We start from the raw sequence: 113,377 nt of genomic DNA on the forward strand, positions 1-113,377 counted from the left end.
ACCCCATGCCGAACTCAGAAGTGAAACGCCGTAGCGCCGATGGTAGTGTGGGGTCTCCCCATGCGAGAGTAGGGAACTGCCAGGCATCATATCAGTGAAGAAGCCCCGCACAGCAGTGCGGGGCTTTTTTACGTCTGAAGATCGCTGAAATCCTGTCAAAACATGGCATCAGCGGGCTTTCAGCCAGTCTGCAATGAACGTTGCAATCGCCACTGGCTGGTTTAAATCCAGCACCGGCACCGATAATCTAAGCGCCCGATCGCTGGCGACCGCAATGACCTGCTCATCCAGCAGATCCTCTACGCCCCCTTTGATACCGGCGCGCCACAACACAATTTTTGGTACTGCCTCGTTTTTGAATCCTTCCACCAATACCAGATCCAGTAATGAGTGATCCATTCTGCTCACCAGATAGGAAAGGTCGATGGGCTCTTCATCGGGTGTTTCACACATCAGTGCACAACGCTGAGAACTGGCCACGATGACCTGATTGGCTCCCGCTTTTCTGAGCAGATAACTGTCCTTGCCAGGCGTATCTACATCCATCTGATGATGCGTATGTTTGATCAATCCACTGCGAATCCCATGACTGCTGAGAATCGGTATAACTTTCTGTAGAAGCGTGGTTTTTCCGGTACCGCTCCAGCCGACCACACCAAGTAACGGTAGCGACATATTAAAATCTCTCATCCAGATCATCCGGAGTATTAATGTTGTGAAAGGCGGATTCGTCATCCGCTAACAGCACCCCATGCCCGCCCTGATCGCGCAGAAACTGCATCAGACGCCGCTCACCCGCCTGCAGGTATTGATAGAGTGGTGCAGCAACGTCGCGGTGGATCAGCGCCAGCGTCGGATGATCGCGCTCCTGTGAGCGTACCCATACGGCGGATGCATCGTCCCGTTGTTGCACCAGCTGCTCAACAAAGTTAAGCGGGATAGCGGGCGTGTCACAGGAACTGAACACCGCCCACTCTCCTTCAATCGCGCGTAACGCACTGTAGATCCCCGCCAGCGGACCAGGAAAATCGTCATGTTCATCCTGCACAACCCGACATCCGCTTAACTGATAACGATCAATATTACGATTCGCGTTAATTATGACAATGTCGACTTGTGGCCGTAGCCGTTCGAGGACATGCTGATACAACGGCTTGCCATTCAGTGGCACTAATCCTTTGTCCTGACCACCCATACGGCGGCCCTGACCTCCGGCCAGAATGACGCCGGTTAACTTTGTCATGGCATTGTCCTCGCTAATGACGTACTGAAAAACAGGAGTAAGTGATATGAAATGCCATCGTCTGAATGAGTTGATTGAATTGCTGCAACCCGCCTGGCAAAAAGAACCCGATCTTAACCTCATTGCATTTTTACAGAAACTGGCAGAGGAAGCGGGTTTCCGTGGCCCATTAAGTGAATTAACCGACGATGTATTGATTTACCATCTCAAAATGCGTGATGCGGCCAGCCACGACGAAATACCTGGCCTGAAAAAAGATCACGAGATCGATTTCAAAACGGCGTTGCTGCGCGCACGGGGTGTCATTAAAGATGACGAGTAGTGTTATCCTTATCCGCTAAATACACGGGTAACTACAGGTAACATGATGAGCGACGCTGCGTTTAACTTTCAGACCCTGAATCCCGATGTGCTGCTGGATGCGCTTTGGGAAACAGGAATACGCGTCGAATCAGGCCTGACCGCACTGAATAGCTATGAAAACCGGGTCTATCAATTCAGTGATGATGACAAACGCCGTTACGTCGCTAAATTTTACCGTCCGCAACGCTGGCATGCAGAACAGATTGTTGAAGAGCATCAGTACGCGCTTGATCTGCTGGCTGACGAAGTGCCTATCGCCGCACCGCTGGTTTTACAGGGCAACACATTGCAGAGCCATGCCGGCTTCTATTTTGCGGTGTTTCCCAGCCTCGGCGGGCGCCAGTATGAAACGGATAACGAAGATCAGATGGAGTGGGTTGGACGCTTTCTCGGGCGGATCCATCAGACCGGCCGTAAAGCGCTGTTCAGCCAGCGTCCCACTATCGGGCTGGATGAATACCTCCATCAGCCGCGTGAGGTGCTGGAGCAGTGTCTGTTAGTTCCTGCCTCATTGAAAGGAGCACTGCTTCAGGCTGTCGATAAGCTGGGTAACACCTTACAGCAGCGCTGGCATACTGCGTGGCAGCCGCTACGATTACACGGAGATTGTCATCCGGGTAATATTCTGTGGCGCGACGGACCTCTGTTTGTTGATCTGGATGATGCCCGCAATGGCCCGGCAGTGCAGGATCTCTGGATGCTGATCAGCGGTGATCGGCAGGAGCAGCGCATTCAGTGGGATATCCTGCTGGAGGCGTACGGTGAATTTAGTGATTTTGATATTAATGAATTGTCACTGATTGAACCTTTACGCGCGATGCGCATGGTTTATTATCTGGCCTGGGTGGTCCGGCGCTGGCAGGATCCCGCTTTTCCGCGCGCCTTCCCCTGGATGACAGATGAAGATTTCTGGCGCCGGCAGATTTCGCTTTTTACCGAGCAGGAGAAGCTGTTGCAGGAACCTCCTTTGCAGCTGACCCCGCAATTTTAATGAAGTAGTCAGGAGAGTTTTTCACGATGAAAAAGATTTGGTTTGCACTGATCGGTTTAGTGCTGGCGTTCAGCGCGTCTGCTGCACAATTCACCGAGGGGAAACAATTTGTCAGCCTGCAGAAGCCGGTTGCAGGCGAACCTCAGGTGTTGGAGTTTTTCTCCTTCTTCTGCCCGCACTGCTATCAGTTCGAACGTATTTATCACGTCAATGATGCGGTGAAAAAGAACCTGCCTGCTGAGACTAAGATGGTGAAATACCACGTTGATTTCCTTGGTGGTGACTTAGGTCCGGTCGTCACTCAGGCATGGGCAGTTGCCATGGCGTTAGGTGTGGAAGATAAAGTCACCGCACCACTCTTTGACGGGATTCAGAAAACCCAGACCATTACCGATCCTGCCAGTCTGAAACAGACCTTTATCACCGCGGCTGGCATCTCAGCAGCGGATTACGATGCAGCCTGGAACAGCTTTGCCGTGAAAGCACTGGTCGCTCAGCAGCAGAAAGCGGCGGCTGATGTCGATCTGCGTGGCGTGCCAGCGATTTTCGTTAATGGTAAATACATGATCAATAACGGCGGTCTGGATACCAGCTCTATGGATAATTTCGTTGCCGATTACGCCAACGTCGTGAAATTCCTGGTCAGCCAGAAGTAACCCGCGGCCTGACCCCTCAACGCCAGCGCTGCTGGCGTTTTTTTTGCTCCTCGATCGGCGACAGCATTTTTATCCATCGCCTGGGCATAAATTTAATATCCACACAAGGGATCGCGCTATTAAAAATAGCGATCGGGTCACAGAAATTAGCTAACCTCATGAAAAACAATGGATTAAATCAGGTGTGATTTAGTTAAACGCCTAAAAAACAGCGCCTTATAATTTTTACGCACAAAGTTATCCACAGAACGATCGTTGCGATCTTCTGCTCAAAAGCGTTAAAAACTCCGGACGCAGCTCGCCTTATTTCACCATTCTTGCCAGGTTGTGGCATCCTTATAGACCAATCCATGGCAACGAAGAATAGACAGACTTATGGCGCAAATAGCAGAAAATCCCCTGATTCTGGTTGATGGCTCATCCTATCTTTACCGCGCGTATCACGCGTTCCCGCCGCTGACCAATAGTGCAGGTGAACCCACAGGCGCCATGTATGGCGTGCTTAATATGCTGAAAAGCCTGCTGGTGCAATATAGCCCAAGTCACGTTGCTGTGGTGTTTGATGCCAAAGGCAAAACGTTCAGGGACGAGCTGTTTGAGCATTACAAATCGCATCGGCCGCCAATGCCAGACGACCTGCGCGCGCAAATCGAACCGCTGCATGAAATGGTACGCGCCATGGGATTACCGCTGCTGGCTGTCAGCGGCGTTGAGGCGGATGATGTTATTGGTACGCTGGCGCTTGAGGCCGAGAAAAAAGGCCGCGCAGTGCTGATCAGCACCGGTGATAAAGATATGGCGCAGCTGGTGACGCCGGGTATCACCCTGATTAATACCATGACCAACACCATTCTGGGACCGGAAGAGGTTGAGCAGAAATATGGTGTACCACCCGCTTTGATTATCGATTTCCTCGCCATGATGGGTGACAGCTCGGATAACATCCCTGGCGTTCCCGGCGTCGGGGAAAAAACGGCGCAGGCACTGTTACAGGGGCTGGGCGGGATGCGCTCTATTTACGACAATCTGGACAAAGTCGCCGAACTGTCGTTCCGCGGTGCCAAAACCATGGCAGCCAAACTTGAACAGAACCGTGATGTCGCGTTTCTCTCGTATCAGCTGGCGACCATTAAAACCGACGTTGAACTGGAATTACCCTGTGAAGAACTGACGGTCACTGAACCGGATGTTGCGGCATTACATACGCTGTTCAGCCGTTATGAGTTCAAACGCTGGCTGAATGATCTGCAGGATGGCAAATGGCTTCAGGGCAAAAAGAGCAGCCCTCAGGCGCAAAAAGGGCTGTCTGATGAGCCGGTAGCTGTGGTTGAGGCCAGCAGTGTGCTCTCGGCCGATGGCTATGTCACTATCCTGGATCAGGCGACCTTTGATAGCTGGCTGGAGAAACTGAAGCACAGCGAGGTGTTCGCTTTTGATCTGGAAACCGATTCGCTGGATACCCTGAGTGCCAGTATTGTGGGTATCGGCTTTGCGGTGGCGCCAGGTGAAGCTGCCTATCTGCCGGTAGCACATGATTATCTCGATGCGCCAGAGCAACTCGATCGCACCGCCGTGCTGGCACAGCTCAAACCGCTGCTGGAAGATGCCAGCGCCTGGAAGGTTGGCCAGAACCTCAAATACGATCGCGGCGTACTGAAGAACTACGACATTGAACTGGCAGGTATCAAATTCGACACCATGCTGGAGTCCTACATTCTTAACAGCGTCGTGGGCAAACATGATATGGATAGCCTGTCGGCGCGCTGGCTGAACCATAAAACCGTCACTTTCCAGGAAATCGCCGGCAAAGGCAAAAACCAGCTCACCTTCAATCAAATCGCCCTGGAACAGGCGGCGCATTATGCGGCTGAAGACGCCGACGTGACCTTACAGCTGCATCTGAAGATGTGGCCGGAGCTGGAGAAAGAAGCGGGCCCGAAAAAAGTCTTTGAGCAAATTGAGATGCCGCTACTGACGGTGATTTCGCGTATTGAGCGTAATGGCGTATTGATTGATCAATCTATTCTGGCGCAGCATTCGAAAGAACTCACCGCCCGTCTGGCTGAACTGGAGCTGAAAGCGCATGAACTGGCGGGCGAGCCGTTCAACCTCTCTTCGACCAAGCAGTTACAGGTTATTCTGTTTGAAAAGCAGGGCATCAAACCGACCAAAAAAACCCCTGGTGGGGCACCGTCAACCAGTGAAGAGGTGTTAGCTGAGCTGGCACTGGACTATCCGTTGCCTAAAGTGATTCTGGAACATCGCGGATTGTCCAAACTGAAGTCGACCTATACCGATAAATTACCGCTGATGATTAATCCGGTAAGTGGCCGGGTCCATACCTCTTATCATCAGGCGGTTACCGCGACCGGACGCTTATCCTCGACCGATCCTAACCTGCAGAACATTCCGGTACGCAACGACGAAGGTCGCCGTATCCGCCAGGCTTTCATCGCAGCCAAAGGTCATCGCATCGTCGCGGCTGACTATTCGCAAATCGAACTGCGCATCATGGCGCATCTCTCGCAGGATAAAGGATTGCTGGATGCGTTCGCTCAGGGTGAAGATATCCACCGGGCAACCGCAGCTGAAGTCTTTGGCGTCGCGCTGGATAAGGTTAGTGGAGAACAGCGCCGCAGCGCCAAAGCGATCAACTTTGGTCTGATCTATGGGATGAGCGCATTTGGTCTGTCACGGCAGTTAAACATCGGTGCCGGCGAAGCGAAAAAGTATATGGATCTCTACTTTGAACGTTATCCTGGCGTACTGAGCTACATGGAAAATACCCGTCAGCTGGCAGCCAACAAAGGCTATGTCGAAACGCTGGAAGGACGTCGGCTGTGGTTGCCGGATATCAAATCCAGCAACGCAATACGGCGTAAAGCGGCGGAACGTGCGGCGATCAATGCGCCAATGCAGGGAACGGCGGCTGACATTATTAAGCGTGCCATGATTGCGGTCGATGGCTGGTTAGAGCAGGAAAAAGAGAGCGGCGTCCGGATGATTATGCAGGTTCATGATGAACTGGTATTTGAGGTCAGATCGGATGCGGTTGAGTCTGCCAGTAAAAAAATCCAGGCATTAATGGAAGGCAGCGTTCAGCTTGACGTACCGTTGCTGGTTGAAATCGGCGTCGGCGATAACTGGGATGAAGCCCACTAACCGGTCAATATCGGCTGGCACGGCGGCGTGGGTGCCAGCCTGAACTGAGGCATAAGTAAATCGTTTACTTAATCGCTTCAGCTGGCGCTCTGGCCGTCTGAGCCGTACGGGGAAGAGTAACTACTTATCGGCTAAGCACTTTTTACGTCATTAAACTACATCACAACGCTATTTTTGTGACGCGCACGGTAAAAAAAGGCCGGATTGATGTAAGTAAGCAACAAAAAAGCCTTTGTGGCTCAGAAAAAATCAGGTAAAGTTCGAGGCGTAGGGTACAGAGGTAAGATGTTCTATCTTTCAGACCTTTTACTTCACGTAATCGGATTTGGCTGAATTTAGCCGCCCCAGTCATTCTGTGACTGGGGCGTTTTTTATTGGGCTTTTGCTGAACCTAACGGGCGGGCTGATGCGAGGGGCTTACTCTTCCCCATCCTGATCGTCGCGTGCAGGCTCCAGGTTACTGAACCAGCCATCCAGCTTCTGACGGACTTTATCCACGCCAATCTTCTTCAGCGACGAAAAGAGCTCGACCTGCACATCCCCCATAAAGGCCAGTGAGGCTTCACGTACCATCGTCAGTTGCGCTTTACGGGCACCCGAGGCGAGCTTGTCTGCTTTGGTCAGCAGCAGCAGTACCGGGATGCTGCTTTCCACAGCCCATTGAATCATCTGCTGATCCAGGTCTTTAAGCGGATGGCGAATATCCATCAACACCACCAGACCTTTCAGCGCCTGCCGTTTTTGCAGATACTCACCTAATGCACGTTGCCATTTCAGCTTCATCTCTTCCGGGACTTCGGCATAGCCGTAACCGGGCAGGTCGACCAGGCGCTTACCTTCTGTTACTTCAAACAGGTTAATCAACTGGGTGCGGCCAGGCGTTTTACTGGTACGCGCCAGGCTTTTCTGGTTGGTTAAGGTATTCAGTGCGCTGGATTTACCGGCGTTAGAGCGGCCAGCAAAGGCGACTTCGATACCGGTATCGGCAGGAAGATGGCGGATATCCGGCGCGCTCAGGACAAAATGGGTTACGTGATAATTCAATTCAGACAAAGTGACACTCCAGAAAACGCATTAAGGCAATGGCGCCGATTATACGCGTTATGGCGCGAAAGTGCTCAACCGCTTGGCGATGGCGGCTTTTGTAAGAGATTTGCCATAGAGGTTGCCCGTTATGTCGTTTTTTACTTTAATTACTAAAAATAAAAAACAATATTATTCATTAGGTTATAAATAAGTGGTCTTTTTTTGCAGCAACTAATCTTGCCGCTGACTTGAGGCTTTTACCAGTTGGTCTACATTAGTGTGCAGTGCATGGCAGCACCCATCAGGATGATGCGCTCAGGGATGTCAGGAAGGCAAAGAGCGAGGGAGTGGAAATGGTCAGGGATATGGACCAGACAGGGATAAGGAAAAGCTCAGGGGAGATGAGCAGGCGCAGGATTGACCGGGATGTTGTGAGCCGAAAAGGATTTAAAACATGATTCCTTCTTATGAAGGTATGAAATAAGGCGACAGCTTGAGCTGTCGCCTTTTTTCTTTGGCTACTTTCTGCTAGATTTCGCCGCAATTCTATACTGAATAAAAAAGCCGGGACTGAACACTATGAAGCAACCTGCACGAGCTGCGCACGGCAAACCTGCCGTCAAAGCCAAACGTAAATCGCGTGACGATATTAATAACGAAGCTCGCGATCGCAAACGTGATAAAAAGCACCGCGGCCATGCGTCAGGCAGCCGTGCAAATCCGGCCGCAACGGACAACAACGGCGGACGCCAGGCCAGCCAGGCTAAAGATCCCCGCATCGGCAGCAAAAAACCGGTCGCGCTGATTGCGGATGGGAAAACTACGGCCGCCCCAGTGAAGAAAAGCGTGGCGAAACCGGCAGCAGAGAAAAAAGTACGTCTGACGCCGGAAGAAGAGCTGGCGAAGCTGGAAAATGACGAACGCCTGGATGCGCTGCTGGATCGGCTGGAAAATGGCGAAACCCTTTCGGCGGAAGATCAGGGCTGGCTGGACGCCGCACTCGATCGTATCGACGAACTGATGGAGCAGTTAGGCATCGCCATGGATGACGGCGATGACGAGCAGGCGGAAGAAGATATGTACCGTCTGCTTAAAGGCAACTAAGCCAATTTGATCGGCATGCGTTTTTCGCATGCCGCGCTTCTCAGGTAAACAACAATGTTTTGGCCTGGATCAATTTTCGCGCTGCTGGCGACATGTTATCTGCTGTGGTTATTGTTTAAACTACGTCGCCTGTCGCGCCTGAAGCAACGTTTACGTCGGGTTTCTTCTGCCCGCTCACCTTTCATCCCTTCTTCATCGCGACCTTCTCTTAGACGACGTCACCGGAAGGAGTGAGCATGCCATCGCTGCAGATTGATTGGGACCAGGCGCTGATTGAAAAATACAATTATGCCGGCCCGCGTTATACCTCCTATCCCACTGCGCTGGAGTTTAGCGAGCAATATGGTGAGGCCGATTTCCAGCGTGCGGTAGCGCGCTATCCGGAGCGCCCACTCTCGCTTTATGTTCATATCCCGTTCTGTCATCGTCTTTGTTACTTCTGTGGCTGCAATAAAATAGTGACGCGTCAGCGCCATAAAGCCGATCGCTACCTGGATGTACTGGAGCAGGAGATCATTCAGCGCGCGCCGCTGTTCCGCCAGCGTCAGGTGAGCCAGCTGCACTGGGGCGGCGGCACACCGACCTTTCTTGATAAGTCACAGATTAGCCGGCTGGTGGCACTGCTGAAGCAGCATTTTACGGTGGCAGACGATGCCGAAATGTCGATCGAGGTTGATCCGCGTGAAATTGAGCTGGATGTGATCGATCATCTGCGCGCGCTGGGGTTTAATCGCCTGAGCATGGGCGTGCAGGACTTTAACAAAGCGGTACAGCAGCGGGTCAATCGGGTACAGGATGAAGCGGTCATCTTTGGTCTGATGGCGCGGGCGCGTGAACAGGGTTTCAGCTCAACCAGCATCGATCTGATCTACGGTTTGCCGCTACAAACGCCGGAAAGCTTTGCCTATACGCTGCAGCGGGTGCTGGCGCTTAATCCCGACCGGCTGAGCGTGTTCAACTATGCCCATCTGCCCGCACTGTTCGCCGCCCAGCGAAAAATCAAAGATGATGAACTGCCGTCGGCGCAGCAAAAGCTCGATATCCTGCAGCAGACCATCGCTACCCTGACGCAGCAGGGCTACCAGTTTATCGGGATGGATCATTTTGCGAAGCCACAGGATGAGCTGGCCATTGCGCAGCGCGAAGGGCAACTGCATCGTAACTTCCAGGGCTACACCACGCAGGGCGACAGCGATTTACTCGGCCTTGGCGTCTCCGCCATTAGCATGATTGGGGACAGCTACGCGCAGAACCAGAAAGTGCTCAATACGTGGTACAGCAGCGTGGAGCAGCAGGGCAATGGCCTGTGGCGTGGTGTGGCGTTAACTGACGATGATTGCCTGCGTCGTGAGGTTATTAAGAGCCTGATCTGCAACTTCTCGCTCGATTTTGCGGCGATTGAAAATCAGTGGGGCATTCGCTTTGGCGACTACTTTGCCGAAGACCTGGCGCTGCTGAAACCGTTAATCGCGGATGGGCTGGTGGAGCAAACGACGACGGGCTTGCAGGTGACGGGGGTGGGGCGCTTGCTGATCCGCAATATCTGTATGTGTTTTGATCGCTACCTGCGTCAGAAAGCGCGTCAGCAGCAATTCTCCCGGGTGATCTGAACAGACGGGCTGAGTCTCCCCAGCCCGTCTCAGCAACCTTATTCCATGCCCAGCTCTTTCAGCTTGCGCGTCAGCGTGTTGCGTCCCCAACCCAGTAACCGGGCGGCTTCCTGTTTATGCCCCTGCGTATGGCGCAGGGCGGTAGTCAGCAAGGTGCGCTCCATCTCTGGCTGTGCTTCTGACAACAGATTCTGATGACCGGAACGCAGCGCGCGATCGGCCCACTGCGCCAGCAGCGTGGCCCAGCTGTCCGGCAGCGACTGCACCGGATTTTCCGGCGTACTGGATTCAAACAGTTCGGCCGGCAGATCCTGAATCAAGACTTCCTGACCGGCCGCCATCACCGTCAGCCAGCGACAGGTATTCTCCAGCTGACGCACGTTACCAGACCAGTGCAGACGGGTAAGCGCCGCTTCGGTTTCCGGATGCAGGATTTTCGCCTCTACGCCCAGCTCACGGGCGGCTACCTGCAGGAAGTAACGCGCCAGCCGTGGAATATCCTCACGGCGCTCACGCAGCGGTGGCAGATGCACACGAATGACATTCAGGCGGTGAAACAGATCCTCACGGAACTTGCCTTCCTGCACCCGCAGTTCCAGATTCTGGTGGGTTGCAGCGATGATACGCACGTCGACTTTGACCGGCGCATAACCGCCGACACGATAAAACTGACCATCGGCCAGCACGCGTAACAGACGGGTCTGCACGTCGAGCGGCATATCGCCAATCTCATCTAAAAACAGTGTGCCGCCGTCAGCCTGCTCAAAACGGCCCTGACGAATCTGGTTAGCGCCGGTAAACGCCCCTTTTTCATGGCCGAACAGCTCAGACTCAATCAAATCTTTCGGGATAGCCGCCATGTTCAGCGCGATAAAGGGCGCTTTAGTGCGGGGGCTGTGGCGGTGCAGCGCATGAGCCACCAGCTCTTTACCGGTACCGGATTCGCCGTTGATCAGCACGCTGATTGAGGATCGCGACAGACGGCCAATGATGCGGAACACATCCTGCATCGCTGGCGCTTCACCAATGATATCTGTGGTGGGTCCGCTGACCGGCTGATTACGCGGCTGCTGCTGCTCCTGATAGTGACTGATGGCGCGCTCAACCAGCGCAACCGCTTCGTCAATATCGAAGGGCTTAGGCAGGTAATCAAAGGCTCCTTGCTGGTAGGCGCTGACCGCCGCATCCAGATCGGAGTGGGCCGTCATTATGATGACCGGGAGCATCGGATGGCGCTGTTTAATCTGCTTCAGCAGCGCCAGGCCATCCATGCCGGGCATGCGAATATCTGATAATAAAACGTCCGGGGTTTTGGTCGAGAGTGCGTCCAGCACCTCTTTAGCGCTGTCAAAGGTGGCGCAGCTTAAACCGGCTCCAGTGAGCGCGCGTTCAAGCACCCAGCGGATGGAGCTATCGTCATCGACGATCCAGACTATCCCTCGTTGCATAGAAACCTCACTGGCGAATGGGCAGGTAAACCGAGAATTCGGTGTGTCCCGGCCAACTGTTAAATTCTATTTTTCCTGAATGCTGATCAATCAGGCTACGGGCGATGGAGAGGCCTAAACCGGTTCCGCCTTCACGGCCGCTGACCATCGGATAAAACAGCGTATCCTGCAGCTGGGCGGGAATGCCGGGGCCATCATCTTCAATATCAATCCGCGCCACCAGACGGTAACGGGTGCCGTGCAGCGTTAACTGGAACGCGGTACGGGTTCGAATCACAATGGTGCCGCCGTCGTCGCCCAACGCCTGCAGCGCGTTGCGTACCACGTTAAGCAGCACCTGTTCAATTTGATCGGGGTCGTGCGGCAGTTCCGGCAGGCTGGGATCGTAATCACGTACCAGAGAGACATTGTCCGGCAGCTCCATCGACACCAGATTGACCACACGCTCTGCCACCTGATGAATGCTCTGGGTGATGTGCATGCCAGGCTGCTGCGGTCCTAACAGACGATCGACCAGGTTTCTCAGCCGGTCGGCCTGTTCAATAATCACTTTGGTATATTCGTTCAGCGACGGATCGGGCAGGGCGCGCGACAACAGCTGGGCGGCTCCGCGTAATCCCCCCAGCGGATTTTTAATTTCGTGTGCCAGGCCACGAACCAAATCGCGAGCGGCCACCTGCTGGGCGTGCTGTAACTGTTCCTGACTGAGGCGACGCTGATTATCCATCGGCGCCATTTCCAGCAGAATTAAGCCATCGGGCAAACGCTGGGCGGTCAGCGACATGATGTGCGCGCGACCATCTACCACCAGCGTGACTTCACTGTCCGTAAATCCCTGGCCAGCCTCAAGACTCTCGCGCATCACCTCAATATTCAGCGAAAAGTAGCCGGTCAGTTCCGGTAACGGCGTGCCGAACAATTTACGTGAGCTTTGCGCCAGTAATTGCTGCGCCGCCGGATTGGCGTAGTGAATAACCAGGTCGTTATCCACCAACAAAATACTGTTGATTAACGCGTTGAGAATCTGCCCTGCGTCGGGCAGAGAGCCAGTTGCCATACAGCGTTCCTCTGCACTAAGTTAGTGCATTTTAGTCTTTAAGCCGGAATGAAGGCGAATGAACGGTGAATTCGCGGAGAAAAAAGCCCATCCGAAGATGGGCTGAAAGTTTCCACGGCAACAAAAACGTCTGACCAATTAAACGCTGTAGTAAAGCTCGAACTCTACCGGGTGTGGCGTCATGCGAACGCGGTCCAGTTCTGCTTTACGCAGTTCGATGTAAGCATCGATGGTTTCGTCGGTGAACACGCCGCCACGGGTCAGGAACTCGCGGTCTTCGTTCAGGGCGTTCAGCGCTTCTTCCAGCGAGCCAGCCACTTTTGGAATCTCAGCTTCTTCTTCCGGTGGCAGGTCGTACAGATTTTTATCCATCGCATCGCCAGGATGGATTTTGTTGATGATGCCGTCGAGGCCAGCCATCAGCAGCGCGGTAAACGCCAGGTATGGGTTAGCCGCTGGGTCCGGGAAGCGCGCTTCAATACGACGGGCTTTCGGGCTGGCAACCACCGGGATACGGATAGAGGCGGAACGGTTACGGGCAGAGTATGCCAGCATGACCGGTGCTTCATAACCCGGGACCAGACGCTTGTAAGAGTTGGTGGTCGGGTTCGCCAGGGCGTTGATCGCTTTGGCGTGCTTGATGATGCCGCCGATATAGAACAGCGCCATTTCAGACAGGCCGCCGTATTTGTCACCGGAGAACAGGTTCTGGCCACCTTTAGAAAGTGACATATGGCAGTGCATACCTGAACCGTTGTCGCCAAACATTGGCTTCGGCATAAAGGTCGCAGTTTTGCCGTAGGCGTGCGCCACGTTGTGCACGACATATTTGTAGATCTGAATTTCGTCAGCTTTTTTGGTCATGGTGTTGAAGCGGGTTGCCACTTCGTTCTGACCAGCGGTTGCGACTTCGTGGTGATGGGCTTCAACCACCAGACCCATCTGCTCCATGGTCAGACACATGGCAGAACGGATGTCCTGTGATGAGTCAACCGGTGGCACCGGGAAGTAGCCGCCTTTCAGACCTGGACGGTGACCTTTGTTACCGCCTTCGTATTCTTTGCCGGTGTTCCAGGCCGCTTCGATATCATCGATAGCCACGTGTGAACCGGAGGTCGATGAACCGAAACGGATATCATCGAACAGGAAGAATTCTGGTTCCGGGCCAAACAGCACGGTATCAGCTATGCCGGAAGAGCGCAGGAAATCTTCAGCGCGCTTGGCAATCGAGCGTGGGTCACGATCGTAGCCCTGCATGGTGCCAGGCTCGAGAATGTCACAACGGATGATCAGCGTGGAATCTTCAAAGAAAGGGTCCATGACCGCCGTGGTCGCGTCAGGCATCAGCACCATGTCTGATTCGTTAATGCCTTTCCAGCCACCGATGGAGGAGCCATCGAACATTTTGCCTTCTTCGAAGAAGTCAGCGTTAACCTGGTGAGCAGGGATAGTAACGTGCTGTTCTTTACCTTTGGTATCGGTAAAACGCAGGTCAACAAACTTAACTTCATGCTCGTTCATCATCGAGAGAACGTGTTCAGCGGACATACTCAACTCTCCTGGAAATGGTCATTGTCTACATGGTGAGGGAACGTCGTTGCCGGGAATGCGTTTCTGACTACTGCCATCCCTGACCTGGCTATTCCGGCACGCTCTTCACCCGTCGTCTGACTGGCGTTTGCGCTTAAAAGAGATAAAGCGAATTCTGTGCCAACTTTCGCGTAGTCAGTTAAATCGCCTTGTGGTGCACCTTTTTGTCCGGATTCACCTGCACCACGATGGTCGCCATGCACCATTATGGTGCTTATGGGTGATGATTGAGCACCAAATCGGTGCATCAGCCCAACTTAGTGCATTTTCTGCACCGGTAACAGGGCAAATTTACGCCCATGCAATAAACTTTCAGTGAAAAGTGTGATCGTGTTCAGTCTTCCGCTTAATCAGTGTACAATAACGCGCTATTTCTAATGCCTGAGGCAAAGCTGTGATCGAAAATTTGCGTAACATCGCCATCATCGCGCACGTTGACCATGGAAAGACCACCCTGGTTGACAAACTGCTGCAACAATCCGGTACTTTTGATGCCCGTACCGAAGCAACCGAGCGCGTGATGGACTCCAATGATTTGGAGAAAGAGCGTGGGATTACCATCCTCGCAAAAAACACCGCCATTAAGTGGAACGACTACCGTATCAACATCGTTGATACCCCAGGACACGCCGACTTCGGTGGTGAAGTTGAGCGCGTCATGTCCATGGTGGACTCGGTGCTGCTGGTTGTAGATGCGATGGATGGCCCTATGCCGCAAACCCGCTTCGTGACCAAAAAAGCGTTCGCGCATGGTCTGAAGCCGATTGTGGTTATCAACAAAGTAGACCGCCCGGGTGCGCGTCCGGATTGGGTTGTGGATCAGGTATTTGACCTGTTCGTCAACCTCGACGCGACTGACGAGCAGCTCGACTTCCCTATCATTTTCGCTTCGGCGCTGAATGGTATTGCTGGTCTGGAACACACTGATATGGCTGACGATATGACGCCACTGTATCAGGCGATCGTTGACCACGTTTCTCCACCACAGGTTGAAGCTGAAGCGCCACTGCAGATGCAAATCTCGCAGCTGGACTACAACAACTACCTGGGTGTTATCGGCATCGGTCGCATCAAACGCGGTAAAGTGAAGCCTAACCAGCAAGTCACTATCATTGATAGCGAAGGCAAAACCCGTAACGGTAAAGTCGGCAAAGTTCTGACTCACCTGGGTCTGGAGCGTATCGACAGCGATCTGGCAGAAGCGGGCGATATCATTGCTATCACCGGTCTGGGCGAGCTGAACATCTCTGACACCATCTGTGATCCACAGAACGTGCAGGCGTTGCCGGCACTGAGCGTCGATGAGCCAACAGTAACCATGTTCTTTAACGTCAACACCTCACCGTTCTGCGGTAAAGAAGGTAAGTACGTGACTTCACGTCAGATCCTTGAGCGTCTGAACAAAGAACTGGTTCACAACGTGGCGCTGCGTGTTGAAGAAACCGAAGATGCTGACGCGTTCCGCGTATCAGGTCGTGGTGAGCTGCACCTCTCTGTTCTGATCGAAAACATGCGTCGTGAAGGTTTCGAACTGGCGGTATCCCGTCCGAAAGTTATCTTCCGTGAAATCGATGGCCGCAAACAAGAGCCATTCGAGAACGTGACGCTGGATATCGAAGAGAACAACCAGGGTTCAGTCATGCAAGCCATGGGTGAGCGTAAGGGCGATCTGAAAAACATGGATCCGGATGGCAAAGGCCGCGTACGTCTCGACTACGTGATCCCAAGCCGTGGCCTGATTGGCTTCCGTAACGAATTCATGACCATGACGTCTGGTACCGGTCTGCTCTACTCCACCTTCAGCCACTACGACGACATTCGTCCAGGCGAAGTGGGCCAGCGTCAGAACGGCGTACTGATCTCTAACGGTCAGGGTAAAGCGGTTGCGTTTGCCCTGTTCGGCCTGCAGGACCGCGGTAAGCTGTTCCTGGGTCACGGTGCGGAAGTGTATGAAGGCCAGATCATCGGTATTCACAGCCGCTCTAACGACCTGACAGTTAACTGTCTGACCGGTAAGAAACTGACCAACATGCGTGCTTCCGGTACGGATGAAGCGACTACCCTGGTGCCGCCAATCAAGATGACGCTGGAGCAGGCGATCGAGTTCATCGATGATGACGAACTGGTTGAAGTCACGCCACAGTCAGTACGTATCCGTAAACGTCACCTGACTGAAAACGACCGTAAACGTGCTTCACGTGGTCCTAAAGACGCGTAATTCGCGCCTTTAATCGATAAAAAGCCCCGTTATAGGGGCTTTTTTTTGCCTGCAATTCCGATCCTGCACCACCAGGCCAGCGATGAGTAGGGTCTCAGCGCGCGCGTCTCAAGCGGTCATTGCCGTTTCCGCTTTTCTCTCCGCGGTTATCTGTTCAGCCCGCCCTTTTGCCGCTAGAGTGAATACTCCAGGGAACAGAAGGAGGCGCACCATGTTGTACATTTTTGATTTGGGCAATGTGATCATTGATATCGATTTTAACCGCGTGTTAGGTGTCTGGAGTGACCTTAGCCGCGTGCCGCTGGCGTCATTGCAAAGCCATTTTGTGATGGATGAAGCGTTTGAACAGCACGAGCGGGGCGAGATCAGCGATGAAGATTTCGCGTTAGCGCTGTGTGAAAAGCTGGAGATCGCCCTGAGTTACGAGCAGTTCACCGCAGGCTGGCAGGCGGTGTTTGTTGACGTGCGGCCTGAAACTCTGGCGCTGATGAACCGGCTGCGGCTGGAAGGACATCGGGTCGTGATCCTCTCCAATACCAACAAGCTGCACTGCGCCTTCTGGCCGACCCAGTACCCGGACGTGCAGCAGGCGGCGGATGCGCTCTACCTGTCGCAGGAACTCGGGATGCGCAAGCCGGAAGCGCGCATCTATCAGCACGTGCTGGAGGCGGAAGGCGTCAGTGCCGATCAGGCGGTCTTCTTCGACGATAACCCGCAGAATATTGACGCGGCGCGCGCGCTGGGCATTGAAAGCGTGCTGGTCACTGACAGCAAAACGGTGCCCGACTGGTTCGCAGGTCAGCATTAAACCATGACGTCACGTAAATTTCGTCCCGGGCTACATGCGTTCTGGCTGTGGCTTAAACTGTTATGGAAGCGGGTTGATGAAGATGGCATGACGACTCAGGCCGGCAATCTGGCTTTCGTCTCATTGCTGGCGCTGGTGCCGCTTATCGCGGTGGTGTTTGCACTGTTTGCGGCTTTCCCGGTCTTCTCCGACATCAGTGTGCAGTTAAAGCAGTTCATCTTTACTAACCTGATGCCGGCTGCGGGTAACACACTGCAACGCTATTTAGAGCAGTTTGTTGCCAACGTTAACCGCATGACCGCCGTCGGCGCGGTTGGTCTGATCGTCACGGCGCTACTGCTGATGCATTCGGTCGATACCGCACTGAATACCATCTGGCGCAGCAACAAGAAGCGGCCGATGGTCTATTCGTTTGCGGTTTACTGGATGATCCTGACGCTGGGTCCGCTGCTGGCCGGTGCCAGCCTGGCCATCAGCTCGTATCTGCTGTCGCTGCGCTGGATCAACGCCACCGGCGTGACCAGCCTGGTCGATCAGATGCTGCGCATCTTCCCGCTGCTGCTCTCCTGGTTCGCCTTCTGGCTGCTCTACAGCATTGTTCCCACCCAGCGGGTGCCACCGCGCGATGCGCTGATTGGCGCGCTGGTGGCGGGTGCGCTGTTTGAGCTGGGTAAAAAGGGCTTCGCGCTCTATGTTACGATGTTTCCCTCTTATCAGCTGATCTACGGCGTACTGGCCGTGATCCCGATTCTGTTCCTCTGGGTCTACTGGACCTGGTGTATTGTGTTGTTAGGCGCTGAAATTACTGTCGCATTAGCGGACTATCGCCAGTTAAAACAGCAGCACAGAGAAAAAGAACGTGAGGAAACATGATTGCATTGATTCAACGCGTGCAGCGCGCCAGCGTTAGCGTCGATCAGGTCGTGACAGGTGAAATCGGTAGCGGATTACTGGTGTTACTGGGCGTGGAAAAAGGTGATGACGCACAGCGTGCGGAGCGTCTCGCAGAACGGGTGCTGGGTTATCGCATCTTCGGTGATGAACAGGGCAAAATGAACCTGAGCGTCAAACAGGCTGGCGGCAGCGTGCTGGTGGTGTCGCAGTTTACCCTGGCGGCGGATACTAAAAAGGGCATGCGGCCCTCCTTTTCCGGCGGCGCGGAACCGGCGGAAGCTGAACGCCTGTATGAATATTTCAGCGACTGCTGTCGTCGGCAGGGCATCACCACTGAGAATGGCCGCTTTGCGGCAGATATGCAGGTCGCGCTGGTGAATGATGGTCCTGTAACCTTCTGGTTGCAGGTGTGAGATCGTCAGCCGAGCGGCAAGGGATAAGCCACGCAAGCTCCGAACGAGAGAAACATTTTATGTATCATCTTCGCGTGCCACAGACGGCGGAAGAGCTGGATATCTATTATCAGTTCCGCTGGGAAATGCTACGAAAACCGCTGCGTCAGCCGCAGGGTTCTGAACGTGACGCCTGGGATGCCTTAGCGCATCATCAGATGGTGGTGGATGAACAGGGACAGCCGGTCGCGGTAGGACGTCTGTACATCAATGCCGACAACGAAGCGGCGATTCGCTTTATGGCGGTCCATCCTTCGGTGCAGGGCAAAGGCCTGGGGACGCTGGTGGCGATGACGCTGGAATCGGTGGCGCGTCAGGAGGGGGCCAAACGCGTCACCTGTAGCGCGCGCGAAGATGCCGTCGCCTTCTTTGCCAAACTGGGTTACGTCAACCAGGGAGAGATTACCGCGCCGCAAACCACGCCGGTACGTCACTTTCTGATGATCAAGCCAGTGGTCACGCTTGACGATATCCTGCACCGCGCCGACTGGTGCGGTCAGCTACAGCAGGCCTGGTACGCGCATATCCCGCTCAGTGAAAAGATGGGCGTACGCATCCTGCAGTATACCGGCCAGAAATTTATCACCACCATGCCGGAGGCGGGCAATCAGAACCCGCATCAGACGTTATTTGCGGGCAGCCTGTTCTCGCTGGCGACGCTGACCGGCTGGGGATTAATCTGGCTGTTGCTGCGTGAGCGTCATCTTGGCGGCACCATTATTCTGGCCGATGCGCATATTCGTTACAGTCAGCCTATCAGTGGTCGGCCAGGCGCCATCGCCGATCTGGGCTCGTTAAGCGGCGATCTCGATCGTCTGGCGCGTGGCCGTAAGGCGCGCGTGCAGCTTGAAGTTGAACTGTTCGGCGATGAAGAGCGTGGCGCGGTATTTGAAGGGGTCTATATCGTGCTGCCTGCCGATCCTGACGGACCGCTGGAAGAGGGCGGCTCGGGCGCGCGCATTAACTGATCATCAGGGCCGGTAAAACCGGCCCTGATGCGTTATCGAACCTCACCAGCCTGCAGGGTCTGCTGCAACTGCTGGCTGTCGGTGGTGACTGACAAACTGCCATTGGCGGTTGGACGCAGTGGCTGACCGGCTTTTAACGCGGCATTCAGCTGCAGCTGCAGGTTGCTGTCACCGGTTAGCGGCAGCGCCGGCCACCCCCAGTTCTGCAACACATTCACCGGCACGGCACGGCCAGTCAGCTGCAACGTCAGTGGACGCTCGGGCTGCTGGCCGACCGTCGCACGTCCTTCCAGTAAGCCCTTACCACTGAACGCGCTCAGCTCGGTCACCTGAATCTGCTGCGGGTCGGCACTCAGTGCAATCGAAGGATGGCGCAAATCGGTGCGGTTAAAGGTCGACTCCGCCGCATTCAGGCTCAGCTTACCGGACCAGATCCCCCACTGTTGCTGACGAACCAGCAACAGATTCTCACCGGTGCCATCCAGCGACGTCAGCTGGAAAGGAAACGCCGGATTAATATCGATAATCAGATTACGGTTTGAGGTGAAACGCGTCACCACCACGCTATCAAGCCAGTCAGGTAACGTGGACTGCCAGCGATCGCGCCAGTCCTGCGGCAGGGTATATTCCAGCCCGGCGACCGCCAGGTTTTTCAGCGTCAGGCGTTTATCGGCGCGCGACCAGTCGCCTTCTGCCCGGATCACGCCGTTGGCCCAGCGTGAACTGAACTGCGTCAGGGCGATGCCTTGCGGAGAGAAGTCCAGATTGACGATTGGATCGTTCAGCTCCAGCCCGCCGTTGATAAAGTTGCTGGCGTTCATGGCCAGCGAGCCGTCGTTGCTCTGCCAGTCATCGCCCTGCCAGTTAAGGTTACGCAGGGTCAGATCAAGGTCGGTCACCGCCCAGTCAGGCCCCTGCAGGCGCGCATCGGTCACATCCAGCCGGGTAATGGCAATCGATGGCACCGCCTGCACATTACGCAGAAAATCTTTCAGGCTGCTGGCGGTCTGCAGACGAATATCATTCAGCCGCAGCTGGTTAATCTTCCAGTTGCCCTGCGCATCGCGCTCACCGTTGCCGGTCATCGAGCCGCGAGCCAGATCGGCACCGACATTATTGAAAACCATCCGTCCCTGCGAGACGCTTCCCTGAATCAGCACATTTTCGCCGGGCACCTTATTCAGCGTCATGCTGCCGGCACTCATCTGGAAACGGGCATCCTGGCCCAGCATATTGCTGGCGACCGGTTTCCACGGCAGAATGCCGCCGTTCACCTGCTGAGCGAACAGCGGCAGCGCGCTGTTGGGGCTTTCGATATGCATGTTGTTGAGCTGCAGACGCTGGGCCTGAATCGGCAGCGCGCTTGATGGTGTCAGGTTGGCCAGGTTGACTTCGCCGTCACGCAGTTCGATGCTGCTGAAGTGCAGCGGATCGCTGAACTGCACCAGCGCCAGGCCGAGATCGACGCGCTTTGCCACCAGCACCGCTGGCTGACCATCGTGACCGAAGCTGAAGTCATCCAGAATGACATGCGAGGGAGAGGAGAAGTTGTGCTCAATTTTACTCAGGGAGAGATGCCACTCCGTTTTGTCGCTCACCCATCGGCTAAACCAGCCTGCACCCCATTGCGTCTGCAGCAGCACATAGATCACCACCAGGGTGAAGAGCAGCAGCAAAAGTAAGGTGAGGAAAAACTTTCCAAGAAATTTCATAGCATCCTTCCCGAGTTAAATCCGGTGAGAGGTTGTTATGCCTGAATTACCGTTACAGCTCAACAGCCTGGATGTAAATCCGACTAAATAGCAGACGGGCCGCAGCCCGTCGCTCGCCTTACTTCTCCTGCGGGAAAATCAGGTTCAGCACGATAGCGGTAATTCCACCTGCCGCAATGCCGGAAGAGAGTAGGGTTTTCAGCCACTCAGGCGCAAATTGCAGAATCAGCGGCTGCTGCGAGACACCCAGCCCCACCGCCAGCGACAGCGCGATGATCATGATGGCGCGGCGGTTCAGCGGCTCACGTGACACGATGCGAACGCCGGAGGCGGCAATCGTCCCGAACATCACAATGGTCGCGCCGCCCAGCACCGGCTCAGGAATATGCTGCACCAGGCCGCTGACCGCCGGAAACAGCCCCAGCACAATCAGCATCAGCGCCACGACAAAGCCAACGTAGCGGCTGGCGACGCCGGTGAGCTGAATCACGCCGTTATTCTGCCCGAAGCAGGAGTTAGGGAAAGTGTTGAACAGCGCGGAGACAAACGAATTGAGGCCGTTAGCCAGCACGCCGCCCTTCAGGCGTTTCATATAGAGCGGACCGCTCACCGGCTGCTCTGAGACATCAGAGGTTGCGGTGATGTCGCCAATGGTTTCCAGCGAGGTCACCATAAATACCAGCATCAGCGGAACCAGCAGGTTCCAGTCGAAGCCCAGCCCGTAATAGAGCGGCGTCGGTACTGCAATCAGCGGTTGATCGGCTGGCGCGCTGGTGGTGGGTAACATATCCAGTGCCCAGGCCAGCAGATAGCCGACCGCCATGGCGATCACCAGTGAAGCGACGCGCAGATAGGGATTTTTCTGGCGGTTCAGCAGCACGATCACCAGCAGCACCGCGCCAGCCAGCAGCAGATTTTTTGGTGCGCCAAAACTGTGGTCGGCGATGGCGGCAAAGCCGCCGCCGATCGACGTCAGCCCGACCTGAATCAGCGACAGGCCGATAATCATTACCACGATACCTGAGACCAGTGGCGTAATGATGCGGCGCGCCAGATGCAGCACGCGCGACAGCACCATCTCAGTACAGGAAGCGACCATCAGGGTGCCAAACAGCGCTGCCATCATGGTGGGCACGTCAGCACCGCCATTTTTCAGCGCCATCCCGCCCATAATCAGCGGCGTGACGAAGTTAAAGCTGGTGCCCTGAATCGACAGCAGGCCGGAACCGACCGGACCCCAGGTTTTGATCTGCAGAATCGATGCCACGCCCGACGCGAACAGCGACATGCTGATAATGTGCTGGGTATCCTGGGCGGGCAGGCCAAGCGCCTGGCAAATCAGCAGCGCGGGGGTAATCACCGCCACAAACATGGCTAACAGATGCTGGCCGGCGGCAAACAGCGTTTGCGGCAGCGGTGGGCGATCTTCAAGGCGATAAATCAGTTCACTGTGGCGAGTGGCGGGTTGTTCTGGCTGCGGATTGGTGGACATCTTCTACTGTTCCCGAAAAATGGTGTGGCGATTGTAATCATCCACCGGCTAAAAGCAATCGTTTGCCCGGCAGGGAGTAAAAAGGCCGGTCAGACGTTGGTATAACGGGTGTTCTCCGGCAGCCAGCGTTCAATCAGGGCGCTGGCCTGCTCGGGATAGTGCTGGTGGATATGTCGCGCCACGCGCTGCACTTCCGGCACCATCGCCTGATCGCGCAATAAATCTGCCACTTTGAACTCGGCGTTACCGGTCTGGCGCGTACCCAGCAGCTCGCCTGGTCCGCGGATCTCCAGGTCAAACTGCGCAATCACGAAGCCGTCATTGCTGTCGCGCAACACCTGCAATCGCTTCTGGGCGGTTTTACTGAGCGGCGCTTTGTAGAGCAGCACACAGTGTGAGGCGACCGCGCCACGGCCTACCCGTCCGCGTAGCTGATGCAGCTGCGCCAGTCCTAAGCGTTCCGGGTTTTCAATAATCATCAGGCTGGCATTAGGCACGTCGACGCCCACTTCAATCACCGTGGTTGCTACCAGCAACTGCAGCTGGTTGGTTTTAAACGCCTGCATCACCGCCTGTTTTTCAGCCGGCTTCATCCGGCCGTGTACCAGGCCGATGTTGAGATCGGGCAGCGCCGTTTTCAGTGCTTCCCAGCTGGCTTCCGCCGCCTGCGCTTCCAGCAGGTCAGACTCTTCAATCAGCGTACAGACCCAGTACGCCTGACGCCCTTCGCGACAGGCATGTTCAACCCGCGCAATGATCTCATCGCGTCGGGTATCGGGAATGGCGACCGTCGTGACCGGCGTGCGGCCCGGTGGCAGTTCGTCAATGGTCGAGGTATCGAGATCGGCATAAGCGGTCATCGCCAGGGTGCGGGGGATCGGCGTTGCCGTCATGATCAACTGATGCGGATGGAAACCCTGTTCCTCGCCCTTTTCCCACAGCGCCAGCCGCTGATGGACGCCAAAACGGTGCTGCTCATCGATAATCACCAGCGCCAGGCCGTTGAACTGCACCTGCTCCTGGAACAGCGCATGGGTGCCGACCACCATCGCAACCTGACCGCTGGCAATGGCTTCCTGCTGTGCCTGCCGCGCCTTTCCTTTCTGTTTTCCAGCCAGCCAGCCGACTTCAATCCCCAGCGGCGCAAACCACTGACGGAAGTTGCTGGCGTGCTGTTCAGCCAGCAGTTCAGTCGGGGCCATCAGGGCAACCTGTTTACCGTGCGCAATCACATTCAGCGCCGATAACGCCGCCACCAGCGTTTTACCGGAACCCACATCGCCCTGCACCAGCCGCATCATCGGGAAGTCATTCGCCAGGTCATGCTCTATTTCCGCCACAACCCGCTTCTGCGCACCGGTAGGCGAGAAGGGCAGTGCCGCCAGCAGTTGATCGCTCAGGTTATGACGAGGCGGCATCGGTAACGCGTAATAACGCTGCGCACCGGCGCGTACCGCCAGCATGCTGAGATTATGCGCCAGCAGCTCTTCCAGAATCAGACGACGCTGCGCCGGATGACGGCCGCTCTCCAGCTCGCTCAGTTTGAGATCGGGTGGCGGACGATGCAGAGTACGCAACGCATCGGGCAGGCTGATTAAACCGCCGCTTAGCTCCTGCGGTAATAGCTCGGCAATCGGACAGCTTTCCAGCAGCGTCAGCGCCTGATCGGTGAGATTACGCAGCGTAGCCTGACGGATGCCTTCGGTGGTGGGATAGACCGGCGTCAGCGTCTCTTCAAGCGCCACGTTGCTGTGTTCGCCCTGGATACGGTACTCAGGATGAATGATCTCAGCGCCGCGCTGACCACGTTTGATTTCACCGTAGGCGGTAACACGACGACCTGGCGCCAGGCTGTTTTTCATGCCGGCGTTGAAGTTGAAGAAGCGCATTGTCAGCACGCCGCTGCCATCGCTGATCTGACACACCATCATCCGGCGGCGGCCAAAAGTGATCTCGGAATGCAGCACTTCACCTTCTACGGTGGCCCAGATACCGGGCAGCAGATCATCAATGGCGTAAAGTTGGGTACGATCTTCGTAACGCAGCGGGAGATGGAGCAGCAGATCCTGAATGGTGTGCAGGCCAATTTTGGCCAGCTTTGCCGCCTGGCTGGCACCGACGCCGGTCAGGGTACTGAGCGGAATGGCATCCAGCAGGCGGCCTTTCATCTTTTACTTTTACCGGTTGACTGCATGGTGGCCCACCAGCTGGCGTCAGCCTCGACCTCGCCCAAGGCGTTGATGCGCGGATAGGGCAGGCCTTTCTGCCGCGCGACGCGCGCCAGCACCGGGAAACCCCCTTCGAACAGCAGACGTTGCTGTTCATCCTCATCCAGCAGGCTGTAATCACGCTGGTAAAGGCCGGCATTCTGCCGTTGTCGCTGGGCTTCATACAGGATCAGGGCGGAGGCAACCGAGACGTTCAGCGACTGCACCATACCGACCATCGGAATGATAATCTCCTGATCGGCCAGCGCCAGGGCTTCATCGGTAATGCCGGTTTTTTCCTGTCCCATCAGGATGCAGGTCGGGCGGGTATAATCAATCTCGCGGAAATCGACGGCTTCCGCTGACAGATGGGTGGCTAACACCTGCATCTTCTGCTGTTTAAGCTGTGTCACGGCGTCGCCGATAGTGCGATGCGTCACCACCTTGACCCAGCTGTTGCTGCCGGCCGAGGCGGACGCCTGGGTGCGCATCCGCTGGCTTGGCCAGACGGCGTGCACTTCGTGGATACCTACTGCATCGGCGGTGCGAATGACCGCAGAGACGTTGTGCGGTTTATGCACTTGTTCCATGCAGACCGTGAGATCGTGCTGACGCAGCGCCAGCATGGTCTGAATTCGGGCAAAACGTTGATCGTTCATGCACTAATTACGGTTACGGTGAACTTTGATCACATCCGGCATCACGCGGATTTTACGCATGATATTGGCCAGATGGACGCGATCGCGGGCGGTGAGGCGAATAAAGGCGCTATATACCCGGCCATCGCGCTCTTCCGTGTTCAGGCTCTGAATGTTAGAACCGGCAGTGTTAATCGCCGCCGTCAGGTTGGCTAACGCGCCCTGATGGTTAAACATATCGACCTTAATTTCCGCCACAAATTCCTGCTCAGTCACTTTGTCCCATTCAACCGGCATGAACTTCTCTGGCTCTTTCTGGTAACCGCGAATGTTTCGACAGGATTCGTGATGCACCACCAGGCCCTTACCGGGACTGACGTGCGCAACAATCGGATCGCCGGGAATCGGTCGACAGCATTTGGCGAAGGTAATCAGTACGCCGTCGGCGCCTTTGATGGGCAGCTTGCCGCGTTTGCTGTTGCTGATCGCTTTGCTGTCAGCCTGCAGCAGGTTTTTCGCCACCACCACGCTCATTGCATTGCCAAGACCAATTTCCGCCAGCAGATCGTCCAGCGAAGTCAGCTTCATGCGATCCAGCTCCTGCCTGATATTCTCCGGCGGGATCTCAGCCAGTTTACGGCTGCCGCCCAGCGCATGGCTCAGCAGGCGACGGCCCAGATTGACCGAGTCTTCGCGTTTGAGATTCTTCAGTAGCTGACGGATTTTGGCGCGGGCTTTGGAACTGACGACAAAGTTAAGCCAGGCGGCGTTAGGACGCGCGCCCGGCGCGGTGATGATCTCAATCGTCTGGCCGCTGGTCAGGGATTGCGACAGCGGATAAGGCTGGCGATCGACACGCGCGCCGACGCAGGCATGACCAATGTCAGTGTGCACGGCATAGGCGAAATCCACCGGTGTGGCGCCTGTCGGCAACTCTACGATACGGCCTTCCGGCGTGAAGACGTAGATCTCATCCGGGAAGAGATCGGACTTCACGCTTTCGATAAATTCAAATGAACTGCCGGCGCTTTGTTGCAGCTCCAGCAGGCTTTGCAGCCAGCGCTGGGCACGAATCTGCGCCGTGGTGCCACTTTCGCCCGCCTGTTTGTAAGCCCAGTGCGCAGCGACCCCCATTTCCGCCATCTGATCCATATCTTCAGTGCGAATCTGCACTTCAACCGGCACGCCGTGCGGGCCGATCATCGAAGTATGGAGAGATTGATAGCCGTTGGCTTTGGGGATGGCGATGTAATCTTTGACCCGGCCCGGACGCGGCTTATATAAGCTGTGCATCTGGCCCAGGACGCGATAGCAGGTATCGAGATCTTTCACGATGACGCGAAAGGCATAGATATCCATGATCGAGTGAAAACGCTGCTCTTTCAGCGTCATTTTGCGGTAGATCGAGTAAAGATGCTTTTCACGACCGCTGACGCGGCAGGGAATGCCCGCTTCCTGCAGACGGCCATCGATCTCAGAAAGAATCTTCTGGATCATCTCTTTACGGTTACCGCGTGCCGCCTTCACCACCTCTTTGATAACCCGATAACGGTTCGGATAAAGGGCTTCGAAACCGAGCTCTTCGAGTTCTGTTTTAAGGTGATGAATACCCAGACGATGCGCCAGTGGGCTGTAAATTTCCAGCGTTTCCAGCGCGATGCGGCGACGTTTATCCGGGCGTAATGCGCCGAGGGTGCGCATGTTGTGCGTGCGGTCAGCCAGCTTGATGAGAATAACGCGGATATCCTGCACCATCGCCATAATCATCTTGCGGAAGTTCTCTGCCTGCGCCTCTTTCTTGTCGCGGAACTTCAGCTTATCCAGCTTAGAAACGCCTTCGACCAGCTCCGCCACGCTCTTACCGAACAGCTGTTCCATATCCTGGTAAGTGGCGGGCGTATCTTCGATCACGTCATGCAGCAGCGCGGCCATGAGCGTTTCATGGTCGAGCTTCATTTCCGCCAGAATACAGGCTACGGCAACCGGATGGGTGATATAAGGCTCACCACTGGAGCGTGTCTGTCCCTCGTGGGCATCACGTGCGACAAGGTAAGCCTGCTGGAGGCGCTTGATGTGCTCCTCTGGCAGGTATTTTTCAATCAGTTGATTGAGGCTTTCAAACAGATACAAGGGTGACCTGCAGGTGGCTGTTAACGACGACCTTCAGCGATAGCGGTAACGGCCTGTAACTCAGCGGCTTCCTGCTCTTGCTGTTCCTGACGATCACGCACATCTAAAATCTGATTGGTGACCAACCCTTCTTCGATTTCGCGCAGGGCGATAACGGTAGGTTTATCGTTCTCTTCCGGAACCAGCGGATCTTTGCCGCCTACCTGCATCTGACGTGCACGACGTGCAGCGACCAACACCAGGTCAAAACGATTACCAACTTTTTCTACTGCGTCCTGAACGGTTACGCGTGCCATAGGTGTGCTACTCCACAGATGAAGAAATGACTGGGCATCATACTGAAACTCAATTCAGACTGCCAACAGTTTGCTGATTAAAGCATCATGGCGCGCCTTCTGGCGCGCCATGCGCAGACGTTCTGCGCGAATAATGGTTTTCAGATCGGACAGCGCCAGATCGAAATCATCATTCACAATTAAATAATCATATTCGGCATAGTGACTCATTTCCGCCACGGCTTGTGCCATGCGACGGGTGATCACCTCTTCGCTATCCTGCCCGCGACCGCGCAGACGGCGATCGAGTTCTTCTTTCGACGGCGGCAGAACAAAGATACTCCGTGCGCCAGGCATTCGGGTGCGGATCTGCTGCGCGCCCTGCCAGTCGATGTCGAGAAAGACGTCAACGCCGGTCGAAAGCACCTGCTCAATGGCATGGCGCGAGGTACCGTAGTAGTTGTCGAAAACTTTGGCGTGTTCGAGAAAAGCGTCTTCCGCAATCATCTTCTCAAACTCATCTTTTCCGACAAAAAAGTAGTGTTCGCCATGGGTTTCACCCGGTCGCATGCCGCGGGTGGTGTGCGAAACAGACACCTGCGTATCGTACAACGGCTGGGTCTTTAACAGCGCCTGAATCAGGCTGGATTTACCTGCACCGCTGGGAGCAGAAACAATATAGAGCGTGCCTTGAGCCATGGTTTTCTTGAATTGATTAAAAGCGGAGTCGATTTCCTGCACAGTATACACAGCTTCCCGCTGCCACGCAGCGTTTGCGCAGCGGCTGCGGGTAAACTTTTGCGTGTTGCTGCGCAAATTGATGTTGCCTGAGCGTAAAAGGTGACGGATTTTGCTGTGATCTGTTCCGGATCGGATGACGGCCTCTGGCTGATGCTAGCGTCTCTGTGTTGAATGGCGCAAAACGTCAGGAGAGAGATCATGAAAGGATTTGGCTGGCCTCTGATTGCTGTTTTGCTTGCAGCCGCGCCTGTTTACAGTGCGATTTGCCCCGCCTGGACTCCGGCACGGGCGGCGAGTGAAATTGCCCATCTGCAGCAGCAGCTTCAGCATTGGGATCAGGCCTATTATCAACAGGGACTTAGCCCGGTAACCGATGCAGATTATGATAGCCTGCAATCCCGCCTTAACCACTGGCTGCACTGCTTCAGCTCGCCGCAGGCAAATTACTCAGCACAACTGCCTGAGCAGGGTGAACATCTGCATCCTGTTGCCCATACCGGGGTAAAAAAGCTGCGCGATAAACTGGCGCTGGCTTACTGGATGCAGGATCGCCGCGATCTGTGGGTTCAGCCTAAAGTGGATGGCATTGCGGTTTCACTGGTTTATCGTGCGGGCAGGCTGGTGTCGTTATTAAGCCGTGGTGATGGATTACGCGGGGAGGAGTGGCTGACTAAAGCGGCCTTTATCCCGGCGATACCGCAGCAGATAAACAGCGATCGGGACGAGGTGGTTTTGCAGGGCGAACTCTACCTGCCGATGACCGATCATCATCAGGCGCGGGATGGCGGTAAAAATGCCCGTTCAAAAGTGGCCGGCGCCATGATGAGTAAACAGCCTGGTCCGCTACTTTCGCAACTCAATATTTTTATCTGGGCTTGGCCGGACGGGCCGGCAAAAATGCGTGACCGGCTGGCGCAACTGAGCCAGTGGGGATTGGGCATTGCCGCGCAGTGGAGCCAGCCAGTAAAAGATGAAGAGGAGGTCGCGGTATGGCGTGATCGCTGGTTTCATGGCGGGCTGCCGTTTGTCACCGACGGCGTGGTGGTTCATCAGGCATCACGGCCTGCCGGCAAAAACTGGCGGCCCGGTGAGGGCGAATGGGCCGTAGCCTGGAAATATCAGCCGCCAGAGGTCAGCAGTGAAGTGCTGTCGGTTGATTTTCCGATTGGCCGCACCGGAAAAGTGGCGGTGGTGCTTAATCTGCAGCCGGTGCAGCTGGATGACAAAACGGTCAGGCGGGTAAACATTGGCTCACTGCGTCGCTGGCGGCATAGGGACATCATCGCGGGAGACCAGGTGACCCTGAGTCTGGCCGGACAGGGCATCCCACGGTTAGATCGGGTGATCTGGCGAGTGGCGCAACGTGATTACCCGCAGCCGCCCGACGAAACACGCTATAACCCGCTGAGCTGTTATCGCTTCAGTGCCGACTGCCAGAAGCAGATGCTGGCGAAATTGCGCTGGCTGAGTCAAAAGTCGGTGCTGAATATTCCGGGAGTAGCGCGCAACACCTGGCTGAAGCTACTGGAAGCGGGCAGCATGCCGCATCTTTTCGCCTGGCTCACCTTAACACCTGAGCAAATCGCCACAGCTGCCGGCATCTCTTCTGCGCGTGCCGGACAGCTCTGGCATCGTTTCAATCTGACGCGCCAGCAACCGCTGCGACGCTGGATCAGCGCGCTGGGTGTTTCGCTACCGCGTAAAGCCGCAGAGGCGCTGCCCGATCAACACTGGGATGACCTGATACAACGGGATGCGGCAGCATGGCAAACCTTGCCAGGCGTGGGTGCCGCGCTGGCGCAGCGCCTTGTCGACCAGTTTCACCATCCTGAACTGCAATCACTGATCGCCTTTTTACAGCAGCAGGGCATTCCCGCCTCAGTGTTCCGGGTGGGGATAGTTGAAAATCGGCAAGCCGAGGCGAAAACGCAGCGCCAGTAGACGGGCAAAAAAGCCGAACAGCAGCGTAATGATGATCACCGCTTCGTGCGCCAGCGACGTTTTCAGCAGCAGGATATAGATCCAGCCTGAAGCGAAAGCGATCCCCGCATACAGCTCTTTCTGGAATACCAGTGGGATGCGATTACAGAACATGTCGCGCAGCACGCCGCCAAATACGCCCGTGATGACGGCGCTGATGGCAGCAATGATCATCGCATGGCCGGAATCCAGCGCCACCTGAGCGCCAATAATGGAGAAAACCACCAGGCCGAGCGCATCCAGCACCAGAAAAACTTTGCGCAGATGCGTCATCAGTGGCGCCGCAAAGGTGGTGATCACCGCCGCCGCCGCGACAATCATGATGTATTCAGGGTGTTTGACCCAGCCGAGCGGATAATGGCCGAGCAGGATATCGCGAACGGAACCGCCACCAATTGCGGTCACTGAGGCGATGATAATGACGCCGAAAAGATCCATTTTACGGCGACCCGCAGCCAGCGCGCCGGTCATGGCCTCGGCGGTAATGCCGATGATGTAGAGAACGGTCAGTAACATAGCAGACTCCAGTTAGACGGCGGCAAGGCTAAGGTATAGCGTAATAAACGGCGACTGAGATTTTCTGACGCCACGCTATTGGGATTAGCTCAGTTTATGGATGTGTGCTGCAAACGTCGTGGTATCAGTAGGCCGGGTCGTGAACGTCTCGTGCAATGCATAAGAAAAAATTCGCCCGACAGGCTAACCGGCCGCTACTTCCTCTCTCTGTTTTGCTGTACCACCGCCAGCAGGCGCATTACGCCATAACATGACCTCTGACACCATGCTGACGTGCCGGATAAATGGATGACCGGGCTGTTCTGTCAGGTCATCGCCGGGCAATGCCGCAGCGTCAGAGCGAAGGAGGCTGTCTTCTGGGCAAATCGCAGTCAACGCGATCAGCAACGTTAAGGGATAATAACAGGCAGAGGCAGTGAGGCAGAGTTGCGGAAGGGTAACGGGAACAGCGGAGACAGAGAATAACCGGGAATATTAATCGTCATTACGGATGAAAAAGAAAAAGCGTGCTGGTTCACAGCACGCCAACGCATCGTTTCGGATGCTCAGAGCCCACCATACAGACTTATTTTATTATTTGTTTCTTGCACGAATCTGAGAAAATGCTTTCAGGCTGAAACGGTATTCTGGCTGGAACCATGAACGACCGTAGTAGCAATAAATCAGCATACGAATGGACGCCATCGCCAGATAACCCCAGATTGCACAAAGCACTGACGGAGTTAGCCAGACGGTAAATAAGGTTACGCTCAGTCCGGCTAATACCGAAGAGGTTTCAGCAAAGGCGATACGGGTATATTGTTTTTCACGCTGTAATATTGCCCTGTAATGCTGTCCCTGTGGAATAATAATAAAGACCACCGAGACCATCTCCAGCATTAAGGCCAGTTCAGGCTGGTCAAACATCCGATTAAGCAGATGGCTGCCAATAAATAACAGACCAAATGTCGCGGCGCCCATCACAATGTTGCCCCAGTAAAGGATCGAGAGATCGTTAATTGAGAGCATGCATCGGCGGATCAGCATATTCGAGAAGCCCCGATCGGCCAGGGTATCGATAGCCAGCAAAGCCACAACGGCAATGGCCAGCAGGTTGAGCTCATTTGCCTGCAGAATTTGCGCCAGTAACGAAAGCTGCAACACTCCAATGCCAATAATTTTGATCGAGGAGAGGAGAGACCATTTTGCGCTATTCAGACTGCTTTCACGTATCGCCATGATATGCTCGTTAGAGTACATGTACTCTGTGCGAAATAAATATTCGTGTAACGGCAATGGGGTTGCTGTGACACCGTTAGTTAGTGCAATGAGTCAGTGCAATTTTTCCGGCCGAAGTCCTGAAATACCTTGCCAGGCTTGCCATGTTATTATGGATTCAATCAAATGATGCTCGGATAAAAAATAGATATCCCTGGAATATTCACGGTTTCGTGTCATGGCGGAATCTCCCGCTGTTAATAAGAAGTCCGCCAGATCACGAATAAATCCTGTTGTTGTTTTATATTCTCCAGCCAGCATCCTGCCGGCAATCTCAACAAATTCTTTTTCAGATAACAAAGGATAAGTTGAGCGGTCCATGTCTTTTTTCCTGCTTTATCATTATGGGTATTGCTGTGTGTGGAATGATTTATACATTGTTTTATTTAATTTAACACCATAAGAAAAGTCTGATAACGCAACCGCAGTAATTAATGGTTTCACTCTGTGCATGATAAATATTAAATCACTTACAGCGCTGTAATAAATATTAGTTAAGGATTAATGTTTATAACAACCAGTGAACATCGCTGGCTCAACGGAAATCAGTGCAAAATCAGGCCTGGCGGGCTGCAAACAGGCAGTATTGCCAGGAGTTTTCCTGGCGATAATGCTTAAGCAGAACTGGTGATAGGCGGGATAATGACGTCAGTAATCAGATAAGTGCTTTATGCTTTTTTGCCCAATGTTTTTGTATTTTTTTTCATTAACGACCAGCGTTAACTACAGCATAAAAAATGCGCTAACTCGTTGATTTATTGAGTAAGCAGTTGATTGAGCTTTTCAAGATCTTTGCTAACCCATTCAATATCCTGCTTAAATTTATCTTCTGAGGTTAAAGGCTGGCGATAGACCGTCACCATCACCTCGGCACCCTGCTCGTTGGCGATTACCCGCATTGGCATATAAATCTCCTTACCAAAACCGGTATCAACCCAGTGATCCATTACGCCGAACGGATTATGAGGCGTGAAACGAATCTTCACCGTGCCCTCGGGGCCTCTGGCGCGCCAGCGGTTGCCTTCCGGTTCCAGCGTGCTGTTGGTTAACCCGGAGGCCCATTTGGGAAAGAACTCTGGTTTCCAGATGGTTTCATACAGATCTAACCAGTGGCGTGGAATGGTCAGGCTCAGGGTACGAGAGGAGAGCATACTACCTCCGGCAAAGTGGCGGAAAAGGGCATTAAAGCATGGGGCTATGCCAGGTAAAATGCTGTAGCAACAGAAGTGTGGAGTAGAAAGGGTTTCGAACAGATTGCAGGCAACATCGGGTGTTGGCTGCGGTTTGATCAGATAAACCTGCCGCGTGCCGATACCAGGTGTTTCACCGCATCACCCTGCTCATCGCGCAGAATAAAGTCATCTGACTGCGCCATGACTGCGCAACTGTGATTCGGGAAGATGCGCAGCAGGCTGCCAACTTCAGGACGGTGATTTTCACACAGCAAAAATCCGTGCTCCTCGGATAATTTGCTGATCTCATAGGTCTGGCCTGCCGCATCAGCCGCGATGCCGAACCCGCTGGCGTTCGTGCCGTGCGGTCCTTTATCAGAACTCAGCATTTTCGAGCCGGCATCGATAATCGCGAAATGCGCGTTAACGGCCACCACACGGGTAATCACACTCAGCGCGAGCTGATCGACGCGGCTTAAACCGAGACGGCAGGCAGTGAGATCAAGCAATGCATAATTGCCGGGACGGATTTCATCAATACAGGGGTCGATTTCGGCCGCCAGCGCGGTGGGTGTGGCCCCGACAGAGAGTGGGCAGGCGGTGAAGCCCGCCGCATGAAGCTTCGCCTGTAACTCCTGCATCATTACGGCTTCCTGACGGGCGATGTCCGCTATCGCAGCGGGATTTCCGGCACCATAGGCGTGGCCAGCGTGAGAGACCAGCCCGGCAAAGCGTAATCCTTTTTCCCGCAGAGCCTGCGCTATAACCACCGCCCGATCGGTATGCGGATCAACGCCAATACGATGTAACCCGACATCCACTTTGATCGCCACGGCCAGGTCGCAATCGGGCTGCTGCTGCCAGGCGTCAGCGATAGCCTCCACACCATGCAGCGCATCGGCAATCAGGGTAATTTTCGCCTGATGCCGCACCGCCAGACGCAGCAGTTCTGCCACACTCTGCGCCTGCACCACCGGATAGGCTAACAACAGATCGCGGATGCCACCCTGAATAAAGCTGATCCCTTCACTCGGTTTTGAAACCGTCACACCACGGGCACCTGACGCCAGCTGACGTTGCGCAATCCAGACGCTCTTGTGGGTTTTGATATGAGGACGGAGGGCGACGCCGGCGGCATCGGCCTTGCGCTGCATCTGTTGCAGATTTTGCTCCAGACGTTGCGCATCCACTTCAATGTAAGGTGTCAGACGATCATCAATCAGTGGGCGTTGCCACTGCTCGGCGGTATGGATATCCATAAGACGTTTCAACTCTGGCTTGCGGGAGAGTGCTCATCATTCCTCAATTGCGGGTCTGATGCCAGTGTGTCATTGACCAGGTAGAAGCGATGGTGACATGCGCGTTTGCGCGTAAAGCCGGGAGGAGCGGGTCGGGAGCCGAGGCCATAAAACAATAAAGCAGGCGCGTGGCCTGCTTTATCCGTTAAACGTAAAGTGACGCTTCACCCGGTGGACGGGTTTTAAAGCGGCGATGCAGCCAGAGATACTGTTCAGGAGCACGCAGAATCTGGTTTTCGATCACCTTATTCATATAGGCCGCCGCTGCTGCCTCATCGGTGTGAGGATAATTTTCCAGCATCGGTTCGATGATCAAATGATAACCATCATTGCCCGCATTACGGATCAGCATAATCGGCACCATCGCAGGCTTCGCCAGACGGGACAGCACAAAGGTACCGTTAGTGGTTGCCGCTTTTTCCACTGCAAACAGCGGCGCGAAGGTGCTGCCTTTCGGACCGTAGTCCTGATCGGGCGCAAACCAGACGGATTCACCTTGCTTCAGCGCATGCACCATACCGCGCAGGTCACGGCGATCGATCATCGCTTTATTGGAACGCATCCGGCCTTTGGTCTGAACATATTCCATCGCCAGATTGTTGTGCGGGCGGTACATCGCCATCATTGGCTGACACAGACCACTGATGCGGCCACCCAGCTCCAGCGACATAAAGTGTACGCCAATAAGCATCACGCCACGCTTTTCATTCTGAGCGGCGTGCAGATTTGCCAGACCGGAGACGGTAAACAGGCGCTTAACGGCGCGATCGGACCAGAACCAGGCGATGCCGGTTTCGGCCAGCGCCATACCCAGCGAAGCAAAATTACCGGCGATCATCCGCTCGGTTTTTTCTTCACTGATGCCAGGAAAACAGAGCTCAATATTGCGACGGGTAATGCGCTCGCGGCGCTGCAGGAAATGGCGGGAAATTTTGCCGGCACCGGCACCAAGACGCATAAGAACAGGATAGGGAAGCTGGACCAGCAGCCAGAGCACACCCAGGCCAAACCAGGTAAACCAATAACGCGGATGCAGCAGCGAACTGCTAAATTTTCCGGTGTTTTTCATTAACAACCTTCATGAGATAAATGGATGTATCGCATAAAGAGCACTTCCATAAGTCTCCAGGCGCTACAGCTGTACTGATTTCGACCAACACTTTATCAAAAAGTGCCTTGAAAGATAGGCAATCTCCGGAATCTACAGGATTGACCTGTTTCATGGAGCGATGCCGGAACGCGCTGAAAAAAGAAGGATTAAGGTTTAAATGACGTAAATACAGGGAGTTAAGCGAAGCGTTTCGGCCAGTGTAAATGTGAATGGCAGCCGTTACAGAAGAGTCTGGAAATTATTATTTATCTATCTTTACGCAATTCTGACACCCTCAGCGCTGAAAAAGTCACCAAAGTGAAGTGCTACCTGAACAGGCTGTAATGATCGGGCAGAGAGACAACTAAGCGCCAGTTAAGGCGCTTAGTGAAGGGGAGCATTATTCGATATTCTGAATCTGCTCTCGCATCTGCTCAATCAGCACCTTGAGTTCAATCGCGGAGGTGGTGATTTCTGCATTGATTGACTTCGATGCCAGCGTATTCGACTCGCGGTTAAATTCCTGCATCATGAAGTCCAGACGGCGACCGACCGCCTCTTTCTTCTTCAGGATGTTGTAGGTCTCTTTCACGTGAGCATCCAGTCGATCCAGCTCTTCAGAGACGTCAACACGCTGCGCCATCATCACCAGTTCCTGCTCCAGGCGATTATTTTCCAGCTGCACTTCGGCGTCTTCCAGTTTGGCGACCAGCCGCTCACGCTGCCATTTGATCACTTCAGGCATCTGCGCGCGGACTTTGCTGACTTCCTGTGAAACGCCTTCCAGACGCTGCTCAATCATCCCTTTCAGTGCGGTACCCTCGCTTTCGCGTGCCGCAATGAAATCATCCAGCGCGCCATCCAGCGCCTGCAGTAACTGTTGATTGATCACATCCAGGTCCTGCTCCTGAGCAGACATCACGCCCGGCCAGCGCAGAATATCCAGCGGATTAATCGCGCCTTCATCACTTTGCATCTTCACCCAGTTAGCCGCCTGCACAAGCTGCTTCGCCAGTGCTTCGTTCAGCATCAGTTCGCCCTGGGCGCTGGGATCGGCATCATAACGCAGGTTGCACTCAATCTTGCCGCGCGTCAGACGCTGGCGAATGCGCTCGCGGATCACCGGCTCCAGCCCGCGGAACTGCTCCGGCAGACGGATGTAGGTTTCCAGATAACGTTGGTTCACGGAACGCAGCTCCCAGGCGGCGCTGCCCCATTCGCCTTTGGCTTCGCGGCGGGCATAAGCGGTCATACTGCGGATCATAAGCGATACTCATTTTCGGAAAGATGGGGTGAAGTATAGCGAGGGCAGCCACGGCATAACAGGCATAAGCGTCTGTCAGCGGAATAACGAATCATTTCCGCTTTGTCCGACAGGCACTTATGATGGCGGCTGGCCCATTTTCTGAGGAGGCGGATCGATGTCTCGCGTTATTGCTTTTCCTGTTGCGCTGGTGCTGTTGCTGGCGGGTTGCCAGACACCGCCAGCCCCGCCAACCAAACCCCAACCCATTTGTGCCGGGGGCGACGTTATGATGCAGACCACGCTGTGGTTTGGTCTGAGTAAGCCACAAGGCGGGACAGTGAGCTCACTTGAGTGGATGAATTTCGTCGATAACGAGGTCACACCGCGCTTCAGGGACGGGCTGTCAGTCTATGACGCTAAAGGTCAGTGGCTGGGCGAAAATGGGCAGCTGGCACGGGAAAACAGCAAAGCGCTGATGCTGATCCACCGTTTTGATCCGGCCGTGAATACCCATATCGAAGCGTTGCGTACGCTGTATAAAAAGCGCTTTGGTCAGGAGTCGGTGATGCGGGTCGATGCGCCGGTTTGCGTGGGGTTCTGAGGCGGGAAACGGCGGCAGATTGCCGCCGTTGACGATCAGATAAACAGACCGGCAAAAGCGGCCGATAGCAGGCTTACCAGCGTCGAGCCGTAGACCAGCTTCCAGCCAAAACGTGACACCACGTTGCCCTGCTGCTCGTTCAGTCCCTTAATGGCACCCGCCACAATGCCGATAGAGGCGAAGTTAGCGAAAGAGACCAGGAACACCGACAGAATACCCAGTCCGCGCGCGCTCATGCCTGAGGCCACTTTCTGCAGCTCAATCATCGCCACAAACTCATTGGCCACCAGTTTGGTCGCCATGATGCTGGCTGCCTGCAGCGCGTCAGCCTTAGGAATGCCAATCAGCCAGGCAAACGGATAGAACAGATAGCCAAGCAGTTGCTGGAAGCTGTAACCAAACAGGGCGGCAAATAGCGCATTCACGGCCGCGATCAGTGCAATAAAACCGATCAGCATCGCCAGAATGATCATCGCAACTTTGAATCCTGCCAGAATGTACTCACCCAGCATCTCAAAGAAGCTCTGCTCTTCATGCAGTTTATCCAGCGCGATAGGCTGCTCATCCTGGCTTTTCATCGGGTTGATGATCGACAGGATAATAAAGGTGCTGAACATGTTGAGCAGTAGCGCTGCAACCACATACTTTGGTTCAATCATCGACATATAAGCACCGACAATCGACAGCGAAACGGTGGACATCGCGGTCGCCGCCATGGTGTAGAGCCGGCGCGGCGGGATATCACCCAGAATCCCTTTATAGGCGATGAAGTTTTCCGACTGACCGAGAATCAGCGTACTGACGGCGTTAAACGACTCCAGCTTGCCCATGCCGTTAATTTTCGACAGCAGGGTACCGACCAGTCGAATCAGCAGCGGCAGAATGCGCCAGTGCTGCAATATGCCGATTAAGGCGGAGATAAAGACAATCGGGCAGAGCACGCCAAGGAAAATAAACGCCAGTCCCTGTTTGCTCATCCCGCCAAACACGAACTCTGTACCCTGGGCGGCAAAGCCGAGCAGCGTCTCAAAGAAACCCGCCACCGAACCCACCAGTGCCAGACCACTGGCAGAATGAAGAAAGAACCAACCGAGCGCGGCTTCCACCACAATCAGCTGAACGATAAAGCGCAGGCGAATCTGTTTACGGTCATGACTGACCAGCAGCGCAAGGGCGAAAATCACCCCCAGCGCCAGCAGGAAATGAAGAATGGCGGCCATAGTTTTTTTAATCAGAAGAACAGGAACGCGCATTTAGCCACAGTCAGCGGTGAATTTCATCTGATGATGCGGCGGGCAGGCGTAAGAGACAGCAGGCAAGGAAGTCCGTATAATGCGCAGCCAATCATTAGCAAGCCGGAGAATACCCATGCGTCCAGCAGGCCGTAGCGCACAACAGGTGCGTCCAGTCACATTGACCCGCAATTACACCAAACACGCAGAGGGTTCCGTTCTGGTGGAATTCGGCGAAACCAAAGTGCTCTGCACTGCCTCCGTAGACGAAGGGGTTCCGCGTTTTCTTAAAGGCCAGGGCCAGGGCTGGATTACTGCCGAGTATGGCATGCTGCCGCGTTCGACCCACAGCCGCATGGCGCGTGAAGCCGCAAAAGGCAAACAGGGCGGCCGTACGCTGGAAATTCAGCGCCTGATCGCCCGTTCGCTGCGTGCCGCGGTGGATTTAAAAGCGCTGGGTGAGTTTACCATTACGCTCGACTGTGACGTCATCCAGGCTGATGGCGGCACCCGCACCGCCTCTATTACCGGTGCCTGCGTGGCGCTGGCCGATGCGCTGAACAAGCTGGTTGCCAGTGGCAAGCTGAAAGCAAACCCGATGAAAGGCATGGTGGCAGCCATTTCAGTCGGCATCGTCAAGGGCGAAGCGCTGTGCGATCTGGAATACGTTGAAGACTCCGCGGCAGAGACCGACATGAACGTGGTGATGATGGAAGATGGCCGCATGATCGAGGTGCAGGGCACCGCAGAGGGTGAGCCGTTCAGCCACGAAGAGCTGCTGACGCTACTGGCGCTAGCACGCGGCGGAATTGAAGAGTTAATTCAGGCGCAGAAAGCGGCACTGGAAAATTGATGTAACAGGCGACCACAGAGTCGCCTTTTCTTTATTTGAGGAGTGAGAAATGAAAGCCTGGCAGCGTCAGTTTATTGAATTTGCCCTGAACAAGCAGGTGCTGAAGTTCGGTGAGTTCACTTTAAAGTCAGGGCGTCAAAGCCCCTATTTCTTTAACGCCGGTCTGTTTAACAGCGGACGGGATTTAGCGCTGCTGGGACGCTTCTACGCGCAGGCGCTGGTGGATGGCGGCGTCGATTTCGATCTGCTGTTCGGTCCGGCCTACAAAGGGATTCCGATTGCCACCACCACGGCGGTGGCGCTGGCCGATCATCACGACCGCGACGTGCCTTACTGCTTTAACCGTAAAGAGGCCAAAGATCACGGTGAAGGCGGATTACTGGTGGGCAGTCCGCTGCAGGGCAAAGTGATGCTGGTGGATGATGTGATCACCGCCGGGACGGCGATTCGTGAGTCGATGGATATCATCAATGCGCACAAGGCGACGCTGGCTGGCGTGCTGGTTTCGCTTGATCGCCAGGAACGTGGACGCGGAGAGATGTCAGCGATTCAGGAAGTGGAGCGCGACTATCACTGTACCGTGACGGCGATCATTACCCTGACTGACCTGATTACGTGGCTGGAAGAGAAGCCGGAGATGGCTGACCACCTGGCCCAGGTTCGGGCCTATCAAAAAAGCTACGGTATCTGACCCATAAGGCGGGCGTGATGCCCGCCTTATGGTTACACCAGCTGAGCGGCAATCAGCGGCCAGCGAGCCTCGAAGTCTGCGGTCGGACTAAAGCGGAACTCCGAACGGACATAGCGCGATAGCAAGCCTTCGCAGAATGCCAGCAGCTGACTTGCCAGCAGCGTTTCGTCAGCCTGAAAGCCTTCGCCTTCACGCATTTTGCGCTCGCGCATCACCTGACGCAGTTGCACTTCAATCCGCTCAAATAGTTGATTGATGCGGCCCTGCAGGCGATCCTGCTCAAACATCAGCGCATGACCGGTCAGTATCCGCGTCAGCCCCGGATTACGCTCACCAAATCCCAGAATCAGTTGCACGATCAGACGCAGGCGCGTCATGGTCTCTTTCTCATCTTTCAGGATCAGATTGATGCGGGTAATCAGACTGTCTTCGATAAACTCAATCAGGCTGTCGAACATCCGTGTTTTACTGGGGAAGTGACGATAGAGCGCCGCTTCTGACACGCCGACCGTGGCTGCCAGTTTGGCCGTGGTAATGCGTTGACTGCCATCACCCGACTCCAGCATTTGCGCCAGCGCCTGCAAAATCTCTTCGCGACGATTTCGCTTCGCGACTTTTTTTTCTGCCATGACCTTAAAGACCCCTGAAATTCACCCTAAACAGGCAACACCTACGCATCTGCCACAAGCACGAGTCTTATGGCGATGAGAAAAAATAATTGGCGTAAGTGAAAGTCGGTAGCGTTGGTTATTGACGGCCTGAGTGACCGAAGCCGCCTTCGCCGCGCAAGCTGGCGTCGAAGTCTTCAACCAGATTAAATTCGGCCTGCACCACCGGTACAAATACCAGTTGTGCCATGCGATCGCCCGGCTGCAGCGAGAAGCTTTCCTGACCGCGATTCCAGACCGAGACCATCAGCTGTCCCTGATAATCGGAGTCAATCAGTCCCACCAGGTTACCCAGTACAATGCCGTGCTTATGACCAAGGCCCGAGCGAGGCAGAATCACCGCAGCCAGGTCGGGATCGGCAATATGAATGGCCAGGCCAGTTGGAACCAGCGTGGTGGTGCCTGGCGCGATGTCGAGAACATCGTCGATACAGGCGCGTAAATCTAACCCAGCGGAACCCGAGGTGGCGTAGGTCGGCAGTGGAAATTCTTTGCCGACGCGCGCATCAAGGATTTTAACGTCTATTTTTTTCATCATAACGGCTGACAATCTCGTCTAATAATTGTTGGCCAAGGAGAGTCTTATCGCTGAGCGGTAAGCGCTTTTCTCCATCCTGCCAAAAAAGGTGAAGAGCATTGGTGTCGCTATTGAACCCTTGTCCGGCTTTAGCAACGTCGTTAGCGCAGATCAGATCCAGATTCTTGCGCACCCGTTTTTGCCGGGCGTATTCTTCCACATTCTGGGTTTCAGCGGCAAATCCAACCACGAAGGGCCGGTGCTCCTGTAACGCGGCGACGCCGGCAACAATATCGGGATTCTTTATCAGTTGCAGCGTGACGTTATCATCGCCGCCCTGTTTCTTGATTTTTTCGGCCGCAATATCGGCTGCCCGGTAGTCTGCCACGGCTGCGCTTGCAATGAAAATATGTTGTTTGTCTATCTCGCCCATCACCGCCGCCTGCATCTCTAGCGCGCTGGTGACATCAACCCGTTTTACGCCAGCCGGCGCTGGCAGCGCCACCGGTCCGCTGACCAGCGTGACCGTCGCGCCGCGTCGCGCCGCCGCTGCCGCAATAGCAAAGCCCATCTTACCGGAGCTGTGATTGGAGATATAACGCACCGGGTCCAGCGCCTCACGGGTCGGTCCGGCGGTAATCATAATGTTGAGATGTTGCAGATCGTTGACGGGAGCGGCCCACTGTACCGCATGGTCCACAATCTCCAGCGGATCGAGCATCCGGCCTGGCCCGACATCGCCACAGGCCTGGCTGCCGCTGTCCGGTCCCCAAATCAATACGCCACGCTGCTGAAGCACCTGCAGATTGTGTTGGGTGACGGCTGCGCGATACATCTGTTGATTCATGGCCGGCACCACCGCAACCGGTGCTGCAGTCGCTAACACGGCGGTGGTCACCAGATCGTTGGCCATGCCGGCGGTGATTCGGGCAATCAGGTCGGCGGTGGCCGGAGCCAGCACGATTAAATCTGCCCATTTCGCCAGCTCAATATGTCCCATTGCCGCTTCTGCTGCCGGGTCGAGCAGATCGTTAAATACCGGATAGCCGGACACGGCCTGCAGGCTGAGCGGCGTAATAAAGGCTTTCGCCCCGTCGGTCATCATCACGCGGACATCGGCACCGCGATCGCGCAGGCGACGCACCAGCTCAGGTGCTTTATAGGCAGCAATACCGCCACTCACGCCAAGAAGAATTTTTTTACCGGCTAATCCCATCATGATGCTGGCCTCACTAAGCTGTCTGCCGCCCGCGGCGGCGAATGCACGGACTTTATCACAAAACCGGTGACGCGCCTTTTCACTGCCTGCGTTTGCGAGCCATCTCGTAAAAAGTCACGCTGCCGATGGTGGCGTGCTGCCGGATGCGTCAATCTAAGGTTCGCTTCAGGGAGAATGCAGATGAACAATATGGCACCGCGGGAGAAGCTGCAGCAGCAGGGCGCACAGGCGCTGAGTGACGTCGAACTGCTGGCCTTATTTTTGCGCACCGGTACGCCGGGGCAGAATGTAATGGCGCTGGCGCAACAGATACTGCACGAGTTTGGTTCGCTCTATCAGATCATGACCGCCAGCAAAGAGGCTTTCCGCGGCATTAAGGGTGTCGGTGAAGCCAAGCTGGCACAGCTGCACGCTATCGCAGAACTGGCGAAGCGCTTTTTTGCCAGCCAGCTGGCGCGTGAAAGCACCATGGAGAATCCTCAGATCACGCGGCAATATCTGCAGAGTCTGTTGGCGCATCAGGAACGTGAGATCTTTATGGTGCTGTTTCTTGATAATCAGCACCGTGTGCTGGAGGCGCAAAAAATGTTCTCGGGCTCGATTAACAGTGTCGAGGTCCATCCGCGCGAGATTGTGCGTGAGGCGCTCAAGGCGAATGCCGCCGCCCTGATTCTGGCGCACAATCACCCTTCCGGTATGGCAGAACCGAGCCGGGCTGACCGCGATGTCACCCGAAAAGTGAGTGAAGCCTGCCAGTTGCTCGACATTCGTCTGCTCGATCATCTGGTGATAGGTCACGGCCAATATGTCTCCTTCGCTGAGCGAGGCTGGCTTTAACTCAGGAAAAAATCGCGCCAGGTGGCGGCTTTTTGCCCGATCATTCGGGATCTTTATCTGTTCGGGACTTGAGCACTTGGGCTGAGCGGCGTATACTACGCCACCTTTGAGAATCTCGGGTTTGGCGGTTAGGCCAGCTTAGCGGGTTCCATGGAACTCGCCTGGCGGGCTGCAAGCCTGACGAGGCGGCCAAAACCTAATTTTTAAAGCTCGAGCTGATTTGATTTTTGGAGAATAGACATGTCACGAGTCTGCCAGGTAACTGGAAAGCGTCCGGTGACCGGTAACAACCGTTCCCACGCAATGAACGCGACGAAACGCCGTTTCCTTCCGAACCTGCACTCACACCGTTTTTGGGTTGAGAGCGAGAAGCGCTTCGTTACTCTGCGTGTATCTGTAAAAGGTATGCGTATTATTGATAAAAAGGGCATTGATACGGTGTTAGCCGACATGCGTGCCCGTGGTGAGAAGTACTAATCGTACTAAGGAACTGAATCATGGCTAAAGGTATTCGTGAGAAGATCAAGCTGGTTTCCTCTGCTGGTACAGGTCACTTCTATACCACCACGAAGAACAAACGTACTAAACCAGAGAAGCTGGAACTGAAAAAGTTCGATCCGGTTGTACGTCAGCATGTGATCTACAAAGAAGCTAAAATTAAGTAATTTTAGTGTTCTGCTAAAAACCCGGCTCCGGCCGGGTTTTTTGTTTGTGCAATACGCTGAGGAGAGGTTATGCCCGAGTTACCAGAGGTTGAAACCAGCCGTCGCGGCATCGAGCCGCATTTGGTCGGTGAAACCATTCTTCACGCCGTGGTGCGTAATCCACGTCTGCGCTGGCCGGTATCGCAGGAGATCCTGTCGCTGAGCGATCAGCCGGTGCTCAGCGTGCAGCGCCGGGCAAAATACCTGCTGCTGGAGTTGCCACATGGCTGGATCATCATCCATCTCGGCATGTCCGGGAGTTTACGCGTGCTGCCCGAAGAGCTGCCTGCCGCCACGCATGATCACGTTGATCTGGTGATGAGTAATGGCAAGGTGTTGCGCTATACCGATCCGCGCCGCTTCGGTGCCTGGCTGTGGAGCAGCGATCTGGCCGGCAGCAACGTACTGGCACATCTTGGGCCGGAGCCGCTCAGTGACCAGTTTGATGGAACCTGGCTGTTCGAAAAGTCGCGTGGCAAACGCACGCTGATCAAGCAATGGCTGATGGATAACAAAGTAGTGGTCGGCGTCGGCAATATTTACGCCAGCGAGTCACTGTTTACCGCCGGGATCCTGCCCGATCGACCGGCCGGAAGTCTGTCGCAGTCAGAGGCTGAGCTGCTGGCAAATACCATCAAAGCGGTGTTGTTGCGTTCTATCGAACAGGGCGGAACCACTTTACGCGACTTCTTACAAAGCGACGGTAAACCCGGCTATTTTGCGCAGCAGTTGCAGGTGTATGGACGGGCCGGGGAGCCGTGCCGGGCATGTGGCACGCCGATAGTCAGCGGCAGACACGGGCAACGCAGCACTTACTGGTGCCCGAACTGTCAGCACTAATCAGCTCTAAGCTAATTTTGCCAGCAACGCCTGATGGACTGGCGCGGGCAGGAAGGCGGTCACATCCCCGCCGTGACGCGCCACCTCTTTGACCAGCGAAGAGGAGACAAAAGAGAAGCCTTCCGACGGCATCAGGAATACGCTCTCCAGCGTCGACAGCAGGTGACGATTCATGTGCGCCAGCTGCATTTCATATTCAAAATCTGACACCGCACGCAGTCCACGAACCAGCACATTAGCCTGCTGTTCGCGAGCGAAATTTGCCATTAAATCACTGAATCCGACCACCTCAACCCCAGGCAGATGCGCCACAACCTGGCTCGCCAGCGCCACGCGCTCGTCCAGGCTGAACATCGGTTTTTTGCTGGGGCTGGCGGCAATCGCCAGAACGACCCGATCAAACATCTGTGCGGCCCGGGTGACAATATCGAGATGTCCCAGCGTAATAGGATCAAAGGTGCCGGGATAGATGGCTTTAGTGGTCATACTCGCCCTTCTGCCGAAGCGTGATTCAGCGCCCAGAGCGCCGAATATTTGTTAAACGTATATTGTGCGTTAACCACCGCCAGGATCCAGCCCTGTTTGCCATCCAGAAAACCGGCGCGCAGCAGCAGGGTTTTCACAAATGCTCCCAGCGTATGGCTGAAGATAGAAAACAGGCCGCAGCGTTTGCCGCGCTGATGACGCTCAGTTGCCCAGGCTTCCGCATAGGCCAGCTGCTTACGCTGAAAGGCGACCAGGTCGCGACAGGTCAGGTGTTGTAAATCCCCCTTCAGTGCCACCACCGGCGCGCCTTCGGCATTGAGCGATTCATGCACCAGGTTATCGTTGTACTGCAGCGCTGGCGGATAGAGCCGCATGACACGGTCAGGATACCAGCCGCTGTGGCGCATAAAACGGCCAAGGAAGAGGTTGCTGCGGCCCAGACTGTAAACTGTGCGGCTGGGTGGGGCGATCAATACCTGCTCAATGGCCGCGCGCAGTTCAGGCGTGACGCGCTCATCAGCATCGATCATCAATATCATGTCGCCGCTGGCGTACTGCTGGGCGCGCTGGCGCTGTATGCCATAACCCTGCCAGTCATCGCTGCGGAACACCTTAGCGCCAGCCTGAGTGGCAATCGCCACGCTGTTATCCTCGCTGCCGGAATCCAGTACGATAATTTCATCGGCCCAGCTGACCGACGCCAGACAGTCCGGCAACAGTTCCGCTTCATTTTTGGCAATCATCACGACCGAAAGTCGTTGGCGAGCTGGCATCAGTGGGACCGTGGCGGCAGATGAGGTTCGAGTAACTGTAGCAGCCGTTGCAGTGCGCCCTGGTTCTGGTGCAGCACGTCCACCGCGTGACGCCCGTAGTAGCGGCGATAGTCATCATCCTGCAGCAGGTTGGTGACCTCTTTTTCCAGCGAAATCACGTCGGTGACGGTAATCAGCCCCTGGCCTTCCTGCAGTTTGCTGCAGATATCTTTGAAGTTCCAGGTGTGCGGTCCCATCAGCACCGGAATTGCGTGGGCGGCCGGCTCCAGAGGATTATGGCCGCCTCGTTCAACCAGGCTACCGCCGACAAATGCCAGGTCGGCAATGCCATACAGCAGCATCAGTTCGCCCATTGAGTCGCCAATCACCACCTGGGTTGAGCCTGACGGAATTTCGCCGCTGCTGCGCAGGATAAAGCTGAAGTTGCGCTGCTGTGTCAGTTCACGGGCATCATTGAAGCGCTCGGGATGACGGGGAACCAGAATCAGTAGCAGGTCCGGGAACGACTGCAGCAACCGGCGGTGCGCATCCAGCACGATCGCCTCTTCGCCTTCATGGGTGCTGGTGGCAATCCATACCGGGCGGCGCGGCGCCCATTGACGGCGCAGGGTGACGGCTCTGGCCGCCAGTTCTGGCGTCACCGAGATATCAAATTTCAGGCTGCCGGTAATCGCCAGATGGGAGCGCTTGAGGCCCAGTTCGAGGAACCGGTCACCATCTTCGCTATTTTGCGCCGCAATCAGCGTGATGCTTTGCAACAGCCTGCGCATGAATTTGCCCAGCTTACGGTAGCCTTTGGCGGAACGGGCCGAAAGACGGGCATTGGCGATCACCAGCGGAATGTTGCGCTGGTGCAGAATGCGGATGATATTGGGCCACAGCTCGGTTTCCATGATGATCACCAGTCGTGGGTTGACCGTATCAAGGAAACGATTAATCGAGCCCGGCAGATCATAGGGCAGGTAAACATGATGCACATCTTTGCCAAATGCCGACTGCGCCCGTTCTGAACCGGTTGGCGTCATGGTCGTCACGGTGATGGGCAGAGTCGGATAACGATGACGCAACGCACGCACTAACGGGATCGCCGCCAGCGTTTCGCCGACCGAGACCGAGTGCAACACAATGCCGTCTGGCTTTACTTTGCCGACACAATAGCCGTAACGCTCCGCCCAGCGTTTGCGGTAGGCGGGCGCTTTGCGACCGCGCAGCCACAGGCGCAGCCAAATCAGCGGCTGAATAAGATAGAGCAGTGCGGTGTAAATGGTCGTCATAGTTACCGTTACGACACGTTCGCGTCTAAAAACAGATTAAAATCAGATGGCGGCATGTTATCAGAAACCCTTCATCCACTCATCCCACATTGTCAGTTGCTTCGCAGTACGTGCTGATAGAGCGACGTCAGCGACTCTGCCAGTCGCTGCGGCCCGTAAGGTTCAATTCTGCGCCGCGCGGCTTCACCCATGCGTGAGTCGCCAGAAAGCGCCGGTATTGACTGAATCGCCTGACGCAGTCCATTGATATCCAGCGCATCACAGACGAAGCCTTCCTGACCGGCGGTAATAAATTCCGCGCCGCCGCAACCGGTACTGGTGATCACCGGCAAGCCACAGGCCATCGCTTCCAGCACCACATTCGGGAAAGGATCATAGAGCGTAGGCAGCAGTAACCCATCGGCCGCATGGTAAAACGGCTGCACATCCTGCTGCACGCCGACAAACCGCAGGCGATCCAGACAGTTGTGCTGATTCGCCAGCTGCTGATAACGCTGCAGCTGTTTATCCTGACCGACCACGATCAGATAACGATCGCTGCCGGCCAGCGCTTCAATCGCCGCTTTCAGCCCTTTACGCTCAAACCCGGAGCCCACATAGATCAGTACGGTCGCGCTATCGGGCAGCGATAGCTGCTGACGAGTCGCGTGGCGTGTGGCCTCCGTCGCGGGTTGAAAACGGCTGGCATCGATGGCGTTATGGATGACGTGGATTTTTTCGGCGCCGAGCGAGAAGCAACGCAGAATGTCGCGTTTCACCATCTCTGAATTGCAGATTACCGCTTTCAGCGCCGGTGAATGAAACATCTCTGCTTCCGCCTGCAGCACATAGCGGTGGTACGGACTGAGGCTGGCGCTGAGACGCTGCAAAGGTGAAACAATGCGTGCCCGCTGTTCCAGCCAGACCCGATGAACGCCATCGCCAGCGCGAAAGATGTCACAGCCGGCGATACGCTCATGGCTTTGCACGATATCGAACTTTTCCCGCTCCCAGCAGGCGCGGGCCGCACGGGCAAAACCGCGCTCGCGAGAGACGCGGCCCAGCTTTGATGGGTTACAGATATGCAGATGCCAGTCCGGATTCGGCGTGCCCTGCCAGCTACGGGTGATGATGTTGAGATCGAGCTGCTCGCTACCCAGCGCCTCCAGCGCGCGGGAGATAAAGCGCTCCGCTCCGCCATCCGGCCGGTATTTTTGCCGGACAATCGCCAGTCGTAACTTACTCATTCAGATAGCTCCTTGCTGCCGCGACCACATCCTTAACCGGGATAGCCGAGAGATAACGCTGGTCAGTTTTGGTATCAATCGAATCCGGTGAAGGCAATGGACCATAATCGCCCGCCCAGATGACACGATTATTGTCGCCCCAGGGACGCCAGTGCTGCAGTTTAGTCGGACCAAACAGCGCGATGCACGGTGTATCCAGTGCGGCCGCCATATGCATCGGGGCGGAGTCGACACCAATAAACAGCCGGGCATGGTCAATCAGCGCCGCCAGCTGCGGCAGGGTGAACTGGCCGGCCAGCGACACCACATGCGGCGAGGTACAGAGCGCCTGAATGCGCGCGATCATCGCCAGTTCGTGTTTATCCGGCCCGGCGGTCAGGATGACCGGGCGCTGTGGCTGCGCCAGTTGGTCGATGGTGGCGGCAACGCTCTCTTCTTCCCAGCATTTGAAACCCCAGCGTGATGTTGGCTGCACCACGATAAACGGTGAAGCGATCTGCTTCTCCGCCAGCCTGGCGAGCACGCTCTGTTGATCGGCAGCGCTGTAGTGCATTGACACCCGCGCGCCCTCACCGCTTATGCCTAGCGGTGCCAGCGCAGACATATTCTGTTCCACGGTGTGCAGCTTGCTGTGATCGTGTGTGGAGACCAGCTGGTTATGGCACAGCCGCCACAGCAGGTTGTCGCGCTTTTTAAAGGCGAAACCGATGCGCAGCGGCGCGGCAGAGAGAAGGGTAATCAGAGCGGCGCGCCATTGATCGGCCAGATTAATCACCAGATCGTAATGACAACCCCGCACCGCCCGAATCAGGGCAACTTCATGGCCCAGCTTGCGCCAGCCGCCCTGCTGCTTCCATTTACGGTCGATGACGTGCAGATGGCGGATATCGGGATGCGCTTCCAGCATCGGGCGCGTTTCCTGATAGAGCAACACGTCGATACTGGCTTGCGGATAACGCTGACGAAGCGCGTTAATCGCCGGCGTCGTCAGCAGCATGTCGCCATGATGGCGCAGCTTAATAAGCAATATGTTTTGCGGAGAGACGTTTGCTGGAGTCGGACTGGCCATAAACAATTGTTCTCAAATTTTAGTGAACCGATTGTAGGGCAAACCCTTTTTAGGATAAAGCCAGCCTCACGGGTTATTTGTTACGCCAGCGATAGAGGCGACTCAGCCATAACAGCAGCTGATACCACTGCTTAATCCCGCGGGCATTACGCAACATCCGCCGATGCGTCTGGCTGGCGAACAGATCGGTGATGATCGCCTGGCGTGCCTCATTGTCCGGCTCACGTCGTACGCTATGACAGACGCTGAGTGCTTCGTGCGTCACCTGATAATGGAATGAGGGATAGATTTTTACCTTGCCACGATAGCGCTGATTCAGTTCCTCCAGCAAACGGGCAATCTTCAGATAGTGGCGCTGATATTCGACGTTACGTTGCCCGGTGCGCTTGCGGTTGCTGATTGAGGCGTCATGCATGTAGTAGCGATAGAGTACCGCGTCGGTGTAACGCACCCGCTTTGCCAGCAGCATAAATTCGGTGGTCCACGGAATATCCTGATGATGCAGACCAGGTTCAAACAGCAGCTGATGCTGTTCAATCAGCGCGCGACGGTAAATCCCCAGCCAGACCACATGCATGTAGCGATGCGTTTTCAGCGCGGTGTTCAGCCAGTCGGGACCGCTCAGTACGCCGGTACTGCGCAAACGGTCCAGCGGAATCAGCGGCTTCACCCGCTGACTCTGTTTGAAATACCATTCGGCATTGCACTGGGCAGCATCCAGATCGTCAGTTTCCGCCAGTGTCACCAGCGTCTGATACATCTCCGGGTTCATGGTGTCATCGGCATCCGGAAAGGTGACATATTTCCCCTGTGCCACGGCCAGACCGGCATTACGGGCGCGCGATACGCCCCCGTTTTCCTGATGAATGACGCGAACCTGCGCGTGATGTTGAGCATACCAGTCGGCACGCTCACCGGATCCATCGGTTGAGCCATCATCAACAATGATGATCTCCAGCGACGTCAGCGTTTGCGCCAGCAGCGACTGCATAAACTGATCAAACATGTTGCCCGCGTTATACATCGGGGTAATGATACTCAACAGGGGAAGGGCACTCATGACAGCGTTTGCACCCGCACAGAGTGAAAAGCGAAAGGGGTTTGCCTCATCATCATAAACCAGGTCCAGGCCAGCAAAATTAAATTGGGTGATTGACGATTATAAAACTGTCTGTCGCCCATGCTGAAGTAAATCACCGGAATTGTTAACAATAACGCACGCAGAGTCTATTTTTTCCATAAGCGACAGGCGGGTCAGGACCGAAGAACAGCCGGTGCCGGAAAACCGCGGGATCAGAAAACGCCTGGCGCAGCGTTAACTAAAAAACTTGTGCCTGACATAGTTCATCATCCAGCTGAAGCTTTCGGCATACTGTTTCTGATACCACTTAATCCGGGCGAAACGCTTCATCTCTTTGTAATGCTTCGGCAAATCAAGTGATTGCGACGCCCACGGCGAGCGCTGGTAATAGTCGTAATAGAGCAAGGAGAGATCGCTGCCGGCCCAGGCGTGCCAGGGTTTGCATTTGCCAGTGTAGTGAATCATCACGGTATCGTCTGGTACCTGGAAGCGGTGCCACACCTTGTTCGCAATGATGTCATAAATATAGTTGTAACGCGCCGGCAGGATCATCACCTCCTCTTCCAGCACCAGGTTTAATGCATCCTGATCGGGAAAACCAAACTCCGCACCGCGGGTCACCAGCATCCCGGTAATGCGTGCCGTGGTCTGATGGGCCATCCAGCGTGGAATATTGATCAGCATGAAACCCGAGTTGAAGTAGTTATTTCCTTTCAGGCCGAGCCTTGGACATTGATTCTGACGCGCGCGCGGCGTGTCGTTGCAGGCGCACAGCGTGTAATCAGTGATATCCAGAGTGAATAACGGCGAATAGTCACCCACCACCAGCGTATCAGCGTCGATGTAGATGACCCGGTCGCTGTAGCGCGCCACGGTTTCGGGGATCAGAAAACGATAATGAATACTTTTGGGATAGCGTCCCACTGCCGGCAACTGATCGACCCAGGCGCTGTTAAAAATATGCAGCGTGATCGCCAGTCGGTGACCGGTGGCCAGCGAGCGCAGCTTTTCAACGTCCTGCTCGATCAGCGAATCTGAAAAAATATGGGCGTGGAAAGCGGTATCGGGATGATGGCTGAGTAGTGAAAATAGCGTAATGCCCAGGCCCCGCGCATAGGCGCGGTTGATGCCAAAGGCAACGTGCACGGGTGATTCATCCGTGTCAGAGAGCGTGTTGACCAGGAGCTTACTTTGCTGAACAGCATCAGCAACAGAGGTAATTGCCATTACGCTTCACTATTCCAGGTTATGAGTAATAAATGCTTGTATTCTAGTCAGTTTATCGTGATCCAGCCCAAATAATTTTTCAGCAGGCTGATCAAAGCGAAAACGCGTGGCAAAAACGAATGTCGACGCAGCAATATTATCGGGTCCGATAAACAGCACATTGTTGACCGGACGCTGTTCCCTGACTTCACAAGGGCCGTACAACATGATTACCGGTACCAGCTGCGCATCAGCAATATAGGCATTGCCAGAGTCCGAGGAGATGTAGAAATCCATCTGCGCGATAGCCCACGGCACCTCTTCGAGTTTTAGCTCACCAATCAGGCTCAGAATATTTTCTTTCGGTCCGGTTAAGCGCAGTAATTCATCGAGCCAGGGTTGCTCAGCGGGTGGACCGAACACATAAAAGGTGCAGGGCAGGTGGTCCAGCGCCTCCATCAACTGCTGCCAGACAGTGGCGGGAATGGTTTTCGCCCGGTTACCGGCAGAAATGCTGATCCCGATTTTAATGCCCTCACGCGGTGCCAGCAGTGCAGCGGGCGGCGATGGCGGCTGCCACAGCGGTGAGGTGGCATGCTTAGGGAAATCGGTATAACGGTACTCGCGGTTGATCAGTTTCAGGTAGCTATCGAGAGTTAAATCGGTCTTAGCGTGATCCACAATGCCGCTGGCGCGGCGATAGAACACCGCGTGGTAAGACTTGCGCACATAGGTGCGCAGGAACTCTCTGCTGGGTGCATTGCACAACGCCGCAAAAAACAGGTTCACGCTGTTGGGCTGAACCAGGTAGACGTTGTCGTAGCGGTTCATCAGGGTGAAAGCCAGCTTTAGCTTGGCGAGGAAGCTGCGTTTCGCCTCTTCAATCAGGAAATAGCGGCTGACGGTATCATCGTGGCGCACCAGCGGCTCGACCGCTTTGCTGATCAGCAGGTCAGACTGACCGAGCGCGCGCAGCATCGGCGTGATATTGATGAAATCACCAATCTTCGCCGTCTGGATGATTAAATTGCGCCCGGTCGGCCGGTAAAACAGCCGCATCAGGGTGCGAAACGGTACCAGCAGCAGGTAGATCAACACATAGTTCATGGCCTGTTTTCCGTGATAATGGCCTGCAGTTTCTCTGCCACTGCGTCGGCAGTGAGCTCCGCCAGATTATGATTCGGAGCGCTCAGCGCCTGTTGGTTCTGGCCGTAACCGCCAATTAAACCCGGATCGGTCGGACCATACAGCGTCAGGTTAGGACGATCCAACGCCGCGGTCAGGTGGCTGAGTCCGGTATCGACGGAGACCACCGCACGCGCGCCAGCCAGCTGCTGAGCAATCGCTTCCAGCGTCAGTTTCGGCAGCACATCGACATGCTCAAACCCTTCTGCCAGACGCTGCGCACGCTGATGCTCATGCTCAGCGCCCCACGGCAACCTGACCCGCAATCCGCTTGGCTGCACCCATTCAATCAGCTGCCGCCAGTGCGATTCCGGCCAGTGCTTATTGTCACGCGTCGTGGCGTGCAGAAACACCAGATAGTGCTGCGCATCGGCCGGCAGATGATGCAGGAAATGCCCGGCAATCGCGTAATCGCCCTGGGCAGAGGGTTTTTCATAGCCCAGGCTTTTGGCAAACAGTTCGCGCGTTCGCTCGACGGCGTGCTGTTGCTTGCTGACCTCATGGCGGACGTCATACCACCAGCTGGCAAACGGTTCACGCGCACTGCGGCTATCCTGGCCATGCTTGATGCCCTTTGACAACCGGGTCACCAGCGCCGCGCTTTTAATCAGCCCCTGCGCATCAATCACGATATCGTACTCACGTGACTGTAACGCGCGCTTAAACAGCACGCGCTCTTCGCGCTGCTGGCTGCCAAACCAGTGTTTGCGCCAGCGGCGAATCGCGACCGGCAGCACCTTATCCACGGCGGGATGCCAGCCGGGGATCTGGGCAAAATTCTCTTCCACCACCCAGTCAAAGCGGATGCCGGGAATGGCGTGCATCGCATCGGTCAGCGCCGGCAGCGAATGCAGCACGTCGCCCATTGAGGAGGTTTTAACGATCAGGACGTGCATGGCACCTCCTGCGGCGCGTTGAGCAATTCGGTAAGCGTCTGATGCACGCGATCGGGCTGGATGTCGATCAGGCTCTGATGATAGCCCTGTTCGGCATCGCCTTTGCGCACTTTGTGATAGCCGCTAATCAGGCGGATCACCCGCGCCTGACGAGCTAATGGCGGAGTAAAGTCGGGGCTGCTGGGGCCGTAGAGCGCCACCAGCGGGCGATCCAGTGCTGCGGCGATATGCATCAGGCCGGAGTCGTTACTGACTACCGCCCGGCAATTCGCCAGCAGAATCACCGCCTGTTCCAGCTGGGTTTCCCCGGCCAGATTCCGGCAATGGGCGCGGGCCTCTTCCGGCAGTGCCGCGATAATCTCCTCACCGGTTGGCCGATCTTTGGCCGAACCAAACAGCACGATCTGGAAGCCTTCAGCAATCAGCTGCTGCGCCAGCGCCGCGTAGTGATAGTGCGGCCAGCGTTTTGCCGGACCAAATTCGGCACCGGGACAAAAACCGATGATCGGACGCGTCGCCGACAGCTGAAACTGCGCGGCGGTTTCAATCTTTTCCTGCTCCTCTACCTGCAGCTTCGGCCACAGCAGCGGTTGCGGCAGCTGCTGCGCTGACGTGACTGGCGTGTCATAGCCCAGCGCCACGTAGCGTTCAACCATCAGTGGAAAGGCGGCTTTATCCAGCACCCGAAGGTCATTGAGCAGGCCATAGCGCATTTCGCCGCGCCAGCCGACGCGACGTTTGATTCCGGCGAAGAACGGCACCAGCGCCGACTTGAAGGAGTTTGGCAGAACATAGGCGCGATCGTAGTGGCTGGCGCGCAGCGTTTTGCCTAACCGGCGACGCTCGCCAATCTCCAGCGCACCATGCCCAAGCGGCATCGCCAGCGCCTGATTCACTTCCGGCATACGTGACAGCAGAGGACGGCACCAGGCCGGTGCCATCACATCAATCACCGCATCGGGATGCTCGGCCTTGAGCGTGCGATAGAGACTTTGCGACATCATCATATCGCCGACCCACGACGGGCCGATTACCAGAATTTTCATCGCCGGAGCAGCTTCCTTTATGCGTTACGGTTGAGCCAGACCATATATTCAGCGACGCCCTGCGCCACCGTTTTAAACGGTTTGTCATAGCCGGCGGCACGCAGCTTAGTGAGATCGGCCTGAGTATAGGCCTGGTACCGTCCTTTGAGTTTTTCCGGGAACGGAATGTACTCAATCTGGCCTTTCTGATGGAACTTCAGCACCGCATCCGCCACTTCCTGGAAGGACTCAGCGCGGCCGGTACCGCAGTTATAGATGCCGGAAATGTTGTTCTCCCAGCACCACAGGTTAACTGCCGCCACATCATCCACGTGGATGAAATCACGTTTGAAACCGTCGCTGCCTTCAAACAGTTTCGGATTTTCATCGTTGCTGATCTGCGTATTGAGATGGAAAGCGACGCTTGCCATGCTGCCTTTGTGGCCTTCACGCGGTCCGTAGACGTTGAAATAGCGGAAGCCGCACACCGGCGAGTTCGCTTCCGGCAGCATCTGACGGACATAGTGATCAAACAGCATTTTCGAGTAGCCGTAGACGTTAAGCGGCTGCTCGTACTGACGTTCTTCGATGAAATTTTCGTTGCGGCCGCCGTAGGTGGCTGCCGAAGAGGCATAGAGGAACGGGATTTCGCGCTCCAGGCAGAAATGCAGCAGCTCTTTAGAGTACTGATAGTTGTTATCCATCATGTACTTGCCATCCCACTCGGTGGTGGCAGAGCAGGCGCCCTGATGAAATACCGCTTCGATAGGACCGAGGTCGTCGCCCGCCATCACGCTGATGAGGAACTCTTCTTTATCCATATAATCGACGATATCGAGGTCGACTAAATTGGCAAACTTGGTGCCATCCTTCAGATTATCCACCACCAGAATGTCGGTGTGACCGCGATCGTTCAGCGCTTTGACGATGTTGCTGCCAATCATTCCTGCGCCGCCAGTTACGATAATCATGTTGTTACCTTCAACGTTGTGGGGTGAAACAGGAGGTTTCACACACGAATACTTCACATCATAACATTTCATCAGGGTGCAGACAGCCAGATGACTCTGTAACGATTTGTGCGGTATTCGCCAGGGCGTGAACTATGCTGCAAAAATGACATTCTGTTGGGCGATTTATCGTGGAGAGGCGGTCTGTTCAGTAAGATGTGCCAAATTTTTGCCATCTGAGGAGAGCAATAATGCCCGCGCAATTTTATCAACAACTTCGTCAGCAACTCGATACTGCACGTCAGGAAGGCCTGTTTAAACAGGAGCGGATTATCACCTCTGCCCAGCAGACGGAAATCGCGGTCGGCAGCGACCCGGCGGTGATTAACTTCTGCGCCAACAACTATCTGGGGTTAGCCAACCATCCCGCACTGATTCAGGCGGCGAAAGAGGGCATGGACTCGCACGGATTTGGCATGGCGTCAGTGCGCTTCATCTGCGGTACTCAGGACAGCCACAAGCTGCTGGAAAAACGGCTGGCAGAATTTCTCGGGATGGAAGATGCCATCCTCTACTCCTCCTGCTTCGATGCCAATGGCGGCTTATTTGAAACCCTGCTGGATGCTCAGGATGCCATTATTTCTGATGCCCTGAACCACGCCTCGATCATTGACGGCGTCCGGCTCTGCAAAGCGCAGCGCTATCGCTACGCCAATAACGATATGACGCAGCTGCGTGCACGTCTGCAGGAGGCGCGTGCTAACGGTGCCCGTCATATCCTGATCGCGACCGATGGCGTGTTCTCAATGGATGGCGTGATTGCTAACCTGCGGGCAATCTGCGATCTGGCCGATGAATTTTCTGCGCTGGTAATGGTGGATGATTCACATGCGGTGGGCTTTGTCGGCAATGCCGGCCGCGGAACGCACGAATATTGCGAGGTGATGGGCCGTGTTGACATCATCACCGGCACGCTGGGCAAAGCGCTGGGCGGCGCGTCCGGTGGCTACACCGCGGCGAAAGCGGAAGTGGTGGAGTGGCTGCGTCAGCGGTCGCGTCCTTATCTGTTTTCCAACTCGCTGGCACCGGCAATCGTTGCTGCGTCACTGCGGGTACTTGATCTGTTGAGTGAAGGCGACGGGCTGCGTCAGCGTCTGTGGGACAACGCCCGCTTCTTCCGTGAGCAGATGACCGCAGCCGGCTTTACGCTGGCCGGTGCCGACCACGCCATTATCCCGGTAATGCTGGGTGAAGCCAGCGTGGCGCAGGAGTTTGCCCGTCTGCTGCAACAGGAAGGCATCTACGTCACCGGCTTCTTCTATCCGGTGGTACCCAAAGGTCAGGCGCGCATCCGCACCCAGATTTCTGCGGCGCACAGCCAGCAGCAGCTGGAACGCGCAGTGGCGGCGTTTACCCGAATCGGCAAACAACTGGGCGTCATCGCCTGAGGAATCGACCATGAAAGCACTCGCCAAACTCAAACCAGAAGCGGGCATCTGGATGGTGACCGACGCGCCAGTTCCTGAGCCGGGCCATAACGACCTGCTGATAAAGATCCGCAAAACGGCTATCTGCGGCACCGACGTGCATATCTACAACTGGGATGACTGGTCGCGTAAAACCATTCCGGTGCCGATGATTGTGGGCCATGAGTATGTTGGTGAAGTGGTCGCGATCGGGCAGGAAGTTAAAGGCTTTACGGTGGGCGATCGGGTGTCAGGCGAAGGCCACATCACCTGTGGTCACTGCCGCAACTGCCGCGCCGGACGGACTCATCTGTGCCGCAATACCGTTGGCGTAGGCGTCAACCGTCAGGGCTGTTTTGCTGAATATCTGGTCATCCCGGCCTTCAACGCGTTCAAAATTCCTGACAACATTTCCGATGAGCTGGCGGCGATTTTTGATCCGTTCGGCAATGCGGTGCATACCGCGCTGTCGTTTGATCTGGTGGGTGAAGATGTGCTGATCTCCGGTGCCGGCCCGATCGGCATTATGGCGGCGGCAGTCTGTCGTCACGTTGGCGCGCGCAATGTGGTGATTACCGACATCAATGAATACCGGCTGTCGCTGGCGCAAAAAATGGGCGTCACCCGGGCGGTCAACGTGGCGAAAGAGGATCTGCGTGAGGTGATGCAATCGCTGGGGATGACCGAAGGATTTGATGTCGGGCTGGAGATGTCAGGCGCACCGCCTGCTTTCCGTACGCTGCTGGAGGTGATGAACCACGGCGGACGCATTGCGCTGCTGGGTATCCCGCCGGGCGAAATGGCCATCGACTGGAATCTGGTGATTTTTAAAGGGCTGTTTATTAAGGGGATCTACGGCCGTGAGATGTTTGAGACCTGGTATAAAATGGCGGCGCTGATTCAGTCCGGCCTCGATTTAACGCCGATTATCACCCATCGCTATGCGATTGATGATTTTCAGCAGGGCTTTGATGAGATGCGTTCCGGCCGTTCAGGAAAAGTGATCCTGAACTGGGATTAACAAAACGGCCGCCGTGGGGCGGCCGCGTTGCTATGCCTGCTTTTTCTCTTCATCGGTCAGGTAGCGCACCTTACGGGTGTAATCCTGACCTTTGAAGGTCAGCGGCTGGCGGGGATCGTCAAGATATTTCTGCCATTCCGACAGCGGAAAACCACCGTGCGCGCCGACCACTTCCGGCGGGATCACGGCTGACTGACCGCCCATCTTCTTCGAAACCGGCCAGTTGGCCCATTCACCCAGATTCACGGTGTTGAGATCCAGCATATCCAGCAACACCGCCAGCGGCAGCTGGTCAGTGGGCGGCTGGCTGTCATTCATTAAGTTCCAGGTGTCATTGAACAGGGTCAGCCACAGCGGTGAAATCCGTTGCCATACCGCGCGGGTTGCCGCCAGATAAGCGCCATTGACGTGGTCAACCAGGTAAGGACGGATGCTGGGCAGGTAGTAGGCCGGAATCGCTTCTTCAGGCGCACCTTCCAGTTTGGCAATCATTTTCCCCTGGCGGAAGCTGGAGTAGAGATGGCCTGGCTTCATGCGGATGTCAGGCATTTTCAGCAGGTTGAGGTCAGAATCGATCATCAGAATACCGTCGCCTCTGGCCTGCAGCGGCGCCTGCATTTTGATTAACCGGCTGCGATAGATCTGCTTATAGCGATAGCTTTCTTCGCGATGCGGGACATCCAGCGTGGCAATCCGGGTTTTCGCTGGCAGCTCGCCAAAGGCGGCGGCGGGCTGATCGCTGACGATCACAATCTCTTCCAGCTGGGTCGCAAAGCGCGCAGCAAACGTGGCGCTAAGTTTTGCTTCTTCGATGTAATCCGCGCCGGTGCAGGGGATCACCACTGAGGTGACCGTGACATCGCCCTGAACGCCCGCCTGATCGTAGGGCAGATTATGGCGCGCCCGGATATGGCGATAGCGAGGATTTAAAAAATTAAACATGGGGTTTTTCTCTGACGACGCTCTGGAGAATAGTCTCGACGCCGCTGACATAAGTTTCAATAGCGTATTGTTCACGCACGCGCTTGCCTGCCGCATTGATCAGTCGCTGACGTAAATCCGCATCCTGCCACAGGGCAGTGAGATGCTGGGTCAGTTGCACCACATTGCCGTAATCAAACAGCAACCCGGTTTCATCATGACTGATCAATTCGGCAGTGCCGACCACGCGTGAGCCGATCACGGCGGTGTTCACCAGCATCGCTTCCAGCACCACGCGGGGCAGGCCTTCGCTGCGCGACGCCAGGATAAAAGTATCGAAGGCGGTGAGATAATCCAGCGCGTTATTCTGAAACCCGGTAAACACCACATGATGCTGAATATTTTCCGCCGTCGCCAGCTGCAGCAGATGCTGGAGTTCGGGACCGGCGCCAACAAGGATCATTTTCCAGTCAGCGTCCGGATGGGCGCGTTTGAAACGTCCCAGCGCCTGCAGAATATGATGATTAGATTTACGTAATATCAGCGATCCAATCGAGCCAAACACAAAGGTGTTGGGAGACAGTTTAAAGCGCTGACGCACGTCAAGGCGGTCGGGCAGCGGCTGATGAATATCGATGGCGTTGCTGACGGTAAAACAGCGAGCCGCATTGACGCCGTGCTTGCGTAACGTAGCGTTCACGCCCTCCGAGACCGCAATCACCGCCTGACAATCCTGATTTACCATGCTGACCAGGCGCGGCTCCAGCAGCGGATCGATACGGCAGTGCTGCACCACGGCAACATTCAGACCCCGTGCCGCCAGATAGCCTTCAACGTTGGTGCTGGGCTGGTTGTTCATGTAGAGAATGTCGTAATTACCCAGCTGTAGCAGCGAATTGATTTTGCTGGCGTTGGGGATGACGCGCCAGCGCTCATCAACCAGGTCGATAGCGCGCTTCTTGAGTTTTTTATTAAAAAACAGCAGGGCACGCATCACTTCTTTGACGACTTTGGCCCAGCGCGGTTGTTTGATCTGTGGAATGAAAAAGACCGGGATATCCAGAGCCAGCAACGCGGACTCAATGGTTTCGTCGTTGCCACGACTGTAGTTGTGGTAGAAGCAGCAGGTGATATCGAATTTCTGACGATCAATACGCTTCAGCAGCTCAAGCATGCTGTTGGTACCGCCACCCCATTCTCTGCCGTTATCCAGCAGCAGAATTTTTTGTTTATTAATCGTCATCCGTCTCAATATTCCACACAGCAGCTCATGGCCCGACCCGGGATTATAGTAATTTCTGCATAGAATTGAACGCTAAGCTGCAGACTTAGCATTCATCGCAAATTCAGAACAGACTTTTTATCCGCGTAAACAGCGGGCTTTGGGCCACGCTTTCGCTCACTACGTTCAGTGCCCGGGTCGCCGGAACCGGCGTCAGCGGCTGCGTTGGCTTACAGAGTCCTGGCGGCTGGAAGCGCGGTGTGGCCGGCTTTTGCGGCGTAACTGGCGTACGGGACCCGCGATGCAACGGCTCGTTCAGCAACTGACTGGGCCGGACTAACGTAATCTCCGCTGGCAGCGTCGGTAACATCTGTTGCAGCACGCGTACCGTATTGGGATGCGGATGACCAATCGCGATGGCGTAGCCATCACGCTGCGCCAGTTTCACCGCGCGGCTGAACTGCTGGCGAATGGCGTTGATATCCTGGCTGTCATCCAGAAAAACTCTGCGTTTCAGCACTTTGACCTGTGTTCCCTGCGCGGCTGGCACAGCCTGACTGTTGGCAATCGTCATGCTATCGAGGAAGTAGAGATTGTAGTGATTAAGCGCCTGCATCACTTTCTGCATCCCAGGCAGGCTGGAGGTCATTCTGCTGCCCATGTGGTTATTGAGGCCCACCGCATAAGGCACGTTGTTGACCGCATTGCGCATGATGCGCGCCACCTCTTCGCTGCTCATCTCCGGCGTTAAGGTATCTTTCTCCAGCGGTTGCTTGCTGAGCGGTGCCATCGGCAGATGAATCAGCACTTCGTGCCCCATCTGATGCGCTTTGCTGGCCATCTCATGCGCGTGCGGCGCATTGGGCAGCACGGCAACTGAAATCGCCTGCGGCATCTGCAGAACCTTATTTTCTTCGGCAGGACGATAGCCGACATCATCAATCACAATGGCGAGTTTGCCCGCGTGGGCAGCGTAGCTGAGCAGCAGGCCGCTCAGCAGTACGGAGATTTTTCGAAGTTGCAGCAAAACTTATTTTCCTAACCACGGCAGTGGGTTGACGGCCTGGCCCTGACGTCGGATTTCAAAATAGAGCGATGGGGTGCCACGGCCACCGCTGGTACCGACCAGCGCGATCGGCTGACCGGCTTTCACCTGCGCGCCTACCGTGACCAGCGCACTCTGGTTATAGCCATACAGGCTCATATCGCCTTTACCGTGCTCCAGTACTACCACCAGGCCATAGCCCTGCAGCCAGTCGGCCATCAGCACGCGACCGTCGGCAATGGCTTTCACCTCGGTGCCTTCCTGCGCATCAATCACCAGCCCTTTCCAGCGCAGTTCACCCTGTAACTGTTCACCAAAGCGATGTTCGATACGCCCGCGTACCGGCCACAAGGCCTGACCGCCGGCGCGACCTAAGCCGCCTGTCCGGGCTACCAGTTCACGTTCACTTTGGGTCGGCTGATAACGCGAGCCTTTGGCTTTCGCCTGCGCCTGACGCTGACGGACTTTTTCCGCCTCACGCGCTTCGCGGGCGGCACGTTCACGCGCCTCGCGTTCTGCCCGGGCGATTTTGTCCTGCAGGCGGGTTTCGTTCTGGCGCATCTCCACCAGATCGGCCTGATCTTTTTCCAGTGCGCTTTCCAGAGAGGTCAGGGTTTTCTTACGTGCTGCGCTCGCCTGTTGCAGTTTCTGCTGCTGGCTTTGCTGTTGGGCCAGCAGGCTCTTCTGCTGCTGCTGTTTCTGTTCCAGCGAGGCGCGCTGCTGATTCAAATTCTGCCGCGTCTGCTGTAGTGCCTCAATGCTTTGCTGGCGCGCGGCATTCAGGTAACCAAAATAGGCCAGAATGCGCTCGCTGCGCTGGCTCTCTTCGCCACCCAGCAGCAGTTGCAGGCCATTATGCTGACCCTGGCGAAACGCAGCATCGAGCTGCTGCGAAAGCAGCTTTTCCTGCTGTGTCTGCTGTTTTTCAAGCCGGGCAATCGAGGCGGCGAGCTGGGTGATTTCATTATTCAGGGCCGTCAGGCTATTGCGGGTTTCACGCAGCTGACGACTGGCCTGAGCGATAATTTTTTCCTGGCTCTGCAACTGATCCAGCAGCTTGCTGCGCTGCAGCTTTTGCGCTTTGACGCTTTTTTCTTTTTCGGCGATGTTTTGCTGAATAGACTGCAGCTGAGATTTGCTGTCATCTGCACTCTGCGCAGCGGCTGGCAATAACAGTGCGCCCGCACAAAGCAGGCTAAGGGAGAGGCTGGACAGATGTGTGGACAACGGCAGGTTATGGCCGTTGCGACGGGTCCTTGTGTGCGAAACGGTTGTTTTTCCCTTCATAGGCCAATGATTATTCCACGATGAACCGCCGCTTACCAGCAAACCGCACCGGCATTTGCTTTTCCAGTTATGTCCGGTTTCCTCAGGACATCGCCTAAGCGTTACGCCATTTTTGCGCTTTCGCCAGATTTTTTTGGAAAATGACACTCAAATTGCCACTCTCGCCGCTTAGCATCTGTACATGAGAGGTGGCGCAGGTATACTCAGAACCCTTGTTTTAGCTTATTAGCCCGGTCTGGAGTCGTTACCCCTCATGCAAGAAATTATGCAGTTTGCAAGCAATCACCCCATCCTCAGTCTGGCGTGGGTCGCTTTACTCGTTCTGGTGATTGTGACTACCGTTAAAGGAATGTTCTCTAAGGTAAAAACCATCAGCCGCGGTGAAGCAACCCGCCTGATTAACAAAGAGGACGCGGTAGTTGTAGACGTGCGTTCGCGCGACGATTTTCGCAGAGGGCATATCTCTGGTGCGCTGAATGTGGCAGCCGCAGAGATTAAAAAAGGCAACTTAGGCGAACTGGAAAAACATAAAGCGCAGCCCATTATTGTGGTGTGTGCAACCGGACAAAGCGCAGCCGATCCTGCTGCCCATCTGAGTGCAGCTGGCTTCACTCAGGTTTCGGTGCTGAAAGACGGCATCAGCGGCTGGAGCGGTGAAAATCTGCCGTTAATTCGCGGTAAATAATCTTACTGAGGTGCTAATCATGGCAAATGTTGAGATGTACACCAAAGCAACCTGTCCTTACTGCCACCGGGCGAAGGCGCTGTTGACGCAAAAAGGCGTTTCGTTCCAGGAGATCCCCATCGATGGAGACATGGCGAAACGTGAAGAGATGATCAAGCGCAGCGGCCGCACGACCGTGCCTCAGATTTTCATTGATGCGCAGCACATTGGCGGCTGCGACGACTTATTCGCACTCGATAATCGCGAAGGTTTAGATCCCTTACTGCAGGCGTAAGTTTACGCCGGATATTCTCACTTATAGGACCTGGTCACATGTCAGAACACAACACTAACGAAATGCAATTCCAGATTCAGCGCGTCTACACCAAAGATATCTCGTTTGAAGCGCCTAACGCGCCGCAGGTTTTCCAGAAAGAGTGGGAGCCGGACGTAAAACTGGATCTGGATACTGCATCTTCTCAACTGGCTGACGAAGTCTATGAAGTCGTGCTGCGTGTGACTGTAACCGCGACCGTGGGTGAAGAGACGGCTTTCCTGTGTGAAGTTCAGCAGGCCGGTATTTTCACCATCAGCGGTATCGAAGGCACGCAGATGGCACATTGCCTGGGCGCTTACTGCCCGAACATTCTGTTCCCGTATGCACGCGAATGCATTACCAGCCTGGTTTCTCGTGGTACTTTCCCGCAGCTGAACCTGGCGCCGGTTAACTTTGATGCGCTGTTCATGAACTACCTGCAGCAGCAGCAAGGTGAAGAAGGCGCTGAACCACATCAGGATGCCTGATGACTACTCACGCTTCGATTAGCGTCATCGGTGCCGGCTCGTACGGCACCGCTTTGGCGATTACCCTGGCCCGCAACGGCCATCCGGTGCTGCTGTGGGGGCATAACCCGGCCCATCTGGCGCAACTTCAGTCTGACCGTTGTAACACCGCTTTCCTGCCCGACGTGCCGTTCCCCGACAATCTCTCCCTTGAACCTGACCTGGCAAAAGCCATTGCGGCCAGCCGCGATCTGTTGATTGTGGTGCCGAGTCACGTCTTTGGTGATGTGCTGCAACAGATTAAGCCGGAATTACGTGCAGACTCGCGCATTGTCTGGGCCACCAAAGGGCTGGAAAAAGAGACCGGACGCCTGCTGCAGGATGTGGCACGAGAGATCGTTGGCGAGTCGATTCCGCTGGCGGTGATCTCCGGCCCGACCTTCGCGAAAGAGCTGGCGGCAGGTTTGCCTACCGCGATTGCACTGGCGGCTACCGATGCGCAGTTTGCTGACGATCTGCAGCAGAAGCTGCACTGTGGCAAAAGTTTCCGCGTCTACAATAACCCTGACTTTATCGGCGTACAGCTGGGTGGAGCAGTGAAAAACGTCATTGCCATCGGGGCCGGTATTTCGGATGGCATCGGATTTGGCGCCAATGCGCGTACCGCATTAATCACCCGCGGACTGGCGGAGATGAGTCGCTTAGGCGCTGCGCTGGGTGCCGATCCCACCACCTTTATGGGCATGGCGGGTCTGGGCGATCTGGTGCTGACCTGTACCGATAATCAGTCACGTAACCGTCGTTTTGGCATGATGCTGGGACAAGGCGAGGATGTAGATAGCGCACAACGCATTATCGGACAAGTTGTAGAAGGCTACCGAAACACTAAAGAAGTCAAAGCATTAGCTGCGCGGATTGGCGTGGAAATGCCCATTACCGAGCAGATTTATCAGGTGCTGTATTGCGAAAAACCGGCGCGGGATGCAGCATTAAGCCTGCTGGGGCGGACAAGGAAGGACGAAAACAGCAATAGCTAAAGCAGGAAGCGTAGCGTCATCACCTGTAGCGCCCATTCAGGCGCTTTTTTTATCGGGAGAAAACAGCAATGTCGTCTGATGAGTTAGAACTGGTCTGGAATAATATTAAAGCTGAAGCGCGAGCCCTGGCTGATTGTGAGCCGATGCTGGCCAGCTTTTACCACGCGACATTGCTTAAGCATGAGAATCTCGGTAGTGCGTTGAGTTATATGCTGGCTAACAAGCTGGCTAACCCGATTATGCCGGCTATCGCCATCCGGGAAATTATTGAAGAGGCCTATCGTCAGGACCCTTCAATGATCCTCTCCGCGGCCTGTGATATTCAGGCGGTACGTCAGCGCGATCCGGCGGTAGATAAATATTCAACGCCGCTGCTCTATCTCAAAGGCTTCCATGCCCTGCAGGCGTACCGTATCGGTCACTGGTTGTGGAACGAGGGACGTCGGGCGCTGGCGGTCTATCTGCAGAATGAAATTTCTGTCTCGTTTGCGGTCGATATTCATCCCGCGGCGAACATCGGTCACGGCATTATGCTCGACCATGCGACCGGTATCGTCATTGGTGAAACGGCCGTGGTAGAGAATGATGTCTCGATCCTGCAGTCGGTAACGCTCGGCGGGACCGGCAAAACCAGCGGCGATCGCCACCCAAAAATCCGCGAAGGGGTGATGATTGGTGCCGGCGCTAAAATTCTCGGCAACATTGAAGTCGGACGCGGCGCGAAAATCGGCGCCGGTTCGGTGGTATTGCAGCCTGTGCCACCGCACACCACTGCCGCCGGCGTGCCTGCGCGTATCGTTGGCAAGCCAGGCAGTGATAAGCCATCTATGGACATGGATCAGCACTTTAATGGCAGCCTGGCGGGCTTTCAGTTTGGCGACGGCATCTAATCTTTAAGCAGTGCGCCAGCGTAATCCAGCTGGCGCCACGCCTCATACACCACCACCGAGACCGCATTCGACAGGTTCATGCTGCGGCTTTCGGCCTGCATCGGTATACGAATCTTCTGCTGCGCCGGCAAGGCCTGCAAAATCTCAGCCGGTAGCCCGCGGCTTTCCGGACCAAACAGTAAATAATCCCCGGCCTGATACTGCACTGCGCTGTGCGCAGGCGTGCCTTTGGTGGTCAGCGCAAACAGACGTGCAGGCGACTCTGCCGTCAGAAATGCCTGATAGTCAGCATGAAATTTGATCGCGGTAAATTCGTGGTAATCCAGACCCGCGCGACGTAAGCGCTTATCATCCCAGGCAAACCCGAGCGGCTCAATCAGGTGTAGCTGAAAGCCGGTATTGGCACACAGACGAATGATATTGCCGGTATTCGGCGGGATTTCAGGTTCAAACAACACAATGTTAAGCATAAGGCCCCCGATAACGAGGGCCGAAGCATAGCAAATTATTGTCGCCCGGAGGAGTAGAGCGGTAGCCAGATCGTCAGCCGCAGACCGCCAAGCGGGCTGTCGTCGGCTTTGACCCAGCCGCGGTGTTGTTGCACGGCGGTTTCGACAATCGCCAGCCCCAGGCCGGTGCCGCCAGACTCACGATCGCGCGCTTCATCGGTACGGTAGAACGGCCGGAAAATCTGCTCGCGATCTTCCGGGCTGACGCCAGGACCATCGTCATCGACATGCACCGTAATGCCGGAGATATCGACGGAGAAGCTGACGCTGATGTGGCTGTGCGAATAGCGCAGCGCGTTGCGTACGATATTCTCCAGCGCGCTCTCCAGTGCGTGCGGGTTGCCATACAGCGGCCACGGACCGGGTGGATAAGGGATGTCCATCTTCTTGCCCATCTGCTCGGCTTCGAAGCGGGCATCTTCCAGTACCCCGTTCCACAGTTGATTCGCCTTCATCGCCTCACTGACCAGCGCATTCTTATGCTGGGTGCGTGACAGCACCAGCAGATCGTTGATCATGCCATCCAGGCGCTGGGCTTCCATCTCGATGCGCTCCAGCTCTTTGCCTTCACCCTGACGACGACGCAGCAGCGCTGTCGCCAGCTGCAGGCGGGTGAGCGGGGTTCGCAGCTCATGGCTGATGTCTGACAGCAGGCGTTGCTGACCGGTCATCATCCGCTCCAGCGCACTCACCATCTGGTTAAAGCTGGAACCGGCTGCCAGAAACTCCTGCGGGCCCGATTCCAGTTCCGGATGCTGACGCAGGTTACCGCTGGCCACTTCATCGGCGGCGTACTTCAGCTTGCGTGCCGGACGCGCCAGGCTCCACGCCAGCCACAGCAGCAGCGGTGAGCTGATCAGCATCGTCACGATAAGCAGTAATAAGGGACGGTCAAACAGCAGGTTGACGAAATCGAGCTGGGAACTGTTGGCGGGACGGATCATATAGAGCTGATAATTATCTTCGCCATCCCGGACGGCAAACGGCCCGACCAGTTCAACCCGACCATATTTCTTCTTCTGCGGATGATCCGCATTATCGGACTGGCCGATAAAGTTGCGGATAACCTGCATTTCATTATGTTGTGCGCCGATCACCCGGCCTTCACTGGTAACTAACAACAGCCGCTGACCCGGCGGTGCCCACTTTTCGACGGCACGAAATAAGCGGCGCCACCACATCAGATCGTTAGGGGGATCCTGTGACAGCTCTGCTTCAACGTGCTGCTCGATCATCGTACCCTGCCGCTGTTCACTTTCCAGCAGCGAGGTCATCTGTCGTGAATCGAGTTTGGGCACCATCAACACCAGCATCAGCACCAGCGCCAGGGTTAACCAGAAGATGGCAAAAATGCGGGTGGTCAGACTGCCAATCATGATGCCGAGACCATCAGGTAACCCCGTCCACGTAAGGTTTTGAACCACGGATGACCATCACGACGTTCAGGCAGTTTACGGCGCAGGTTAGAGATGTGCATGTCAATTGCCCGGTCAAATGGCGTCAGGCGTTTACCGAGCACTTCCTGACTCAGATGTTCACGCGACACCACCTGACCCAGATGCTGTGCCAGCAGATAGAGCAGAGTAAATTCGGTGCCGGTGAGATCCAGCGTCACATCATCGAAGCTGGCTTCCTGGCGACCCGGATTAAGGCGCAGGCAATCGACCTCCAGCGTGGGTGAACTGTTGTCATGCTGTTGCTGCTGCTCACTCCAGTTAGAGCGGCGCAGAATGGCACGGATACGGGCTACCAGTTCGCGATCGTTAAACGGCTTAGGCAGATAGTCATCGGCACCGAGTTCGAGGCCCAGCACGCGATCCAGCTCGCTGCCGCGTGCAGTCAGCATGATGACCGGTGTCTGATGTTGCTGTCGCAGCTCTTTCAGGGTGTCGATACCGTTTTTCTTCGGCATCATGACATCCAGTAAAAGCAGGTCAATTGAGTTATCGAGCAGGTTCAGCGCTTGTTCACCGTCGCTGGCTACCACCACTTCAAACCCTTCCATTTCTAACAGTTCTTTTAAAAGCGAAGTTAATTCGCGGTCATCATCTACCAACAGGATTTTATTCATTTTTGTAGCCCTCCGCAGGCAAAATAGCGTGTTCCAGGCGGACCCATCCATCGCTTTACGTAGTTTTACACCCCCTGACGGATGTTTGCAGCTATCGCCGTACACTGGCTCTCGTTGAATCGCAAAACGGAACGAACTGGAGTAAACGATGCGCACATTAACCGCCGTCGTCCTTGCCTCAGCGATGGCTCTCAGTCTCGCCAGCGCAGGTGCAAAAGATACGACGACGATTGACGAGATGCATCACGGCGGATTGCCGACAGGCAGTATGACGCAAAATCCGCAAAGCCACATGTTCGAGGGCATCGAGTTGACCGAACAGCAGCGTCAACAGATGCGTGACCTGATGCAACAGGCCCGACACGAACGTCCGGCGGTCCGTCTTGATGATATCGCCGCTCTGCATGAGTTAGTGACTGCAGACACCTTTAACGAAACGGCCATCCGCGAGAAGGCGGAAAGCATCGCCAGAGTTCAGGTTGAACAACAGGTCGAGATGGCACGTATACAGAATCAAATGTTTCATCTGCTCACGCCAGCCCAGCAGGCGACGTTGCAGAAGAATTACCAGCAGCGACTCAATGAGTTGCGACACTTATCGAATTTGCAGTCAGCATCATCGCTGCAAGCAGTGAGTAGTACCAGCAGTAACCAGTAACATAGTATCCCTGTTTTCCTTGCCATAGACACCATCCCTGTCTTCCCCCGCATGATGCGGGGGTTTTTTTTATCTTTTTTTTGGTTTTTTTGTTTTGACAGTAATCATCACTCCGCAATAAAACCCTCATTTCGTTAACGCTTATTATTCCTTTATCTCCCACCATAACCGTTTCTGCGCTTTTAAGCGTGGCGACTGCGGTTAAGCGCAGCGACAGGGGGAATCGTAATGTCAGACATGATAAGTGATTGAAAAATAAATGCATATCGAATCATCCTGCCTGATTCATTCCGCTTTTCAACAGGATACGTTTCCCGCGTTGCGCTTGTCGGATCAGGACCAACTCCTACACTTAGTTCTGTCACAACAGGGATGTTAAGTGTCTTCGCGAAGTCTCAGGGAGCAACAACCACATTATGTCGTCCTGAATGAATCAATCAATGGAGTAAGTTATGGCAGAGCATCGTGGTGGTTCAGGTAATTTCGCAGAAAATCCGCAAAAAGCGTCTGAAGCTGGTAAGAAAGGCGGTCAGAATAGCGGCGGCGGAAATTTCAAAAACGATCGTGAAAAAGCATCAGAAGCTGGGAAAAAAGGCGGCAAAAAGTAATTGCCGGTTTTTTCGGTGACGTGGCCAGGCGTGGATGTTGAGCTGGTCCTGATGTGTTAAGCACTTTGCCCCGTCCTCCTGCTGAGGCCGGGGCTTGTTTTTATCTTCGTGTTCTCCCCGACCGCCATTCCTCTCTTTGATCACAATTAAGCGGTCTTCTGACAGCAGTGTTAAACTTTAGCCATTCTTTGATTTGGGTGCGCATCACTCCTGATGCTGCATACGGAACCTGGCATGCAACCCTCTTATGGCCGACTGGTAAAACGTGCTGCTCTGGCTGCCACTATTCTTGCGTCTGTCCTGTTAATCGTGAAGATTTTCGCCTGGTGGTATACCGGTTCAGTGAGTTTACTGGCTGCACTGGTCGACTCACTGGTTGATATCGCCGCTTCGCTGACCAACCTGCTGGTGGTGCGATATGCGCTTCAGCCGGCAGATGAGGACCACACTTTTGGTCACGGCAAAGCGGAGTCGCTGGCGGCGCTGGCGCAAAGCATGTTTATCTCCGGCTCAGCGCTGTTTCTGTTTCTCACCGGCCTGCAACATCTTGCTTCACCCAACGTTTTGCGCGCGCCGGGCGTGGGGATTGTGGTTACCGTGGTGGCGCTGGCTTCGACCCTGATACTGGTCGCATTTCAACGCTGGGTGGTGCGCAAAACCCGCAGCCAGGCGATACGGGCAGATATGCTGCACTATCAGTCCGATGTCATCATGAACGGGGCTATCCTGGTGGCGCTGGTACTGAGCGGGTATGGTTTTGCCCGCGCAGATGCGCTGTTTGCGCTGGGCATCGGAGTCTTCATTCTGTATAGCGCGCTGCGTATGGGGTATGAGGCGGTGCAGGCGCTGCTGGATCGCGCGCTACCGGAAGCGGAACAGCAGCAGATTCTGACGCTCGCGACGCAGTGGCCGCAGGTGCAGGGCGTACACGATTTGCGCACCCGCCAGTCCGGACCCACCAAATTTATCCAGCTGCATCTTGAGCTGGAGGATCAGCTGCCGCTGGTACAGGCGCATCGCATCGCCGACCAGGTTGAGAAAGCGCTACGCAAAGAATTTCCCGGTTCGGACGTAATTATCCATCAGGATCCCTGTTCTGTGGTACCGTTCGAGAGAGAAGATTCTTTAGGTTTTTAACCTAAATGAATCAAACTGATACGAAAGGCATGACGTAACGCTAACATTGCTGCAAAAAATAGTGAAAAGTTGTCTGACCTGAATCAATTCAGCAGCAAGCCTTTGATATACTATCTGCCATCACGTGTCGCGCTAATCGCAGGAATGGTGTTCAGCAGCGATCGACAGGCAGGATTAACCCTTAGTTTTGAACAATCCAGAGGTTGTCATGATCAAAAAAATTGGTGTATTGACCAGCGGCGGTGACGCCCCAGGCATGAACGCAGCTATTCGCGGAGTGGTACGTTCCGCGCTGAGTGAAGGACTGGAAGTTTTTGGGATCTATGACGGTTACCTGGGTTTGTATGAAGATCGCATGATCAACCTCGATCGCTATAGCGTCTCCGACATGATCAATCGCGGCGGCACTTTCCTGGGTTCTGCACGCTTCCCTGAATTTCGTAATGAAGACGTTCGCCAGGTCGCGATTGAAAACATGAAAAAGCGCGGCATCGATGCGCTGGTGGTGATTGGCGGTGATGGTTCTTACATGGGCGCTAAACGCCTGACCGAGATGGGCTTCCCGTGCATCGGTTTACCTGGCACCATTGATAACGACGTCGCCGGTACCGATTACACCATCGGCTATTTCACTGCGCTGGAAACGGTGGTTGAGGCGATTGACCGCCTGCGTGACACTTCGTCATCGCATCAGCGTATTTCGATTGTTGAAGTGATGGGTCGCTATTGCGGTGACCTGACGCTGGCGGCGGCGATTGCGGGCGGTTGCGAATTTATCGTGCTGCCGGAAATTCCTTACACCCGCGAAGAGCTGGTGGCGGAAATTAAAGCCGGCATCGCCAAAGGCAAAAAGCACGCCATCGTGGCGATTACTGAACATATCTGTGATATCGACGATCTGGCGCGTTTTATTGAAACCGAAACCAAACGCGAAACCCGCTCAACCGTGCTGGGCCACATTCAGCGTGGTGGCGCGCCTTGTGCCTATGACCGCATCCTGGCGTCACGCATGGGCGCCTACTCAATTGAGCTGCTGATGCAGGGTTACGGCGGCCGTTGCGTCGGCATCCAGAATGAGAAGATGGTGCATCACGACATCATCGATGCGATTGAAAATATGAAGCGTCCGTTCAAACGCGACTGGCTCGATACCGCTAAACAGCTTTATTGATCCCGATTCCGGGCGTGCTATCTGGCACGCCCGCTCTGCCTGCCTCTATATTCCGCACGGTTATAACAGCTTATTTTTAATTCTTTTAGCTCTGTAATGGTTTATGTCACGCTTAGCCCATAACGACATTGGGAGAGTGCGTAATGAACAAGTGGAGTATCGGAATCACCCTGTTGCTGGCCTCAACCAGCGTACTGGCGAAAGACATTCAGTTATTAAACGTTTCCTACGATCCGACACGTGAGTTGTATGAGCAATACAACAAAGCGTTCAGTGCGCACTATAAGCAGGAAACCGGCGATAACGTCGTGATCCGTCAGTCTCATGGCGGTTCCGGTAAGCAGGCAACCTCTGTCATCAACGGCATTCGTGCTGATGTGGTTACGCTGGCGTTGCAGTCCGATGTGGATGCGATTGCCGAGCGCGGCCGTATCGACAAAAACTGGCTTCAGCGCCTGCCCGAGAACTCCGCACCTTACACCTCGACCATCGTCTTCCTGGTACGCAAAGGCAATCCTAAAGGAATCCATGACTGGAGCGATCTGGTCAAGCCTGGCGTATCGGTAATTACGCCGAACCCGAAAACCTCCGGTGGCGCACGCTGGAACTATCTGGCAGCCTGGGGCTGGGCGCTGGATCACAATAACGGCGATCAGGCTAAAGCACTGGCCTACGTTCGGGCGCTGTTTAAAAACGTAGAAGTACAGGATTCCGGCGCACGTGGCGCCACCAATACCTTTGTTGAGCGCGGCATCGGTGATGTGCTGATCGCCTGGGAAAACGAAGCGTATCTGGCGGTCAATAAGCTGGGTAAAGACAAGTTCGAGATTGTGACCCCGAGCGAATCCATTCTGGCTGAGCCAACCGTATCAGTGGTCGACAAAGTGGTGGATGAGAAGGGGACGCGTAAGGTCGCGGATGCCTACCTGAAATATCTCTACTCGCCAGAAGGCCAGACCATCGCCGCGCAGAACTACTATCGTCCACGTGACGCTGAAGTGGCGAAAAAATTCGCCAGCACCTTTGCGCCAGTGAAGCTGTTTACCATTCAGGATAAATTTGGCGGCTGGACGCAGGCGCAAAAAGCGCACTTTGCCGACGGCGGCAGCTACGACCAGGTAATGAAACCCTGACCTCTTCGGCCAGCGCCTCCCGCGCTGGCCGTTTCTCTCATCTCCCGCTCATCTTCATGACATACCTCACTCCGACAATTCTCCGTGACATTCGCTTATCGCCAGGCGAGGATGCAGGCTGCTGAACCACACAGAGATTGTTGTTATGCAGTCAGGACATCGTGCAGTCGGTCTGATTACGTTTCTGCTGGTACTGGTGATTGGAGGTATGCTGATTGCCGCTCTTCATTTCAAAAAGAACGCTGATGCGCTGTGGCAAATTGTCAGCGAGAAATGCCTTCCCAATCAGCAGAGTCGTGGTGAACCGGCACCCTGCCAGCGGGTCGATCTGCAGCATCGCTACGCCACGCTGAAAGATATTCACGGTCCACTGCAATATCTGCTGATCCCGATTGATAAAATCAGCGGCATGGAAAGCCCACAGTTAATTAATGCCGCCACGCCCAACTATTTCGCCTTCGCCTGGCATGAGCGCCAGCTACTGGCGCAACGACGCGGCTCGCCGATTGACGATCGGGTGCTGTCACTGGCGATCAACGCGCAGTATGGTCGCACTCAGAACCAGCTCCATATTCACCTCTCCTGTTTACGGCCGGATGTGCGCCAGCAGCTTGATCAGCTGACACCACGACTGAATGCTGAGTGGCAGGCGGCGACGCTGCGGAACCATCGCTACTGGTTGCGTGCGCTGACGCCAGCAGAGCTGACACAGCAAAGTGTTTTTATCCGGCTGGCGGATGAGGTGCCACAGGCGCGAACGGCGATGGGGAAATATGGTCTGGCGATGGCGAGTTTGCCCGATGGGCGGCTGGTGCTGATGGCGATTGAGCGTAACTGGCTATTGCTGAACCGCGGTTCGGCGGAAGAGGTACAGGATCACGACTGCCAGTTAATCCCGCCAATAAAAAAGGCGGCTTAATCAGCCGCCCTCAGGATGGATGCGTTAACGCTTAGGCATTTTTTGCCGCAGCGGCTGCTTTAACAATCACGGCAAACGCATCGGCTTTCAGTGACGCACCGCCAACCAGCGCGCCATCAATGTCGGGCTGGGTGAACAGCTCAGCGGCATTTTTGTCGTTAACCGAACCGCCGTACTGAATGATGACCTGTTCAGCGATCGCTGCATCTTTCTTCGCGATGTGATCACGAATAAATTTGTGCACCGCCTGCGCCTGCGCAGGCGTCGCTGATTTGCCGGTACCGATAGCCCAGACAGGCTCATACGCGATAACCGCATCTTTAAACGCTTCGGCGCCCTGCGTTTCCAGCACGGCATCCAGCTGACGTGCGCAAACTTCTTCGGTTTGACCCGCTTCGTTTTCCGCTTCGGTTTCGCCAATGCACAGCACCGGTACCAGACCCACAGACTTCAGCACTGCGTATTTCTTCGCAATAAATTCGTCGCTTTCTTTGTGGTAGGTGCGGCGTTCGGAGTGACCGATGATGATGTATTTCGCACCGATATCTTTCAGCATCTCCGCAGAAACTTCACCGGTAAAGGCGCCAGACAGGTTAACGTCTACGTTCTGCGCACCCAGTGCGATGTGGCTACCAGAGATGGCATGTTTCGCCTGCTCGAGATAGAGGGCTGGCGGTGCAATGGCGACGCCACACCCATCAACGCCGGAGAGTGCTTTGCGCAGACCGTCGATCAGTTCGGCTGTCATCTGCTTGCTGCCATTCAACTTCCAGTTACCCATAACCAGTGGATGTCGCATTCTATCCTCCGCATAACGCGATACATGAAAAATCGCTGCCAGCCGGCAGCGTTGTCTGCCAGACAGTATAGAGATCAAATGTGGCGATGGCTTTGCTTTTCGTCATTTTTGCCCACATCATCAGGGGGTCGCGAGTGCCAGTTTGACCGGCTCAATGGCAAAGGTTAAGCCCTTATCGCCGTTGTCAGCCACCACAAAACGCAATGCGCCTTCGACGTGTGCATAGTAGGGTGTTCCCTTACCCTCTTTTAGCAATCCATCCAGCTTTTTACGTCCCTCTTCAGCGCCTAATCCCGGCACGAAGAAACGCAGCGAGGCGGTCATATAAGCCAGCGCTTTCTCCTGTGATGCGCTCTGATCCGGACCCGGCAACGGCAGCCAGGTAATCTGCAACGTTTTGATTTTGCCGGTTCCCGGCTCCAGCGCCGTAGAGGCATACAGGGTTTCATTAATTTTGCTGGCGGCGCGCGTCAGATTGCTTTTATCACCCCGATTATCAATGGCGCGATACTCCTGCAGCGGCAGCGTCGGGTTAGCCAGATTATACTTTTCGCGAAACTGGCCGATAGTCATATCAAAGGTAGGCGCGCCCGCCAGCAGATAGGGCGCCGCGGGCAGTGCATCGGCACGATCCTGCGGTTGCGGATCGGCGGCAAATGCCGGAACCGTCAGCGCAAGCGATAACAGCAATGCGCCAGGCAAATTCTTCATTTTGTCGACCCTAACCAGTAAACTCAGGCCCAAATTAGAACGGTTTTTATCCGCGAGGTCAAAAGCGCGGCGGCTTTAATTTCTCCGGGATGATAATGCATGACGTTACAACAATGGTGTTTTTCTTATCGGGGCCGGCTGGGGCGACGTGATTTCTGGATCTGGCAGGCTGTGTGGCTGCTGGCTACCACCTTATTATTCGTTCTGGCAGGTAACGACTGGCTCGATACGCAGATGGCTGCGTTTGGCGTGGTTTGCCTGCTGTGGCCTGCCAGCGCGGTGCTGGTGAAGCGCCTGCACGATCGTAACCGTCGCGGCTACTGGGGATTTTTACTCATCGCCGCCTGGCTGCTGGTGGCGGGAAACTGGAGCATGTTAGAGGGCATCCTGCCGTGGCTGGTGGGACGCGCCATTCCGTTTGTGATACTGGCGGGATTACTGCTCGATCTCGGCGTATTTCGCGGAACCCCCGGCGATAACCGGTTTGGTGCCGCGGCGCTGCCCGTGCGTTACTGGCAGGCGGCTCACCAGTAATGTTCGCTGGTGATATGGCCCGGCTTACGCTTCAGGTGTTTACGCATCTCGCGCGTCTCTTTGAGCAGTTGCTGGGTATCACGTACCATCTGCGGGTTGCCGCACAGCATCACATGGCTGCTGTCGGCATCCAGCGATAATCCCACTGCGCGTTCCAGCTCGCCGTTTTCAATCAGTGCAGGCACCCGACCGGTGAGCGAACCGGCGATCTGTTCGCGGCTGACCACCGTCTGAATATGCAGCTTGTCGTGATAAGTCTGTTGTAACTGCTGCATCAGCGGTAAAAAACTCAGGTCGGCCGCGTAACGTGCCGCATGAACCAGCACGATATTTTCAAACCTGTCCAGCCCTTCGCCCTGCTGAAGCATTGACAGATAGGGACCGATAGCGGTGCCGGTCGCCAGCATCCACAAGGTCTGGCAGTCCGGTACTTCATCCAGCACAAAGAACCCCGCCGCCTCTTTGGTGACCATCACCTGATCGCCCGGCTGCAGCGCGTGCAGATGCGGGCTGAGCTTGCCTTCCGGTACCGTGACCAGGTAGAACTCCAGCAGATCATCTTTTGGCGCATTAACGTAGGAGTAAGCGCGCTGCACACGTTCGCCGTCGATTTCTAACGCCAGCTTGGCAAACTGCCCGGCGATAAAGGGATCAACGGGCGCCTGAACCCGAAGGCTGAACAGCGCATCCGTCCAGTTTTTCACTTCCTTCACTTCAGCATTGACCCACTCGGCCATAATCACTCCCTGGTTGTTGATTATTCAGGCAGATGGCTATTTTCGCGACTGCGCCGCAAGATTGCTACCCTGCCTCCGGACAAAGGCTCTAATCGACAAACTGTTGCGTTACCTTTACAAGCTGGTGCATAAACTTGACGGGCGCAAGTCTGGCCCTTTTCGGCATCCTCTCGCTTTGTCATTTAATCCTGATATTTTTCCCGCCATAACGAAGTATCCAGCCGGTTAACGGCTGTTTTAACCCCTTTTCTCAGACCGAAATGTTACTCAATCATGAAGAATAAACTGGAAAACCGCCCTTTGCTGGTGATGCTGATTGTGCTGGTGGCGGTGGGACAGATGGCGCAGACCATCTATGTCCCGGCGATGGCCGCGATGGCTGACGCACTTCACGTACGTGATGGTGCGCTGCAGCGAGTGATGGCAGCCTATTTAATGACCTATGGCGGATCGCAGCTGATCTACGGTCCGCTGTCAGACAGCGTCGGACGCCGGCCGGTGATCCTGGCGGGTATGATGATCTTTATGATCGGCGCGATCACCGCGTTGATGGCGACGTCGCTTGATATGCTGGTGCTCGGCAGCGCGGTGCAGGGACTGGGAACCGGCGTTGCGGGCGTGATGGCCCGTACCATGCCGCGCGATCTCTACGAGGGACACGCGCTGCGCCGCGCCAACAGCCTGCTCAATATGGGGATTCTGGTCAGCCCGCTGCTGGCTCCGGTGATTGGCGCACTGCTGACTCAGCTGTTTGGCTGGCATGCCTGCTTCGCCTTCCTGCTGCTGCTCTGTCTGGCCGTAACCGGCTCGATGGCGCGCTGGCTGCCGGAAACCCGACCCTACAGTGCCGAAGTGACGCCGTTCTTTAAACGCTATGTTCGCTTGCTCAGTGACGTCAATTTTGTCCGCTACATTGTGTTGCTGATTGGCGCGCTGGCGGGCATTGCGGTGTTTGAATCGAGCTGTGGCGTGTTGCTGGGCGGCGTGCTCGGCCTGAACAGCCTGACCGTCAGCATTCTGTTTATCCTGCCCATTCCGGCGGCGTTTTTTGGCGCCTGGTTCGCTGGCCGCGAGCAGGGCTCCTGGCATAGCCTGATGTGGTGGGGCGTGAATAGCTGCCTGCTGGCGGGCGTGCTGATGTGGATCCCGGCCTGGTTCGGCGTAATGAATATCTGGACGCTGCTGGTGCCGGCTGCGTTGTTCTTCTTTGGCGCGGGGATGTTGTTTCCACTGGCGACATCGGGCGCAATGGAACCCTACGCCTGGCTGGCGGGTAGCGCGGGCGCGCTGATTGGCGGGATGCAGAACCTGGGATCGGGCCTGGTGGCGTGGCTGTCAGCCATGATGCCGCAGCGCGATCAGTTCAGCCTCGGCATGCTGATGTTCTTCACGGCGCTGGTGATGCTGCTGTGCTGGTTGCCGCTCTCACGTCAGCCGGAGCGCGGCAACCAGCCGGTTACAGGATAAACGGATGCAGCGCCGGATCTTTACGGTCGAGGTAGTGAATCGACTGGATGCGGCGAATGGTGCGCGACTTACCGCGAATCAGCAGGGTTTCACTGGTGGCGATATTGCCCTGACGGGTGATGCCCTTTAGCAGGTCGCCACTGGTAATGCCGGTGGCGGCAAACACCACATTGTCATTGCGCGCCATCTCATCCAGCGCCAGCACTTTACCCGCTTCAATGCCCATCTCCGCGCAGCGCTGCAGCTCCTGCTCGCCGAGCCGCCGGTTCTCTGCGCTGTCGCCTTTAACCTGATGGCGCGGCAGTAAGCGGCCCTGCATATCGCCGTCCAGCGCGCGGATCACCGCCGCTGACACCACGCCTTCCGGTGCGCCGCCGATGCCGTACATCACATCCACTTCGCTGTCCGGCATACAGGTCAGAATAGAGGCCGCCACGTCGCCGTCAGGGAAGGTAAAGACCCGCACGCCAAGCTGCTGCAGCCCGGCGATCACGGCGTCATGGCGCGGCTTCGCCAGAATCGACACGGTTAACTGCGCCAGCGGTTTGTTCATCGCGACGGCGATATTGCGCAGGTTGGTTTCCAGCGGCAGGTCGAGATCGATCTTGCCGCGCGCTGCCGGACCGACAATCAGCTTTTCCATGTACATGTCGGGCGCATGGAGAAAGCTGCCTTTGTCGCCGACGGCCATCACCGCCAGGGCGTTCGCCTGACCGAGGGCAGTCATGCGGGTGCCTTCAATCGGATCGACCGCGATATCGACCGCATCGCCGCGCCCGGTGCCGACTTTCTCACCGATATAGAGCATCGGCGCTTCATCGATTTCGCCTTCACCGATCACAATCTGACCGTCAATTTCAATCGAGTTGAGTACGTGTCGCATGGCATGGACAGCGGCACCGTCGGCCGCATTTTTGTCGCCGCGTCCTAACCAGTGATAGCCTGCCAGGGCGGCAGCTTCGGTTACGCGGGAAAATTCAATCGCAAGTTCTCGTTTCATGGCATCTACCTGACAAAAAACAGGCAGGCAGTGTAACACAGCGGGGCAGCAGGGCGGGGAAAAGGCCCGCGACAGCAACGGTCGCGGGCTTTGATCTTACTCTTGATCTTCCCACGCCTGGGCGCGGGCAACGGCTTTCTTCCAGCCAGCATAACGGAAGTTACGCTCGGTGGTTTCCAGGCTTGGGCGGAACTCACGCTCGATAACCGCTTTCGAGCGGACTTCATCCAGATCCTGCCAGAAGCCGACCGCCAGACCCGCCAGATAAGCAGAACCCAGCGCGGTGACTTCACGCACTTCCGGACGCTCAACACGGGTGCCGAGGATGTCAGACTGGAACTGCATCAGGAAGTTGTTGGAAACCGCGCCACCATCGACACGCAGCGCCTGCAGGCGGGTGTTGGCATCATTCTGCATTGCTTCCAGCACGTCACGGGTCTGATAAGCGATAGACTCCAGCGTCGCACGGATGATGTGGTTAGCGTTGGCACCACGGGTCAGGCCGAAAATCGCACCACGGGCATACGGGTCCCAGTAAGGTGCGCCCAGGCCGGTGAAAGCAGGCACCATGTAAACGCCGTTGGTGTCTTTCACTTTCATCGCGAAGTATTCAGAGTCAGCAGCTTCACTGATCAGCTTCATCTCATCGCGCAGCCACTGAATAGAGGCACCACCGATAAACACAGCCCCTTCCAGTGCATAGTTCACTTCACCGCGCGGGCCACAGGCAATAGTGGTCAGCAGGCCGTGCGTTGAGGTCACCGCTTCAGTACCGGTGTTCATCAGCATAAAGCAGCCGGTGCCGTAGGTATTTTTCGCCATGCCAGGCTGTACACAGAGCTGGCCATACAGCGCAGCCTGCTGGTCACCGGCAATCCCGGCGATAGGAATACGTGTACCGCCTTTACCGCCGATGTTGGTCTGACCATAGACTTCAGAAGAGGACTTCACTTCTGGCAGCATTTCACGCGGGATATCCAGGATATCCAGCATACGCTGATCCCACTCCAGCTTATGAATGTTAAACATCATAGTACGGGAGGCGTTGGTGTAGTCGGTGATATGCACCCGGCCCTGAGTCATTTTCCAGACCAGCCAGGTATCGACGGTACCGAACAGCAGCTCGCCACGTTTCGCACGCTCACGCGAGCCTTCAACGTGATCCAGAATCCACTTCACTTTGGTTCCGGAGAAATAAGGGTTAATCACCAGACCGGTAGTGTGCTGGATATATTCTTCCAGACCCTCTTTCTTCAGTTTGTGGCAGTAATCAGCGGTACGCGGGTCCTGCCAGACGATGGCGTTGTAAATTGGCTTACCGGTCTCTTTTTCCCAGACGATAGCGGTTTCGCGCTGGTTGGTGATACCGATTGCCGCGATCTCATCAGAGCGGATGTCGGCATGTGCCAGCACTTCAACCAGCGTTGAGCTTTGTGAAGCCCAGATATCCATTGGATCATGTTCAACCCAGCCCGCTTTCGGGTAGATCTGGGTAAATTCGCGCTGCGATACCGCGACGATATTGGAGTCGTGGTCAAGAACGACGGCGCGTGAGCTGGTTGTGCCCTGATCGAGCGCGACAATATATTTTTTATCGGTGGTAGTCATAAATTCAGTCCTGATGATAAAAGGTGAAACTTACGCTTTACGCTGCTGAGCGCGCGCAACCGGTTTTTCTGCTGGAACGCTGGCCGGTTCCTGAGCGGTACCTGGCAGGTAACGGGCAATCAGTACGCGATAACCGACTGCACCCAGGCAGGCGCCAACCAGCGGGCCAAAAATCGGCACGAGGAAGTAAGGAATGTCACGACCGCCGGTAAAGGCAACGTTACCCCAGCCTGCCAGCCATGCGAAGATCTTTGGTCCGAAATCACGTGCCGGGTTCAGGGCGAAGCCGGTCAGTGGACCCATCGCGCCACCGATAATCGCCACCAGCAGGCCGATCAGCAGCGGTGCCAGCGGACCGCGTGGAATGCCGTTGCCGTCATCCGTCAGGCCCATGATGACCGCCATTAATACCGCGGTGATCACCATCTCAACCAGGAAAGCCTGGCCCACGCCGATGTGCGGGTTAGGGTAGGTAGAGAAGATGCCTGCCAGGTCGAGGCTTTCAACCGTACCGCGCACCATCTGATGGCTCTGCTCGTAGTCGATAAACAGGCTGTAGTAGAGACCGTACACCAGCGCCGCAGCACAGAAAGCGCCAGCCACCTGTGACACGATATATGGTACGACCTTACGTCCTTCAAAATTGGCAAACAGGCACAGCGCAACGGTGATTGCCGGATTCAGATGCGCACCTGAAATGCCGGCGGTAAGGTAGGCAGCCATGGAAACACCCAGGCCCCAGATAATACAGATTTCCCACTGACCGAAGGCGGCACCGGCGAGTTTCAGTGCAGCCACACAGCCTGCACCAAAGAAAATGATCAAGCCGGTCCCCAGAAATTCGGCAATACACTGACCTTTGAGCGTGTTAGTTGTCTGACTCATAATATTGTTCCTGAAGCGAGGTTAAATTTTATCAGTTTTTGTTCTCAGTCCATGAGTCACCCAGCTTTATTGTAGGGCTGTTGTGAATTTATCGTTAACGAACATAAACGAGAAATAGCGAAATCATTTTTTGTGTACTGTGTCATAAAAATGCGCGTTTTCGCGTGTTTCGGTTTTCTTTAATCATCATTCGACCCGGATTGCGGCAGCGGACACGGGCAGCAAAAGCGCAGCCGCAATAAGCGCAGCGGAATCTTAGGGATTGGCTGAAAAGTGTTACAGACTGCGCCCGGCGCGCCCGCGTTGCTGGACTTGCGGGGTGAGGCTACATACAATCGGGACAACGTTGCTGGCTTACGCTGGCATCATCAACGCCTTGCAGGAATTTAGGAGAGGTCAGAAAGATGTCATTTGAAGTGTTTGAGAAACTGGAAGCGAAAGTACAGCAGGCGATTGATACCATCACCCTGTTGCAGATGGAAATCGAAGAGCTGAAAGAGCAGAACAACTCACTGCGTAACGATGCGCAACAAGTCGCGGGCAACCACGACGCGCTGATGCGTGAAAATCAGCACCTGAAAGAAGAGCAACACGTATGGCAGGAACGTCTGCGTGCATTGCTGGGAAAAATGGAAGAGGTTTGAAGCCTCAGCTGACGTGAAAAACGGGTGCTGAGGCACCCGTTTTCATTGCTGGCGTTATTCGAGGTCCAGCGCGTCTTCTGACAGGATGATGCCGGTGTTATCGGCATAGAGATGGTCGCCGGAAAAGAAGGTGACGCCGCCAAAATTGACGCGCACATCGCTCTCACCAATCCCTTCACCGGCTGCGCCCGCCGGAATCGCCGCGATAGCCTGAATGCCGATCTCCAGCTCTTCCAGCTCATCAACCTGACGGACCGAACCGTAGATTACCAGGCCTTCCCACTCGTTAGTGGCTGCCAGGCGCGCCAGCTGGGCATCGACCAGTGCGCGACGGACCGAGCCGCCGCCATCAATCACCAGCACCCGACCACGGCCGTTTTCTTCCAGCAGGTCGTAAAGTAAGCCGTTGTCTTCAAAGCATTTCACTGTGGTAATCTGACCACCGAATGAAGTGCGCCCACCAAAATTTGAAAAAAGCGGTTCAACAACGTTCACTTCTTCATGGTAGATGTCGCAGAGTTCAGATGTATCGTATTTCATAAGGGTTTCGTCTGTTTGCCACAGGAGCGGTAAGTATATCGCTTTATGCTGATTGTTGGCAAAATCATCAGTGGAAAAAAGCAGCGTTGCATCAAGAGCATGCAGAAAAAAGCCCAACCGGATGGCTGGGCTTTAGAAAAATGCTGATCGGCTCGATTACAGGATGAAGCGGCTCAGGTCTTCATCCGCCACCAGTTCATCCAGATGCTTACCGACATACTCAGCATCAATGGTGACCGATTCGCCGTGGCGATCGCTGGCGTCATAGGAGATATCCTCCATCAGACGCTCCAGCACCGTATGCAGACGACGCGCACCGATGTTTTCGGTGGTTTCGTTGACCTGCCAGGCCGCTTCAGCGATACGACGGATACCGTCGTCGGTGAAGTCGATATTCACGCCTTCGGTGTTCATCAGCGCTTTATACTGCACGGTGACCGACGCGTTCGGTTCAGTCAGGATGCGCTCGAAATCATTTACCGTCAGTGCCTGCAGTTCGACACGGATTGGCAGACGACCCTGCAGTTCCGGGATCAGATCGGATGGGCTGGCCACCTGGAAAGCGCCTGAAGCGATAAACAGGATGTGGTCAGTTTTCACCATGCCGTGTTTGGTCGAAACCGTACAGCCTTCAACCAGCGGCAGCAGGTCGCGCTGAACCCCTTCGCGTGAGACATCCGGGCCGCCGGCGTTCTGGCCGCCGCGCTTACAGATTTTGTCGATCTCATCGATAAACACGATTCCGTGCTGCTCGACCGCCTCAATCGCTTCCTGCTTCAGCTCTTCCGGGTTCACCAGTTTGGCCGCTTCTTCTTCCACCAGCAGCTTCATCGCTTCTTTGATCTTCAGCTTGCGTGGTTTCTGTTTCTGACCGCCGAGGTTCTGGAACATCGACTGCAGCTGGCTGGTCATCTCTTCCATGCCAGGAGGGGCCATGATCTCAACGCCCGGACCGCTGGCGGCCAGGTCGATCTCAATCTCTTTATCATCCAGCTGGCCTTCACGCAGCTTTTTGCGGAAAGACTGGCGGGCGGCTGACGGCTCAGGTGCCTGCTCTGGCTGGCCCCAGTTATTTTTTGCCGGTGGGATCAGCACATCAAGAATGCGCTCTTCCGCCATCTCTTCAGCACGGTATTTGTTCTTTTCAATCGCCTGACTGCGCACCATTTTGATCGCGGAGTCGGTCAGATCGCGGATGATTGAGTCCACTTCTTTACCGACATAGCCCACTTCGGTGAACTTCGTCGCTTCAACTTTGATAAACGGCGCGTTGGCCAGTTTAGCCAGTCGACGAGCGATCTCGGTTTTACCGACACCGGTCGGGCCAATCATCAGGATGTTTTTAGGTGTCACTTCATGGCGCAGCTCTTCATCAAGCTGCATGCGGCGCCAGCGGTTGCGCAGCGCAATAGCCACGGCGCGCTTAGCGCTGTCCTGGCCAATGATAAAACGGTTCAGCTCGCTGACGATTTCGCGTGGAGTCATCTCAGACATGTTTTAATCCTTACGCCTTGGACGGTAATTCTTCGAAATTAACGTTATGGTTAGTGTAGATGCAGATATCACCCGCGATGTTCAGCGATTTCTCGACGATGTCGCGTGCACCCATTTCGGTATTTTCCAGCAGCGCACGGGCTGCTGCCTGGGCGAAAGGACCACCGGAACCGATGGCGATCAGATCATTTTCAGGCTGGATGACATCACCGTTGCCGCTGATGATCAGCGACGCTGACTCATCGGCGACCGCCAGTAATGCTTCAAGGCGGCGCAGCATGCGGTCAGTACGCCAGTCTTTGGCCAGCTCAACCGCCGCTTTCACCAGGTGACCCTGATGCATTTCCAGTTTACGTTCGAAGAGTTCGAATAGGGTGAAGGCATCTGCAGTGCCGCCAGCGAAGCCAGCGATCACTTTATCGTTGTATAAACGACGCACTTTTTTAACGTTGCCTTTCATTACGGTATTGCCCAGCGTAGCCTGGCCATCACCGCCAATCACTACCTGGCCGTTGCGTCGTACACTTACTATTGTTGTCACGGGCAGACCCCTTGTTGCATTCGGAAAAAGGCTCCGCGCACCGGGCGCGGAGGATCATGCAAACAGATATGGGGCGGGTTTGACGGGTTTCAACCCCCGACGGCGAGCGGAATACAGCTGGAGTGGCCGGAACTGCGCAGGCGTTTCAGGGTGCTGTCAGCGGTGGCGCGATCTTTATAGGGACCAATCACCACGCGATTCCAGCCACCGCCGGTAGTAATCCGGCTTTCAAAACCTTCAAAGGCTAAGCCGGCACGGACTGATTCGGCCTGGTCTGTGCCTTTAAAGGAGCCACACTGCACCATCCAGCGCTGAGAAGAGGCTTTCTCTGCCGGTTTGGCTTTCGCCGTTTCCTGCGGTTTCGGTGGTGATACCGGTTCACGCGTAATCGGTGCAGGCTGCGCCTGGCGTTGTACGTTTTGCTGCTGCTGCTGCTGCTGCTGCTGCTGACGTTGTTGTTGCTGCAACTGCTGTTGCTGACGTTGCTGCTGCTGTTGTAACTGCAACTGACGTTGCTGCTGTTGCTGCGCCTGCAGCTGCTGGCGTTGTTGCTGCTGCTGGTCCTGCTGCTGCTGACGTTGCAGCTGTTGCAACTGCTGCTGGTGCTGTAGCGTCTGCTGACGCTGAGCCGGCGTCTGTTCGTTCCACGGTACTTCGTTCAGTTGCGTGGGCTGCTGACGCATGTCGGCCTGCATCTGCTCTAACAACTGGCGCTGCTCGTCAGTCAGCTGAGTCTGAGACTTCACTTCACCGCCCGAAGAGGGTTCGATAGGCGTCGGCACCGTAACCTGACGATTTTCCAGCTCTTTGATGTACTTCCAGCGCTCTTCCGGCTTAGGCGGTAAGCCATTACCGTTGGCTTTATGATCCGTAATGACCGGCACGTCCTCTTTTTTGTGATGCGCCAGGAACCATAAACCACCGGCAAAGGTCACCAACACCGCAACCGCCAGTACAATCATCAATTTTGATGTTCCCGAACCGCCTTTACTCTTCTTGCCACGGCTGGGGCTTTTTTTGCGACGCGTCCCTGTTGAACGCCCGCGGCCTACATAATCTTTTTGTGCCACTCTCGTTCTGATACCCTTCAAAAAATAGTGCCAAATGGGCGAATCGATCGTTTTCACGCGCCCGGCAAGGAGTCCGCCATGTTACTCAAGGGTCGGAACTTTGACCAGCGGTGTTCGCCTTAAGAATCTACTGAAAAAAGCACAGGATTACGCTTATTTTTCACGCTTTTTTGCTGGCGCGGTGCTGCCACGAATCGTCAGCCCGGCATCCAGCAGCCGTGATCCACTGCTGACGCGTTTACCCTGCAACTCATCCAGCAGCAGCAGCATCGCTTCACGACCAATCTGATAGCGCGGCTGTGTCACCGTGGTCAGCGGCGGCTCGCAGTAACGCGACAGCTCAATATCATCAAACCCGACTACCGACAGGTCTTCCGGTATCCGCAGTCCGCTGCGCCTGGCCTGATTCATCGCGCCGAGCGCCATAATATCGCTGTGGCAGAACAGAGCTCGCGGCGGCTGTGGTAATGACAGCAGCTGCTTCATCGCCGCCACGCCCGCGTCAAAGGTAAAATCGCCGCGCACAATATAGGTAGGATCGACCGTCAGGCTGCTGCGGCGCAACGCCTGAACATACCCCTGCAGGCGATACTGACAGAGCGGCATCTCTTCTGGCCCGGCGATACAGGCAATTTGCCGGTGCCCCAGCTGAAGCAGATGATTGACCGCTTCAAACGCGGCGGTCAGGTTATCAATGTGAACGGTGGGCAGCGACATTTCCGGGGCAAACTCATTCGCCATCACCATTGGCGGCAAATTACGCTGCTCATCGACGCTGGCATCAAAGGGCAGCAGTGAGCCAAGCAGCACCATGCCATCAATCTGTCGCGTGACCATCAGATTGAGAAAGGTTCTTTCCTGTTGATTCTGGTGCGCGCAGTCGCCAATCAGCACCAGATAGCCCTCTTCGGCCGCCGTAACTTCGACGCCGCGAATGATTTCGCTGAAGAAGGGATCGCAGATGTCGGGAACAATCACCAGAATGGTCTGGGTATCGTTACGGCGGGCATTACGCGTCAGCCCGTGCGGCGCATATCCCACTGCCGCTACCGCCTGCTCAACCTTTTGACGGGTTGCGGCTGAAACTTTCTCCGGGTTCATCAGCGCACGCGAAACGGTGGCGGTTGAGACGCCCGCTTTTTCCGCAACGTCTTTCATAGTGGCGGCGGGCGGTTGTTGATTCTGCTCCAACACATGCTCCTGACGCGTTATGGCGCGTTCGATTCTGTTTTGCCTGTCCAAAAAGCAAGCCGGGCAACATTGTTAACGATTGCCCGGCTGGTTGTTACTTAATTTGCATAAAAATTGTGACTTATGCGACTTTTTTCGATCTGGCTCGCAGAGTCATCCGCTTCAGCTCTCGGTGGGATCGATATCCAGCGTCCATTTTACTTTGCGCGCGGCGGGCAGGGTCGAAACCAGCGGCAGGGAACTGCTGAGTAACTGTTGCAGACGCTGACGCGAAGGATGCTGGAGCAGTAACTGCCAGCGCCAGCGGCCACTGCGTTTGGGTTGCAAAGCGGGCAGCGGGCCCATAAACCACATTGAGCTGTCATTCAGGGGGCTCGACTCCAGCAGATTTCGCAGCTGCTGCAGAAATTCTGCGGCCTGCTGATTATCCATATCTTCCGCCCGGAACAGGGCATGGCGACTCCACGGCGGCAGGAACACCGCCTGGCGCTCCAGCAGCGCCTGCTGGGCAAAGGCAAAATAGCCTTTATGCAGCAGAGTCTGCAGCAGCGGATGTTCCGGATGATGGGTCTGCAACAGCACTTCGCCCTGTTTACCGGCACGACCGGCGCGACCGGCAACCTGGGTGTAGAGCTGGGCAAACCGCTCAGCAGCGCGAAAATCAGCCGAGAATAGCGCGCCATCGACATCCAGCAGCGAGACCAGCGTGACATCAGGGAAATGGTGACCTTTCGCCAGCATCTGGGTACCGACCAGGATGCGGGCGCCACCGCGATGGACATCGGCCAGATGCTGCTCCAGCGCGCCTTTGCGGCTGGTGGTATCGCGATCGATGCGTGACACCGGAATGCCGGGAAACAGCGTCCCGAGTTGCTGCTCCAGCTGCTCGGTGCCGACGCCAACCGGTAATAAATGTGTCGAGCCGCACTGCGGACACTGATTCGGCAGCGGACGCTGGCTGTCGCAATGGTGGCAGCGTAGCTGGCGATGGTGTTGGTGCAGCGTGTAGTAGCGATCGCAACGTGTACATTCGGCAATCCAGCCGCAATCGTGACACAACAGCGCCGGCGAAAAGCCGCGCCGGTTGAGAAACAGCAGCACCTGATTGTCAGCCTGTAAATGCTGACGCATTTTGCCGATCAGCGCCGGTGCCAGCCCGCCCGTCAGCTGCACGCCTTTCAGGTCGATCAGCTGTTGCAGCGCCGGTCTGGCATTCCCGGCCCGTTTCGTCAGGTCGAGCTGGCGATATTTACCGCTGCGAACATTGTGCAGCGTCTCCAGTGCCGGGGTTGCCGACCCCATCACTATCGGGATGTTCTCTTCATGGGCGCGAAACACCGCCAGATCGCGCGCCTGATAGCGCCAGCCTTCCTGCTGTTTATAGGAGCTGTCGTGCTCTTCATCAATAATGATCACCCCAGGACGGGCCAGTGGGGTAAACAATGCCGAGCGGGTGCCGATCACGATGGCGGTTTCGCCCCGTCGCGCGCGCAGCCAGACCGCCAGCCGCTCACTGTCATTTAAGGCGGAGTGGAGCACATCGATCGGCGCATCAAAGCGCTCACGGAAACGGGCGATGGTTTGCGGGGTTAAGCCAATCTCCGGCACCAGCACCAGCGCCTGCCTGCCGCGCGCCAGCACATTTTCCAGCACGCTGAGATAAACTTCTGTTTTACCGGAACCGGTGATACCTGCCAGCAGCCAGGCGGCGTACTGTTCATCTTCGGCCCGAATTGCGCCCACCGCCATCGCCTGATCGGTATTCAGCCGCAGGCGCTCGCCTTTGACCGCGAAGGTGGTGCGCCAGTCATGCATCTGTGGCTGATGCTCATGCAGATCGCATAAGCCTTTTGCCCGTAGCGCCTGCATCGCCGCATCTGTCAGATCATGTTCACTCACCTGATGACGGTAGAGCGGTCGCTGACGCAGCGCGGCCAGCGCCTGTTGCTGTTTTGGGGCGCGCTTCAGCGTTTCAGGCGCGGTGGCGCGACCCTGTTCGGTGATGACCCATTGCCATAACGGATTGTCCTGCGCCGGTTTACCCTGACGCAGCAACACCGGGATCGCATGGCTCAGCACTTCCCCGAGCGGTGAATGGTAGTAGCTGGCGGCCCAGTTGAGGATGCGCCACAACGACGCCGGATAGAGCGTCTCGCTGTCCAGCACCTCCGCCACGCGCTTTAGTTGCGCTTCCGGCAGATCGCTACTGTCGCGCAGTGCAACCACGATGCCGATCATCCTGCGGTTGCCGAACGGCACGCTCACGCGACCGCCAATCACCGGCTGCGCGCCCAGCGGCGGCAGATAGTCAAACAGGCGGGGCAACGGGACGGGCAGGGCAACCTGAACAACGGGCATAGCGATCTCTTTCCGGCTCAATCAATCGGGGAAGCTAGTGTACACGCTGACCCCGGTGGCGGGTATCTCAGCATAAATTTGCAGCAGGCGAAAGTTAGCTGTATAATGTTGCGCCTTCGGTGAGAAAGATCTTGCCGGAGTACACCCTTTACTGTTCACCGCGTGTGGTGCTGTGCAGGTTCTGACCTGGCACGGAGAGCGACACGGCCTTATATGAGGTTTCCCATGAAACAAGGTATTCACCCGAAATACGAAGCAGTTACTATCAAATGTACCTGCGGCAACGAGATTCACACCCGTTCAACACTGACTCACGAACTGAACCTGGACGTTTGTGGCAAATGCCACCCGTTCTATACCGGTAAGCAGCGTGAAGTGGCAACTGGTGGCCGTGTTGACCGCTTTAACAAGCGTTTCAGCGTGCCAGGCGCTAAAAAATAAGATTAAAAGGCACCTGAACCTGCGGGTTCGGCGGCAAGAAAAAACCCAGCTTCGGCTGGGTTTTTTTATTTCTGTCTTACCACCGGCTACAGGCTGGAGGCCGGTTCTGAAGAAGCAGCAGGCTTATTCAGCTCAAGTGTCTGCGTGGAATAGTGACCATCCAGATCGCTGAGACTCGCGATTTTGGGTGCGGTGATGGTGATCTTATCCGCCTCCATGGTGCCTTTGGTGCACAATACCCACAATATGCAGGACGAATTGCTGATTTTCTCATCCGTTGTCAGCGCCAGCGTGCCCGCTTTTAAGGTGCCGGTATTCAGGATGTCGTTTTTACCATAGACACTTAACGTTCCGGTGGTCTGCATGAGGCCGCTATTCTGCACTTCATTAGCCACAATCGAGGTGTTCTGGCCGGTCAGGGTCGCAGCATTCGAAACTTTTGACGCTGAAAGATAAGCTGTGCCTGGTGTGGTGACCTCTCCACCCGATGACAGATTAATCTCTTTAACCGCATTCAGACTGATATTACCTGCCTGAAGCGAGCCAGAGTTGAGCAGACGGGTGTTAGCGATGGCGGTCATCGTTCCGTCAACTGAACCATAGCCGGTCTGCATCACCAGAGTTTTTCCGGCACTGATTTTACCGGTATTCTCAATATCACCGGCGATAGAAACGACGTTGATATTACCTGCTGCCGTAATTTGCGCGTTTTCACTGTTGGAAAATTTTCCTGCACTGACGACATTAATATAATCAGTGGCCTCAATGGTACCGCTGTTATTAAATGTGCCGGACGACTGCAGCGCTGTCTGAGCTGAAGAAAGATGCCCTTTATTGGTGATCCCGTTGATGGCTGACGCACTGATGACGCCACTTTGCAGGGTACCGCTGTTAGTCAGCGCGCCATTAGAGGCGATATAAAGGCCGCTGGCGTTTAGGATGCCACTGTTGTTGACTCCCGCTCCCGCCTCAGTGGTCTGCAATTGAATAATACCTGCCGTTGCACCACCCAGTTCGCTCACATCTATACTGTTACTGAACAGCCGTGTGTTGCCATTCGCAGTCACCTGAGCAGAGGCGATATCGTAATCATAGGTTCCCGCAATCGCGTTCAACTGGCTGGTTTCAATCATGCCCTGAATATTAATCTTTTTCGCCAGCAGGTCGGTGTAATCGGCCCCTTTCAGACCTTTACCGTTAACAGCTATCGTACCTTTAGCGACTTTGAAGCCGGTTAATGTACCATCGCTGAAGGTTGGGGTCCCCGTTGTTAACGTCGCGCGTCCGGTATTGATAAAGCTACAGCCAGAACAGCTAATTCCGTTCGGGTTGGCAATGATCACATCCGCTTTCTGACCAGCAACTTCAATAAATCCGTTGAGTGCAGATGGGCTTTTGGAAATGACTTCATTAAGAATGAGACTGGCAGAGCGATCCAGATTGCTATTACGCGCAATATTGCCGCTTTCACGCACCAAATCTGTGGTGCTGTTGTTGATGATGGTTCCCTTATTTGTCACATTGAAATTTTGGTACATATTATGCGACAGACCATTGGCATCCGCTTGATTGATATTAATGACAGTCGATCCGTTGGCATGAGTGTAACTATTCAATGCAGCAAAAGCGGACGAACTGCAAAGCGTGGCTAATGTGGCCATAAATAACAGGCTGATTTTATGCTTTTTCATGTTTACCCTTTAATGAATTAATGTTTTTAAATGTTTGTAATCTGCGATGAAATTAAGATCATCCTCCTTTTTTTAATATTTCCATTGTAATGAGAAACCCAGCGTAAGTGGGTCAGTATGAAATGATTGTGGTTTTTTTAGTGGTGTGCCAGCAAAAATATCAATGTGCGTTTGCTGGTATTGGCCCCGTAAGCCGATCACGCTGCCGATGACGGTTTTACCGGTGTAATATTGCTGGCTGTAATGACCATAAACCTGGCCTGCATCAAGGCCGATATAAGGTTGCACCGGCTTGCCGGGGAATAGCCAGCTGATGTCGTTACGCCAGTACCATCCCTTATTGTCCTGAAGGGTGTTTTCGCCATCGAAACCGCGCACGGTCCAGCGATTTGCCAGCGAAAAGCGATCAAGAGAAGAAAGTTTATCGGGCGAATATTGCAGGCTGAGATGAGGAGAATAGTTGAGCCAGTTGTCGTACAGGCGAAAGTTAACTGAGCCTTCCAGATCGAAGGTGACAATTCTGCCTTCTTTATCGATGAGCCGGTATTGCTGCTCAGCCGTGTGGCTGCTATTAAACCATGGCATCTTCTTTTGATAACTCAGGCTGGCGGCCAGACCGGCATTATCGTAGCGGATCTGATGTTGCAGCACCGCTTTCCAGCCCGCATTTCTTTTATGCATGCTGACGAGATCGACCTCATTGAGAGAATAGCGCGCTTCGGTATTAAAGATTTGCAGGCCCGCCGTGGTGGTCTGATGCACGGTGCGAGAGAGCAAACGATTAAGCTGAGCGCTGTAATAACGATTTTTATTATTTAATCGCCAGCTGGCCCAGTTACCGGTGATGTATTGCTGATACTGACTCTGGCTGGCGTAAAGATCGAGCCACCAGTAACCCCACGGGATGGAATAACCCACAGACTGATTACTGTTGCCTTTAACCGTATGCCCTGGGGCAATGTCATGGCCATATGACAGGTAGAAAGTATCACTCATCGAGGTGATGTTATTGAAATAGAGCGCACCGCCTGCCTGGTAACGGCCGGTTGCGACCGAGCCTGCATCATTGATCCACGCTCCCACCTGCCAGTATTTATCCTGTTCGCGCCGGATATGAATATCACTCTCGCCTTTTTCACGACCCGGCAACACATTGATCCTGACCTGCGAACCCGGTACGCGCTGCAGATTCAGGCTGCCCTGTTCAAGATCGCCAAGTTCGAGTATATCGCCCTCTTTTAGCGGTAACGTATTACCGAGGTTGATATAATCGCCGCTTGCTTTATTGACGAAGATATTGCCCACCTTACCCGCATTAATTTCAAAATTTAATGTATGAGCTGAAAGGTTCTGATCGGGTAGGTTAACTCGCGTGGTAATATATCCCAGCCTGATTATTTCGTTTTGCAGAGTTTTTGCCAGCAGTCTGATGCCCGCAATGCCGAGACATTTTCCTTCGGCCTGAGCAGTAAAATAGCTTAATTTTTCAAGGTGAAGTTTTTCGCTATCCGGCTTTAAATTAACTTTATCGATCCGGTAGCAGATCGCTTCATTCGGGAAGCGAATTTCCTCATGCCCGGCAGTCTGTTTTTCAGAGGGTGTTTGCTGCGGTTTAGGAATTAACTGCTCTTTGCGTATCCGATCCTGTAAAAGTGCATGAGTTGCACTGTTTTTTTGTTCCAGTACCGGCGCAGCTTGTGTCCGGTCAGAAAAAATGAAGATTATAATGGCAAATATAATAATAACGGGCGAAAGGTTTTTATGTTTTTTTGTCAGATAAATTGATGCCATCGTATTCCTGTAAAATATTCGCTTTTTTTGGAAAATTTTACGGAGTCAGGTAATTATGAACAATAGTAATTCCTCCATTACCGGATTGAATGCGATCCCATATTGGAACAAAAATATTGCGATAATGTAAAACTTTGATGGCTATTATTTTCTCTGCGACATTCAGACAGGAAAAATCAAAATGGGAGGGAAGGTGACGATTAAGGAGGAGTCAGCGGCGTGATAGGTCAGATGAGCAGCATCCCGGTGCGGGCTCTGCTCATCTGAAACACAGCGACGTTAAGCGAAACAGGCCTGGCGGATTAATACTCCCAGGTATCAGGATCGATACCCATGTCGCGCATGATCTTTTTCGCTTCTTCCGGAATCTCATCGCTGCGCTCTTTACGCAAATCGACATCATCTGGCAGTGGCTGACCGGTAAAAGCATGCAAAAACGCTTCGCACAGCAGCTCACTGTTCGTCGCGTGACGCAGGTTATTCACCTGACGACGAGTACGCTCATCCGTTAAAATCTTCAGCACGCTCAAGGGGATAGAAACCGTAATCTTCTTGACCTGCTCGCTCTTCTTACCGTGCTCGGCGTACGGGCTGATATATTCGCCGTTCCATTCAGCCATGGGATACCTTAATTAATAAACGTTAAATGTGAGGAAATCAGCGGATTATGCCTGATTTTTTCCTGCCTGACCCCTGATATGGCGGGTTTTCTTCGCTCACAGCGGCTTAACGACCGGGTGAGCGCCAGGCGATGACGCATAATTTTAGCGGTTATTGCCTTTCTGCTCAATCTATACGCAAAGACATTTAGATGTCCAGATGTATTGACGTCTAATTAAGGGGTGATATCCTGTGCCTCAACATTTCACATTTCAGGAACAATAAGTCCCATGACGCGCAAACAGGCAACCATCGCAGTACGCAGCGGTTTGAATGATGACGAGCAATATGGCTGTGTTGTCCCACCGATTCACCTCTCCAGCACCTATAACTTTCTCGATTTCAACGAGCCCCGCGCCCATGACTATTCGCGCCGTGGGAATCCGACCCGCGACGTGGTGCAGCGGACGCTGGCTGAACTGGAAGGCGGTGCCGGTGCGGTATTAACCAATACCGGGATGTCGGCTATTCACCTGGTGACGACGGTGTTCCTGAAGCCTGGCGACCTGCTGGTGGCGCCACACGACTGTTATGGCGGCAGCTACCGGCTGTTTGACAGCCTGAGTAAGCGCGGCGCTTATCGGGTGAAATTTGTCGATCAGGGCGATCTGAATGCGCTGCAGGCCGCGCTGGATGAGAAACCGAAGCTGGTGCTGATCGAAAGCCCCAGCAATCCGCTGTTACGGGTGGTTGATATCAGCGCGATTTGTGCGGCGGCTCGCGATGCCGGTGCCATTAGCGTGGTGGATAACACCTTTATGAGTCCGGCGTTACAGAATCCACTGGCGCTGGGAGCCGATCTGGTGATTCACTCCTGCACCAAATACCTCAATGGTCACTCCGATGTGGTGGCCGGCGCGGTGATCGCCAAAGATCCTCAGCTGGCGACCGATCTGGCGTGGTGGGCCAACAATATTGGCGTCACCGGTTCGGCCTTTGACAGTTATCTGCTGCTGCGCGGCATCCGTACCTTAGCGCCACGCATGGCCGCGGCGCAACGCAACGCATTAGCGATTGTTGATTACCTGAAGCAACAGAAACAGGTCAAAAAGTTGTATCATCCTTCGCTGCCGGAAAACGCCGGACACGAACATGCAGCGCGACAGCAACGCGGCTTTGGCGCGATGCTGAGCTTCGAAGTCGATGGTGACGAAGCCCTGCTGCGCCGCTTCCTGAAAGCGTTGCGGCTATTTACGCTGGCGGAATCGCTGGGCGGCGTGGAGAGTCTGATCTCCCACACCGCGACCATGACGCATGCGGGAATGTCGGCAGAAGCGCGTGCTGCAGCGGGCATCTCCGACACGCTGTTGCGTGTTTCTGTCGGCATCGAAGATCACGAAGATTTAATTGCCGATCTGGATAATGCATTCCGGATCGCAGCCGAGGGTTAAGCATGACGATTTCAGCAGGTGCGGGCACGCCGGATATCAGGCAGTTGCATAAATTTGGCGGCAGTAGCCTGGCGGATGCGCGCTGCTATCAGCGCGTGGCCAGCATCATGGCGGATTACAGCCAGCCGGGTGACATGATGGTGGTGTCGGCGGCGGGCTCGACCACCAACCAGCTGATTAACTGGCTGAAGCTCAGCCAGAGCGATCGGCTCTCCGCGCACCAGGTGCAACAGGCTTTACGGCGTTATCAAAGCGAGCTGATTAGCGCGCTGCTGCCTGCTGAGGTCGCAGAACCTTTAGTGACCGCTTTTATCCGCGATCTGGAAAAGCTGGCCGCCCTGCTGGATGGCACGCTGACTGACGCGGTCTATGCGGAAGTGGTAGGGCACGGTGAAGTCTGGTCGGCCCGTCTGATGTCAGCGGTGCTGAACCAGCGCGATATGCAGGCCTGCTGGCTCGATGCACGCGACTTTCTGCGGGCTGAACGCGCCGCGCAACCGCAGGTGGATGAAGGCAAGTCATGGCCGCTGTTGCAAACCCTGCTGGCGCAGCATCCTCACAAGCGCATCGTGGTGACCGGCTTTATCAGCCGGAACGATGCCGGTGAAACTGTGCTGCTCGGACGTAACGGTTCCGACTATTCTGCAACGCAGATTGGCGCGCTGGCCGGTGTTGGCCGCGTCACCATCTGGAGTGATGTGGCGGGCGTCTACAGTGCCGATCCGCGTAAAGTTTCGGATGCCTGTTTGCTGCCGCTGTTAAGGCTGGATGAAGCCAGTGAACTGGCGCGTCTGGCTGCGCCGGTGCTGCACACCCGCACTCTGCAGCCGGTTTCAGGCAGCGACATCGATCTGCAACTGCGCTGTAGCTACCAGCCGGAACAGGGATCGACCCGCATTGAGCGGGTGCTGGCGTCCGGCACCGGCGCCCGTATTGTGACCAGTCACGATGACGTGTGCCTGATTGAGATCCAGCTGCCGGAGCAGCACGATTTTGCCATTCTGCATAAAGAGATCGATCTGCTACTGAAGCGCGCCCAGCTGCGCCCGCTGGCCGTTGGCGTCCATCCCGATCGTCAGTTATTGCAGCTTTGCTACACTTCAGAAGTGGTTAACAGCGCCTTTACGCTGTTACAGGATGCCGGTTTTCCGGGCCATCTGCAGCTACGCGACGGGCTGGCGCTGGTGGCGCTGGTGGGCGCGGGCGTCACCCGTAACCCGCTGCATACCCATCGTTTCTGGCAGCAGTTAAAAGATCAGCCGGTGGAGTTTATCTGGCAGTCAGAGCAGCACATCAGCGTAGTGGCGGTGCTGCGCGTCGGTCCGACTCAGCATCTGATTCAGGGATTGCATCAGTCGCTGTTCCGGGCTGAAAAGCGCATCGGGCTGATGCTGTTTGGTAAAGGCAACATCGGTTCACGCTGGCTGGAACTGTTCGCGCGCGATCAGGAAACGCTGTCGGCGCGTACCGGATTTGAATTTGTGCTGGCCGGTGTGGCGGATAGCTGCCGCAGCCTGCTGAGCTATGAGGGACTGGACGCCAGTCGGGCGCTGGCCTTTTTTGATGACGAAGCCTTTGAGCGTGATGAAGAGTCGCTGTTCCTGTGGATGCGGGCGCACCCGTTTGACGACCTGGTGGTGCTGGACGTAACCGCCAGCACGCCGCTGGCGCAGCAGTATCTCGATTTCGCCAGCCACGGTTTTCACGTCATTAGCGCCAATAAGGTAGCCGGTGCCTCTGACAGCCAGACGTGGCGGCAAATTCGTGATGCCTTTACCAAAACCGGTCGCCACTGGTTATACAACGCGACGGTCGGCGCGGGTCTGCCGATTAACTACACGGTGCGCGATCTGCGTGACAGTGGTGATACCATTCTGTCGATTAGCGGTATCTTCTCCGGCACGCTGTCGTGGCTGTTCCTGCAGTTCGACGGCACCGTGCCGTTCACTGAGCTGGTGGATCAGGCGTGGCAGCAGGGCTTAACCGAGCCCGATCCGCGTGTCGATCTCTCCGGACAGGACGTGATGCGCAAGCTGGTGATTCTGGCACGCGAAGCGGGTTATGACATCGAACCGGATCAGGTGCGCGTTGAATCGCTGGTGCCGGATAACTGTCAGCAGGGCTCTATCGACCATTTCTTTGAAAACGGGGAAGAGCTGAATGAACAGATGCTGCAACGGCTGGAAGCCGCGCAGGAATTAGGGCTGGTGCTGCGCTACGTTGCCCGCTTTGATGGCAACGGTAAAGCCCGTGTCGGTGTTGAAGCCGTCCGCCCGGAGCATCCGCTCTCTGCGTTGCTGCCGTGCGATAACGTGTTTGCCATTGAAAGCCGCTGGTACCGTGATAATCCGCTGGTGATTCGTGGCCCGGGCGCGGGACGCGATGTGACCGCGGGCGCCATTCAGTCAGATATCAATCGCCTGGCGCAACTGCTGTAATCCTTTCTTTCTCTCTTTTTTCAGGCGCTTCGGCGCCTGTTTGATTCTCTCTCTGTGCTCATCGTGAATTTCCCTCAACCTGAATGAATATTTATCCGCGCCGTTGATCATTTTTTAGTTGACGCTGACGCAGGATTGCGTCATTTTGAACATCTGGACGTCTAAACGTATGGATGTTTGCAGGCCGTTAGTTAACCGATGTGATCGATGAGGGTGCAGGATGAGTTTCTTTCATGCCAATCAGCGCGAAGCGCTAAACCAGAGCCTGGCAGAGCTGAACGGGCAAATTAATGTCTCATTTGAATTTTTCCCGCCTCGCACCAGCGAAATGGAAGAGACGCTGTGGTCCTCAATCGATCGCCTGAGCAGCCTGAAACCCAAATTTGTTTCTGTCACCTACGGTGCAAATTCCGGCGAGCGCGATCGCACCCACAGCATTATCAAAGGGATTAAAGATCGCACCGGTCTGGAAGCGGCGCCGCATCTGACCTGTGTCGATGCCACACGCGAAGAGCTGCGCAGCATCGCGCAGGATTACTGGAATAACGGTATTCGTCATATCGTGGCGCTGCGCGGTGACCTGCCTCCGGGCGGCGGTAAACCCGACATGTATGGCTGCGATCTGGTTTCGCTGCTGAAAGAGGTCGGTGATTTTGATATTTCGGTGGCGGCTTATCCGGAAGTCCATCCCGAAGCCAAAAGCGCGCAGGCGGATTTAATCAACCTGAAGCGGAAGATCGATGCCGGTGCCAGCCGGGCAATCACCCAGTTCTTTTTCGACGTCGAAAGCTATTTACGCTTCCGCGATCGCTGCGTTTCAACCGGCATCGACGTGGAAATTGTGCCGGGCATTTTGCCGGTCTCGAACTTTAAACAGCTGCAACGCTTTGCCACGCTGACTAACGTACGCGTACCGGGCTGGATGAATGCGATGTTTGCCGGTCTGGATGATGATGCCGAAACGCGCAAAATGGTGGGTGCCAATATCGCGATGGATATGGTGAAGATTCTGTCGCGCGAAGGAGTGAAAGATTTCCATTTCTATACCCTGAACCGCGCCGAAATGAGTTATGCCATCTGCCATACGCTGGGTGTGCGTCCCGCCGTCGCGGCAGCGTAATGACGCCCTTTCAGCCAGTAAAAAAGTCGGGATAATCCCGACTTTTTTTATTATCAGTACCGGGCGCGGATGTCACGCCCGTATCGGCTTAACCAGTGTTGCGCATACCTGCCGCCACACCGGCGATGGTGACCATTAATGCCTGCTCAACGCGTGCGTCCGGTTCATCTCCGCGGGCTTCCTGCGCACGTGAACGGTGCAGCAGTTCCGCCTGCAGCACGTTAAGGGGATCGGTATAGACGTTACGCAGTGCAATCGACTCGGCAATCCACGGCTCATCGGCCATCAGGTGAGAGTCGTTGGCAATGGTTAACACCGCTTTGATATCCGCATCCAGCTGATCGCGCAGCTGTTTGCCCAGCGGCCAGAGGGATTTCTCTACCAGACGCTGATCGTAATATTCCGCCAGCCATAGATCAGCTTTCGAGAACACCATCTCCAGCATACCAAGACGGGTTGAGAAGAACGGCCAGTCGCGGCACATCGCTTCCAGCTGATCCTGATGGCCCGCTACCATCGCCTGTTGCAGCGCGGCACCGGCACCCAGCCAGGCGGGCAGCATCAGACGGTTTTGCGTCCAGGCGAAAATCCACGGAATCGCACGCAGCGACTCTACGCCACCGGTCGGACGGCGTTTGGCCGGACGTGAGCCCAGCGGCAGTTTACCCAGTTCCTGCTCCGGCGTTGCCGAACGGAAGTAGGGCACAAAATCCGCATTCTCACGCACATAGCCGCGATACATCGCACAGGAGTCGGCGGAGAGCTGATCCATAATGTCGCGCCATTCACGTTTCGGTTCCGGCGGCGGCATCAGGTTTGCTTCAAGAATCGCGCCGGTGTAGAGCGACAGGCTGGCGATAGTGACTTCCGGTAAGCCATATTTGAAGCGGATCATCTCGCCCTGTTCAGTGACGCGCAGACCGCCACGCAGGCTGCCCGGCGGCTGTGACAGCAGAGCCGCATGGGCCGGTGCGCCGCCACGGCCAATGGTGCCGCCGCGTCCGTGGAACAGCGTCAGCGAAATCCCGGCTTTTTCACAGGTTTTGATCAGCGCATCCTGCGCCTGATATTGCGCCCAGCTGGCCGCCATTACGCCGGCATCTTTCGCAGAGTCAGAATAGCCAATCATCACCATCTGTTTGCCCTGAATAAAGCCGCGATACCAGTCAATGCTCAGCAGCTGGCTCATCACATCATTGGCATTGTTCAGGTCATCGAGCGTTTCAAACAAGGGCGCTACCGGCATGGCGTAGGTGATGCCCGCCTCTTTCAGCAGCAGATGAACCGCCAGTACGTCAGACGGCGTTTTCGCCATCGAGATAACGTACGCTGCGATAGAGCCCTGCGGTGCTTCAGCCGCAACGCGGCAGGTTTCCAGCACTTCGCGCGTCTCATCGCTGGGTTCCCAGCTGCGTGGCAGCAGCGGACGTTTTGAGTTCAGTTCGCGGATCAGGAAGGCCTGTTTGTCAGCTTCCGACCAGCTTTCATAATCGCCAAGGCCAAGATAGCGGGTCACTTCCGCAATCGCTTCGGTATGACGGGTGCTCTCCTGGCGCAGGTCGATACGCACCAGCGGTACGCCAAAGCACTTCACGCGGCGCAGCGTATCAAGCAGCTGGCCGTTGGCGATGATGCTCATACCGCACTGTTGCAGCGACTGATAAATGGCATACAGCGGGTCCCACAACTGGTCGTTCGAGACCAGCAGGTCCGCCGGACGTGGCAGACGTTCGCCTTTCAGCCGACGCTCAAGGAACGCCTGGGTAGTCAGCAGCTGGCTGCGCAGACGTTTCAGGATCACCCGATAAGGTTCGAGCGCTTCCGGATCGCCGCTCAGTTCGCGCACTTCATCGCTGCACTCGGACATCGACAGCTCGGAAATCAGCACGCCAATATCGCGCAGGAACAGATCGGCGGCTTTCCAGCGGCTCAGCTGCATCGCGTGGCGGGTAATCGCCGCCGTGACGTTGGGGTTGCCATCGCGATCGCCGCCCATCCAGGAGGTGAACTGCACCGGCACGAAATCAACCGGTAATTTCATCCCGAACGCCTCTTCCACCTGCTCGTTCAGCTCGCGCAGAAAGGCGGGTACGCCTTCCCATAAGCTGTTCTCGACCACCGCAAAGCCCCATTTGGCTTCATCGATCGGCGTCGGGCGATATTTGCGGATCTCGTCGGTGTGCCAGGCCTGCGCCACCAGCTGGCGCAGACGGCGCATAATCTGGTTACGCTCGTAGTCGGAAATGTCGCTGTGATCGAGCTGTTTCAGACAGCTGTTCACTTCTACCAGTTTGTGAATCAGCGTGCGGCGGGTGATTTCGGTCGGGTGCGCGGTCAGCACCAGCTCCAGCGACAGCGACTCAATCGCCTCGCGGATAGCGCTTTCGCTGATGTCACTCTGCTGCTTCAGGGTCTCAAAGGTCTTTTTCAGCAGTTCGGGATGATTGGCGCCTTCACCGCTGTGCGAAATGGTCTGGTACTGCTCAGCCACGTTGGTGAGGTTAAGGAACTGGCTAAACGCGCGGGCTACCGGCAATAACTCATCATTGGAGAGGTTTTGCAGCGTATTAAGCAGTTCCTTACGATGAGTGTCATTACCTGCACGGGATGACTTGGATAGCTTACGGATGGTTTCCACCCGGTCGAGGATGTTCTCACCCAGCGCATCCTTAATCGTATCCCCGAGCAGTTTGCCGAGCATACTGACATTACTTCGCATTGCGGAATATTGTTCGTTCATTGGACCCTGACACCCTTATCGTCTTGAAAAACTTCTACACCCGACCCTTTTCAGGCAGCAGAAAAAGCAGCAACTTTATCTTCCCGGTCATCTACGGGGAATGTGCTCAGTTGCCGCCTGCCTGCAATCTGAAAATATCTGGATAGTCACCCGGTGGGCATAACATCGTCTTTTATCTAGCCACGTAATGCTGCGTACGTCAAATGAGTTAAAGTGGGGCGAACGTGTGGCTAACTGTCCGAAATTCATGGAATTTATCAGGAGCGGAGCGGGATAAGTTATTCTTATTGTTAAATGCCGCAGAATGACAGGGCATTTTACCGTTATCGCAGTGAAATGCCCCATTTATTGTTAATCAGTGACAAAAATGCTGCACAACCTGACTGATAAGCGCCCGTGTCGGCTTAATAAATGCGGTATCAATAAATTCGTCTGGCTGATGTGCCTGATTAATAGAGCCTGGCCCCAGTACCAGCGTCGGGCAGAGCTGCTGAATAAACGGTGCTTCGGTGCAGTAGTTCACCACTTCGGTTGGCGTGCCCAGCAGTTTTTCCACCACGCTGACCAGTTCATGGTTCGCCGGACATTCATAACCCGGAATAGGCGGATGCAGCTCGGCGACCGTTACACGACCAGGCCAGCGCGCGCTGACCGGCGCCAGTGCCTCGTTCAGCAGCCCATCCAGATCGCTGAGCGATAAGCCCGGCAAAGGTCGGATATCCATATGCAGTTCACAGCAGGCGCAGATACGGTTAGCCGCATCGCCGCCGTGGATATGCCCGAAGTTCATGGTGGGATAGGGAATCGCGAAGCCGTCGTGGTGGTAACGCTCCTGCAGCGTATGGCGCAGCTGCATCAGATGGGTGATCGATTCATGCATCAGTTCAATGGCGTTAACGCCGCGCGCCGGATCGCTGGAGTGGCCCGACTTGCCTTCAATGCGGATCACGTTCGACAGGTGCCCTTTGTGCGCCCGAACCGGCTTGAGTGAGGTCGGCTCGCCAATGATGGCGCAGTCCGGACGCAGCTGGGTCGATTCAGAAAAATATTTCGCGCCGGCCATGGTGGTTTCTTCATCGGCGGTGGCAAGGATATAGAGCGGTTTGCTCAGCGTCGTCACATCCACATCGCGCAGCGTGTCGAGAATAAAGGCGAAGAAGCCTTTCATGTCTGCTGTGCCCAGCCCGTAGAGCTTGTTGTCGTGTTCGGTCAGGGTGAATGGATCGCGGGTCCAGCGACCATCGTCGAACGGAACGGTATCCGTATGACCGGCTAACAGCAGGCCGCCTGCGCCGCTGCCGGTTCGGGCCAGCATATTAAATTTATTGCGGGTACCGGGAACCGGCTGCACTTCAACGCTGAAGCCGAGGTCACGAAACCAGCCAGCCAGCAAATTGATTAAAGTTTCATTACTCTGGTCCAGTGCGGCATCGGTTGCGCTGATCGACGGTGTGGCGATCAACTGGCGGTAGAGTTCGATAAAAGGCGGTAATTTTGTCTTCACTGTTGACGGTCCTTGAGTTAGGATGTATCAATATTCATGCATTAATAGTGAATAAAAATACATTAACGTCGTCTGCATGTGAACCAGAAATCGCTGCAAACGGCATTGTGGGCAACGGGGCAAGGCCGCGACCCGGAACGTGTGACTGTAAAAAGGGTTACAGCCTGATGTTGAATACGCTGATCGTGGGTGCCAGTGGTTACGCTGGCGTAGAGCTCGCCACCTTCCTGAATCGCCATCCAGATATCAACATAACCGCTTTAGCGGTTTCGGCGCAAAGTCCTGATGCGGGTAAGCGCTTGTCCGATCTGCATCCTCAGCTGAAAGGTGTGGTGGATCTCCCGCTGCAGCCGCTGAGCCATGCGTCGGAATGGGCAGATAAAGTGGATGTGGTATTCCTGGCTACGGCCCATGAAGTCAGCCACGATCTGGCTCCGGAATTTCTCAAGGCCGGTTGTGTGGTCTTTGACCTGTCCGGCGCCTTCCGCGTCAATGATCCTGCGTTTTATACCCGCTTCTACGGCTTCACCCATCAGCATGGCGACTGGCTGGATAAAGCGGTGTATGGCCTGGCAGAATATCAGCATCAGCAGATCAAACAGGCGCAGCTGGTGGCGGTACCGGGTTGTTACCCGACCGCGGCTCAGCTGGCACTGAAACCGCTGGTGGATGCCGGGCTGCTAAACGAGGCACAGTGGCCGGTGATCAACGCCACCAGCGGCGTGAGTGGCGCAGGGCGTAAAGCCAGCGTCGGCACCAGCTTCTGCGAAGTCAGCCTGCACCCTTACGGCTTGTTCAATCATCGTCATCACCCGGAAATCGTCGCCCATCTCGGCACGCCGGTGATTTTCACGCCGCATCTGGGCAACTTCCCGCGCGGCATTCTGGCGACCATTACCTGCCGGTTAAATCCGGGCGTGAGCCGCGAGGATGTGGCGGCAGTATTCCAGCGCGCCTACCACGATAAGCCTCTGGTCCGGCTCTACGAGCAGGGTGTGCCGGCACTGAAAGCGGTGGTCGGTCTGCCATATTGCGATATCGGTTTTGAGCTACAGGGCGAGCACCTGATCGTGGTGGCAGCCGAAGATAACCTGCTGAAAGGCGCCGCATCGCAGGCCGTACAGTGTCTGAATATTCGCTTCGGCTTCCCGGAAACCACGTCACTGACTTAACGGACGAGTAAACCATGACCAATCCATTGATTATCAAGCTGGGCGGTGTGCTGTTAGACAGCGAAGAAGCGCTGGCCCGTCTGTTTGATGCGCTGCTGACCTACCGCAGCGCCCATCAGCGCCCGCTGATTATTGTCCACGGTGGCGGTTGCCTGGTGGATGAACTGATGAAAAAGCTGGCGTTGCCGGTGAAGAAAAAGAATGGCCTGCGCGTCACACCGGCCGATCAGATCGACATTATTACCGGTGCGCTGGCGGGAACCGCCAATAAAACGCTGCTGGCGTGGGCGAAAAAAACCGGCATCAACGCGGTGGGGCTCTGTCTGGGCGATGCCGGCATGGTCAACGTTACCCCGTTTGATGAAGAACTGGGCCACGTAGGTCACGCCATGCCGGGTAATCCGGCGCTGATGAACACGCTGCTGGCGGCGGGCTATATGCCGGTGGTCAGTTCTATCGGTATCACCGATGATGGCGAACTGATGAACGTCAACGCTGACCAGGCGGCGACGGCGCTGGCTTCCACTCTTGGCGCGGATTTAGTCCTGCTCTCCGACGTCAGCGGTATCCTCGACGGCAAAGGCCAGCGTATCGAAGAGATGACCGCCGACAAAGCGGAACAACTGATTACCCAGGGCATCATTACCGATGGCATGATTGTGAAGGTCCACGCTGCGCTGGATGCGGCGCGTACGCTGGGCCGACCGGTGGATATCGCCAGCTGGCGTCATGCCGAGCGGCTGCCTGACCTGTTTAACGGCGTGCCGATTGGCACCCGGATTCTCGCTTAACGACTCTGATTCAAGGATTACGAAATGCAAACGCAAGGCATCAAAAAAATCGTTCTGGCTTACTCCGGTGGTCTTGATACGTCGGCCATCATTCCATGGCTGAAAGAGAACTACGGCGGCTGTGAGGTGGTGGCGTTTGTGGCCGATATCGGTCAGGAGCGCAGCGATCTGGAAGGCGTAGAGAAGAAAGCGCTGCAGTCTGGTGCTTCTGAGTGCCACGTGGTTGATCTGCGTGAAGAGTTCATCAGCGATTACGTTTATCCGGTCCTGCAGACCGGCGCATTATACGAAGGCACCTACCTGCTGGGCACCTCAATGGCGCGTCCTATCATCGCGAAAGCGCAGGTTGAACTGGCGCTGAAAGTGGGCGCGGATGCACTGTGTCATGGCGCAACCGGTAAAGGTAACGACCAGGTGCGTTTCGAAACCACCTACACCGCGCTGGCTCCGCAGCTGAAAGTGGTCGCGCCGTGGCGTGAATGGAACCTGCGTTCGCGTGAAGCGCTGCTGGATTACCTGAAAGAGCGCAACATCCCGACCACCGCGTCGCTGGAAAAAATCTACAGCCGTGATGAAAACGCCTGGCACATCTCCACCGAAGGCGGCGTGCTGGAAAGTCCGGCCAATGCTCCGAATAAAGATTGCTGGGTCTGGACCGTCGATCCTTTAGAGGCGCCGGATCAGCCAGAAGAAGTGACGGTGACCGTTGAGAAAGGTCGGGTCGTGGCCGTGAACGGCGAAAAACTGAGCCCGTTCCAGTGTCTGGAAAAACTCAATGTAATCGGCGCGAAGCATGGTGTGGGTCGGATCGATATCGTCGAAAACCGTCTGGTCGGCATCAAATCCCGTGGCTGTTATGAAACCCCAGGCGGCACCATCATGGTTAACGCGCTGCGTGCGGTTGAGCAGCTGGTACTGGATCGCGATAGCTTTAAATGGCGTGAACAGCTGGGTCAGGAAATGTCTTACGTGGTCTACGACGGTCGCTGGTTCGCACCGCTGCGTAAGTCAATTCAGGCGGCGGCAGAATCACTGGCCGAAGAGGTGAATGGCGAAGTGGTCCTGCAGCTCTACAAGGGTCAGGCAACGGCGACGCAGAAGCGTTCACCTAACAGCCTCTACTCGGAAGAGTTCGCGACCTTTGGCGAAGACGAAGTCTACGACCACCGTCACGCTGGCGGCTTTATCCGTCTGTTCTCACTCTCTTCGCGCATCCGCGCCCTGAACGAGCAGAAGAAGTAATCTTCAGGCGAGGTGCGCCTCGCCTCACCGTTTGAGCTCAGGGGCGGCATTTATGCCGCCCTTTGTTTAATGATTTAAAGGAGTTTCCCATGGCACTTTGGGGTGGACGGTTTACCCAGGCAGCAGATCAACGTTTCAAACAGTTCAACGATTCGCTGCGCTTCGATTACCGCCTGGCGGAGCAGGACATCATTGGCTCGGTCGCCTGGTCCAAAGCGCTGGTGACGGTCAATGTCCTGACACAGGATGAACAGCAGCAGCTGGAAGCGGCACTGAATGACTTGCTGGCCTCGGTGCGCGCCAATCCTGAGCAGATTTTGCAGAGCGACGCCGAAGATATCCATAGCTGGGTTGAAGGTCAGCTGATCGACAAAGTGGGATCGCTGGGAAAAAAACTGCATACCGGACGTAGCCGTAACGATCAGGTCGCCACCGATCTGAAGCTGTGGTGCAAAATGCAGGTCGAGGCGCTGCTGGGCGCCACGCGTGAGCTACAGCAGGCGCTGGTAGTGACCGCTGAAGCTAACCAGGATGCGGTGATGCCGGGCTACACGCACTTGCAGCGGGCGCAGCCGGTGACATTTGCGCACTGGTGCCTGGCCTATGTGGAAATGCTGGCGCGGGATGAAAGTCGCCTGCAGGATACCCTGAAACGGCTGGACGTCAGCCCACTGGGCTGTGGCGCGCTGGCCGGTACGGCGTATGAAATTGATCGTCAGCAACTGGCGGGCTGGCTGGGCTTTGCTTCCGCCACGCGCAACAGTCTAGATACCGTATCAGACCGCGACCATGTGCTGGAACTGCTCTCTGACGCTGCGATCGGCATGGTCCATCTGTCGCGCTTCGCCGAAGATATGATCTTCTTCAACACCGGTGAAGCGGGCTTTATCGAACTGTCCGATAAGGTGACCTCCGGTTCATCGCTGATGCCACAGAAGAAAAATCCGGATGCGCTGGAGCTGATCCGCGGCAAGTGCGGCCGGGTACAGGGCGCACTGACCGGCATGATGATGACGCTGAAAGGCCTGCCGCTGGCTTACAACAAGGATATGCAGGAAGACAAAGAGGGATTATTCGACGCGCTCGATACCTGGCTCGACTGCCTGCATATGTCGGTGCTGGTGCTGGATGGCCTGCAGGTGAAGCGTCCGCGTTGTCAGGAAGCCGCCGAGCAGGGTTACGCCAACTCTACTGAACTGGCAGATTATCTGGTCGCTAAAGGGGTGCCGTTCCGTGAAGCGCACCACATTGTCGGCGAAGTGGTGGTCGAGGCCATCAGGCAGGGCGTGGCACTGGAAGCCCTGTCGCTGGCGCAGTTACAGCCGTTCAGCGCGGTGATTGAAGAGGATGTCTATCCGATTCTGGCGCTGCAATCCTGCCTGGATAAGCGTAATGCGCAGGGCGGCGTATCGCCTCAGCAGGTTGCATTTGCTATTGCGGAAGCGAAGCAGCGTCTGTTCTAAAAAAAGGGCTGGCAAAGCCTGCGCTTTGCCAGCCTCTGTCGCCCTGAACTCCCTTCCTTCCCGGCCTGGTCTGAGCCTTTATCCCTTAACTTCCGGCTGTAGATTATAATTATTCTCAGTGCAGGGTTTCAGACAGTGAATTAGCAGAAAATCCATATTCTTTTATTTGCCTGCCACATCTCCATTTTATTTGTCAATGCAATAGTTTGTGCATTTATGGCCTTTTTACTATTTCTTAAGAAAATAAATGGCGTTATTTTACAACCACACCGACAGGTGTTTTTTTAAGATCTTTTTGAGCCAGGAGGGCTTATGCGTGAATTAACAATTAACGAGACTTTATCTGTTTCTGGTGCTGCAACAGCTAATGACGTTGCATTTTTTATCGGCGATCATCTGGCTAGCTCAATTATTGGTGGCGTTGCCGCTACAGTCGCCGGTGCTTCCATTGGCTATCTGCACGGTGGGGATGCCATGGGCTGGCTGGGGCTGGGTGTCATTGGTCAACTGGTTGGTGCGGTGAGTGGTGCGATAATTGGCGGAGTCGGCGGCGTGATTGGCGGCGCACTGGTTTCTCTGTCGTATAGTCTGCCATTAGCGAACCAATTGGCACAGACGATTATTGCGGGTGACATCGTATAATCATCAGTATTCAAAAAAGCAAAACGTTATTTTTATGAACTAATAAGCAGGCAATATATTATGCGTCAATTAAAAGATTCTGAACTGAAATCCGTTTCCGGTGCTTATAGCGATAACATCCTGGCTAATATTGCAGAAGGTACCGTGTGTGCAATTGGTGGCGCTGTACTTGGGGCGTGGACAATGGCAATTTTAGGTGGTCGTGGTGCAAGTTCCAAAGATGTTATCGGCATCGGCGGCGGTATTACCGCCGTAATCGGCATGTTTGGTGGAGCGTTAACCGGTGCTGTGGCGGGTGCTTTTTATGGCCCTTATATTGGTTACGACGCTGGTCTGGTTATGGCGGAAGGTTTGCTGCTGGATATCATGAAAGGTCTGCCGGGAGCCTAACTCTCTGACATTCGCTGCCGCTCAGGTTTAACCGGCAGGCAAAAAAAGCGGGCATGTTCCATGCCCGCTAAATTTCTCTCTCCGTACTTCTGCTCCTCCGTCTCTTCCAGACGCCACCACCTCACAGCCGCCGTAGTTCTCTTTCAGCCATGGAATGATGGCCGACGTATCAAGACCACCGGAGTAAGCCAGAACGATTTTTTTGATGCCTTGCGTTTGCATTTCGTAATCCTTGAATCAGAGTCGTTAAGCGAGAATCCGGGTGCCAATCGGCACGCCGTTAAACAGGTCAGGCAGCCGCTCGGCATGACGCCAGCTGGCGATATCCACCGGTCGGCCCAGCGTACGCGCCGCATCCAGCGCAGCGTGGACCTTCACAATCATGCCGTCGGTAATGATGCCCTGGGTAATCAGTTGTTCCGCATTGTCGGCGGTCATCTCTTCGATACGCTGTCCTTTGCCGTCGAGGATACCGCTGACGTCGGAGAGCAGGACTAAATCCGCTCCAGGAGGGGAGGCCAGCGCCGTCGCCGCCTGGTCAGCGTTGACGTTCATCAGTGTGATACCTCGCCCGGCCACCTGCCTGAGCCGGTGCTGGATAGTCTGCAGATGATGCGTCCACGTTGTCATGAGGCCTCGGACAGGGTTACGCCAATCCTGCCAGGCTGGCTGATGATCGGGTCGCTAAAGAGGAGCCGTTCCGCGAAGTGCAGCACATTGTCGGAAAAGTGGCGGCAGAAGCCTTCAGGCAGGGCGTGGTACTGGAAGCCTTGTCTCTGGCGCAGTTACAGCCGTTCAGCGCGGCGATTGAAGAGGATCTCTATCCGATTCGGGCGCCGTAATCCTGTCTGGATAAGCGTAATGCGCAGGGCGGCGTATCGCCTCAGCAGGTGGCGATTGCGGAAGCGAAGCAAAGAGTGGGCTAAGCGAATAATAGACAGACGGATTTGCTGGCAAAGCAAACGCTTTGCCAGCTTTATTTCTTTGTTCGAAAAGCGTGTGAGGGCTTAAGCAGAAGGCGTGACGCTTGGGGGGACTGTCAGGGATAGCGCCTCACACTGGTCGGGCTTATTATTTTGACAGCAAGCTTTCGGTTCGCCCTGCGAATGCGTATTGGCGATGGGGAGTTTTATTCAACGCCAAAACTTTTTCGATAGTCGTTGAGCAATATGCCCGTCTGTTCATAACCAATTATTAATGAAGATGCCAGGCCCAATGCACCACCCATTACCGGACCGACCATTATTCCTACTAACTGGGAGAGGGCACCGAATATAAAACCGCCGCCGCCACCTAATTTACCGCCCAGGGACATGCCGGTAGACATGCCATCCAGTACATTACTCAATACCTGATCCATTGTGGTCAGGGTATCTGTCGTAATCGCGGCGCCGCTGACAAACTGCAGTTCAGTCGTCGATAAATCTCGCATGCTTTTTCCTTCATTAGAGATAAGAAAAGGGCGTGATAATCTAATGTTAAAAGAGTATCCCGCCCTGAATTATTTATTTAAACTGATTAACCAAAAAAGCTGATATTAATTGGTGTTACCTGGGCCGAAGGTGGTGCGGTAATCTGCAATTACTTCACGCACAGTATCAACATCTGTTGCTGCGCCAAGGACCAGACCTACTACGCCGCCCATGATTGGCGGAACGATAATGCCGACCAGCTGAGAAATTGCACCAACAATCCAGCCGCCGCCAGTTCCCCATTTTCCGCCAATGGCCATGCCGGTTGCGGCACCGTCCATCATGCCGAACAGCGCACCAGCCAGGTCGCCACCGCTTACAGAGTTCAATTCCTCATGAGATAATGTACGCATAATTATTTCCTTTATATATGTTGAGTTTATTTGCTGTGTATTAAAATCGCGCCTTGGCAGCACAATTAATGTAATGCGGGGTAACAATAATCAATAACGGAGCCACGGTATATAGATGATTTACTATATTCACGTAATCGGCCGATTATTTCGGTCTCATTTTGAAATATGCCAGAAAATATGATTTTTCCAGGTGATGTTAATTGGGGGGTGATTCGTCATTTACAATTATTATTGATACGCAATTTTCTGTAACAAAGTCAATTAAAAGCAGGATAATAGTTAAGCCATGTTTACCACTTATAGGGGGTTATACCTGTGATGATATTTCCGGATGGCAGTCTGTGGGCGAGACATAGGGTACTGAAAAAACAGCATTAAAGGCCATGTGAATGGAAAATAACCGGGAAAAAATCAAGGGTAAAAAAATCATCAGGCGACTCATAGAGCGGAGCTTAATCCTTTCAGCGCTACGGCGGCGTTAAGGGAATAATGGAAGGTGTCTTGCAGAAAATATCGGGCCCGAATAACAGGCAAAAAAAAGCGGGCATCATAAATGCCCGCCAACCTCTAGCTTCAGAATTACTACTTTTTTTATAGGCACATCATCAAAGGGCCAGCACTCCCGGCTGACACAGTGATAGGTTTACGCTGACAACAGGAACTGCTCCAGGTCATCGCTGCCGCCAATATGACGGCCACCGATAAACACCTGTGGCACCGTCGCCCGGCCAGAAACGGCACGCAGGCTAACGGTCGTCGCATCCTGTCCCAGCACGATCTCTTCGAACTGAATACCGTGGTCCAACAGCAGCTGTTTTGCTTTAGTGCAGAACGGGCAGCCCGGTTTGGTAAACACCGAGACTGATTCCTGCACTTTATATTCCGGGGCCAGGTACCGCAGCATCGTATCGGCATCTGATACTTCAAACGGGTCGCCTGGCTGGTCAGGCTCGACAAACATTTTCTCCACTACGCCGTTACGGACCAGCATCGAGTAACGCCACGAGCGCGCGCCAAAGCCAAGATCGGCTTTCTCAACCAGCATCTCCATGCCGCGGGTAAATTCGCCGTTGCCATCAGGAATAAAGGTAATATTCTCCGCCCGCTGTTCCGCTTTCCACGCGTTCATCACAAAGGTGTCATTAACGGAGACACACAGAATGCTGTCCACGCCGTGCTGTGCAAAGACACCTGACAGCTCGTTGTAACGCGGCAGATGGCTGGATGAACAGGTCGGTGTAAAAGCACCCGGCAGAGAGAAAACGATTACCGTTT

108 protein-coding genes, 1 rRNA gene and 3 pseudogenes (1 of these 112 cut by a window edge) are annotated in these 113,377 nt (G+C 55.2%); 48 read left to right on the forward strand and 64 right to left on the reverse strand.

Annotated features, from left to right (window positions below; genetic code table 11):
- Window positions 1–85 (forward strand): 5S ribosomal RNA (gene rrf / locus WFK59_RS22155); the annotation flags it as partial.
- Between the two features lie 83 nt (window positions 86–168).
- On the opposite strand, the gene mobB is transcribed toward rrf, so the two are convergent.
- Window positions 169–675, reverse strand: coding sequence for a molybdopterin-guanine dinucleotide biosynthesis protein MobB (gene mobB / locus WFK59_RS21075; RefSeq protein ID WP_336757277.1), 507 nt, complete (start codon window positions 673–675; stop codon window positions 169–171).
- Window position 676: 1 nt separating this feature from the next.
- Window positions 677–1,243 (reverse strand): molybdenum cofactor guanylyltransferase MobA, encoded by a 567-nt coding sequence (mobA, locus tag WFK59_RS21080; RefSeq protein ID WP_233985809.1) that lies wholly within the window; start codon window positions 1,241–1,243, stop codon window positions 677–679.
- Between the two features lie 46 nt (window positions 1,244–1,289).
- Here mobA and WFK59_RS21085 point away from each other — a divergent pair, with 46 nt between their 5' ends.
- The 5 genes from WFK59_RS21085 (at window position 1,290) to WFK59_RS22160 (ending at window position 6,748) form a co-directional block, all read left to right on the forward strand.
- On the forward strand, window positions 1,290–1,565 hold the full coding sequence (locus tag WFK59_RS21085; protein ID WP_233985810.1) for a YihD family protein: 276 nt from the start codon (window positions 1,290–1,292) through the stop codon (window positions 1,563–1,565).
- 45 nt (window positions 1,566–1,610) lie between these two features.
- On the forward strand, window positions 1,611–2,597 hold the full coding sequence (locus WFK59_RS21090; protein ID WP_233988109.1) for a serine/threonine protein kinase: 987 nt from the start codon (window positions 1,611–1,613) through the stop codon (window positions 2,595–2,597).
- A 26-nt stretch (window positions 2,598–2,623) separates the two neighbouring features.
- Window positions 2,624–3,253, forward strand: coding sequence for a thiol:disulfide interchange protein DsbA (gene dsbA, locus WFK59_RS21095; RefSeq protein ID WP_233985811.1), 630 nt, complete (start codon window positions 2,624–2,626; stop codon window positions 3,251–3,253).
- A gap of 375 nt (window positions 3,254–3,628) precedes the next feature.
- On the forward strand, window positions 3,629–6,415 hold the full coding sequence (polA, locus tag WFK59_RS21100; RefSeq protein WP_336757210.1) for a DNA polymerase I: 2,787 nt from the start codon (window positions 3,629–3,631) through the stop codon (window positions 6,413–6,415).
- Window positions 6,416–6,700: 285 nt separating this feature from the next.
- Window positions 6,701–6,748, forward strand: a complete 48-nt coding sequence (locus WFK59_RS22160) for a spot 42 RNA, inhibition of DNA synthesis (RefSeq protein ID WP_071892919.1) — start codon at window positions 6,701–6,703, stop codon at window positions 6,746–6,748.
- Window positions 6,749–6,832: 84 nt separating this feature from the next.
- On the opposite strand, the gene yihA is transcribed toward WFK59_RS22160, so the two are convergent.
- Window positions 6,833–7,468, reverse strand: a complete 636-nt coding sequence (gene yihA, locus WFK59_RS21105; protein WP_233985813.1) for a ribosome biogenesis GTP-binding protein YihA/YsxC — start codon at window positions 7,466–7,468, stop codon at window positions 6,833–6,835.
- A 552-nt stretch (window positions 7,469–8,020) separates the two neighbouring features.
- On the opposite strand from yihA, the gene yihI reads away from it, so the two are divergent.
- Window positions 8,021–8,545 carry a Der GTPase-activating protein YihI gene (gene yihI, locus WFK59_RS21110; RefSeq protein WP_233985814.1) on the forward strand — a complete coding sequence of 175 codons (525 nt, stop codon included), beginning with the start codon at window positions 8,021–8,023 and terminating at the stop codon, window positions 8,543–8,545.
- A 236-nt stretch (window positions 8,546–8,781) separates the two neighbouring features.
- Entirely contained in the window at window positions 8,782–10,155 is a 1,374-nt protein-coding gene (hemN, locus tag WFK59_RS21115) for an oxygen-independent coproporphyrinogen III oxidase (RefSeq protein ID WP_233985815.1), read from the forward strand.
- Window positions 10,156–10,193: 38 nt separating this feature from the next.
- Here the strand turns inward: hemN and glnG are convergent, their stop codons facing one another.
- The 3 genes from glnG to glnA form a co-directional block, all read right to left on the reverse strand.
- On the reverse strand, window positions 10,194–11,603 hold the full coding sequence (gene glnG, locus WFK59_RS21120; RefSeq protein ID WP_031377264.1) for a nitrogen regulation protein NR(I): 1,410 nt from the start codon (window positions 11,601–11,603) through the stop codon (window positions 10,194–10,196).
- A 7-nt stretch (window positions 11,604–11,610) separates the two neighbouring features.
- Complete coding sequence (gene glnL, locus WFK59_RS21125) at window positions 11,611–12,660, reverse strand: nitrogen regulation protein NR(II) (protein ID WP_233985816.1); 1,050 nt, start codon at window positions 12,658–12,660, stop codon at window positions 11,611–11,613.
- 138 nt (window positions 12,661–12,798) lie between these two features.
- Window positions 12,799–14,208: a glutamate--ammonia ligase gene (glnA, locus tag WFK59_RS21130; RefSeq protein ID WP_031377263.1), complete on the reverse strand. Its 1,410-nt coding sequence runs from the start codon at window positions 14,206–14,208 to the stop codon at window positions 12,799–12,801.
- A gap of 436 nt (window positions 14,209–14,644) precedes the next feature.
- Here glnA and typA point away from each other — a divergent pair, with 436 nt between their 5' ends.
- The 5 genes from typA to fabY all read left to right on the forward strand — a co-directional run bounded on the left by typA (window position 14,645) and on the right by fabY (window position 19,590).
- Window positions 14,645–16,468: a ribosome-dependent GTPase TypA gene (typA, locus tag WFK59_RS21135; protein ID WP_046289508.1), complete on the forward strand. Its 1,824-nt coding sequence runs from the start codon at window positions 14,645–14,647 to the stop codon at window positions 16,466–16,468.
- Between the two features lie 211 nt (window positions 16,469–16,679).
- Complete coding sequence (yihX, locus tag WFK59_RS21140) at window positions 16,680–17,276, forward strand: glucose-1-phosphatase (protein WP_233985817.1); 597 nt, start codon at window positions 16,680–16,682, stop codon at window positions 17,274–17,276.
- A gap of 3 nt (window positions 17,277–17,279) precedes the next feature.
- A complete protein-coding gene (locus tag WFK59_RS21145) occupies window positions 17,280–18,149 on the forward strand; it encodes a virulence factor BrkB family protein (RefSeq protein WP_233985818.1) in 870 nt (289 codons plus the stop codon).
- A complete protein-coding gene (gene dtd, locus WFK59_RS21150) occupies window positions 18,146–18,583 on the forward strand; it encodes a D-aminoacyl-tRNA deacylase (RefSeq protein WP_336757213.1) in 438 nt (145 codons plus the stop codon). Before WFK59_RS21145 ends, dtd begins: the two co-directional genes overlap by 4 nt.
- Window positions 18,584–18,642: 59 nt before the next feature.
- The gene (gene fabY / locus WFK59_RS21155; RefSeq protein ID WP_046289509.1) at window positions 18,643–19,590 is read left to right on the forward strand and encodes a fatty acid biosynthesis protein FabY; all 948 of its coding nucleotides are present in this window, start codon (window positions 18,643–18,645) and stop codon (window positions 19,588–19,590) included.
- A 32-nt stretch (window positions 19,591–19,622) separates the two neighbouring features.
- Here the strand turns inward: fabY and WFK59_RS21160 are convergent, their stop codons facing one another.
- From WFK59_RS21160 to gmk, 7 genes are all read right to left on the reverse strand, one after another.
- Window positions 19,623–21,302, reverse strand: a complete 1,680-nt coding sequence (locus WFK59_RS21160) for an AsmA family protein (protein ID WP_233985820.1) — start codon at window positions 21,300–21,302, stop codon at window positions 19,623–19,625.
- A 118-nt stretch (window positions 21,303–21,420) separates the two neighbouring features.
- Window positions 21,421–22,794 (reverse strand): nucleobase:cation symporter-2 family protein, encoded by a 1,374-nt coding sequence (locus WFK59_RS21165; protein ID WP_233985821.1) that lies wholly within the window; start codon window positions 22,792–22,794, stop codon window positions 21,421–21,423.
- Between the two features lie 89 nt (window positions 22,795–22,883).
- Window positions 22,884–24,962, reverse strand: a complete 2,079-nt coding sequence (gene recG / locus WFK59_RS21170; RefSeq protein WP_233985822.1) for an ATP-dependent DNA helicase RecG — start codon at window positions 24,960–24,962, stop codon at window positions 22,884–22,886.
- Window positions 24,959–25,660: a tRNA (guanosine(18)-2'-O)-methyltransferase TrmH gene (gene trmH, locus WFK59_RS21175; RefSeq protein ID WP_094121051.1), complete on the reverse strand. Its 702-nt coding sequence runs from the start codon at window positions 25,658–25,660 to the stop codon at window positions 24,959–24,961. The genes recG and trmH overlap by 4 nt, the downstream gene beginning before the upstream one ends.
- A gap of 3 nt (window positions 25,661–25,663) precedes the next feature.
- Window positions 25,664–27,769: a bifunctional GTP diphosphokinase/guanosine-3',5'-bis pyrophosphate 3'-pyrophosphohydrolase gene (spoT, locus tag WFK59_RS21180; protein WP_233985823.1), complete on the reverse strand. Its 2,106-nt coding sequence runs from the start codon at window positions 27,767–27,769 to the stop codon at window positions 25,664–25,666.
- Window positions 27,770–27,789: 20 nt separating this feature from the next.
- Window positions 27,790–28,065, reverse strand: a complete 276-nt coding sequence (gene rpoZ, locus WFK59_RS21185) for a DNA-directed RNA polymerase subunit omega (RefSeq protein ID WP_003851346.1) — start codon at window positions 28,063–28,065, stop codon at window positions 27,790–27,792.
- Between the two features lie 54 nt (window positions 28,066–28,119).
- Window positions 28,120–28,743: a guanylate kinase gene (gmk, locus tag WFK59_RS21190; RefSeq protein ID WP_233985824.1), complete on the reverse strand. Its 624-nt coding sequence runs from the start codon at window positions 28,741–28,743 to the stop codon at window positions 28,120–28,122.
- A 240-nt stretch (window positions 28,744–28,983) separates the two neighbouring features.
- On the opposite strand from gmk, the gene ligB reads away from it, so the two are divergent.
- On the forward strand, window positions 28,984–30,726 hold the full coding sequence (ligB, locus tag WFK59_RS21195) for an NAD-dependent DNA ligase LigB (RefSeq protein ID WP_336757218.1): 1,743 nt from the start codon (window positions 28,984–28,986) through the stop codon (window positions 30,724–30,726).
- On the opposite strand, the gene WFK59_RS21200 is transcribed toward ligB, so the two are convergent.
- The 7 genes from WFK59_RS21200 to WFK59_RS21230 form a co-directional block, all read right to left on the reverse strand.
- On the reverse strand, window positions 30,664–31,281 hold the full coding sequence (locus WFK59_RS21200; RefSeq protein ID WP_233985826.1) for a trimeric intracellular cation channel family protein: 618 nt from the start codon (window positions 31,279–31,281) through the stop codon (window positions 30,664–30,666). The two genes, ligB and WFK59_RS21200, sit on opposite strands and share 63 nt — an antisense overlap.
- Window positions 31,282–31,854: 573 nt before the next feature.
- Window positions 31,855–32,499: an oligosaccharide flippase family protein gene (locus tag WFK59_RS21205; protein WP_233985827.1), complete on the reverse strand. Its 645-nt coding sequence runs from the start codon at window positions 32,497–32,499 to the stop codon at window positions 31,855–31,857.
- Window positions 32,500–32,592: 93 nt separating this feature from the next.
- Entirely contained in the window at window positions 32,593–32,859 is a 267-nt protein-coding gene (locus WFK59_RS21210) for a hypothetical protein (RefSeq protein WP_031375158.1), read from the reverse strand.
- Between the two features lie 434 nt (window positions 32,860–33,293).
- The gene (locus WFK59_RS21215) at window positions 33,294–33,689 is read right to left on the reverse strand and encodes a polyketide cyclase (protein ID WP_336757220.1); all 396 of its coding nucleotides are present in this window, start codon (window positions 33,687–33,689) and stop codon (window positions 33,294–33,296) included.
- 137 nt (window positions 33,690–33,826) lie between these two features.
- On the reverse strand, window positions 33,827–34,969 hold the full coding sequence (locus WFK59_RS21220; RefSeq protein WP_336757222.1) for an alanine racemase: 1,143 nt from the start codon (window positions 34,967–34,969) through the stop codon (window positions 33,827–33,829).
- A gap of 184 nt (window positions 34,970–35,153) precedes the next feature.
- Window positions 35,154–36,077 (reverse strand): kdo(2)-lipid IV(A) palmitoleoyltransferase, encoded by a 924-nt coding sequence (gene lpxP, locus WFK59_RS21225; protein WP_094121043.1) that lies wholly within the window; start codon window positions 36,075–36,077, stop codon window positions 35,154–35,156.
- 421 nt (window positions 36,078–36,498) lie between these two features.
- Window positions 36,499–37,362, reverse strand: coding sequence for a YicC/YloC family endoribonuclease (locus WFK59_RS21230; RefSeq protein ID WP_233985861.1), 864 nt, complete (start codon window positions 37,360–37,362; stop codon window positions 36,499–36,501).
- 157 nt (window positions 37,363–37,519) lie between these two features.
- Between WFK59_RS21230 and WFK59_RS21235 the strand changes: the two genes are divergently transcribed.
- Complete coding sequence (locus tag WFK59_RS21235) at window positions 37,520–37,945, forward strand: DUF3574 domain-containing protein (protein WP_233985863.1); 426 nt, start codon at window positions 37,520–37,522, stop codon at window positions 37,943–37,945.
- 35 nt (window positions 37,946–37,980) lie between these two features.
- Here WFK59_RS21235 and WFK59_RS21240 read toward each other — a convergent pair whose 3' ends face one another.
- Entirely contained in the window at window positions 37,981–39,165 is a 1,185-nt protein-coding gene (locus tag WFK59_RS21240) for a NupC/NupG family nucleoside CNT transporter (protein WP_233985865.1), read from the reverse strand.
- A gap of 148 nt (window positions 39,166–39,313) precedes the next feature.
- On the opposite strand from WFK59_RS21240, the gene rph reads away from it, so the two are divergent.
- Both rph and pyrE read left to right on the forward strand, forming a co-directional pair.
- Window positions 39,314–40,030: a ribonuclease PH gene (gene rph / locus WFK59_RS21245; RefSeq protein ID WP_031375152.1), complete on the forward strand. Its 717-nt coding sequence runs from the start codon at window positions 39,314–39,316 to the stop codon at window positions 40,028–40,030.
- A 49-nt stretch (window positions 40,031–40,079) separates the two neighbouring features.
- The gene (gene pyrE, locus WFK59_RS21250) at window positions 40,080–40,721 is read left to right on the forward strand and encodes an orotate phosphoribosyltransferase (protein ID WP_233985867.1); all 642 of its coding nucleotides are present in this window, start codon (window positions 40,080–40,082) and stop codon (window positions 40,719–40,721) included.
- Window positions 40,722–40,753: 32 nt separating this feature from the next.
- Here the strand turns inward: pyrE and slmA are convergent, their stop codons facing one another.
- The 3 genes from slmA to coaBC all read right to left on the reverse strand — a co-directional run bounded on the left by slmA (window position 40,754) and on the right by coaBC (window position 43,125).
- The gene (gene slmA / locus WFK59_RS21255; protein ID WP_233985869.1) at window positions 40,754–41,350 is read right to left on the reverse strand and encodes a nucleoid occlusion factor SlmA; all 597 of its coding nucleotides are present in this window, start codon (window positions 41,348–41,350) and stop codon (window positions 40,754–40,756) included.
- A 118-nt stretch (window positions 41,351–41,468) separates the two neighbouring features.
- Window positions 41,469–41,927 carry a dUTP diphosphatase gene (gene dut, locus WFK59_RS21260; RefSeq protein WP_031375149.1) on the reverse strand — a complete coding sequence of 153 codons (459 nt, stop codon included), beginning with the start codon at window positions 41,925–41,927 and terminating at the stop codon, window positions 41,469–41,471.
- Window positions 41,905–43,125 carry a bifunctional phosphopantothenoylcysteine decarboxylase/phosphopantothenate--cysteine ligase CoaBC gene (gene coaBC / locus WFK59_RS21265; RefSeq protein WP_233985871.1) on the reverse strand — a complete coding sequence of 407 codons (1,221 nt, stop codon included), beginning with the start codon at window positions 43,123–43,125 and terminating at the stop codon, window positions 41,905–41,907. The genes dut and coaBC overlap by 23 nt, the downstream gene beginning before the upstream one ends.
- 180 nt (window positions 43,126–43,305) lie before the next feature.
- On the opposite strand from coaBC, the gene radC reads away from it, so the two are divergent.
- The 4 genes from radC to mutM all read left to right on the forward strand — a co-directional run bounded on the left by radC (window position 43,306) and on the right by mutM (window position 45,506).
- Entirely contained in the window at window positions 43,306–43,962 is a 657-nt protein-coding gene (gene radC, locus WFK59_RS21270; RefSeq protein WP_233985873.1) for a RadC family protein, read from the forward strand.
- A gap of 240 nt (window positions 43,963–44,202) precedes the next feature.
- On the forward strand, window positions 44,203–44,439 hold the full coding sequence (gene rpmB / locus WFK59_RS21275; RefSeq protein ID WP_006121249.1) for a 50S ribosomal protein L28: 237 nt from the start codon (window positions 44,203–44,205) through the stop codon (window positions 44,437–44,439).
- Between the two features lie 20 nt (window positions 44,440–44,459).
- Window positions 44,460–44,627 (forward strand): 50S ribosomal protein L33, encoded by a 168-nt coding sequence (gene rpmG, locus WFK59_RS21280; RefSeq protein ID WP_001051798.1) that lies wholly within the window; start codon window positions 44,460–44,462, stop codon window positions 44,625–44,627.
- Between the two features lie 69 nt (window positions 44,628–44,696).
- The gene (gene mutM, locus WFK59_RS21285) at window positions 44,697–45,506 is read left to right on the forward strand and encodes a bifunctional DNA-formamidopyrimidine glycosylase/DNA-(apurinic or apyrimidinic site) lyase (protein WP_233985875.1); all 810 of its coding nucleotides are present in this window, start codon (window positions 44,697–44,699) and stop codon (window positions 45,504–45,506) included.
- 6 nt (window positions 45,507–45,512) lie between these two features.
- Here the strand turns inward: mutM and coaD are convergent, their stop codons facing one another.
- The 11 genes from coaD to rfaD form a co-directional block, all read right to left on the reverse strand.
- The gene (gene coaD, locus WFK59_RS21290) at window positions 45,513–45,992 is read right to left on the reverse strand and encodes a pantetheine-phosphate adenylyltransferase (protein ID WP_336757228.1); all 480 of its coding nucleotides are present in this window, start codon (window positions 45,990–45,992) and stop codon (window positions 45,513–45,515) included.
- Window positions 45,989–46,765: a glycosyltransferase family 2 protein gene (locus WFK59_RS21295; protein ID WP_336757230.1), complete on the reverse strand. Its 777-nt coding sequence runs from the start codon at window positions 46,763–46,765 to the stop codon at window positions 45,989–45,991. The genes coaD and WFK59_RS21295 overlap by 4 nt, the downstream gene beginning before the upstream one ends.
- A complete protein-coding gene (gene waaA, locus WFK59_RS21300; protein WP_094119903.1) occupies window positions 46,765–48,039 on the reverse strand; it encodes a lipid IV(A) 3-deoxy-D-manno-octulosonic acid transferase in 1,275 nt (424 codons plus the stop codon). The genes WFK59_RS21295 and waaA overlap by 1 nt, the downstream gene beginning before the upstream one ends.
- 92 nt (window positions 48,040–48,131) lie before the next feature.
- The gene (locus WFK59_RS21305) at window positions 48,132–49,265 is read right to left on the reverse strand and encodes a glycosyltransferase family 4 protein (RefSeq protein WP_336757232.1); all 1,134 of its coding nucleotides are present in this window, start codon (window positions 49,263–49,265) and stop codon (window positions 48,132–48,134) included.
- Window positions 49,258–50,334, reverse strand: coding sequence for a putative lipopolysaccharide heptosyltransferase III (rfaQ, locus tag WFK59_RS21310; protein WP_233985892.1), 1,077 nt, complete (start codon window positions 50,332–50,334; stop codon window positions 49,258–49,260). The genes WFK59_RS21305 and rfaQ overlap by 8 nt, the downstream gene beginning before the upstream one ends.
- A 73-nt stretch (window positions 50,335–50,407) precedes the next feature.
- Window positions 50,408–51,457, reverse strand: a complete 1,050-nt coding sequence (locus WFK59_RS21315; RefSeq protein ID WP_442956321.1) for a glycosyltransferase — start codon at window positions 51,455–51,457, stop codon at window positions 50,408–50,410.
- Window positions 51,458–51,649: 192 nt separating this feature from the next.
- Complete coding sequence (locus WFK59_RS21320; protein WP_233985900.1) at window positions 51,650–52,642, reverse strand: glycosyltransferase family 8 protein; 993 nt, start codon at window positions 52,640–52,642, stop codon at window positions 51,650–51,652.
- A 9-nt stretch (window positions 52,643–52,651) separates the two neighbouring features.
- On the reverse strand, window positions 52,652–53,728 hold the full coding sequence (locus WFK59_RS21325) for a glycosyltransferase family 9 protein (RefSeq protein WP_233985909.1): 1,077 nt from the start codon (window positions 53,726–53,728) through the stop codon (window positions 52,652–52,654).
- On the reverse strand, window positions 53,725–54,702 hold the full coding sequence (gene rfaC / locus WFK59_RS21330) for a lipopolysaccharide heptosyltransferase RfaC (RefSeq protein ID WP_233985918.1): 978 nt from the start codon (window positions 54,700–54,702) through the stop codon (window positions 53,725–53,727). The genes WFK59_RS21325 and rfaC overlap by 4 nt, the downstream gene beginning before the upstream one ends.
- Window positions 54,690–55,748: an ADP-heptose--LPS heptosyltransferase RfaF gene (rfaF, locus tag WFK59_RS21335; protein WP_233985920.1), complete on the reverse strand. Its 1,059-nt coding sequence runs from the start codon at window positions 55,746–55,748 to the stop codon at window positions 54,690–54,692. Before rfaF ends, rfaC begins: the two co-directional genes overlap by 13 nt.
- Window positions 55,749–55,765: 17 nt before the next feature.
- Window positions 55,766–56,698, reverse strand: coding sequence for an ADP-glyceromanno-heptose 6-epimerase (gene rfaD, locus WFK59_RS21340; protein WP_233985922.1), 933 nt, complete (start codon window positions 56,696–56,698; stop codon window positions 55,766–55,768).
- A gap of 230 nt (window positions 56,699–56,928) precedes the next feature.
- Between rfaD and WFK59_RS21345 the strand changes: the two genes are divergently transcribed.
- On the forward strand, window positions 56,929–58,125 hold the full coding sequence (locus WFK59_RS21345) for a glycine C-acetyltransferase (protein ID WP_262287840.1): 1,197 nt from the start codon (window positions 56,929–56,931) through the stop codon (window positions 58,123–58,125).
- Window positions 58,126–58,135: 10 nt separating this feature from the next.
- On the forward strand, window positions 58,136–59,164 hold the full coding sequence (gene tdh, locus WFK59_RS21350) for an L-threonine 3-dehydrogenase (RefSeq protein WP_336757238.1): 1,029 nt from the start codon (window positions 58,136–58,138) through the stop codon (window positions 59,162–59,164).
- A 30-nt stretch (window positions 59,165–59,194) separates the two neighbouring features.
- Here tdh and WFK59_RS21355 read toward each other — a convergent pair whose 3' ends face one another.
- The 4 genes from WFK59_RS21355 to envC form a co-directional block, all read right to left on the reverse strand.
- Window positions 59,195–60,106 (reverse strand): hypothetical protein, encoded by a 912-nt coding sequence (locus WFK59_RS21355; RefSeq protein WP_336757240.1) that lies wholly within the window; start codon window positions 60,104–60,106, stop codon window positions 59,195–59,197.
- Window positions 60,099–61,328 carry a glycosyltransferase gene (locus WFK59_RS21360; protein WP_233985930.1) on the reverse strand — a complete coding sequence of 410 codons (1,230 nt, stop codon included), beginning with the start codon at window positions 61,326–61,328 and terminating at the stop codon, window positions 60,099–60,101. Before WFK59_RS21360 ends, WFK59_RS21355 begins: the two co-directional genes overlap by 8 nt.
- 103 nt (window positions 61,329–61,431) lie before the next feature.
- Window positions 61,432–62,334, reverse strand: coding sequence for a divergent polysaccharide deacetylase family protein (locus WFK59_RS21365; protein ID WP_233985931.1), 903 nt, complete (start codon window positions 62,332–62,334; stop codon window positions 61,432–61,434).
- Between the two features lie 3 nt (window positions 62,335–62,337).
- Window positions 62,338–63,639, reverse strand: a complete 1,302-nt coding sequence (envC, locus tag WFK59_RS21370) for a murein hydrolase activator EnvC (protein WP_233985939.1) — start codon at window positions 63,637–63,639, stop codon at window positions 62,338–62,340.
- A 253-nt stretch (window positions 63,640–63,892) separates the two neighbouring features.
- On the opposite strand from envC, the gene WFK59_RS21375 reads away from it, so the two are divergent.
- The 5 genes from WFK59_RS21375 (at window position 63,893) to cysE (ending at window position 67,013) form a co-directional block, all read left to right on the forward strand.
- Window positions 63,893–64,324, forward strand: coding sequence for a rhodanese-like domain-containing protein (locus WFK59_RS21375; protein ID WP_233985949.1), 432 nt, complete (start codon window positions 63,893–63,895; stop codon window positions 64,322–64,324).
- Between the two features lie 19 nt (window positions 64,325–64,343).
- The gene (gene grxC / locus WFK59_RS21380; RefSeq protein WP_008926942.1) at window positions 64,344–64,598 is read left to right on the forward strand and encodes a glutaredoxin 3; all 255 of its coding nucleotides are present in this window, start codon (window positions 64,344–64,346) and stop codon (window positions 64,596–64,598) included.
- Between the two features lie 38 nt (window positions 64,599–64,636).
- Window positions 64,637–65,107: a protein-export chaperone SecB gene (gene secB, locus WFK59_RS21385; protein ID WP_031375597.1), complete on the forward strand. Its 471-nt coding sequence runs from the start codon at window positions 64,637–64,639 to the stop codon at window positions 65,105–65,107.
- Window positions 65,107–66,123, forward strand: coding sequence for an NAD(P)H-dependent glycerol-3-phosphate dehydrogenase (gpsA, locus tag WFK59_RS21390; protein ID WP_336757243.1), 1,017 nt, complete (start codon window positions 65,107–65,109; stop codon window positions 66,121–66,123). Before secB ends, gpsA begins: the two co-directional genes overlap by 1 nt.
- A gap of 68 nt (window positions 66,124–66,191) precedes the next feature.
- Window positions 66,192–67,013 carry a serine O-acetyltransferase gene (gene cysE / locus WFK59_RS21395; RefSeq protein WP_094119920.1) on the forward strand — a complete coding sequence of 274 codons (822 nt, stop codon included), beginning with the start codon at window positions 66,192–66,194 and terminating at the stop codon, window positions 67,011–67,013.
- Here the strand turns inward: cysE and trmL are convergent.
- From trmL to cpxR, 3 genes are read right to left on the reverse strand one after another with little or no spacing between them, the layout of a single operon-like run.
- The gene (gene trmL / locus WFK59_RS21400) at window positions 67,010–67,483 is read right to left on the reverse strand and encodes a tRNA (uridine(34)/cytosine(34)/5-carboxymethylaminomethyluridine(34)-2'-O)-methyltransferase TrmL (protein ID WP_293001284.1); all 474 of its coding nucleotides are present in this window, start codon (window positions 67,481–67,483) and stop codon (window positions 67,010–67,012) included. The two genes, cysE and trmL, sit on opposite strands and share 4 nt — an antisense overlap.
- Window positions 67,484–67,518: 35 nt before the next feature.
- Entirely contained in the window at window positions 67,519–68,898 is a 1,380-nt protein-coding gene (cpxA, locus tag WFK59_RS21405; protein WP_233985955.1) for an envelope stress sensor histidine kinase CpxA, read from the reverse strand.
- Window positions 68,895–69,593: an envelope stress response regulator transcription factor CpxR gene (gene cpxR / locus WFK59_RS21410; RefSeq protein ID WP_009088062.1), complete on the reverse strand. Its 699-nt coding sequence runs from the start codon at window positions 69,591–69,593 to the stop codon at window positions 68,895–68,897. Before cpxR ends, cpxA begins: the two co-directional genes overlap by 4 nt.
- Window positions 69,594–69,741: 148 nt before the next feature.
- On the opposite strand from cpxR, the gene cpxP reads away from it, so the two are divergent.
- The 6 genes from cpxP to WFK59_RS21440 all read left to right on the forward strand — a co-directional run bounded on the left by cpxP (window position 69,742) and on the right by WFK59_RS21440 (window position 75,219).
- Window positions 69,742–70,251, forward strand: a complete 510-nt coding sequence (gene cpxP, locus WFK59_RS21415; protein ID WP_233985962.1) for a cell-envelope stress modulator CpxP — start codon at window positions 69,742–69,744, stop codon at window positions 70,249–70,251.
- A gap of 452 nt (window positions 70,252–70,703) precedes the next feature.
- Window positions 70,704–70,859, forward strand: a complete 156-nt coding sequence (locus WFK59_RS21420; RefSeq protein ID WP_031375603.1) for a general stress protein — start codon at window positions 70,704–70,706, stop codon at window positions 70,857–70,859.
- 234 nt (window positions 70,860–71,093) lie between these two features.
- Entirely contained in the window at window positions 71,094–71,996 is a 903-nt protein-coding gene (gene fieF / locus WFK59_RS21425; RefSeq protein WP_233985964.1) for a CDF family cation-efflux transporter FieF, read from the forward strand.
- A gap of 208 nt (window positions 71,997–72,204) precedes the next feature.
- The gene (gene pfkA, locus WFK59_RS21430) at window positions 72,205–73,167 is read left to right on the forward strand and encodes a 6-phosphofructokinase (protein WP_046289520.1); all 963 of its coding nucleotides are present in this window, start codon (window positions 72,205–72,207) and stop codon (window positions 73,165–73,167) included.
- Window positions 73,168–73,310: 143 nt separating this feature from the next.
- A complete protein-coding gene (locus WFK59_RS21435) occupies window positions 73,311–74,300 on the forward strand; it encodes a sulfate ABC transporter substrate-binding protein (protein ID WP_233985967.1) in 990 nt (329 codons plus the stop codon).
- A 145-nt stretch (window positions 74,301–74,445) separates the two neighbouring features.
- Window positions 74,446–75,219 (forward strand): CDP-diacylglycerol diphosphatase, encoded by a 774-nt coding sequence (locus WFK59_RS21440; RefSeq protein ID WP_233985969.1) that lies wholly within the window; start codon window positions 74,446–74,448, stop codon window positions 75,217–75,219.
- Between the two features lie 31 nt (window positions 75,220–75,250).
- On the opposite strand, the gene tpiA is transcribed toward WFK59_RS21440, so the two are convergent.
- Window positions 75,251–76,018 carry a triose-phosphate isomerase gene (tpiA, locus tag WFK59_RS21445; protein WP_233985977.1) on the reverse strand — a complete coding sequence of 256 codons (768 nt, stop codon included), beginning with the start codon at window positions 76,016–76,018 and terminating at the stop codon, window positions 75,251–75,253.
- 120 nt (window positions 76,019–76,138) lie between these two features.
- Window positions 76,139–76,729: a YiiQ family protein gene (locus tag WFK59_RS21450; RefSeq protein ID WP_336757250.1), complete on the reverse strand. Its 591-nt coding sequence runs from the start codon at window positions 76,727–76,729 to the stop codon at window positions 76,139–76,141.
- Between the two features lie 99 nt (window positions 76,730–76,828).
- On the opposite strand from WFK59_RS21450, the gene WFK59_RS21455 reads away from it, so the two are divergent.
- On the forward strand, window positions 76,829–77,263 hold the full coding sequence (locus tag WFK59_RS21455; RefSeq protein ID WP_233985982.1) for a DUF805 domain-containing protein: 435 nt from the start codon (window positions 76,829–76,831) through the stop codon (window positions 77,261–77,263).
- On the opposite strand, the gene fpr is transcribed toward WFK59_RS21455, so the two are convergent.
- Window positions 77,254–78,000, reverse strand: a complete 747-nt coding sequence (gene fpr / locus WFK59_RS21460) for a ferredoxin--NADP(+) reductase (protein WP_336757252.1) — start codon at window positions 77,998–78,000, stop codon at window positions 77,254–77,256. The two genes, WFK59_RS21455 and fpr, sit on opposite strands and share 10 nt — an antisense overlap.
- A gap of 273 nt (window positions 78,001–78,273) precedes the next feature.
- Between fpr and emrD the strand changes: the two genes are divergently transcribed.
- On the forward strand, window positions 78,274–79,467 hold the full coding sequence (gene emrD / locus WFK59_RS21465; RefSeq protein ID WP_233985992.1) for a multidrug efflux MFS transporter EmrD: 1,194 nt from the start codon (window positions 78,274–78,276) through the stop codon (window positions 79,465–79,467).
- Here the strand turns inward: emrD and glpX are convergent.
- From glpX to WFK59_RS21480, 3 genes are all read right to left on the reverse strand, one after another.
- Window positions 79,457–80,467 (reverse strand): class II fructose-bisphosphatase, encoded by a 1,011-nt coding sequence (glpX, locus tag WFK59_RS21470; protein WP_233985995.1) that lies wholly within the window; start codon window positions 80,465–80,467, stop codon window positions 79,457–79,459. The two genes, emrD and glpX, sit on opposite strands and share 11 nt — an antisense overlap.
- 96 nt (window positions 80,468–80,563) lie before the next feature.
- The gene (gene glpK, locus WFK59_RS21475; protein ID WP_233985997.1) at window positions 80,564–82,075 is read right to left on the reverse strand and encodes a glycerol kinase GlpK; all 1,512 of its coding nucleotides are present in this window, start codon (window positions 82,073–82,075) and stop codon (window positions 80,564–80,566) included.
- A 30-nt stretch (window positions 82,076–82,105) separates the two neighbouring features.
- Window positions 82,106–82,960 carry an MIP/aquaporin family protein gene (locus tag WFK59_RS21480; RefSeq protein WP_094119932.1) on the reverse strand — a complete coding sequence of 285 codons (855 nt, stop codon included), beginning with the start codon at window positions 82,958–82,960 and terminating at the stop codon, window positions 82,106–82,108.
- Between the two features lie 404 nt (window positions 82,961–83,364).
- Between WFK59_RS21480 and zapB the strand changes: the two genes are divergently transcribed.
- Entirely contained in the window at window positions 83,365–83,604 is a 240-nt protein-coding gene (gene zapB, locus WFK59_RS21485; protein ID WP_003851242.1) for a cell division protein ZapB, read from the forward strand.
- A gap of 54 nt (window positions 83,605–83,658) precedes the next feature.
- On the opposite strand, the gene rraA is transcribed toward zapB, so the two are convergent.
- From rraA to priA, 6 genes are all read right to left on the reverse strand, one after another.
- The gene (gene rraA / locus WFK59_RS21490; RefSeq protein WP_009088032.1) at window positions 83,659–84,144 is read right to left on the reverse strand and encodes a ribonuclease E activity regulator RraA; all 486 of its coding nucleotides are present in this window, start codon (window positions 84,142–84,144) and stop codon (window positions 83,659–83,661) included.
- Between the two features lie 156 nt (window positions 84,145–84,300).
- Window positions 84,301–85,638: an HslU--HslV peptidase ATPase subunit gene (hslU, locus tag WFK59_RS21495; RefSeq protein WP_233985999.1), complete on the reverse strand. Its 1,338-nt coding sequence runs from the start codon at window positions 85,636–85,638 to the stop codon at window positions 84,301–84,303.
- A 10-nt stretch (window positions 85,639–85,648) separates the two neighbouring features.
- Window positions 85,649–86,179 carry an ATP-dependent protease subunit HslV gene (gene hslV, locus WFK59_RS21500; RefSeq protein ID WP_031377651.1) on the reverse strand — a complete coding sequence of 177 codons (531 nt, stop codon included), beginning with the start codon at window positions 86,177–86,179 and terminating at the stop codon, window positions 85,649–85,651.
- An 89-nt stretch (window positions 86,180–86,268) separates the two neighbouring features.
- Window positions 86,269–87,249: a cell division protein FtsN gene (gene ftsN / locus WFK59_RS21505; protein ID WP_336757256.1), complete on the reverse strand. Its 981-nt coding sequence runs from the start codon at window positions 87,247–87,249 to the stop codon at window positions 86,269–86,271.
- Between the two features lie 153 nt (window positions 87,250–87,402).
- Window positions 87,403–88,440, reverse strand: a complete 1,038-nt coding sequence (gene cytR, locus WFK59_RS21510) for a DNA-binding transcriptional regulator CytR (protein WP_336757258.1) — start codon at window positions 88,438–88,440, stop codon at window positions 87,403–87,405.
- A 162-nt stretch (window positions 88,441–88,602) separates the two neighbouring features.
- Complete coding sequence (priA, locus tag WFK59_RS21515; RefSeq protein WP_336757259.1) at window positions 88,603–90,798, reverse strand: primosomal protein N'; 2,196 nt, start codon at window positions 90,796–90,798, stop codon at window positions 88,603–88,605.
- Window positions 90,799–91,023: 225 nt separating this feature from the next.
- On the opposite strand from priA, the gene rpmE reads away from it, so the two are divergent.
- On the forward strand, window positions 91,024–91,239 hold the full coding sequence (gene rpmE, locus WFK59_RS21520; RefSeq protein WP_003851227.1) for a 50S ribosomal protein L31: 216 nt from the start codon (window positions 91,024–91,026) through the stop codon (window positions 91,237–91,239).
- 86 nt (window positions 91,240–91,325) lie between these two features.
- On the opposite strand, the gene WFK59_RS21525 is transcribed toward rpmE, so the two are convergent.
- From WFK59_RS21525 to metJ, 3 genes are all read right to left on the reverse strand, one after another.
- Entirely contained in the window at window positions 91,326–92,930 is a 1,605-nt protein-coding gene (locus WFK59_RS21525) for a filamentous hemagglutinin N-terminal domain-containing protein (RefSeq protein ID WP_336757261.1), read from the reverse strand.
- A gap of 72 nt (window positions 92,931–93,002) precedes the next feature.
- Window positions 93,003–94,721: a ShlB/FhaC/HecB family hemolysin secretion/activation protein gene (locus tag WFK59_RS21530; protein WP_336757263.1), complete on the reverse strand. Its 1,719-nt coding sequence runs from the start codon at window positions 94,719–94,721 to the stop codon at window positions 93,003–93,005.
- Between the two features lie 302 nt (window positions 94,722–95,023).
- A complete protein-coding gene (gene metJ / locus WFK59_RS21535; protein WP_003851225.1) occupies window positions 95,024–95,341 on the reverse strand; it encodes a met regulon transcriptional regulator MetJ in 318 nt (105 codons plus the stop codon).
- A gap of 270 nt (window positions 95,342–95,611) precedes the next feature.
- Between metJ and metB the strand changes: the two genes are divergently transcribed.
- The 3 genes from metB (at window position 95,612) to metF (ending at window position 100,330) form a co-directional block, all read left to right on the forward strand.
- A complete protein-coding gene (gene metB / locus WFK59_RS21540) occupies window positions 95,612–96,772 on the forward strand; it encodes a cystathionine gamma-synthase (RefSeq protein ID WP_233986020.1) in 1,161 nt (386 codons plus the stop codon).
- A 2-nt stretch (window positions 96,773–96,774) separates the two neighbouring features.
- Window positions 96,775–99,210, forward strand: a complete 2,436-nt coding sequence (locus WFK59_RS21545; RefSeq protein WP_336757265.1) for a bifunctional aspartate kinase/homoserine dehydrogenase II — start codon at window positions 96,775–96,777, stop codon at window positions 99,208–99,210.
- A 220-nt stretch (window positions 99,211–99,430) separates the two neighbouring features.
- On the forward strand, window positions 99,431–100,330 hold the full coding sequence (gene metF, locus WFK59_RS21550) for a methylenetetrahydrofolate reductase (protein WP_233986219.1): 900 nt from the start codon (window positions 99,431–99,433) through the stop codon (window positions 100,328–100,330).
- Between the two features lie 88 nt (window positions 100,331–100,418).
- Here metF and ppc read toward each other — a convergent pair whose 3' ends face one another.
- Window positions 100,419–103,070: a phosphoenolpyruvate carboxylase gene (ppc, locus tag WFK59_RS21555; RefSeq protein WP_233986230.1), complete on the reverse strand. Its 2,652-nt coding sequence runs from the start codon at window positions 103,068–103,070 to the stop codon at window positions 100,419–100,421.
- A gap of 355 nt (window positions 103,071–103,425) precedes the next feature.
- Entirely contained in the window at window positions 103,426–104,574 is a 1,149-nt protein-coding gene (gene argE / locus WFK59_RS21560; protein WP_233986237.1) for an acetylornithine deacetylase, read from the reverse strand.
- A 167-nt stretch (window positions 104,575–104,741) separates the two neighbouring features.
- On the opposite strand from argE, the gene argC reads away from it, so the two are divergent.
- The 6 genes from argC (at window position 104,742) to WFK59_RS21590 (ending at window position 110,274) form a co-directional block, all read left to right on the forward strand.
- Complete coding sequence (gene argC / locus WFK59_RS21565; protein ID WP_233986248.1) at window positions 104,742–105,746, forward strand: N-acetyl-gamma-glutamyl-phosphate reductase; 1,005 nt, start codon at window positions 104,742–104,744, stop codon at window positions 105,744–105,746.
- Window positions 105,747–105,760: 14 nt separating this feature from the next.
- Window positions 105,761–106,537 (forward strand): acetylglutamate kinase, encoded by a 777-nt coding sequence (gene argB, locus WFK59_RS21570; RefSeq protein ID WP_031377641.1) that lies wholly within the window; start codon window positions 105,761–105,763, stop codon window positions 106,535–106,537.
- Window positions 106,538–106,561: 24 nt separating this feature from the next.
- Window positions 106,562–107,779 carry an argininosuccinate synthase gene (locus WFK59_RS21575; protein ID WP_031377640.1) on the forward strand — a complete coding sequence of 406 codons (1,218 nt, stop codon included), beginning with the start codon at window positions 106,562–106,564 and terminating at the stop codon, window positions 107,777–107,779.
- An 89-nt stretch (window positions 107,780–107,868) separates the two neighbouring features.
- Window positions 107,869–109,242 (forward strand): argininosuccinate lyase, encoded by a 1,374-nt coding sequence (gene argH, locus WFK59_RS21580; protein ID WP_233986266.1) that lies wholly within the window; start codon window positions 107,869–107,871, stop codon window positions 109,240–109,242.
- Window positions 109,243–109,554: 312 nt separating this feature from the next.
- Complete coding sequence (locus tag WFK59_RS21585) at window positions 109,555–109,884, forward strand: colicin V synthesis protein (RefSeq protein ID WP_233986268.1); 330 nt, start codon at window positions 109,555–109,557, stop codon at window positions 109,882–109,884.
- Between the two features lie 60 nt (window positions 109,885–109,944).
- Window positions 109,945–110,274 carry a hypothetical protein gene (locus WFK59_RS21590; RefSeq protein ID WP_233986277.1) on the forward strand — a complete coding sequence of 110 codons (330 nt, stop codon included), beginning with the start codon at window positions 109,945–109,947 and terminating at the stop codon, window positions 110,272–110,274.
- Between the two features lie 87 nt (window positions 110,275–110,361).
- Here the strand turns inward: WFK59_RS21590 and WFK59_RS21595 are convergent.
- Window positions 110,362–110,496 (reverse strand): annotated as a pseudogene (locus WFK59_RS21595) (argininosuccinate synthase domain-containing protein); the annotation flags it as partial.
- Window positions 110,497–110,520: 24 nt separating this feature from the next.
- Window positions 110,521–110,832: pseudogene (locus WFK59_RS21600) on the reverse strand (amino acid kinase family protein); the annotation flags it as partial.
- Window positions 110,833–110,850: 18 nt separating this feature from the next.
- Between WFK59_RS21600 and WFK59_RS21605 the strand changes: the two are divergent.
- A pseudogene (locus WFK59_RS21605) lies at window positions 110,851–111,200 on the forward strand (argininosuccinate lyase); the annotation flags it as partial.
- Between the two features lie 203 nt (window positions 111,201–111,403).
- On the opposite strand, the gene WFK59_RS21610 reads toward WFK59_RS21605, so the two are convergent.
- From WFK59_RS21610 to WFK59_RS21620, 3 genes are all read right to left on the reverse strand, one after another.
- Window positions 111,404–111,706 carry a DUF5862 family protein gene (locus WFK59_RS21610; RefSeq protein ID WP_336757270.1) on the reverse strand — a complete coding sequence of 101 codons (303 nt, stop codon included), beginning with the start codon at window positions 111,704–111,706 and terminating at the stop codon, window positions 111,404–111,406.
- A 105-nt stretch (window positions 111,707–111,811) separates the two neighbouring features.
- On the reverse strand, window positions 111,812–112,099 hold the full coding sequence (locus WFK59_RS21615) for a DUF5862 family protein (protein ID WP_336757271.1): 288 nt from the start codon (window positions 112,097–112,099) through the stop codon (window positions 111,812–111,814).
- 646 nt (window positions 112,100–112,745) lie between these two features.
- A protein-coding gene (locus WFK59_RS21620) for a glutathione peroxidase (protein ID WP_336757272.1) crosses the window boundary here: on the reverse strand, window positions 112,746–113,377 show its 3' portion. 103 nt of this gene lie beyond the right edge of the window; 632 of the gene's 735 nt are visible here — the last part of the coding sequence; its start codon lies off the right edge, out of view; it ends in the stop codon at window positions 112,746–112,748.

Source organism: Pantoea sp. USHLN298, from assembly GCF_037149395.1.
In the GTDB taxonomy this organism is placed as follows: domain Bacteria; phylum Pseudomonadota; class Gammaproteobacteria; order Enterobacterales; family Enterobacteriaceae; genus Pantoea; species Pantoea astica.

What these genes read in the sequence shown, in the direction of transcription:
- mobB (WP_336757277.1), bottom strand. Translation starts at nt 675, where the DNA reads ATGTCGCTACCGTTACTTGGTGTGGTCGGCTGGAGCGGTACCGGAAAA.
- mobA (WP_233985809.1), bottom strand. Translation starts at nt 1,243, where the DNA reads ATGACAAAGTTAACCGGCGTCATTCTGGCCGGAGGTCAGGGCCGCCGT.
- WFK59_RS21085 (WP_233985810.1), top strand. Translation starts at nt 1,290, where the DNA reads ATGAAATGCCATCGTCTGAATGAGTTGATTGAATTGCTGCAACCCGCC.
- WFK59_RS21090 (WP_233988109.1), top strand. Translation starts at nt 1,611, where the DNA reads ATGAGCGACGCTGCGTTTAACTTTCAGACCCTGAATCCCGATGTGCTG.
- dsbA (WP_233985811.1), top strand. Translation starts at nt 2,624, where the DNA reads ATGAAAAAGATTTGGTTTGCACTGATCGGTTTAGTGCTGGCGTTCAGC.
- polA (WP_336757210.1), top strand. Translation starts at nt 3,629, where the DNA reads ATGGCGCAAATAGCAGAAAATCCCCTGATTCTGGTTGATGGCTCATCC.
- yihI (WP_233985814.1), top strand. Translation starts at nt 8,021, where the DNA reads ATGAAGCAACCTGCACGAGCTGCGCACGGCAAACCTGCCGTCAAAGCC.
- hemN (WP_233985815.1), top strand. Translation starts at nt 8,782, where the DNA reads ATGCCATCGCTGCAGATTGATTGGGACCAGGCGCTGATTGAAAAATAC.
- glnG (WP_031377264.1), bottom strand. Translation starts at nt 11,603, where the DNA reads ATGCAACGAGGGATAGTCTGGATCGTCGATGACGATAGCTCCATCCGC.
- glnL (WP_233985816.1), bottom strand. Translation starts at nt 12,660, where the DNA reads ATGGCAACTGGCTCTCTGCCCGACGCAGGGCAGATTCTCAACGCGTTA.
- glnA (WP_031377263.1), bottom strand. Translation starts at nt 14,208, where the DNA reads ATGTCCGCTGAACACGTTCTCTCGATGATGAACGAGCATGAAGTTAAG.
- yihX (WP_233985817.1), top strand. Translation starts at nt 16,680, where the DNA reads ATGTTGTACATTTTTGATTTGGGCAATGTGATCATTGATATCGATTTT.
- WFK59_RS21145 (WP_233985818.1), top strand. Translation starts at nt 17,280, where the DNA reads ATGACGTCACGTAAATTTCGTCCCGGGCTACATGCGTTCTGGCTGTGG.
- dtd (WP_336757213.1), top strand. Translation starts at nt 18,146, where the DNA reads ATGATTGCATTGATTCAACGCGTGCAGCGCGCCAGCGTTAGCGTCGAT.
- fabY (WP_046289509.1), top strand. Translation starts at nt 18,643, where the DNA reads ATGTATCATCTTCGCGTGCCACAGACGGCGGAAGAGCTGGATATCTAT.
- WFK59_RS21160 (WP_233985820.1), bottom strand. Translation starts at nt 21,302, where the DNA reads ATGAAATTTCTTGGAAAGTTTTTCCTCACCTTACTTTTGCTGCTGCTC.
- WFK59_RS21165 (WP_233985821.1), bottom strand. Translation starts at nt 22,794, where the DNA reads ATGTCCACCAATCCGCAGCCAGAACAACCCGCCACTCGCCACAGTGAA.
- recG (WP_233985822.1), bottom strand. Translation starts at nt 24,962, where the DNA reads ATGAAAGGCCGCCTGCTGGATGCCATTCCGCTCAGTACCCTGACCGGC.
- trmH (WP_094121051.1), bottom strand. Translation starts at nt 25,660, where the DNA reads ATGAACGATCAACGTTTTGCCCGAATTCAGACCATGCTGGCGCTGCGT.
- rpoZ (WP_003851346.1), bottom strand. Translation starts at nt 28,065, where the DNA reads ATGGCACGCGTAACCGTTCAGGACGCAGTAGAAAAAGTTGGTAATCGT.
- gmk (WP_233985824.1), bottom strand. Translation starts at nt 28,743, where the DNA reads ATGGCTCAAGGCACGCTCTATATTGTTTCTGCTCCCAGCGGTGCAGGT.
- ligB (WP_336757218.1), top strand. Translation starts at nt 28,984, where the DNA reads ATGAAAGGATTTGGCTGGCCTCTGATTGCTGTTTTGCTTGCAGCCGCG.
- WFK59_RS21200 (WP_233985826.1), bottom strand. Translation starts at nt 31,281, where the DNA reads ATGTTACTGACCGTTCTCTACATCATCGGCATTACCGCCGAGGCCATG.
- WFK59_RS21205 (WP_233985827.1), bottom strand. Translation starts at nt 32,499, where the DNA reads ATGGCGATACGTGAAAGCAGTCTGAATAGCGCAAAATGGTCTCTCCTC.
- WFK59_RS21210 (WP_031375158.1), bottom strand. Translation starts at nt 32,859, where the DNA reads ATGGACCGCTCAACTTATCCTTTGTTATCTGAAAAAGAATTTGTTGAG.
- WFK59_RS21215 (WP_336757220.1), bottom strand. Translation starts at nt 33,689, where the DNA reads ATGCTCTCCTCTCGTACCCTGAGCCTGACCATTCCACGCCACTGGTTA.
- WFK59_RS21220 (WP_336757222.1), bottom strand. Translation starts at nt 34,969, where the DNA reads ATGGATATCCATACCGCCGAGCAGTGGCAACGCCCACTGATTGATGAT.
- lpxP (WP_094121043.1), bottom strand. Translation starts at nt 36,077, where the DNA reads ATGAAAAACACCGGAAAATTTAGCAGTTCGCTGCTGCATCCGCGTTAT.
- WFK59_RS21230 (WP_233985861.1), bottom strand. Translation starts at nt 37,362, where the DNA reads ATGATCCGCAGTATGACCGCTTATGCCCGCCGCGAAGCCAAAGGCGAA.
- WFK59_RS21235 (WP_233985863.1), top strand. Translation starts at nt 37,520, where the DNA reads ATGTCTCGCGTTATTGCTTTTCCTGTTGCGCTGGTGCTGTTGCTGGCG.
- WFK59_RS21240 (WP_233985865.1), bottom strand. Translation starts at nt 39,165, where the DNA reads ATGGCCGCCATTCTTCATTTCCTGCTGGCGCTGGGGGTGATTTTCGCC.
- rph (WP_031375152.1), top strand. Translation starts at nt 39,314, where the DNA reads ATGCGTCCAGCAGGCCGTAGCGCACAACAGGTGCGTCCAGTCACATTG.
- pyrE (WP_233985867.1), top strand. Translation starts at nt 40,080, where the DNA reads ATGAAAGCCTGGCAGCGTCAGTTTATTGAATTTGCCCTGAACAAGCAG.
- slmA (WP_233985869.1), bottom strand. Translation starts at nt 41,350, where the DNA reads ATGGCAGAAAAAAAAGTCGCGAAGCGAAATCGTCGCGAAGAGATTTTG.
- dut (WP_031375149.1), bottom strand. Translation starts at nt 41,927, where the DNA reads ATGATGAAAAAAATAGACGTTAAAATCCTTGATGCGCGCGTCGGCAAA.
- coaBC (WP_233985871.1), bottom strand. Translation starts at nt 43,125, where the DNA reads ATGATGGGATTAGCCGGTAAAAAAATTCTTCTTGGCGTGAGTGGCGGT.
- radC (WP_233985873.1), top strand. Translation starts at nt 43,306, where the DNA reads ATGAACAATATGGCACCGCGGGAGAAGCTGCAGCAGCAGGGCGCACAG.
- rpmB (WP_006121249.1), top strand. Translation starts at nt 44,203, where the DNA reads ATGTCACGAGTCTGCCAGGTAACTGGAAAGCGTCCGGTGACCGGTAAC.
- rpmG (WP_001051798.1), top strand. Translation starts at nt 44,460, where the DNA reads ATGGCTAAAGGTATTCGTGAGAAGATCAAGCTGGTTTCCTCTGCTGGT.
- mutM (WP_233985875.1), top strand. Translation starts at nt 44,697, where the DNA reads ATGCCCGAGTTACCAGAGGTTGAAACCAGCCGTCGCGGCATCGAGCCG.
- coaD (WP_336757228.1), bottom strand. Translation starts at nt 45,992, where the DNA reads ATGACCACTAAAGCCATCTATCCCGGCACCTTTGATCCTATTACGCTG.
- WFK59_RS21295 (WP_336757230.1), bottom strand. Translation starts at nt 46,765, where the DNA reads ATGCCAGCTCGCCAACGACTTTCGGTCGTGATGATTGCCAAAAATGAA.
- waaA (WP_094119903.1), bottom strand. Translation starts at nt 48,039, where the DNA reads ATGACGACCATTTACACCGCACTGCTCTATCTTATTCAGCCGCTGATT.
- WFK59_RS21305 (WP_336757232.1), bottom strand. Translation starts at nt 49,265, where the DNA reads ATGAGTAAGTTACGACTGGCGATTGTCCGGCAAAAATACCGGCCGGAT.
- rfaQ (WP_233985892.1), bottom strand. Translation starts at nt 50,334, where the DNA reads ATGGCCAGTCCGACTCCAGCAAACGTCTCTCCGCAAAACATATTGCTT.
- WFK59_RS21320 (WP_233985900.1), bottom strand. Translation starts at nt 52,642, where the DNA reads ATGGCAATTACCTCTGTTGCTGATGCTGTTCAGCAAAGTAAGCTCCTG.
- WFK59_RS21325 (WP_233985909.1), bottom strand. Translation starts at nt 53,728, where the DNA reads ATGAACTATGTGTTGATCTACCTGCTGCTGGTACCGTTTCGCACCCTG.
- rfaC (WP_233985918.1), bottom strand. Translation starts at nt 54,702, where the DNA reads ATGCACGTCCTGATCGTTAAAACCTCCTCAATGGGCGACGTGCTGCAT.
- rfaF (WP_233985920.1), bottom strand. Translation starts at nt 55,748, where the DNA reads ATGAAAATTCTGGTAATCGGCCCGTCGTGGGTCGGCGATATGATGATG.
- rfaD (WP_233985922.1), bottom strand. Translation starts at nt 56,698, where the DNA reads ATGATTATCGTAACTGGCGGCGCAGGAATGATTGGCAGCAACATCGTC.
- WFK59_RS21345 (WP_262287840.1), top strand. Translation starts at nt 56,929, where the DNA reads ATGCCCGCGCAATTTTATCAACAACTTCGTCAGCAACTCGATACTGCA.
- tdh (WP_336757238.1), top strand. Translation starts at nt 58,136, where the DNA reads ATGAAAGCACTCGCCAAACTCAAACCAGAAGCGGGCATCTGGATGGTG.
- WFK59_RS21355 (WP_336757240.1), bottom strand. Translation starts at nt 60,106, where the DNA reads ATGTTTAATTTTTTAAATCCTCGCTATCGCCATATCCGGGCGCGCCAT.
- WFK59_RS21360 (WP_233985930.1), bottom strand. Translation starts at nt 61,328, where the DNA reads ATGACGATTAATAAACAAAAAATTCTGCTGCTGGATAACGGCAGAGAA.
- envC (WP_233985939.1), bottom strand. Translation starts at nt 63,639, where the DNA reads ATGAAGGGAAAAACAACCGTTTCGCACACAAGGACCCGTCGCAACGGC.
- WFK59_RS21375 (WP_233985949.1), top strand. Translation starts at nt 63,893, where the DNA reads ATGCAAGAAATTATGCAGTTTGCAAGCAATCACCCCATCCTCAGTCTG.
- grxC (WP_008926942.1), top strand. Translation starts at nt 64,344, where the DNA reads ATGGCAAATGTTGAGATGTACACCAAAGCAACCTGTCCTTACTGCCAC.
- secB (WP_031375597.1), top strand. Translation starts at nt 64,637, where the DNA reads ATGTCAGAACACAACACTAACGAAATGCAATTCCAGATTCAGCGCGTC.
- gpsA (WP_336757243.1), top strand. Translation starts at nt 65,107, where the DNA reads ATGACTACTCACGCTTCGATTAGCGTCATCGGTGCCGGCTCGTACGGC.
- cysE (WP_094119920.1), top strand. Translation starts at nt 66,192, where the DNA reads ATGTCGTCTGATGAGTTAGAACTGGTCTGGAATAATATTAAAGCTGAA.
- trmL (WP_293001284.1), bottom strand. Translation starts at nt 67,483, where the DNA reads ATGCTTAACATTGTGTTGTTTGAACCTGAAATCCCGCCGAATACCGGC.
- cpxA (WP_233985955.1), bottom strand. Translation starts at nt 68,898, where the DNA reads ATGATTGGCAGTCTGACCACCCGCATTTTTGCCATCTTCTGGTTAACC.
- cpxR (WP_009088062.1), bottom strand. Translation starts at nt 69,593, where the DNA reads ATGAATAAAATCCTGTTGGTAGATGATGACCGCGAATTAACTTCGCTT.
- cpxP (WP_233985962.1), top strand. Translation starts at nt 69,742, where the DNA reads ATGCGCACATTAACCGCCGTCGTCCTTGCCTCAGCGATGGCTCTCAGT.
- WFK59_RS21420 (WP_031375603.1), top strand. Translation starts at nt 70,704, where the DNA reads ATGGCAGAGCATCGTGGTGGTTCAGGTAATTTCGCAGAAAATCCGCAA.
- fieF (WP_233985964.1), top strand. Translation starts at nt 71,094, where the DNA reads ATGCAACCCTCTTATGGCCGACTGGTAAAACGTGCTGCTCTGGCTGCC.
- pfkA (WP_046289520.1), top strand. Translation starts at nt 72,205, where the DNA reads ATGATCAAAAAAATTGGTGTATTGACCAGCGGCGGTGACGCCCCAGGC.
- WFK59_RS21435 (WP_233985967.1), top strand. Translation starts at nt 73,311, where the DNA reads ATGAACAAGTGGAGTATCGGAATCACCCTGTTGCTGGCCTCAACCAGC.
- WFK59_RS21440 (WP_233985969.1), top strand. Translation starts at nt 74,446, where the DNA reads ATGCAGTCAGGACATCGTGCAGTCGGTCTGATTACGTTTCTGCTGGTA.
- tpiA (WP_233985977.1), bottom strand. Translation starts at nt 76,018, where the DNA reads ATGCGACATCCACTGGTTATGGGTAACTGGAAGTTGAATGGCAGCAAG.
- WFK59_RS21450 (WP_336757250.1), bottom strand. Translation starts at nt 76,729, where the DNA reads ATGAAGAATTTGCCTGGCGCATTGCTGTTATCGCTTGCGCTGACGGTT.
- WFK59_RS21455 (WP_233985982.1), top strand. Translation starts at nt 76,829, where the DNA reads ATGACGTTACAACAATGGTGTTTTTCTTATCGGGGCCGGCTGGGGCGA.
- fpr (WP_336757252.1), bottom strand. Translation starts at nt 78,000, where the DNA reads ATGGCCGAGTGGGTCAATGCTGAAGTGAAGGAAGTGAAAAACTGGACG.
- emrD (WP_233985992.1), top strand. Translation starts at nt 78,274, where the DNA reads ATGAAGAATAAACTGGAAAACCGCCCTTTGCTGGTGATGCTGATTGTG.
- glpX (WP_233985995.1), bottom strand. Translation starts at nt 80,467, where the DNA reads ATGAAACGAGAACTTGCGATTGAATTTTCCCGCGTAACCGAAGCTGCC.
- glpK (WP_233985997.1), bottom strand. Translation starts at nt 82,075, where the DNA reads ATGACTACCACCGATAAAAAATATATTGTCGCGCTCGATCAGGGCACA.
- WFK59_RS21480 (WP_094119932.1), bottom strand. Translation starts at nt 82,960, where the DNA reads ATGAGTCAGACAACTAACACGCTCAAAGGTCAGTGTATTGCCGAATTT.
- zapB (WP_003851242.1), top strand. Translation starts at nt 83,365, where the DNA reads ATGTCATTTGAAGTGTTTGAGAAACTGGAAGCGAAAGTACAGCAGGCG.
- rraA (WP_009088032.1), bottom strand. Translation starts at nt 84,144, where the DNA reads ATGAAATACGATACATCTGAACTCTGCGACATCTACCATGAAGAAGTG.
- hslU (WP_233985999.1), bottom strand. Translation starts at nt 85,638, where the DNA reads ATGTCTGAGATGACTCCACGCGAAATCGTCAGCGAGCTGAACCGTTTT.
- priA (WP_336757259.1), bottom strand. Translation starts at nt 90,798, where the DNA reads ATGCCCGTTGTTCAGGTTGCCCTGCCCGTCCCGTTGCCCCGCCTGTTT.
- rpmE (WP_003851227.1), top strand. Translation starts at nt 91,024, where the DNA reads ATGAAACAAGGTATTCACCCGAAATACGAAGCAGTTACTATCAAATGT.
- WFK59_RS21525 (WP_336757261.1), bottom strand. Translation starts at nt 92,930, where the DNA reads ATGAAAAAGCATAAAATCAGCCTGTTATTTATGGCCACATTAGCCACG.
- WFK59_RS21530 (WP_336757263.1), bottom strand. Translation starts at nt 94,721, where the DNA reads ATGGCATCAATTTATCTGACAAAAAAACATAAAAACCTTTCGCCCGTT.
- metJ (WP_003851225.1), bottom strand. Translation starts at nt 95,341, where the DNA reads ATGGCTGAATGGAACGGCGAATATATCAGCCCGTACGCCGAGCACGGT.
- metB (WP_233986020.1), top strand. Translation starts at nt 95,612, where the DNA reads ATGACGCGCAAACAGGCAACCATCGCAGTACGCAGCGGTTTGAATGAT.
- WFK59_RS21545 (WP_336757265.1), top strand. Translation starts at nt 96,775, where the DNA reads ATGACGATTTCAGCAGGTGCGGGCACGCCGGATATCAGGCAGTTGCAT.
- metF (WP_233986219.1), top strand. Translation starts at nt 99,431, where the DNA reads ATGAGTTTCTTTCATGCCAATCAGCGCGAAGCGCTAAACCAGAGCCTG.
- ppc (WP_233986230.1), bottom strand. Translation starts at nt 103,070, where the DNA reads ATGAACGAACAATATTCCGCAATGCGAAGTAATGTCAGTATGCTCGGC.
- argC (WP_233986248.1), top strand. Translation starts at nt 104,742, where the DNA reads ATGTTGAATACGCTGATCGTGGGTGCCAGTGGTTACGCTGGCGTAGAG.
- argB (WP_031377641.1), top strand. Translation starts at nt 105,761, where the DNA reads ATGACCAATCCATTGATTATCAAGCTGGGCGGTGTGCTGTTAGACAGC.
- WFK59_RS21575 (WP_031377640.1), top strand. Translation starts at nt 106,562, where the DNA reads ATGCAAACGCAAGGCATCAAAAAAATCGTTCTGGCTTACTCCGGTGGT.
- argH (WP_233986266.1), top strand. Translation starts at nt 107,869, where the DNA reads ATGGCACTTTGGGGTGGACGGTTTACCCAGGCAGCAGATCAACGTTTC.
- WFK59_RS21585 (WP_233986268.1), top strand. Translation starts at nt 109,555, where the DNA reads ATGCGTGAATTAACAATTAACGAGACTTTATCTGTTTCTGGTGCTGCA.
- WFK59_RS21590 (WP_233986277.1), top strand. Translation starts at nt 109,945, where the DNA reads ATGCGTCAATTAAAAGATTCTGAACTGAAATCCGTTTCCGGTGCTTAT.
- WFK59_RS21610 (WP_336757270.1), bottom strand. Translation starts at nt 111,706, where the DNA reads ATGCGAGATTTATCGACGACTGAACTGCAGTTTGTCAGCGGCGCCGCG.
- WFK59_RS21615 (WP_336757271.1), bottom strand. Translation starts at nt 112,099, where the DNA reads ATGCGTACATTATCTCATGAGGAATTGAACTCTGTAAGCGGTGGCGAC.